Annotated in this window: 115 protein-coding genes and 2 pseudogenes (1 of these 117 only partly in view); 46 read left to right on the top strand and 71 right to left on the bottom strand. The window is 68.9% G+C overall.

Translation table 11 applies throughout. The features are described 5' to 3' along the window. Positions 1-188 precede the first annotated feature (188 nt). The gene (locus tag ABD830_RS54055) at positions 189-539 is read left to right on the top strand and encodes a hypothetical protein (protein ID WP_345003453.1); all 351 of its coding nucleotides are present in this window, start codon (positions 189-191) and stop codon (positions 537-539) included. On the opposite strand, the gene ABD830_RS54050 is transcribed toward ABD830_RS54055, so the two are convergent. From ABD830_RS54050 to ABD830_RS54040, 3 genes are all read right to left on the bottom strand, one after another. Continuing rightward, on the bottom strand, positions 529-1,131 hold the full coding sequence (locus ABD830_RS54050) for a hypothetical protein (RefSeq protein ID WP_345003451.1): 603 nt from the start codon (positions 1,129-1,131) through the stop codon (positions 529-531). The genes ABD830_RS54055 and ABD830_RS54050 overlap by 11 nt on opposite strands. Before the next feature lie 47 nt (positions 1,132-1,178). After that, the gene (locus ABD830_RS54045) at positions 1,179-1,634 is read right to left on the bottom strand and encodes a matrixin family metalloprotease (protein ID WP_168018783.1); all 456 of its coding nucleotides are present in this window, start codon (positions 1,632-1,634) and stop codon (positions 1,179-1,181) included. Between the two features lie 548 nt (positions 1,635-2,182). Next, on the bottom strand, positions 2,183-2,560 hold the full coding sequence (locus tag ABD830_RS54040; RefSeq protein ID WP_345003483.1) for a cellulose binding domain-containing protein: 378 nt from the start codon (positions 2,558-2,560) through the stop codon (positions 2,183-2,185). A 243-nt stretch (positions 2,561-2,803) separates the two neighbouring features. Between ABD830_RS54040 and ABD830_RS54035 the strand changes: the two genes are divergently transcribed. Beyond that, positions 2,804-3,460, top strand: coding sequence for a GOLPH3/VPS74 family protein (locus tag ABD830_RS54035; RefSeq protein WP_345003449.1), 657 nt, complete (start codon positions 2,804-2,806; stop codon positions 3,458-3,460). 142 nt (positions 3,461-3,602) lie between these two features. Here the strand turns inward: ABD830_RS54035 and ABD830_RS54030 are convergent, their stop codons facing one another. The 5 genes from ABD830_RS54030 to ABD830_RS54010 form a co-directional block, all read right to left on the bottom strand. After that, positions 3,603-4,820: a WD40 repeat domain-containing protein gene (locus tag ABD830_RS54030; RefSeq protein WP_345003448.1), complete on the bottom strand. Its 1,218-nt coding sequence runs from the start codon at positions 4,818-4,820 to the stop codon at positions 3,603-3,605. 26 nt (positions 4,821-4,846) lie between these two features. Next, positions 4,847-5,098 carry a hypothetical protein gene (locus ABD830_RS54025; RefSeq protein WP_345003447.1) on the bottom strand — a complete coding sequence of 84 codons (252 nt, stop codon included), beginning with the start codon at positions 5,096-5,098 and terminating at the stop codon, positions 4,847-4,849. Then, the gene (locus ABD830_RS54020; RefSeq protein WP_345003446.1) at positions 5,089-5,850 is read right to left on the bottom strand and encodes a GNAT family N-acetyltransferase; all 762 of its coding nucleotides are present in this window, start codon (positions 5,848-5,850) and stop codon (positions 5,089-5,091) included. Before ABD830_RS54020 ends, ABD830_RS54025 begins: the two co-directional genes overlap by 10 nt. A gap of 417 nt (positions 5,851-6,267) precedes the next feature. Next, positions 6,268-6,840 carry a cysteine dioxygenase family protein gene (locus ABD830_RS54015; RefSeq protein WP_345003445.1) on the bottom strand — a complete coding sequence of 191 codons (573 nt, stop codon included), beginning with the start codon at positions 6,838-6,840 and terminating at the stop codon, positions 6,268-6,270. A gap of 99 nt (positions 6,841-6,939) precedes the next feature. Next, the gene (locus tag ABD830_RS54010; RefSeq protein ID WP_345003444.1) at positions 6,940-7,599 is read right to left on the bottom strand and encodes a dihydrofolate reductase family protein; all 660 of its coding nucleotides are present in this window, start codon (positions 7,597-7,599) and stop codon (positions 6,940-6,942) included. Positions 7,600-7,715: 116 nt separating this feature from the next. Between ABD830_RS54010 and ABD830_RS54005 the strand changes: the two genes are divergently transcribed. Continuing rightward, the gene (locus ABD830_RS54005; protein WP_345003443.1) at positions 7,716-8,585 is read left to right on the top strand and encodes a LysR family transcriptional regulator; all 870 of its coding nucleotides are present in this window, start codon (positions 7,716-7,718) and stop codon (positions 8,583-8,585) included. Positions 8,586-9,535: 950 nt separating this feature from the next. Here the strand turns inward: ABD830_RS54005 and ABD830_RS54000 are convergent. After that, entirely contained in the window at positions 9,536-9,700 is a 165-nt protein-coding gene (locus ABD830_RS54000; RefSeq protein ID WP_345003442.1) for a hypothetical protein, read from the bottom strand. Between the two features lie 131 nt (positions 9,701-9,831). Between ABD830_RS54000 and ABD830_RS53995 the strand changes: the two genes are divergently transcribed. Further along, positions 9,832-10,965 carry an NAD(P)/FAD-dependent oxidoreductase gene (locus tag ABD830_RS53995; protein ID WP_345003441.1) on the top strand — a complete coding sequence of 378 codons (1,134 nt, stop codon included), beginning with the start codon at positions 9,832-9,834 and terminating at the stop codon, positions 10,963-10,965. A gap of 51 nt (positions 10,966-11,016) precedes the next feature. On the opposite strand, the gene ABD830_RS53990 is transcribed toward ABD830_RS53995, so the two are convergent. Continuing rightward, on the bottom strand, positions 11,017-12,252 hold the full coding sequence (locus tag ABD830_RS53990) for an MFS transporter (RefSeq protein ID WP_345003440.1): 1,236 nt from the start codon (positions 12,250-12,252) through the stop codon (positions 11,017-11,019). Positions 12,253-12,300: 48 nt separating this feature from the next. Here ABD830_RS53990 and ABD830_RS53985 point away from each other — a divergent pair, with 48 nt between their 5' ends. Beyond that, positions 12,301-13,176, top strand: a complete 876-nt coding sequence (locus ABD830_RS53985; protein WP_345003439.1) for a winged helix-turn-helix transcriptional regulator — start codon at positions 12,301-12,303, stop codon at positions 13,174-13,176. Here ABD830_RS53985 and ABD830_RS54630 read toward each other — a convergent pair. Next, positions 13,121-13,399: a mycothiol transferase gene (locus ABD830_RS54630; protein WP_378521027.1), complete on the bottom strand. Its 279-nt coding sequence runs from the start codon at positions 13,397-13,399 to the stop codon at positions 13,121-13,123. The two genes, ABD830_RS53985 and ABD830_RS54630, sit on opposite strands and share 56 nt — an antisense overlap. 189 nt (positions 13,400-13,588) lie before the next feature. Next, on the bottom strand, positions 13,589-14,587 hold the full coding sequence (gene hemC / locus ABD830_RS53975; protein ID WP_345003438.1) for a hydroxymethylbilane synthase: 999 nt from the start codon (positions 14,585-14,587) through the stop codon (positions 13,589-13,591). Positions 14,588-14,704: 117 nt separating this feature from the next. Here hemC and ABD830_RS53970 point away from each other — a divergent pair, with 117 nt between their 5' ends. After that, on the top strand, positions 14,705-15,154 hold the full coding sequence (locus tag ABD830_RS53970; protein WP_345003437.1) for a dihydrofolate reductase family protein: 450 nt from the start codon (positions 14,705-14,707) through the stop codon (positions 15,152-15,154). Between the two features lie 134 nt (positions 15,155-15,288). Here the strand turns inward: ABD830_RS53970 and ABD830_RS53965 are convergent, their stop codons facing one another. The 4 genes from ABD830_RS53965 to ABD830_RS53950 form a co-directional block, all read right to left on the bottom strand. Next, complete coding sequence (locus ABD830_RS53965) at positions 15,289-16,608, bottom strand: aminoglycoside phosphotransferase family protein (RefSeq protein ID WP_345003436.1); 1,320 nt, start codon at positions 16,606-16,608, stop codon at positions 15,289-15,291. A 409-nt stretch (positions 16,609-17,017) separates the two neighbouring features. After that, a complete protein-coding gene (locus ABD830_RS53960; protein WP_345003435.1) occupies positions 17,018-17,335 on the bottom strand; it encodes a hypothetical protein in 318 nt (105 codons plus the stop codon). Positions 17,336-17,490: 155 nt separating this feature from the next. Further along, entirely contained in the window at positions 17,491-17,616 is a 126-nt protein-coding gene (locus tag ABD830_RS53955; protein WP_345003434.1) for a hypothetical protein, read from the bottom strand. Positions 17,617-17,731: 115 nt separating this feature from the next. Then, positions 17,732-19,792, bottom strand: coding sequence for a protein-arginine deiminase family protein (locus ABD830_RS53950; protein ID WP_345003433.1), 2,061 nt, complete (start codon positions 19,790-19,792; stop codon positions 17,732-17,734). A gap of 80 nt (positions 19,793-19,872) precedes the next feature. Between ABD830_RS53950 and ABD830_RS53945 the strand changes: the two genes are divergently transcribed. Both ABD830_RS53945 and ABD830_RS53940 read left to right on the top strand, forming a co-directional pair. Next, complete coding sequence (locus ABD830_RS53945; RefSeq protein WP_345003431.1) at positions 19,873-20,490, top strand: TetR/AcrR family transcriptional regulator; 618 nt, start codon at positions 19,873-19,875, stop codon at positions 20,488-20,490. Positions 20,491-20,717: 227 nt separating this feature from the next. Continuing rightward, on the top strand, positions 20,718-22,358 hold the full coding sequence (locus ABD830_RS53940) for a transposase (protein WP_345003430.1): 1,641 nt from the start codon (positions 20,718-20,720) through the stop codon (positions 22,356-22,358). A gap of 426 nt (positions 22,359-22,784) precedes the next feature. On the opposite strand, the gene ABD830_RS53935 is transcribed toward ABD830_RS53940, so the two are convergent. Next, positions 22,785-23,366, bottom strand: coding sequence for a DinB family protein (locus ABD830_RS53935; protein WP_345003429.1), 582 nt, complete (start codon positions 23,364-23,366; stop codon positions 22,785-22,787). A 125-nt stretch (positions 23,367-23,491) separates the two neighbouring features. Between ABD830_RS53935 and ABD830_RS53930 the strand changes: the two genes are divergently transcribed. Further along, positions 23,492-23,638, top strand: a complete 147-nt coding sequence (locus ABD830_RS53930; RefSeq protein ID WP_345003428.1) for a hypothetical protein — start codon at positions 23,492-23,494, stop codon at positions 23,636-23,638. Positions 23,639-23,718: 80 nt separating this feature from the next. On the opposite strand, the gene ABD830_RS53925 is transcribed toward ABD830_RS53930, so the two are convergent. Both ABD830_RS53925 and asnB read right to left on the bottom strand, forming a co-directional pair. Next, positions 23,719-24,177 carry a hypothetical protein gene (locus ABD830_RS53925; protein WP_345003427.1) on the bottom strand — a complete coding sequence of 153 codons (459 nt, stop codon included), beginning with the start codon at positions 24,175-24,177 and terminating at the stop codon, positions 23,719-23,721. Between the two features lie 298 nt (positions 24,178-24,475). Beyond that, on the bottom strand, positions 24,476-26,290 hold the full coding sequence (asnB, locus tag ABD830_RS53920) for an asparagine synthase (glutamine-hydrolyzing) (RefSeq protein ID WP_345003426.1): 1,815 nt from the start codon (positions 26,288-26,290) through the stop codon (positions 24,476-24,478). Positions 26,291-26,459: 169 nt separating this feature from the next. Between asnB and ABD830_RS53915 the strand changes: the two genes are divergently transcribed. Then, complete coding sequence (locus ABD830_RS53915; RefSeq protein ID WP_345003425.1) at positions 26,460-27,932, top strand: DUF4303 domain-containing protein; 1,473 nt, start codon at positions 26,460-26,462, stop codon at positions 27,930-27,932. Between the two features lie 43 nt (positions 27,933-27,975). Here ABD830_RS53915 and ABD830_RS53910 read toward each other — a convergent pair whose 3' ends face one another. Together ABD830_RS53910 and ABD830_RS53905 are read right to left on the bottom strand one after the other, a co-directional pair. Next, on the bottom strand, positions 27,976-28,749 hold the full coding sequence (locus ABD830_RS53910) for a SigB/SigF/SigG family RNA polymerase sigma factor (protein WP_345003423.1): 774 nt from the start codon (positions 28,747-28,749) through the stop codon (positions 27,976-27,978). A gap of 467 nt (positions 28,750-29,216) precedes the next feature. Beyond that, complete coding sequence (locus ABD830_RS53905) at positions 29,217-30,614, bottom strand: FAD-binding oxidoreductase (RefSeq protein WP_345003420.1); 1,398 nt, start codon at positions 30,612-30,614, stop codon at positions 29,217-29,219. Between the two features lie 540 nt (positions 30,615-31,154). Between ABD830_RS53905 and ABD830_RS53900 the strand changes: the two genes are divergently transcribed. After that, the gene (locus ABD830_RS53900; RefSeq protein ID WP_345003419.1) at positions 31,155-31,583 is read left to right on the top strand and encodes a hypothetical protein; all 429 of its coding nucleotides are present in this window, start codon (positions 31,155-31,157) and stop codon (positions 31,581-31,583) included. A 56-nt stretch (positions 31,584-31,639) separates the two neighbouring features. After that, positions 31,640-31,959, top strand: a pseudogene (locus ABD830_RS53895) (IS701 family transposase); the annotation flags it as partial. 21 nt (positions 31,960-31,980) lie between these two features. On the opposite strand, the gene ABD830_RS53890 reads toward ABD830_RS53895, so the two are convergent. Beyond that, complete coding sequence (locus ABD830_RS53890; protein ID WP_345003418.1) at positions 31,981-32,811, bottom strand: maleylpyruvate isomerase family mycothiol-dependent enzyme; 831 nt, start codon at positions 32,809-32,811, stop codon at positions 31,981-31,983. 42 nt (positions 32,812-32,853) lie between these two features. After that, on the bottom strand, positions 32,854-33,300 hold the full coding sequence (locus ABD830_RS53885) for a winged helix-turn-helix transcriptional regulator (RefSeq protein ID WP_345003417.1): 447 nt from the start codon (positions 33,298-33,300) through the stop codon (positions 32,854-32,856). A gap of 105 nt (positions 33,301-33,405) precedes the next feature. Here ABD830_RS53885 and ABD830_RS53880 point away from each other — a divergent pair, with 105 nt between their 5' ends. Beyond that, the gene (locus ABD830_RS53880) at positions 33,406-34,602 is read left to right on the top strand and encodes an MFS transporter (protein ID WP_345003416.1); all 1,197 of its coding nucleotides are present in this window, start codon (positions 33,406-33,408) and stop codon (positions 34,600-34,602) included. 193 nt (positions 34,603-34,795) lie between these two features. Here the strand turns inward: ABD830_RS53880 and ABD830_RS53875 are convergent, their stop codons facing one another. Further along, a complete protein-coding gene (locus ABD830_RS53875; RefSeq protein WP_345003415.1) occupies positions 34,796-35,422 on the bottom strand; it encodes a substrate-binding domain-containing protein in 627 nt (208 codons plus the stop codon). Between ABD830_RS53875 and ABD830_RS53870 the strand changes: the two genes are divergently transcribed. Further along, positions 35,407-35,532 carry a hypothetical protein gene (locus ABD830_RS53870; RefSeq protein ID WP_345003414.1) on the top strand — a complete coding sequence of 42 codons (126 nt, stop codon included), beginning with the start codon at positions 35,407-35,409 and terminating at the stop codon, positions 35,530-35,532. The genes ABD830_RS53875 and ABD830_RS53870 overlap by 16 nt on opposite strands. A gap of 33 nt (positions 35,533-35,565) precedes the next feature. Here the strand turns inward: ABD830_RS53870 and ABD830_RS53865 are convergent, their stop codons facing one another. Both ABD830_RS53865 and ABD830_RS53860 read right to left on the bottom strand, forming a co-directional pair. Continuing rightward, the gene (locus ABD830_RS53865; protein WP_345003413.1) at positions 35,566-36,711 is read right to left on the bottom strand and encodes a protein kinase family protein; all 1,146 of its coding nucleotides are present in this window, start codon (positions 36,709-36,711) and stop codon (positions 35,566-35,568) included. Between the two features lie 186 nt (positions 36,712-36,897). Next, on the bottom strand, positions 36,898-37,545 hold the full coding sequence (locus tag ABD830_RS53860) for a TetR/AcrR family transcriptional regulator (RefSeq protein WP_345003482.1): 648 nt from the start codon (positions 37,543-37,545) through the stop codon (positions 36,898-36,900). Positions 37,546-37,723: 178 nt separating this feature from the next. On the opposite strand from ABD830_RS53860, the gene ABD830_RS53855 reads away from it, so the two are divergent. After that, positions 37,724-38,950: an oxygenase MpaB family protein gene (locus ABD830_RS53855; RefSeq protein WP_345003412.1), complete on the top strand. Its 1,227-nt coding sequence runs from the start codon at positions 37,724-37,726 to the stop codon at positions 38,948-38,950. 332 nt (positions 38,951-39,282) lie between these two features. After that, complete coding sequence (locus tag ABD830_RS53850) at positions 39,283-40,179, top strand: LysR family transcriptional regulator (protein ID WP_345003411.1); 897 nt, start codon at positions 39,283-39,285, stop codon at positions 40,177-40,179. 164 nt (positions 40,180-40,343) lie between these two features. On the opposite strand, the gene ABD830_RS53845 is transcribed toward ABD830_RS53850, so the two are convergent. From ABD830_RS53845 to ABD830_RS53835, 3 genes are all read right to left on the bottom strand, one after another. Further along, positions 40,344-41,591 (bottom strand): NAD(P)/FAD-dependent oxidoreductase, encoded by a 1,248-nt coding sequence (locus ABD830_RS53845; protein ID WP_345003410.1) that lies wholly within the window; start codon positions 41,589-41,591, stop codon positions 40,344-40,346. 130 nt (positions 41,592-41,721) lie between these two features. Beyond that, positions 41,722-42,285, bottom strand: a complete 564-nt coding sequence (locus ABD830_RS53840; RefSeq protein ID WP_345003409.1) for a YceI family protein — start codon at positions 42,283-42,285, stop codon at positions 41,722-41,724. A gap of 61 nt (positions 42,286-42,346) precedes the next feature. Then, positions 42,347-42,787 (bottom strand): YybH family protein, encoded by a 441-nt coding sequence (locus tag ABD830_RS53835; protein WP_345003408.1) that lies wholly within the window; start codon positions 42,785-42,787, stop codon positions 42,347-42,349. Between the two features lie 150 nt (positions 42,788-42,937). On the opposite strand from ABD830_RS53835, the gene ABD830_RS53830 reads away from it, so the two are divergent. Continuing rightward, a complete protein-coding gene (locus tag ABD830_RS53830; protein WP_345003406.1) occupies positions 42,938-43,060 on the top strand; it encodes a hypothetical protein in 123 nt (40 codons plus the stop codon). A 25-nt stretch (positions 43,061-43,085) separates the two neighbouring features. Here the strand turns inward: ABD830_RS53830 and ABD830_RS53825 are convergent, their stop codons facing one another. Genes ABD830_RS53825 through ABD830_RS53815 form a run of 3 tightly spaced genes read right to left on the bottom strand, consistent with a single transcriptional unit; the run spans position 43,086 to position 45,809 of the window. Continuing rightward, the gene (locus tag ABD830_RS53825; RefSeq protein ID WP_345003405.1) at positions 43,086-43,580 is read right to left on the bottom strand and encodes a GerMN domain-containing protein; all 495 of its coding nucleotides are present in this window, start codon (positions 43,578-43,580) and stop codon (positions 43,086-43,088) included. After that, positions 43,577-45,079, bottom strand: a complete 1,503-nt coding sequence (locus ABD830_RS53820) for an ATP-binding protein (RefSeq protein ID WP_345003404.1) — start codon at positions 45,077-45,079, stop codon at positions 43,577-43,579. The genes ABD830_RS53825 and ABD830_RS53820 overlap by 4 nt, the downstream gene beginning before the upstream one ends. A gap of 7 nt (positions 45,080-45,086) precedes the next feature. After that, positions 45,087-45,809, bottom strand: a complete 723-nt coding sequence (locus ABD830_RS53815) for a response regulator (protein WP_345003403.1) — start codon at positions 45,807-45,809, stop codon at positions 45,087-45,089. A 139-nt stretch (positions 45,810-45,948) separates the two neighbouring features. On the opposite strand from ABD830_RS53815, the gene vanY-N reads away from it, so the two are divergent. Beyond that, positions 45,949-46,521, top strand: coding sequence for a D,D-peptidase/D,D-carboxypeptidase VanY-N (vanY-N, locus tag ABD830_RS53810; RefSeq protein ID WP_345003402.1), 573 nt, complete (start codon positions 45,949-45,951; stop codon positions 46,519-46,521). 129 nt (positions 46,522-46,650) lie between these two features. Here vanY-N and ABD830_RS53805 read toward each other — a convergent pair whose 3' ends face one another. From ABD830_RS53805 to ABD830_RS53790, 4 genes are all read right to left on the bottom strand, one after another. Further along, the gene (locus tag ABD830_RS53805) at positions 46,651-47,118 is read right to left on the bottom strand and encodes a hypothetical protein (RefSeq protein WP_345003401.1); all 468 of its coding nucleotides are present in this window, start codon (positions 47,116-47,118) and stop codon (positions 46,651-46,653) included. A 116-nt stretch (positions 47,119-47,234) separates the two neighbouring features. Beyond that, a complete protein-coding gene (locus ABD830_RS53800; protein WP_345003400.1) occupies positions 47,235-49,025 on the bottom strand; it encodes an ABC transporter permease in 1,791 nt (596 codons plus the stop codon). A gap of 5 nt (positions 49,026-49,030) precedes the next feature. Further along, positions 49,031-49,771 (bottom strand): ABC transporter ATP-binding protein, encoded by a 741-nt coding sequence (locus ABD830_RS53795; RefSeq protein WP_345003399.1) that lies wholly within the window; start codon positions 49,769-49,771, stop codon positions 49,031-49,033. Further along, complete coding sequence (locus ABD830_RS53790) at positions 49,768-50,301, bottom strand: PadR family transcriptional regulator (protein ID WP_345003398.1); 534 nt, start codon at positions 50,299-50,301, stop codon at positions 49,768-49,770. Before ABD830_RS53790 ends, ABD830_RS53795 begins: the two co-directional genes overlap by 4 nt. 273 nt (positions 50,302-50,574) lie before the next feature. Between ABD830_RS53790 and ABD830_RS53785 the strand changes: the two genes are divergently transcribed. After that, the gene (locus ABD830_RS53785; RefSeq protein WP_345003397.1) at positions 50,575-51,309 is read left to right on the top strand and encodes a VOC family protein; all 735 of its coding nucleotides are present in this window, start codon (positions 50,575-50,577) and stop codon (positions 51,307-51,309) included. Positions 51,310-51,533: 224 nt separating this feature from the next. Further along, complete coding sequence (locus ABD830_RS53780; protein ID WP_345003396.1) at positions 51,534-51,869, top strand: hypothetical protein; 336 nt, start codon at positions 51,534-51,536, stop codon at positions 51,867-51,869. 54 nt (positions 51,870-51,923) lie between these two features. Here the strand turns inward: ABD830_RS53780 and ABD830_RS53775 are convergent, their stop codons facing one another. The 4 genes from ABD830_RS53775 to ABD830_RS53760 all read right to left on the bottom strand — a co-directional run bounded on the left by ABD830_RS53775 (position 51,924) and on the right by ABD830_RS53760 (position 55,610). Beyond that, entirely contained in the window at positions 51,924-52,679 is a 756-nt protein-coding gene (locus ABD830_RS53775; protein ID WP_345003395.1) for a GntR family transcriptional regulator, read from the bottom strand. After that, a complete protein-coding gene (gene trpA, locus ABD830_RS53770) occupies positions 52,676-53,491 on the bottom strand; it encodes a tryptophan synthase subunit alpha (RefSeq protein WP_345003394.1) in 816 nt (271 codons plus the stop codon). The genes ABD830_RS53775 and trpA overlap by 4 nt, the downstream gene beginning before the upstream one ends. Continuing rightward, positions 53,488-54,693, bottom strand: a complete 1,206-nt coding sequence (gene trpB / locus ABD830_RS53765) for a tryptophan synthase subunit beta (protein ID WP_345003393.1) — start codon at positions 54,691-54,693, stop codon at positions 53,488-53,490. The genes trpA and trpB overlap by 4 nt, the downstream gene beginning before the upstream one ends. A 374-nt stretch (positions 54,694-55,067) precedes the next feature. Continuing rightward, positions 55,068-55,610: a hypothetical protein gene (locus ABD830_RS53760; RefSeq protein WP_345003392.1), complete on the bottom strand. Its 543-nt coding sequence runs from the start codon at positions 55,608-55,610 to the stop codon at positions 55,068-55,070. Positions 55,611-56,532: 922 nt separating this feature from the next. Between ABD830_RS53760 and ABD830_RS53755 the strand changes: the two genes are divergently transcribed. From ABD830_RS53755 to ABD830_RS53740, 4 genes are all read left to right on the top strand, one after another. Next, the gene (locus ABD830_RS53755; protein WP_345003391.1) at positions 56,533-56,865 is read left to right on the top strand and encodes a hypothetical protein; all 333 of its coding nucleotides are present in this window, start codon (positions 56,533-56,535) and stop codon (positions 56,863-56,865) included. A 197-nt stretch (positions 56,866-57,062) separates the two neighbouring features. Beyond that, entirely contained in the window at positions 57,063-60,836 is a 3,774-nt protein-coding gene (locus ABD830_RS53750) for an nSTAND1 domain-containing NTPase (RefSeq protein ID WP_345003389.1), read from the top strand. A 467-nt stretch (positions 60,837-61,303) separates the two neighbouring features. After that, positions 61,304-61,765: a histidine kinase gene (locus ABD830_RS53745; protein WP_345003388.1), complete on the top strand. Its 462-nt coding sequence runs from the start codon at positions 61,304-61,306 to the stop codon at positions 61,763-61,765. A gap of 49 nt (positions 61,766-61,814) precedes the next feature. Continuing rightward, complete coding sequence (locus ABD830_RS53740; RefSeq protein ID WP_425567283.1) at positions 61,815-62,018, top strand: response regulator transcription factor; 204 nt, start codon at positions 61,815-61,817, stop codon at positions 62,016-62,018. A gap of 686 nt (positions 62,019-62,704) precedes the next feature. Here the strand turns inward: ABD830_RS53740 and ABD830_RS53735 are convergent. From ABD830_RS53735 to ABD830_RS53720, 4 genes are all read right to left on the bottom strand, one after another. Next, a complete protein-coding gene (locus tag ABD830_RS53735) occupies positions 62,705-63,361 on the bottom strand; it encodes a GPP34 family phosphoprotein (RefSeq protein ID WP_345003387.1) in 657 nt (218 codons plus the stop codon). Beyond that, positions 63,336-63,593 (bottom strand): type II toxin-antitoxin system antitoxin, encoded by a 258-nt coding sequence (locus tag ABD830_RS53730; RefSeq protein ID WP_378520867.1) that lies wholly within the window; start codon positions 63,591-63,593, stop codon positions 63,336-63,338. The genes ABD830_RS53735 and ABD830_RS53730 overlap by 26 nt, the downstream gene beginning before the upstream one ends. A 5-nt stretch (positions 63,594-63,598) precedes the next feature. Further along, positions 63,599-64,549: an SPFH domain-containing protein gene (locus tag ABD830_RS53725; RefSeq protein ID WP_345003386.1), complete on the bottom strand. Its 951-nt coding sequence runs from the start codon at positions 64,547-64,549 to the stop codon at positions 63,599-63,601. Positions 64,550-64,786: 237 nt separating this feature from the next. Beyond that, a complete protein-coding gene (locus ABD830_RS53720; RefSeq protein WP_345003385.1) occupies positions 64,787-65,761 on the bottom strand; it encodes a helix-turn-helix transcriptional regulator in 975 nt (324 codons plus the stop codon). Positions 65,762-65,897: 136 nt separating this feature from the next. Between ABD830_RS53720 and ABD830_RS53715 the strand changes: the two genes are divergently transcribed. Continuing rightward, entirely contained in the window at positions 65,898-66,293 is a 396-nt protein-coding gene (locus ABD830_RS53715; protein WP_345003480.1) for a RidA family protein, read from the top strand. A gap of 54 nt (positions 66,294-66,347) precedes the next feature. On the opposite strand, the gene ABD830_RS53710 is transcribed toward ABD830_RS53715, so the two are convergent. After that, the gene (locus tag ABD830_RS53710; RefSeq protein ID WP_345003384.1) at positions 66,348-66,830 is read right to left on the bottom strand and encodes a nuclear transport factor 2 family protein; all 483 of its coding nucleotides are present in this window, start codon (positions 66,828-66,830) and stop codon (positions 66,348-66,350) included. Positions 66,831-66,989: 159 nt separating this feature from the next. On the opposite strand from ABD830_RS53710, the gene ABD830_RS53705 reads away from it, so the two are divergent. Then, positions 66,990-69,299: an ATP-binding protein gene (locus ABD830_RS53705; RefSeq protein WP_345003383.1), complete on the top strand. Its 2,310-nt coding sequence runs from the start codon at positions 66,990-66,992 to the stop codon at positions 69,297-69,299. Positions 69,300-69,417: 118 nt separating this feature from the next. On the opposite strand, the gene ABD830_RS53700 is transcribed toward ABD830_RS53705, so the two are convergent. Together ABD830_RS53700 and ABD830_RS53695 are read right to left on the bottom strand one after the other, a co-directional pair. After that, positions 69,418-70,815: an MFS transporter gene (locus ABD830_RS53700; RefSeq protein WP_345003382.1), complete on the bottom strand. Its 1,398-nt coding sequence runs from the start codon at positions 70,813-70,815 to the stop codon at positions 69,418-69,420. A gap of 227 nt (positions 70,816-71,042) precedes the next feature. Further along, positions 71,043-71,531, bottom strand: a complete 489-nt coding sequence (locus ABD830_RS53695; protein ID WP_345003381.1) for a MarR family winged helix-turn-helix transcriptional regulator — start codon at positions 71,529-71,531, stop codon at positions 71,043-71,045. A gap of 76 nt (positions 71,532-71,607) precedes the next feature. Here ABD830_RS53695 and ABD830_RS53690 point away from each other — a divergent pair, with 76 nt between their 5' ends. After that, positions 71,608-72,195 carry a TIGR03086 family metal-binding protein gene (locus ABD830_RS53690; RefSeq protein ID WP_345003379.1) on the top strand — a complete coding sequence of 196 codons (588 nt, stop codon included), beginning with the start codon at positions 71,608-71,610 and terminating at the stop codon, positions 72,193-72,195. A 246-nt stretch (positions 72,196-72,441) separates the two neighbouring features. Here the strand turns inward: ABD830_RS53690 and ABD830_RS53685 are convergent, their stop codons facing one another. Then, the gene (locus ABD830_RS53685) at positions 72,442-73,746 is read right to left on the bottom strand and encodes a vanadium-dependent haloperoxidase (RefSeq protein ID WP_345003378.1); all 1,305 of its coding nucleotides are present in this window, start codon (positions 73,744-73,746) and stop codon (positions 72,442-72,444) included. Between the two features lie 165 nt (positions 73,747-73,911). After that, positions 73,912-74,319 carry a MerR family transcriptional regulator gene (locus ABD830_RS53680; RefSeq protein ID WP_345003377.1) on the bottom strand — a complete coding sequence of 136 codons (408 nt, stop codon included), beginning with the start codon at positions 74,317-74,319 and terminating at the stop codon, positions 73,912-73,914. Positions 74,320-74,378: 59 nt separating this feature from the next. Here ABD830_RS53680 and ABD830_RS53675 point away from each other — a divergent pair, with 59 nt between their 5' ends. Continuing rightward, entirely contained in the window at positions 74,379-75,086 is a 708-nt protein-coding gene (locus ABD830_RS53675; protein WP_345003376.1) for an SDR family oxidoreductase, read from the top strand. Positions 75,087-75,214: 128 nt separating this feature from the next. Here the strand turns inward: ABD830_RS53675 and ABD830_RS53670 are convergent, their stop codons facing one another. Beyond that, positions 75,215-75,619 (bottom strand): RidA family protein, encoded by a 405-nt coding sequence (locus ABD830_RS53670; protein ID WP_345003374.1) that lies wholly within the window; start codon positions 75,617-75,619, stop codon positions 75,215-75,217. Between the two features lie 151 nt (positions 75,620-75,770). On the opposite strand from ABD830_RS53670, the gene ABD830_RS53665 reads away from it, so the two are divergent. Next, complete coding sequence (locus ABD830_RS53665) at positions 75,771-76,127, top strand: winged helix-turn-helix transcriptional regulator (protein WP_378520868.1); 357 nt, start codon at positions 75,771-75,773, stop codon at positions 76,125-76,127. Positions 76,128-76,324: 197 nt separating this feature from the next. Here the strand turns inward: ABD830_RS53665 and ABD830_RS53660 are convergent, their stop codons facing one another. From ABD830_RS53660 to ABD830_RS53650, 3 genes are all read right to left on the bottom strand, one after another. Then, on the bottom strand, positions 76,325-77,149 hold the full coding sequence (locus ABD830_RS53660) for an SCO6745 family protein (RefSeq protein WP_345003371.1): 825 nt from the start codon (positions 77,147-77,149) through the stop codon (positions 76,325-76,327). Between the two features lie 55 nt (positions 77,150-77,204). Further along, on the bottom strand, positions 77,205-77,522 hold the full coding sequence (locus tag ABD830_RS53655; RefSeq protein WP_345003370.1) for a site-specific integrase: 318 nt from the start codon (positions 77,520-77,522) through the stop codon (positions 77,205-77,207). A gap of 232 nt (positions 77,523-77,754) precedes the next feature. Then, positions 77,755-78,387: an alpha/beta fold hydrolase gene (locus tag ABD830_RS53650; protein WP_345003369.1), complete on the bottom strand. Its 633-nt coding sequence runs from the start codon at positions 78,385-78,387 to the stop codon at positions 77,755-77,757. A gap of 416 nt (positions 78,388-78,803) precedes the next feature. Between ABD830_RS53650 and ABD830_RS53645 the strand changes: the two genes are divergently transcribed. From ABD830_RS53645 to ABD830_RS53630, 4 genes are all read left to right on the top strand, one after another. After that, on the top strand, positions 78,804-78,995 hold the full coding sequence (locus tag ABD830_RS53645; protein ID WP_345003368.1) for a Rossmann-fold NAD(P)-binding domain-containing protein: 192 nt from the start codon (positions 78,804-78,806) through the stop codon (positions 78,993-78,995). 254 nt (positions 78,996-79,249) lie between these two features. After that, on the top strand, positions 79,250-80,554 hold the full coding sequence (locus ABD830_RS53640) for a M50 family metallopeptidase (RefSeq protein ID WP_345003367.1): 1,305 nt from the start codon (positions 79,250-79,252) through the stop codon (positions 80,552-80,554). Between the two features lie 98 nt (positions 80,555-80,652). Beyond that, positions 80,653-80,805 (top strand): helix-turn-helix domain-containing protein, encoded by a 153-nt coding sequence (locus tag ABD830_RS53635; RefSeq protein WP_345003366.1) that lies wholly within the window; start codon positions 80,653-80,655, stop codon positions 80,803-80,805. 110 nt (positions 80,806-80,915) lie between these two features. Then, the gene (locus ABD830_RS53630) at positions 80,916-81,302 is read left to right on the top strand and encodes a hypothetical protein (protein ID WP_345003365.1); all 387 of its coding nucleotides are present in this window, start codon (positions 80,916-80,918) and stop codon (positions 81,300-81,302) included. Between the two features lie 168 nt (positions 81,303-81,470). Here ABD830_RS53630 and ABD830_RS53625 read toward each other — a convergent pair whose 3' ends face one another. Together ABD830_RS53625 and ABD830_RS53620 are read right to left on the bottom strand one after the other, a co-directional pair. After that, positions 81,471-83,063, bottom strand: coding sequence for an MDR family MFS transporter (locus ABD830_RS53625; protein ID WP_345003364.1), 1,593 nt, complete (start codon positions 83,061-83,063; stop codon positions 81,471-81,473). 292 nt (positions 83,064-83,355) lie between these two features. Beyond that, complete coding sequence (locus ABD830_RS53620; protein ID WP_345003363.1) at positions 83,356-84,027, bottom strand: sulfotransferase family protein; 672 nt, start codon at positions 84,025-84,027, stop codon at positions 83,356-83,358. A gap of 162 nt (positions 84,028-84,189) precedes the next feature. Between ABD830_RS53620 and ABD830_RS53615 the strand changes: the two genes are divergently transcribed. After that, on the top strand, positions 84,190-84,807 hold the full coding sequence (locus tag ABD830_RS53615) for a TetR/AcrR family transcriptional regulator (RefSeq protein WP_345003362.1): 618 nt from the start codon (positions 84,190-84,192) through the stop codon (positions 84,805-84,807). Positions 84,808-84,837: 30 nt separating this feature from the next. Here ABD830_RS53615 and ABD830_RS53610 read toward each other — a convergent pair whose 3' ends face one another. Then, positions 84,838-84,948 (bottom strand): NADPH-dependent FMN reductase, encoded by a 111-nt coding sequence (locus tag ABD830_RS53610; RefSeq protein ID WP_345003361.1) that lies wholly within the window; start codon positions 84,946-84,948, stop codon positions 84,838-84,840. On the opposite strand from ABD830_RS53610, the gene ABD830_RS53605 reads away from it, so the two are divergent. After that, positions 84,941-85,108, top strand: coding sequence for a hypothetical protein (locus ABD830_RS53605; protein WP_345003360.1), 168 nt, complete (start codon positions 84,941-84,943; stop codon positions 85,106-85,108). The genes ABD830_RS53610 and ABD830_RS53605 overlap by 8 nt on opposite strands. Positions 85,109-85,304: 196 nt before the next feature. Here ABD830_RS53605 and ABD830_RS53600 read toward each other — a convergent pair whose 3' ends face one another. After that, positions 85,305-86,063, bottom strand: a complete 759-nt coding sequence (locus ABD830_RS53600) for a hypothetical protein (protein ID WP_345003359.1) — start codon at positions 86,061-86,063, stop codon at positions 85,305-85,307. A gap of 194 nt (positions 86,064-86,257) precedes the next feature. Continuing rightward, positions 86,258-86,818, bottom strand: coding sequence for a hypothetical protein (locus tag ABD830_RS53595; RefSeq protein WP_345003358.1), 561 nt, complete (start codon positions 86,816-86,818; stop codon positions 86,258-86,260). 278 nt (positions 86,819-87,096) lie between these two features. On the opposite strand from ABD830_RS53595, the gene ABD830_RS53590 reads away from it, so the two are divergent. Beyond that, a complete protein-coding gene (locus tag ABD830_RS53590) occupies positions 87,097-87,705 on the top strand; it encodes a TetR/AcrR family transcriptional regulator (RefSeq protein WP_345003357.1) in 609 nt (202 codons plus the stop codon). 242 nt (positions 87,706-87,947) lie between these two features. On the opposite strand, the gene ABD830_RS53585 is transcribed toward ABD830_RS53590, so the two are convergent. From ABD830_RS53585 to ABD830_RS53570, 4 genes are all read right to left on the bottom strand, one after another. Next, positions 87,948-89,342, bottom strand: coding sequence for an MFS transporter (locus ABD830_RS53585; protein ID WP_345003356.1), 1,395 nt, complete (start codon positions 89,340-89,342; stop codon positions 87,948-87,950). A 434-nt stretch (positions 89,343-89,776) separates the two neighbouring features. After that, entirely contained in the window at positions 89,777-91,012 is a 1,236-nt protein-coding gene (locus tag ABD830_RS53580) for an RNA polymerase sigma factor (protein WP_345003355.1), read from the bottom strand. Continuing rightward, the gene (locus ABD830_RS53575; protein ID WP_345003354.1) at positions 91,009-91,875 is read right to left on the bottom strand and encodes a dihydrofolate reductase family protein; all 867 of its coding nucleotides are present in this window, start codon (positions 91,873-91,875) and stop codon (positions 91,009-91,011) included. The genes ABD830_RS53580 and ABD830_RS53575 overlap by 4 nt, the downstream gene beginning before the upstream one ends. Positions 91,876-91,918: 43 nt before the next feature. Further along, the gene (locus ABD830_RS53570; protein WP_345003353.1) at positions 91,919-92,323 is read right to left on the bottom strand and encodes a hypothetical protein; all 405 of its coding nucleotides are present in this window, start codon (positions 92,321-92,323) and stop codon (positions 91,919-91,921) included. A gap of 275 nt (positions 92,324-92,598) precedes the next feature. Between ABD830_RS53570 and ABD830_RS53565 the strand changes: the two genes are divergently transcribed. Next, positions 92,599-93,516 (top strand): hypothetical protein, encoded by a 918-nt coding sequence (locus tag ABD830_RS53565; protein WP_345003352.1) that lies wholly within the window; start codon positions 92,599-92,601, stop codon positions 93,514-93,516. Positions 93,517-93,968: 452 nt separating this feature from the next. Here ABD830_RS53565 and ABD830_RS53560 read toward each other — a convergent pair whose 3' ends face one another. Together ABD830_RS53560 and ABD830_RS53555 are read right to left on the bottom strand one after the other, a co-directional pair. Continuing rightward, complete coding sequence (locus ABD830_RS53560) at positions 93,969-94,451, bottom strand: hypothetical protein (protein WP_345003351.1); 483 nt, start codon at positions 94,449-94,451, stop codon at positions 93,969-93,971. 136 nt (positions 94,452-94,587) lie between these two features. Further along, positions 94,588-95,211, bottom strand: a complete 624-nt coding sequence (locus tag ABD830_RS53555) for an RICIN domain-containing protein (RefSeq protein WP_345003350.1) — start codon at positions 95,209-95,211, stop codon at positions 94,588-94,590. Positions 95,212-95,312: 101 nt separating this feature from the next. Here ABD830_RS53555 and ABD830_RS53550 point away from each other — a divergent pair, with 101 nt between their 5' ends. Beyond that, a complete protein-coding gene (locus ABD830_RS53550; RefSeq protein ID WP_345003349.1) occupies positions 95,313-95,531 on the top strand; it encodes a hypothetical protein in 219 nt (72 codons plus the stop codon). Positions 95,532-95,537: 6 nt separating this feature from the next. On the opposite strand, the gene ABD830_RS53545 is transcribed toward ABD830_RS53550, so the two are convergent. Continuing rightward, positions 95,538-96,146 (bottom strand): hypothetical protein, encoded by a 609-nt coding sequence (locus tag ABD830_RS53545; RefSeq protein ID WP_345003348.1) that lies wholly within the window; start codon positions 96,144-96,146, stop codon positions 95,538-95,540. Between the two features lie 1,469 nt (positions 96,147-97,615). Between ABD830_RS53545 and ABD830_RS53540 the strand changes: the two genes are divergently transcribed. Next, the gene (locus ABD830_RS53540) at positions 97,616-97,954 is read left to right on the top strand and encodes a transposase (protein ID WP_378520870.1); all 339 of its coding nucleotides are present in this window, start codon (positions 97,616-97,618) and stop codon (positions 97,952-97,954) included. Between the two features lie 445 nt (positions 97,955-98,399). Here the strand turns inward: ABD830_RS53540 and ABD830_RS53535 are convergent, their stop codons facing one another. Then, complete coding sequence (locus ABD830_RS53535; protein WP_345003347.1) at positions 98,400-98,957, bottom strand: dihydrofolate reductase family protein; 558 nt, start codon at positions 98,955-98,957, stop codon at positions 98,400-98,402. Positions 98,958-99,308: 351 nt separating this feature from the next. Here ABD830_RS53535 and ABD830_RS53530 point away from each other — a divergent pair, with 351 nt between their 5' ends. Next, the gene (locus ABD830_RS53530; protein WP_345003346.1) at positions 99,309-99,455 is read left to right on the top strand and encodes a hypothetical protein; all 147 of its coding nucleotides are present in this window, start codon (positions 99,309-99,311) and stop codon (positions 99,453-99,455) included. A gap of 290 nt (positions 99,456-99,745) precedes the next feature. Here ABD830_RS53530 and ABD830_RS53525 read toward each other — a convergent pair whose 3' ends face one another. After that, the gene (locus ABD830_RS53525) at positions 99,746-100,369 is read right to left on the bottom strand and encodes a LysE family translocator (protein WP_345003344.1); all 624 of its coding nucleotides are present in this window, start codon (positions 100,367-100,369) and stop codon (positions 99,746-99,748) included. 107 nt (positions 100,370-100,476) lie between these two features. On the opposite strand from ABD830_RS53525, the gene ABD830_RS53520 reads away from it, so the two are divergent. Continuing rightward, the gene (locus ABD830_RS53520) at positions 100,477-101,451 is read left to right on the top strand and encodes a LysR family transcriptional regulator (RefSeq protein WP_345003343.1); all 975 of its coding nucleotides are present in this window, start codon (positions 100,477-100,479) and stop codon (positions 101,449-101,451) included. A gap of 194 nt (positions 101,452-101,645) precedes the next feature. After that, complete coding sequence (locus ABD830_RS53515) at positions 101,646-101,915, top strand: hypothetical protein (RefSeq protein ID WP_345003342.1); 270 nt, start codon at positions 101,646-101,648, stop codon at positions 101,913-101,915. A 369-nt stretch (positions 101,916-102,284) separates the two neighbouring features. On the opposite strand, the gene ABD830_RS53510 is transcribed toward ABD830_RS53515, so the two are convergent. Together ABD830_RS53510 and ABD830_RS53505 are read right to left on the bottom strand one after the other, a co-directional pair. Continuing rightward, on the bottom strand, positions 102,285-102,650 hold the full coding sequence (locus ABD830_RS53510; RefSeq protein WP_345003341.1) for a hypothetical protein: 366 nt from the start codon (positions 102,648-102,650) through the stop codon (positions 102,285-102,287). Next, complete coding sequence (locus ABD830_RS53505) at positions 102,647-103,570, bottom strand: LysR family transcriptional regulator (RefSeq protein ID WP_345003340.1); 924 nt, start codon at positions 103,568-103,570, stop codon at positions 102,647-102,649. Before ABD830_RS53505 ends, ABD830_RS53510 begins: the two co-directional genes overlap by 4 nt. A gap of 138 nt (positions 103,571-103,708) precedes the next feature. Here ABD830_RS53505 and ABD830_RS53500 point away from each other — a divergent pair, with 138 nt between their 5' ends. Further along, positions 103,709-105,151: an MFS transporter gene (locus ABD830_RS53500; protein ID WP_345003339.1), complete on the top strand. Its 1,443-nt coding sequence runs from the start codon at positions 103,709-103,711 to the stop codon at positions 105,149-105,151. A 485-nt stretch (positions 105,152-105,636) separates the two neighbouring features. Further along, a complete protein-coding gene (locus tag ABD830_RS53495; protein ID WP_345003338.1) occupies positions 105,637-107,454 on the top strand; it encodes a serine/threonine-protein kinase in 1,818 nt (605 codons plus the stop codon). A gap of 562 nt (positions 107,455-108,016) precedes the next feature. On the opposite strand, the gene ABD830_RS53490 is transcribed toward ABD830_RS53495, so the two are convergent. Continuing rightward, complete coding sequence (locus ABD830_RS53490; RefSeq protein WP_345003337.1) at positions 108,017-108,427, bottom strand: cellulose binding domain-containing protein; 411 nt, start codon at positions 108,425-108,427, stop codon at positions 108,017-108,019. A 563-nt stretch (positions 108,428-108,990) separates the two neighbouring features. Between ABD830_RS53490 and ABD830_RS53485 the strand changes: the two genes are divergently transcribed. Further along, positions 108,991-109,479 carry a GNAT family N-acetyltransferase gene (locus ABD830_RS53485; RefSeq protein ID WP_345003336.1) on the top strand — a complete coding sequence of 163 codons (489 nt, stop codon included), beginning with the start codon at positions 108,991-108,993 and terminating at the stop codon, positions 109,477-109,479. A 30-nt stretch (positions 109,480-109,509) separates the two neighbouring features. Here the strand turns inward: ABD830_RS53485 and ABD830_RS53480 are convergent. Beyond that, positions 109,510-109,872, bottom strand: a pseudogene (locus ABD830_RS53480) (transposase); the annotation flags it as partial. Between the two features lie 200 nt (positions 109,873-110,072). Between ABD830_RS53480 and ABD830_RS53475 the strand changes: the two are divergent. Then, positions 110,073-110,246 carry the beginning of a GNAT family N-acetyltransferase gene (locus ABD830_RS53475; protein WP_345003335.1) on the top strand. The gene runs 405 nt beyond the window's last position, so 174 of the gene's 579 nt are visible here — the first part of the coding sequence; its start codon is at positions 110,073-110,075; the stop codon falls past the right edge of the window.

The raw sequence follows: 110,246 nt of genomic DNA, 5'->3' as shown, positions 1-110,246 counted from the left end.
TTCAGGGCATGTTCGACGTGCCGCTGGAGGAGAAGCTAACGAATTCCGGGTCGGCCGTGCTCCCGGTGGAGGAGCGGCGGTGGAATGCCGGTCTGTTCGTGGGCCCGTCCGGCGCTGGGAAGACGACACTCGCCCGCACCCTCAGCCGCGCCGCTCGGGACGCCACTGGCAAAGGGTGCGTGACCTGATTGACGAGCGGCGCCTCCTTGAAGCCCGGCGCCTGCTGGGAGGTGCCCGGTGGGAGGCCCGTGGTGGCGCAGAGCCTGGAGGTGGCGCCGTTCGCCAAGCTCTGCTGTTCTTCGGACGTGTGGGGTCCGGCCGAGCTGCACCATCTCGGCGCGACGCCGTGGCTCCGGGCGCTGGCGCGGGTCCTGGGCGAGTTCGTGGCCGACGGGGAATGGTCGGCGGGCCAGGCGGCGCGGGTGGCGGCCATGGTGGGCGCGGGGAACGCCCGCCGCGTCTACGACCTGACCGCCCCACAGGCCCTGACGCCGTCCCGCTCCAGGGGCCGGGGGCGGTCCCACGGTCTCACTCCTTGATCGACAACCGCTGGACGTCGGCGTCCTCAAGCTTGACTGGGTTGTCCGGCATCGCCGAATACGTGCCCGCCGAGGTGACGACGTACTTCGCCTGCTCCGGGTTGAGGAGCGAGGCCGGCGAGTCGGGATAGGTCTCCAGGAACAGCATGTACGTGACGCCCGTCTTCAACGGCGTCGCGTCCGCCTCCTCGTACGTCACGCCGTCCAGCGTGCCGCCGAGCTCCTTCACCTGGATGACCTGCCCGACCCGGGCCAGCCCCTTGCGCACCTTGACCACCTCGACGGAACTGACCGTCATGACCGTGGGCGGCCCGGCGGGCGGAGCCTCCGCGTCGGGCGTGGCCCCGGCGTTCGGATTCAGCTGCGGATCGGTCTCGGTGCCGTCGTCCGCCGGTTCGACCTCCGTCATGACCCGTTTGGTCCCGGTCAGCCGGCCCTCGATCACCAGCTTCGCCCCGGCGAACAGCGCGTCGGCGCTGTCGTACGCCGGATAGTCGGCCGCGTAGATGACGTTCTTCTCCTCCGCCGCGCAGGCGGACAGCAACAGCACAGCCAGGGCGGCCACCCCGAGCCGCCGCATTCGAGCCTTCATCGACTTCGACTCCCGTTCTCCTCGTGAATGTCGTCGGGCGGGGCCGGTCAGTAATAGGCGTTGACGTCCGAGACGTCATGCGACTGCGGTTTGGTCATCGTGTCGCGATTTCTGCTGCTGTTCATGATGGAGGTGGTGCTGTTGTGCGCGAGATTGAGCGCGTGCCCCAATTCGTGCACGAAGACGCCGGTCACGTAGTTGGAGAAATTGCTCGCGTCCCGGTTGATGGTGCGGCTGTTCAGCTTGATGTACAGGCAGCTGTCGCCGCATCGGGTGTAGTGCCCGTACCAGGTGTTCCGGTACGACTTCACGGTGATCGTCGAGCCGGAGTTCCGGTTCTTGTAGATGTCGGCGGGGGAGGACGTGGCGTTCCAGTTGGCCAGCGCCTTGTTCATCGGCTTCTGCCACGTGTCGTTGTAGTTGTAGGGGTAGATGCCGATGCGGGCGATGAGCTGGCCCGTCCCGTTCCAGTGTGCGGACGCGGGGGTCGCGCTGATGCTCACGCAGACGATGCCGGCGAGAGTCGCGGCCAGCAGTCGCGAGGCTTTTCTTTTCGCGTTCCGGGCGCGGAGGTCTGACAATGCCACGATCCACTTCGATTCTTCTCGGGCAGGGCGGAACAGCGTGACGGGTGGAGGAATTGCGCGGTCACCGGTCGCGCCCGGACGGGCGGCCGGCGCGGTTTCGCCGAGGCGTTCTTACTATGGGCGGTTCACGTCGGCGGAAACCGTTTGCACGCTGTGACGGTACTCGACGCGCAGTTATACGCACAAGATCAACGCAGAGTTCCGGAGACCATCGTCTCCGTCATATCGGCCGGTCCTCCCAGGTGCGCGGAAACTGCCCGGACATCGACCCTGAAAAATCGCTGTGACCCCCGCGGCCCGCGGCGTTCGGCCGCGGGATCCGGGGGCCTGAGGGCATGGAGGGCCGGAGCGTCAGAGGAAGCTGACGTTCTGGGCCAGGGTGAGCCGGTCGGAGTGGTTCACGGTGGCGGTCGAGCGCCGCATGTAGGCGCGCCACGCGTCCGAGCAACGCGAACACGTCCGTTTCAGCAGCCGGCAGTCTCGCGAGTGTAGGCGCCAATGTCGCCGTTGCCGAGCCAGAGCCCGTCCCAGAGATGCGCGGCCAGCTGCCGGAGTCCCCACCGGCTTCGACGAAGGCGGTCATCATGTTGTGGCCACGGGCTGGTATACGTCAGGGACGGGGCACCGTTGCCGAGAAAGCCGAACGTGGTCGTGCCGGAGGCCGGGATCGAGGCGTTGTACGAGGTGTTCGACACCGTCACCGCGGAACTGTTGCCGCTCAGGGTGCCGTTCCACAGTTGGGAGATCGACTGACCGCTGCTCAGCGTCCATCTGACGGTCCACCCGTTGACCGCCGAGTGCCTGCCTTCACTGTGACCTCGCCCTGGTAGCCGCCCGACCACGAGTTCACCGTGCGGTAGTTCGCGGTGCAGGCGCCTGTGGGCTGGGGTGATGGGCTGCTGGAGGGCGAGGGTGACGGGCTGGGTGACGGCGACGGCGTGTACGGGCACTTGTTGCGGTACATGGAGATGCCGGTGGGATCCATTCTTCCCCAGCGGAGCACTCGAGCTGCGCCCGGAGCAACGGGCGGCCGACGGCGTGCAACTTCTCCGAGATGGTCATGGCTGGGAGGTTAGTGTCGAAGCATGACTGTGACGATCGCCGAGGAACTCCTCCTGCTCACCTACAACGACGAGAAGGGCACGCAGCTCGTCTCCGGGACTCAGCTCGACCCGGCCCTCGCTGGCGCGCTCCTCGCCGAGCTGGCGGTCAACGGTCGGCTGGAGCTGTCGGACAAGAAGGTGACGGTCAAGGACCCGTCCCCGCTCGGCGACTCCGAGCTGGACGCCACGCTGACCCGCATCGCCGAGGAGGGCAAGGAGCGCAAGCCCGCCTGGTGGGTCCAGCGGCTGCAGTCGGCCAAGCTGCGCAAGCGCCTGCTCACGAGGCTGGCGGAGTCGGGCGTGCTGACCGAGCAGCGCGGCAAGGTGCTGGGCATCTTCCCAACCACGCGCTGGCCCGAGGCCAACCCGGACGTGGAGGCCGCGGTCAGGGACCGGGTGATCAGCGCGCTGGCGGGCGCCGACCCCGACGCCCGCACGGCCGTCCTGATCGCCATCGCGCACGCGGCCAAGCTCGACCGCAAGGCCTTCCCCGAGGCGAACAAGCAGCGCGTCAAGGAGATCGCGGAGGGCGCCTGGACGGCCGACGCGGTCGCTCAGACCATCGCCGCCATCAACGCGGTCATGATCACGACGATCACCGCGGCGACCGTCGCCGCGACGACCACCGCCACGGGCTGAGCCGCTCTGGTTACCGGTGTCGATGACGTCCTTCGGCACCGGCGTGTCCGCCTTCAGAGCGTTGAAGCGGGCCAGCGGCCATCTGCCGGATTCCCATGTTCGTGCCCAACGCGAACGCCGCGAGCGTTGAACGCCCGCCCGGTCAGCCGCCGGGCTTGGTGAACTCCAGGCCGTCGAACCGGAACACCGTGACGCGGCCGGGGTGGTCGCCGACCGCCAGCAGCTGGCCATCGGCGGAGAACTCAACCGTGCGGTAATAGAGTGATGGCTCGCCGGGTACGACGAAGCGCGGCTCCAGCGGCTGTCCGGTCGCGACGTCATAAACGATGACCGGACCTTGGATGCGGGCGCCAGCGAGCCGGGTGCCATTGGGTGACAGCGCGACGTCAGCCAACCTGTCTTCGATCGTCCAGCACACGGCACCGGATTCCACCGAGATACCGCAGCATCCCAACGTCTCATCGCTCGCAACAAGAAGCTGCTCGGTCCGGTCGAACATCAGCTTGCCGAGCCCACGGGCATTATCGGCTCTCGTCGGGAAGGGGTACGGGGCACCGAGCACTCGTCGGCCGGTGTCGACATCCCAAATCTCGAGGTCGTACTCCGTATCGCGGTTGTCCGGGTGGTGGATGAGGCCGACGAGCCGGCCCGACGGAGACAGGGCGGCGGTGCCGGTCTGCGAGCGCTCGCCCGCCGGAAGATCGAGGCACGAATGGCCATCCGGGCCCAGCACGCGCAACGTGCGATCGTCGGCCACCAGCATCCGGCCGGCGACGGCGTCCCGCCCCAAGCGGGTGTGGGGCAGGCGCTGAACGTGACCGGTGGCGAGTGCCACCGTGTGGCTCGTGTCCTCCCGGCTGCTTGTGTTCCGGACGGTGAACGTCAGGTGTGATCCGTCCGGTTCGAATGCCATGTCATGGACCGCTGAGTTCCGCGACGCATCGGCGTACACCACCCGGCGGGCGCCGGTCCGTAAGTCGACGGTCTGCACCTCGGAGTCGAGCCGCAGCCTGACCCGGTCAGGAATGCCGCGGGCGACCGCGAGGGTGCCGCCGTCCGGGTGCAGGGCGAACGCGACGATCCCGTTGGTAGCCGGCGTCGCGCACTGGACGAGGACGTCGCCCGGCTCGGTCGCGGCGACGTCGCGCAGCACGGCGTACCCGTCACGCATCTTCTCGGTGACGATCTTCTCCAGGGCCTCGCGTGCCGCGCGCCCGCTGCCGAACGACTTCATGCGCTCCTGAGGCTTCCCGGCACCGGTCCACCAGCTTCGGTGCAGCTCGACCCCGTCGGCCCGGAGCTCCAGATATTTGGGCTTCGAGGTGCCGGGATGGGTCAGGAGAATCCGCTCACGATTCATACGGGGCAGCGTAGAGATCTCCACCGTCAGAAATCATCAGCGCGTACGGCGGGGCCAGCAACGCCACCAGCCCGCACCTGCGGGTCGAATCGGCCTTCCGAGGGCCACATCACGAATGCCGGTCGCAGCAGCCGGGCGGTGCCGGCCTCCCAGTAGAGGCCCTCCAGCACGAAGTCCTCCCGAACCTGGCCCCGGCGGCGGGCCTCGGAGTCCGGCACCGTCAGCCGCTTGGTCCACGCCGGGATCCCCGGCGGCTCGCGGCACCAGCTCAGGCCCACCAGGTCGAGGGCGTCGCGGCGATGTAACCGAGCGACTCATACAGTGGCCTGCCCAGCTTCGATGCGGTGAGGGTGAGCGGTAGATCCGCGAGGTGGGCCAGGGAGGCGAGCATGACGGCCCGCCCCACGCCACGCGAGCGGAACGCCGGCGACGTCGCGACCCAGTAATGGCTGCCGACACCGTCGTCCACGACGCTGACGCACGCTCCCGCGGCCACGCCGTCGTGGGATGCGACGAACACCTCCACGCCCGGCTGCTCGATCAGCGTCGTCGGGAACAGCTCGCCGGGGCGGTAGGGCTCGAATCCGGCCAGCTCGAAGCCCTCGATCACGATCTGTTCGGCCGCCTGGAGGTCCTCGAGCCGCCGTACCCGGATCACCTCCAGCGATGGCTCGGCGACGGGCCCGGGCGGGCGCAGCATCACCGGCATCTGCCAGCTGCGCAGGCCCAGGTGGCTCAGGTCGGTCGAGCTGAACGGATCCTCGGCATTCACCGGGCCCGCGGCCAGGCGGGCCAGCTCGCTCAACTCAGCCAGTTCGCCCGGATCGAGGGCGGGCTCCTGGATCAAGATCCGCAGCCCTGCCCGCTCGTCGCCGCCGATCGCGACGAATCCGCGGCGCCGGATCACCTCATGCCCCCGGCATCGCCCGGTCGCGATCCAAAAAGCGGCGGAGTTGCGGGCCTGACGCATCGGCACCTCGGCCAAGGGCAAGGAGGTGGGCTGGTCAGTCGAGGTGGATCCCATGGTCATAGCGCCGAGGGTAGTGCGTGCAATTGACCCAGCACACGGGCCAATTCCACGCGAACTGACTGGGTCATCTTCAGGCCAGGTCGCAGCCACACCCCGACGTGCACCGTGCGCTGGGGCAGCGTGACGCTCGCCGGTGGCGATGCCTTCGAAGGTGAGCCGGTCCAGCGCGGCGATGGCGTCCGGCACCGGGCGGGGGTCATCGGCTCGCCGTAGCGGTGGGCTCGGCGAACCTCGTGGATGCTTTCCAGGCGGCATCCGTGTTCCGCGCAGCTGAGCATGAGGGGGAGCGCGGCGAGCAGGACGATACCGCGGCCGGGGTCGACCGAGCAGGCGATCCGCCCGTACCCGGGCCAGCCGCTCGGCGGCCGGCAGCCGGGCCACCAGGCCCGCCCACGTCGCCATCGGCGTGCCGCGTCCTCAGGGCACGTCCCCAGGGCTGTCCCAGCCGGAGACGAACCAGCGGGCCTCGCCGGTGGCGGGGTCGTACGACCGCCGTCTGATCGTGCCGATGTCGCCGCCGTAGACGTGGATCCCGACGGTGGGTTCGCTGCCGACGGCTGCGACGGCATGGACATCATCGTCAGTGGTGCAGCAGACGGTCACCTGCCCCGGCGCCCATCGCGTTTCGCCGGCCGGTGTCAGTGGCGCGCTCGCGGTGGACGTCGTCGGCTTGAGGTAGCGGAGCTCGTGTTCGACTCCCGCGTAGATGCCGGCGACGCCCCACGTCTCGTGCGAATGCACGTTGGTCCGCTGACCCACGTCCCAGACCACGGATGCCATCGACCAGCTGCCGTCGGGAGCGATGTAGAGCGGATACGTCAGGTGACGCGCGGACGATGATCGCGTGACCTCCGGCGGAAGCCGGTAACCGCCGGCCAGCAGAGCGGACAGCCGCTCGGCGATCCGCGCCGTGATCTCGTGCTCGTCGCCGGTGCTGCGCACCACGAGTCCCACGTCGTCGATGAAGGCCCGCAGACGATCAGGCTCCATGATGCTCCTTCAGCGCGGCGCCCCAGGCCATGACGTGGTCCGGCAGGGTAATGGGGTTGTGTCCGGGCCGGGCGCTGTCGACGATGATCGCTGTGTCGATCATGACGCGGCACCCGGCAGAATCCGGTACTTGAGGTGGGTGACGCCGGGCGCCTCGACCGCCCGGATCTGCTCGAGTCGTACATCCGCGTCCCCGAGGTCGTCGAGGAGGCGGGAACCGCCACCGAGCAACACCGGAACGACGTGCAGCTCGAGCTCGTCCAGCAGCCCCGCCGCCAGGTACTGCCGAGCGATGTGGCCGCCGCCCCACAGCATGACGTCCTTGTTGCCGGCGGCCTTCTTCGCCTGCTCGAGCGCGGACTCGATGCCGTCGGTGACGAAGTGGTACGTGGTCCCTCCCTCCATCTGCACCGGATCACGCGCGTGATGGGTGAGGACGAACACGGGGTAGTGGAAGGGCGGGTTCTCACCCCACCAGCCCGTCCACCGCTCCTCGCCCCAGGCGCCGCCGCCGATGGGGCCGAACATGTTCCTGCCCATCACCCCGGCGCCGATGTTGTCGATCGACTCCTCGAACACCCGTGTGCTCTCGGTCACCTCGCCGCCCTCCTCGCCGTGGGCTCGGCGAAAGGCTGCCAGCCGAACCACCCAGTCGTGGAGCCGATCGCCACCTTCGCCGAGCGGGTTCTCCTCGCTCTGGTTCGGGCCGGCGACGAACCCGTCCAGCGAGATCGAGATGTGACACCTGAGCTTGCTCATCATGCTCCTCGGTCGGCTCGGCGCCGCCGTCCGGCGCCCTCACCAGTGAGCATGGCCGGATCGATAGATGACGTCTAATGCCAATACATCGACATTCACATTGATATCTTCTATCTATGCTGAACCTGATCCATCTCAGGGTTCTGGCCGCGGTGGCACGTCACGGGTCCGTGACCGAGGCAGCCAGAGAGCTGCACTACACGCAGCCGTCGGTGAGTCATCACCTGTCTCGCCTGGAAGCGGCCACCGGCGTGAAGCTCGTCCAGCGGGTGGGCCGTGGGATCCGGTTGACCCCTGAAGGGCGACTGCTGGCCAACCGGGCCACCGAGATCGTGGGACGGGTCGACGCGGCGACCAACGAGCTGGCAGCGCAGATCGGTCTGCGGGCGGGGCGGGTCCGCCTGGCCGCCAACGCGTCGACGCTGAGCACGATCGTGCCGAAGGCGGCCGCCGCCTTGGACCAGGCGCATCCGGGACTCGAGCTGATCCTGATCGAGCGTCACCCGGTCGAAGCGCTGCAGATGCTGCGGGGCGGCGAGATCGACGTCGCACTCATCTTCCGGTACGCCGGCGCCCCGGTCGAGGAAGAGGACGGGGGATTCCGCCTCGTCCACGTCGGCGACGACCCGATCTATCTCATAAGCGGGCGACCCGACGACAGCATCGCGAACCATCGTCACTCCGCATGGATCGGCGGCTGCGAACGCTGCCAGAACGAGCTGATCACGCTGTGCCGGCACGAAGGCTTCGTTCCACGCATCGCATCACTCAGCGACGACATGGTCGTCGTGCAAGCCCTCGTCGCCGCAGGCAAAGGCGTCGCCACCCTGCCCGGCCTCGCGCTGCAAGCCCACCGCCGACCCGACATTCACGCCACCGAACTCACCGGCTTCACCCGCCGGCTCTACGCCGCCACCTACGGCGATCCACCCGACCCGCCCGCCAGCATCGCGCTGGTCCAAGCCATCCAGGACTCCGCCCGGTAGAAAAGCCAGTCCGGCGCATGCGCGCCCGCCGAAGCGACATCCACCGCGCCGCCACGGCGCGCCCCCTACGTCGGCCCTGACGGCCCGGATCTCGGTCGTCCGGCCGGGACTCGCCTCCACCTCGTAGCTGAGCGCCTGCCCGCGGCGGCCCAGCGGATCGGCCACCTCGCCGTCGGCCCGCATGCCCGGCAGGGTCGCGAGCAGCCGGTACGCCCCCGCCCGAACATCGGGGGAGACGGCCAGGCCGCGGAGGATCTGCATACAGGCCTCGCGCAGCCGCGGCTGGAGGTCAGCCGATCCGGACACCGCCCGGATGCGCCCTTCCAGATAGGCGCGCAGCTTGTCGGGCCCGCTGGGAATCTTGCCGAGGTCCGCCCAGGTCATCGGCTTCATCAGCAGCATGCCCCCCGAGCCCTGCCACGCGCCCGTCAGCCGGACGGACTCCGGCTTGGCCGGGGTGGCCCGCACCTTCTCGTTCGAGGTGGCGTTCAGACCGGCGGTGTCCGTCGCGTACTGCCAACTGGACGGTGAGCCCGCCGCCTGCCAGGCGGCCTCGTCCTCCGGAGTCGCGGGTGCGGCGCCGAGGTCACGGCTGATCCGCCAGCCCTGGTCGTCCGGGCGCCGTGCCAGCCACCGCTCCTCCGACAGACTGCGCTGGAGAACGTAGGCGCGGCCGGGTTCGATCATCATCGACCTGGTGAGCTGTCTGATCCGCCAGTAGTCCCCCTCCGCGGGCGCGGTGGCGATCGCGTCGGCCGCGGCGAGCAGGATCTGGCGGGCGGTAGGGCGGGGGATCGCGCTCTGGGAGGTTCCGGGGTGCGGTGCCTCCGGGGGAACGACGGTGGTCACGACGAGCAGGGCCCCCGCGGCCAGCGCCCCTCCGGCGAGAGCGACGGCCAGCCGGCCACGCCGGGGATGCCGGGGATGCCGGCGGGCGGGCACGGGCGTGGTCACATGTGCCGCGTCGTCGCGGCGGGAGACGGCCTGGAACGGCTCGGCATGCCGTCCGGCAGGTGGTGCGGCCCGGTGGGGCGGCTGGGCGGGTTGTCCGCCATCGTGGCGGCCGGCTGTTCGGGGTGGTCCGCTGTGCCCTGCTCCGTATGTCGACGTGTCAACGCGTCCAGATGACGTGGTGTGCCGATGAGCGCAGCACCCGATTCAGGAGCGTTTGCCGGTCCCGTTCGTAGTGCTCGCCGTTCCACATGTTTGCATACTGGAAACGGCAGTTCGCCCGTGATCTGGGAAGGTGGCGTTCGTGAGGAACGGGTCCGTGCAGCGGCCTGTACGTGTCGCAGTCATCGGAGTGGGCATCCTCGGAGCCGGCGTGGGCTGGAACCTGTCCCGGCACGGCGCCGAGGTGGTCTTCATCGACGCAGGCCAGCCGGGCGAAGGCGTCACCAACTGGTCTTTCTCGTGGGTCAATGCCAGCAACAAGACCGCGCGCAAGTCCTACTTCGACCTGAACGTCGCGGGCATGGCGGCGTACCGTGAGCTTGCCAGGACCGTCGGGCCGGACTCATGGTGGTACCCCAGCGGCCACCTGCGCTGGACGGACGATCCCGCAGCGGAGGCGAAGCTCCTGGAAACAGTCGAGCTGCTGGCCCGTTGGGACTACCGGGTCGAGGTGTGCACGGGGGCCGAGGTGCGCCGCCGCCTCGAACCTGCTCTGGCGATGCCCGGCGAAACCCCAGTCGTGTTCTACCCCGACGAAGCCTGGGTGCACGGACGTCATCTCGTCGGCCGCCTGGTCGGCCAGGCCGTCGCATCCGGCGCCGAACACCGGTCCGGCACCGCGGTCTGTGACATCGGCACCGGTGCCGACGGGAGCATCCGGACAGTTGCCTTATCCGATGGGAGCCGCCTCGACGTCGACATCGTCGTGAACGCAGCAGGCCCCAGCGCCGCCCACGTCGCCGAGCTCGTCGCACGGCACTTGCCGATGCGCCGGGAGCCCGGCGTCGTCACCCGGATCAGCTGTGCTCAGGTCCCGATTCGCCGGGCCATGCACGCGCCTCATATCGAGATCCGTCCTGACGGAGACGCTTCGATGGTCCTCCACAGCCGAGAGGTCGACGCGCTCATCGACACGGGCGAAGATCCGGCGGAGCTCGGACGGCGGCTCCACGAATCGGCGCGGCACGTCGTTCCCGAGCTCGGCGACTCCCGCATCGTAGAGACACGGGTAGCCAACCGGCCCATCCCAGCCGACGGATACCCCTCGGTGGGAGCGGTGCCGTCTGTGCCGGGCTACTACGAGGCCGTTTCCCACAGTGGCATCACACTCGGGCCGGTAATCGGCCGGCTGCTCGCTGCGGAGATCCTCAGCGGGAAGCGAGATGAGATGCTTGCGGACTTCCGCCCGGAGCGGTTCCCCCTGTGACGGCCCGAGCGAGCGCCGGCAGCCGCAGCGGGATTGCGGACAGTCAGGGACCTATCCCTGGTGATAATCGCTGAGATCGCGCAGGCGCCGGATCGGTGAGGCCAGCAGGACCAACGGGATGCAGGCGGCCGCGACGACAAAAGCCATCAGGGTGACCCGGCTGCTGACGATTCCGGCGATCACCCCGGCGATCAAGCCGCCGATCGGGATCGCGCCCCAGGAGACGAAGCGGACCGTGGCCATCACCCGGGGCAGCAGTTCGGGCGGGCTCGCCATCTGCCGGTAGGTGCGGGTCACCACGCTGAGCACCACCACACCGACGGAGAAAACCACGTTGCCGGCGGCGAAGGCGACAAAGGCCTGCCAGCCGGCGCCGAGAGGAATGACAAGCGCCCCCGCGAGCGAGACGAATCCGGCGACGATCAGGGCCCGGGCGGTCCCGAACCTGGCCGTGATCCGGTTCGTCAACGCGGCGCCGAGCAGCGTACCGACCCCGTCCGCCGCCAACAGCAGGCCGACGAGGCCGGGTGCGGCGTGCAACTCGCGTACGAGGTACAGCGCGTAGAGCGCGTGCTGTGCCCCGCAGACCGTGTTCGCCGCGGTGGCGGCCCACATGCACGGGCCCATCACCGGGTGGTGCACGACGTAACGCCAGCCTTCGCGGATCATCGCCCGCACCGGCGGCCAGCGGTCAGGGGCCTCGGCGCGGCGTTCGGGCAGGGTCCGCAGCAGCAGAGCTGAGACCAGATAGCTGACCGCGTCGATGAGGAGGGTGGGCACCGCCCCGAGCACCTGGACGATGAGACCGCCGACGGACGGTCCGCCGAGCTGAGTCGTGGCCTGGGTGCCGGAGGTCAGGCTGTTGCGGGACTGCAACTGCTCCTTGCTCACGATCGAGGGCAGGAAGGTCGAGTTGGCCACGTCGAAGATGACGTTCGCGAAGCTGATCACGAGTGCCACGATCACCAGCTGGGCGACCGTCAGACAGTCCAGCCACCATGCCAGCGGGATCGAGATGACCGCCGCCGCGCGAGCCAGGTCAGCGGCGATTTGCACCCTTCGCATGGGTAGTCGCTGCACCATCACGCCGGCGGGCAGGCCGATCACGATCCAGGCGACGTAACTGGCGGCGACGATCATGCCCATCTCGAACGCGGAGGCATTGACCACCGTCAACGCCGTCAGCGGCAGCGCCACTGCGCCCACCGCTGAGCCGACCGCGCTGATGGTGCCGGCCGTCCACCACCGCCAGAAGACGCTCGTACCACGTGCACTGTCGACTGTCATCATCGCGCTCCCAGTGAGTTTCAGAATGGAACGCACTATACTCGACATGTGAAACGAGCTGATCTACCGGACGCCGACTGCGGGATCGCGCAAGCGCTTGGAGTGATCGGCGACTGGTGGACGTTCCTGGTGGTGCGGGACATCGCCGGCGGCACCACCCGCTTCGACGGCCTCCAGCGTGCGCTCGGCGTCAGCCGCCGCGCTCTCGCCGAGCGCCTGGCCGGCCTTGTCGCACATGGGGTCCTGGAGAAGCGGGCCTATTCCGATCACCCGCCGCGCTACGACTACCTGCTGACCGCGAAGGGTGAGGGCCTGCTGCCGGCGCTCATCGCGCTCCAGGACTGGGGCACCAGATATGTGATGGGGGATGGGGCACTGACCGCTACCAGCGAGGACGGGTCCGCCGAGGCCCGCCGGGTGCATGAGCTGGTCGATCGGAAGATGCCGGACGTCGTCCTGGAACGACACGACGGCGAGCCGGTCGCGCCCAACGCGCCGGGCGGCGTCTGGACCGTGCTCTATTTCTTCCCCGGCGCCTTCGCCCCCGGCACCCAGGACTACCCACCCGGATGGGCCGACATCCCGGGCGCCACGGGCTGCACATTGGAGTCGCTGACCTACGCGTCACGGTATGCCGACTTCGAGGCGTCGGGTGCCGCGATCCGTGGTGTCAGCACCCAGCGACCCGACCAGCTGGCCGCCTTCGTCGCGCACGCCAGGTTGCCCTACCCTCTGCTGTCCGACCAGGACAGCAAGCTCGCGGCCGGGCTGCTGCTGCCGACCTTCCGAGCGGCCGGAGTCGACCGTTTCAAGCGCTTCACCCTGCTGGTCGATCCGGACGCGATCATCCGGGCGGTCCAGTATCCGATCAATGATCCGGCCGGCTCCGTGGAAGAGATGCTCGCCCTCGTCCGCGGCCGATGAGCGGGAGGGGACAGGGTCGCTGGCCGCTGTGCGGAAGGCGTACATCGCCTCCCGCGTGTTCTCGATGCCGCAGGTGTGCTGGCTCACAGGCCTCTCGCCCATCGATGCATGCGCGGAGAAGATCGGCGTGGCCGTTGTGCCAGGCGTACTCCTCGATCATGTGGATGAGCACCCAGCGCGGCGAGACCCGCCCGCGCCAGGCGTCGTGGCCTTCGACATCCAGGTGAGGCGTCTCTGCGACGTAGGCTCCCGCCAGGCCTGCCAGGCGTCGGCGATGACCGCGGGATCCGGTACGGCGCCGTCGAAGTCCTCATCGGGATTCTGGCCGGAGGAGAAGAGGGCACGCGCCTACGCTGATCCGCGCAGCCGTGCGAGCTGTCCGCGAGATCGGCCCGTACGTCGGGCCCGCAGGTCATTTCCGGGTGGCAGCGATCAGGTTGCGGGCGCCCTGGTGGAGCAGGTCGGCGGCGACGCGTGCTCCCAGCGCGGCCGGGTCGGAGTGGTCACCCCAGGCCTGGGAGCGGACGAAGGCGCTGCCGTCAGGGTTGAACACCATCCCGAACAGGCCCATCTGTCCGTCCGGGGTGGTGGAGGCGTGCCCCGCGATCGGACTGTTGCAGTGGCCGGACAGCAGGTGGAGCATCGTGCGCTCAGCGAGGATGTGACTCGCGGTCAGCGGGTGGTTGAGCTCGTCCAGGAGCCGCATGACCGGGGTGTCGGAGTTGCGGGCCTGTAGGCCGATGACGCCGGCGCCCACGGGCGGCACCATGGAGACGATGCCTTCCTCGGCGCTGTGGAATTCCAGGGGCAGCACCTCGTGGTGGCGGTCCAGGAGGCCGAGGCGGATCAAGCTGGTGCGGGCCAGGACGAGGGCGGCGTACTTGCTGTCCTTCTCGTCCAGGTGGTTCAGACGCGTGTCGACATTGCCGCGGATGCGTTCGGTCCTGAGGTCGGGCCGGTGGATGCTGAGCTGGGCGTGGCGGCGTACGGAGCTGGTGCCGATGAGCGATCCGGGCGGGAGATCAGCGAAGGGGACGTCGCCGCGGGTGACCACGACGTCGTGGACGTCGTCGCGCGGCAGGTAGGCGCCGAACGCGGTTCCTTCTGCGAGGGGCACGTCACCTGGAACGTCTTTCATGCAATGAACAGCGATGTCGATCCGTGCGCCGGTCAAGGCGCGGTCGATTTCCTTGCTGAAGGCACCCTTGCCGCCGATCTCGGCCAGGTCGCCAGGCCACAGGTCGGCGCTGACCTGCGTCGGCACGATCTCGATGGCGATGCCGGGAACGAGCCTTGTGATCAGCTCAGCGACATGGCTGCTCTGGATCTTCGCCATGGTGGACGTACGGGTGCCGATTCGTAGGGGAGTTTCGCTGAATCGGTCGAGGACGACTTCGGTCAGAGGGTTCACGTCGTGTGCTCTTCCTGGTCGTGGTTTCAGCCGTGTCGGCGGAGAGCTCAAAACTACAAGCCGTAGTGCTCGGTCACGATTCTGGCCCGATCGGGAGAGGAGGCCGCTCTGCCTGCGATGATTTCCGGCGCTCCATCGGGTCTCCACTCTGGACGACCTTTACGACCAAGGAGGAGTTATGGGCAAGGTCATCTACTGGATGAACACCTCGATCGACGGCTACATCGAGGATCGCGACGGTGGCATGGACTTCCTGGACCCGGACGACGACTTTCACAGGCGGAGAACCAGACCGCCCCCGAACGGGTCCCGATCGTCCGTCGCAAGGACGCCGTGTCCGTGGCGACACGCCTCAAGCAGGAGATCGACGGCACCCTCCAGCTCGGCGGCGCCGGGTTGGCCACCTCCCTGCTGGACCTGATCGACGAGTTCTGGGTGTACGCGCTCCCCATGATCGTCGGGGGCGGCAAGCCGTACCCGCCGGTGGGAGAAAAGCTGCGGCTGCGCCTGGTCGAGCACCGTTCCTTCGCCGCAGGAACCATGTTCCGGCGCTACGTGCGCCCCTGACTGACCAGGTGCGGACCTCGGGCGTACGGGCTTCGCGTTCGGTGAGGACATGAAAGGGGAGCCGCTTGCCCTGCAAGCTGCTCGTGGCCGGGAGCGTTCCGGCCACGACGGTGAGGTGTCCCGATCGGGCGCTGCTATCGCCAACCGTTGATGGTCAGGTCGGGGTCGGTGGCCGCGTTCAGCAGCCGCCGGCCCCAACCGTAGGTCATCGGCAGCCAGTTGAAGTCGTGATCCGGTCCGACGATGTCGGCCAGCTCGATCAGCTTCATGATCTCCACCACCGCGGCGAGCGGCTTGGCCATGCGCCATGCGCCCCGCATCCGTTCCGGAGCGACGGTGTCGGCCCAGGCGGCGAAGCAGGTGTCGAGGTAGGTCGCGGCGTCCGGCTCGGACGCGTCGTGCAGCCATGAGGCCAGGTCGAACAGCGGGTTCGTGACGGTGGCGAAGCTCCAGTCGTGCAACAGGATCTCATCGTCGCGCACGACCACATTGCCGGGGTGGAAGTCGCGGTGGACGATCGTCGCCGGGATGGCCGCCTCGTCCAGGCGCTCGGCGCACTCGACCAGGTACGGCGTCAGTGCCTGCAGCCGGTCGGCCTCCTCGTCCGTCAGCGCCCGGTTCAGGTTCTTCGGAAGCTTGGGCGCCCGCCAGACGTCGTCGCGGGCCATGGTTGACCGCACGCCGTCGGCCAGCGAGGCCGGGGTGAGCGGGACACAGCCCGCGGCGATCAGCTCGTCCCCGCGGTGAACGGTCTCCTTCTGCACCATGACCAGCTGTGTCAGGCATGCGCGACGCTGCTCCTTGGAGGCGGCCCAGCCGTCCACACCGCCGAAGTCCTCGGCGAGCCACCAGCGGTCACCGGGTGACATCGCGGTGATGGTGGCGAACGGCGCGATGCGCAATGACGCCAGATATCGAGTGATGTCCGGTTCGCGAGCCAGCCTCGGCAGGACCGCTTTGAGGTACAGGTCACCCCGGTCAGTCGGCGTGCGGAGTACGGCGGACATGCTCCAGTGCTTGATCTGGCGGGTAGGACCGAGCCGCACGCGACCGGCGGCCTTTATCTCCCCGTCGATGTAGGACTCGGCTCGCTCGAACCAGCCGGGCCTGAACCAGTCGGAGGCGGGCGGCGGGGTTCGCGCCGTCCTGCGGTCGAGCACCAGGCTCTGCCCGATCACCGCATCATGACCGTGCCACGCGAACCCGTCGGCGGAGTCCGGCCGCGTCCCGCCCGCCGCCAGCAGTACCACTGTCGTGAAGTCCAACGGCTCCAGGACCACCGTGGCCAGCCCGAGTTCGCGACGAACACGATCGGTCAGCTCGCTGTCCATCGGCGGCCACCTGACGTCGAACCGGATCCGCGGCAGCGCCGGTTGGTCGCCGGCCATGTCGCAGAGCACGTCACCGCCCTGGTCGACGACTACCAGCACGGCCTCCACGGGTTCGAGCGACATGATCAACCCTCCAAGGATCAACGGAGTTCGCGGGACAGCGCAGTGTAACGACACCGAGCCGGTCGGGTTCGGCCCGCGCGGCGGCCTCGTACACCGGGCCTCCTCGATGAACACCGACCCAGGCGGGGGCGGCGGTGATGACGTTCGAGTCCATGATCTCGTCCGCCGGTTCCAGCGCGCCCGCCCCGCGGACGGTCGCCGCATCGAAGTGGTCAACGTGACGGAGCAGCCATCGGCCACACCGCTGGAGCAGTATCGCGGGCCGCTGATCGTCCTTGCTGCCGCGAGTGTCAGGCGAAGGTCTTGAAGGTCTTCGCGTCGATCACGAAGCGGTACCGCCCATCGGAGGAGAGCACCCGCTCGTAGGCGTCGTTGATCCGCGACGCCTCACACCGACGTGGCCTACTGATCAGCGTGGGCGGCTGAGGGCGGCCTCGGCCAGATCCGTCCATTTCTCGGCGTAGGAGTGGGGCACGACCACCCAGTCCTTTATCACCTTGCCCTGCCCCATGGGGTCGAACAGGGACGCCCCGGGCAGCTCGAGCGCGGCCGTGTGCTCGGGGGTATCCCTGACCAGCCGGAACACCATCGCGCCGTCGCGCTGCAGGCTCGCGAACACCTTCCCCATCTGATCTTTGAGCGCGGGACTCCCCATCATCCTGGAGATCCGTACACCCAGGTCGGCCAGCTCGGCGCCGACCTGCTTGAAATCCTCTTCTGCGCTCATCGTCAGTCGGTCCCCAACTCCATGGCGGCGTGGTCGAGCAGCTTGTCGTGGCCGGGGCTCTGTCCGCGTGACGTGATCGCCTCGGCCCCGCCTTCCGGCAGCACGGCGATCAGGCTAGCCGCCCTGACGGCACTGATCAACAGACCATAACTCGGTCACCGGAGGTTCGGGGCGCTCGCGCGTTGCGTGGTGCCCGCCGGGCCGGCGCGGAGCATGGCCTTGTAGAGGGCGTCGCGTACGGGAGAGGCGGGCCCCGGGCCGGAGCCTCGAAGGACTGGCACAGTTGATGAGTTGCACCATCCCCTCGTACGCCTCGTTGCCGGCGCTCCTCCAGAGTTTCGGCGGTGGGGAAGGTCAAGGTCAGCACGTCGGCGAAGCCGTGGTCGGCGGCCTGCATCACGCAGTCGGTCTCGATGTAACCGGTGAAACCATGCCAAGGGTCGGGGTCGTCGAGGGCCACGGCGACCGCGACGGCGTAGACGTCCATGTGATCGGAGAAGACGGCGGCGACCAAGGTCCTCCTTCGCGGGGAAGCGACGGAGAGAGACTGTTTCTCTGGTGGGTGCGCCGCTGCTGGTGCGTCCACCAGCGGGCGGTCGAGCGGGTGTCGCGCAGGGCGTTGGTGGCGCAGTGCACCTCGCCGCCGAGCAGGTGCGCCCACGACAGGTCCGCCACCCAGCGTACGTGCACGCCCTGAGCCTCCAGCGCGCTCCGCGCGGCCTGCCGGAACAGATCGTGCCCGCCGACGACCGGGCCATAGGGGGCGGGCGCGGCGAACTCGCGGGCCGTCAGCGACAGCCCGTTGGGAATGCCGGGCGTGTACGCCTTCAGCAGTGCCGGATCGGCCTCACTCGCGCTGAACAGCACGGGCACCCCCACGACCTCCGAGCGCCGCAGACCCGTCGCGGCCAGCATGGTGTCGATCTGCGTGTCGATGTGTCTCGCGGCCCGGTCGTTGGCGGTCATCAGCGCCCGGTCGCCCAGCAGCCCGGCGACCGTGGGGGAGCCGGGGAACAGCCGGGTGCCGCCGGCTCCGGCGGCCTCGGCCCGGCGCAGCAGCCGCGCGGCCATGCGGGGGTCGGCGACCATGAGCGTCCATCCGCGCGCGTTGGGTGCGCGTACGACGTGCAGGGTCTCGTCCACGTGGCCGACCATCAACCAGCCGGTGTCGAGCACCACGGGCGGCTGGAGGCCCTGCCCCATGCCGGTCAGCAGGCGGACGAAGGCGGGGTCGGGGCGCCGGGTGCGGCCGGTGCCGTACACCAGCCGTCCCTGCGGGTGACCGGCGTACGGCGGGAGCGACTCGACGTTGCCCGTGGAGTTGCGCAGGTCGGTCAGGTGGTCGCGGCGGGTGAGGGTGAGCTGCTGCACGACGGCGACCCCCGGCCCGCGCAGGTCGCGGAAGAGCAGCCTGGCCATGGGACGGGGCGTGGGCGCGTTCGCGTCGCCGAGATCCACCACATTGCCCGACCTGACCAGAACGCGCATGGTCCTGACGCCGCCGGGCACGGGCATGGAGGCGGTGGTCGGCTCGAAGATGTCCTGCCACCAGGTGTCCTTCCACCACTGCGACGTGCCCGCGACGAATCTGGGCGCGTGCACTCCGGCGGCGCGCGTGGCGCCGCGCAGATCGCGGGCGAACTCCTGCCACCCACCAGGCAGACCGTCGGGGAACGGCAGCGCAGGCGGTGAGCCGGGGCCCGCGCCAGGCTTGCCGGCCAGCACCTCGACGGCCGGTTGCAGATCGTTCTGGAGGAGCAGAGGAGCCTCGCGCATGCGGGCGCGCGCGACCTGGCGCCGGCCGCGGTCGGTCACGGTGAGGGTGATCGTCAGCCGGCCGTCCCAGTGGGCCCCGTCGCGTACGATGTCGCGTCCCTCGACGCCGAACTCCAGCCCGGCGCGTAGCTCGGCGGCGGTGAGCCGGCCGCCGCCCTCGGGCAGTGCTGGCCTGAAGTCGGCGGCCAGACGGTCGCCGTCGCGCCGGACGAAGATCCGCGCCTTGTCCGGAACGTCGACGCTCAGCAGCCCGGTGGCGGCGTCGCCGAGCCCGGTCATGGCGGGCAGCCGCAGCCGCGCCAGGTCGGCCGCGTCGGGTTCGCCGTTCACGCGGGCGTCTGCGGCGTCGTTGCAGGCGGCCAGCCGAACGTCAGCCGCACCACCGGGAGCGTCCAGGTCGGCGTCGGCCACCCGGCAGCGGCGCTGGCTGTCGTCGAGGTTGGGCAGGAAGATCGCCTCCCCGGAACCGCCACCGGCGGGCGCAGCATCAACCTCGCCGTCGTGGTCGGTGTCGGCCAGCAGCGCCAGTGCGGAGAGAGGCCCGGCGGAGGCAGGGGCGGAGGCGGACGTGGGGGCGGAGGCGGACGTGGGGGCGGAGGCGGACGTGGGGACGGTGAGCGGCCAGGCTCCGGTGAGCGTGGCCACTGCCGCGCAGGCGGCGGTGGTCGTTCGCGCAGGCATCTGGGCTTCCTCACTCTGCTCGAGGGATTTATCACGGCTGGGATAAATCCAAAGTATCACAGGTGTGATATAAAAATGCCATGCCGAAAATAGTCGATCCCGTCGAACGCCGTCGTGAGGTGGTGGACGCACTCTTCAGGGTCGTCGTGCGTGACGGCCTGCAACGCGCGTCTCTGCGCACTGTCGCCGCCGAGGCCCAGCTCAACATCGGCTCCCTGCGTCACTACTTCGCCACGCAGGAGGAGCTGATGCGCTTCGCGATGGGCTCGATGATCGAACGGGTGGCCGAGCGGTTGCGGGCGGCGATCGAGGAGGCGGGCGACCTGGCAGTGCTGTCCGCGCAGGAGCTGCTGGAGCTGTGCGCGCGGTTGCTGGGTGAGCTGCTGCCCCTTGACGAGCGGCGTCGCGGCGAAGTCACGGTGTTTCTCGACTTCGCCGCCGCCTCCAGAACCGACCCCGCGTTGCGAGACCTGGCCTCGCAGGTGGCGGTGGGCACGCGCGAGTTCGTCGGCCACGTGCTCGAACGCCTGGAGGCGAGGGGCGCCCTGCGGCGGGGGCTGCGGCTCGACGTGGAGACCGAGCGGCTGTCGGCGCTCGTCGATGGCCTCGCCATGAACGCCGTACTGCATCCCGAGCTGGTGGGTGCGTACGACTGCCTGGAAGTCGTGCGCACCCACCTCGGCGCGCTGGCCACGTAGCGGTTCGGGCAACCCGCGTCAGGAGAAGGCGCAGCCGGCGGACGTCGAGGTCGGCGAGCAGGTGTCCTGTGACAGCGAAGGTTAGCGTGTGCCATCGAAGTTTGAGTGACGGAGCGAGCGCGATAGTTATCTAGGTGACTGGTGTTTTTTGATCTATCTCGCGTCGGTCTCGCCTGTTGTGCCATGGTGATCGGTGTTGGTCACCGGGAGCGGGGAGAGACCGAGCGATGGCAGTGGGCCAGACTCCGATGCAGCCGGGGTTGCTGTCCTCCACGGTGAGTTTTGTCGAGGGTCGGCTGGCGCCGAACTCGATCTACACGGTGCTGCACCGTGAGTGCCGGAATCTGTTTCCGGACGAGATGTTCGCCGACCTGTTCGCTGAGGATGGGCGCCGGTCGGTGCCGCCGATGATCGTGGCGGTGGTGATGGTGCTGCAGCGGCTGGAGGGGCTGTCGGATCGCGAGGCGGTGGATCGGTTCGCCTTCGATGTGCGGTGGAAGTACGCCGCCGGCGGGCTGGACTTCGACCATCCAGGGTTCGTGCACACCGTGCTGGTGGACATGCGGGCCCGGCTGGCCGCCTCCGACCGGCCAGACCGGATCTTCGAGCGGACCGTGGAGGTGGCCGCCCGGGCCGGGCTGATCGGCCGCAAGCGGGTGCTGGACTCGGCACCGATCTATGACGCGGTGGCCACCCAGGACACCATCACGCTGATCCGCTCGGCGATCCGGGGCGTGCTGCGCGCCTCCGACCGGGAGTTGCGGGTCGCGCTGCGGGCGGTGATCTCCAGCGGGGACGCCTACACCGATCTCGGTAAGCCGGTCATCGACTGGACCGAACAAGCGGAGCGGGAGGCGCTGATCGACTCGCGGGCCCGCGATGGGTTCGCGCTGCTAGCCGTGCTGGACGGACGGAAGGTGGCTGAGGAGGTCGATCAGGCGGCACGATTGCTGGCCACCGTGCTCGGCCAGGACCTGCAGCACGGCGAGGACGGGGTGTTTCGGATCGCCCGCAAGGTGGCCAAGGACCGTGTCATCTCCACCGTCGATGCCGAGGCGCGACACGGCCGCAAGACGGTGGAGCGCTCGTTCGACGGATACAAAGGCCACATCGCCGAAGACCCCGACAGCGAGATCATCACTGCCACCCGGGTGACGGCAGGCAACGTGGGCGATGCCGAACCGGCCGCCGAACTCCTGGCTGACCTCCTGTCCGAGCAGGCCGAGCAGGCCGAGCAGGCCGAGCACGCCGAGCAGGCCGAGCAGGCCGAGCAGGCCGAGCAGGCCGAGCAGGCCGAGCAGGCCGAGGTTTATGGTGATGCCGCCTACGGCACCGGGCCGATGCTTGCCAAGCTCGACCGGGCGCAAATCGAGGCGATGGTCAAGACGCAGCCCTCCAGCGCGCCCGGAGGTCGCTTCACCAAGGATGCCTTCACCGTCGATCTGGAGGCCGGGCGGGTGATCTGCCCGAACCAGATCGTCAAGGAGATCCGCTGGCATCGCAATGGCAGTGGCGTGGCGGCCTTCGGCTCCGCATGCGCGGGATGCCCGCTCCGGGAGCGGTGCACCACCGCCAAGGACGGCCGCGACATCAACCTCAGCCCGCACGAGGCACACTTGGCCCGGGGCCGGGCCAACAGTGCCGATCCCGGCTGGCTGGCCCGATACCGCGCCACCCGGCCCAAGGTCGAACGCAAGATCGCGCATCTGATGCGGCGACGGCATGGCGGACGCCGCGCCCGCATGCGCGGCACCGCCAAAGTCGACGCGGACTTTTCTTTGCTGGCCGCCGCTGTCAACCTGGCACGCCTGGCGGTGCTCGGCGTTACTTCCACCTCAACCGGGCGATGGGCAGCGACAATGGCCTGACCAGGGAGAACAACCGCACGCCACGGTTACGGAAGGCCAGCGGACACCCTTCGGAACCCCTGTGGATAACTCGGCAGAGCAGGGCTGACCCGAACCCCGCAAAGGCCGGGCCACCCAAGCTCGATCACAGGCCCGGCTCAGCAGATCGCGATCGAGATTCAACCGGCCGGGATCGACCGCTTAACACCAGCGACCTAGGGTTGGAGGACCCTTCCAGCAGGTCAGAGGACGATGATCTCTTCTTTCGCGTAGGCCAAGTTGGCCGAACGTAGCCCGGTCCCAAGAAGAACCGAGCGTGCGGAGAACGCCTCGAGGTCGTTGAGGGCGCGCCGCAGCACTCCGACATGTGGCGTTTAAGTGATCTTGCTCGGAGGTGAACCGTGGCCCCGCCCTTGACAGGGCCACGGTGGCGCGATTGTGGTTAGCTTAATTGGTGCGGGCCGCCCTGGCGGCCTGCTCGATCTTCGCGCAGTAGGCTGCACGGGCTTCCTCGTCGATCTGCTCCTCGTATTCGGGGCGCAACCCGGTCCGGCCGTCGAGGCCCTCGCGCAGGATATCGGCGTGCCCGGCATGCCGGGTGGACTCGCCGAGGACATGGACCATGATGGCGAACAGGTTCGTGTGCCAGGCCGGCGTTGACTCCGGCCACCACGGCACGTGGCCGGGGGCGTCGAGGGGAAGCTCGTTGATCGTCGCGTCCGAGTGTTCCCACGTGCGCCGGTAGAACCCGATGATCTGATCGCGGGTCTCGTCCTCGGTCGCCCAGTGGCTGCCGTCGGAGTCCTGCCACCGGGGCAGCGGTTCCGGGGAAGGGCGGTCGAAGACCTCGCCGAAGTACCTGGCCTCGACGGTGGCCACGTGTTTGACCAGGCCGAGGAGGTTGGTCCCGGTCGCTGTCAAAGGTCGGCGGGCGTCGTATTCGGACAAGCCGTCGAGTTTCCAGAGCAACGCCTTGCGGTCCCGCCGCAGTCTCGCGTGCAGGTTGTCTTTCGCGAAATCGTCGATCATGGGTCACGATTCTGTCAGGCTGCGCTGAAGGGTTTGATGGCCTGAGGAGGGCGGCGTCGGATCACTTGGCTGGGTGGTGGCTCAGCGGTTCTTAAGGCTCGGCGAACAGTGCGTCGAGACGCGCCATGACGCGCAGCGAGTGTCCGGACGGTGAGTCCCCTGCCTTCTGCGTCACGCCGGATACGAAGGAGTGCTTCGACACCGAGCTCTTCCGCGTCTACCGGGACGCCGCCCAGCGCTGGACCGGCTCCATCGTGTACATGTCTGGTTGAGTCGCCTCCCGGGTCGCCTCGACCGATCGGGACGACCCGGAAGGTCTCCGGCGGCGTCATCCGGCTCCGGCGTGGAAGGCTCAGGCCAGGGCCGGGATCTCGATCCGGGTGTGGTCGGTGGGGGCCACCAGGCAGGAAAGCACGACTTCCCCCCGCTCCAGGCGTTCCCCCATGGACGAGGTGAGCCGGGCCGTACGCTCGATCTGGTAGGGGTCGCCGGCCTGAGGGATCACGCGGAGCCGCAGCTGCCAGATGTAGCGTCCGTTGAGCTTGTTGGATGTCTGCTCGGCCTTCAGGACCGCCGCGTTGCACGGCACCGCGGCGGCGCGCTCCTCCGGAGTGAAGGTCTTCAGTGCGGTGGATTCCAGGCTCGCGAACGAGATGGCGCCCATGGCGAGCATCCCTGCGGCCAGGAAGACGAATGTCGCGCTGACGTACGCCCCGACCCGGGTGTGCGGCTTCCGCCTCAACACGAGGAACAGCACCACGCCCACGATCACGGCAATGACGGCGAATGTCCCGAAGACGATCGATGCCATCGTTCTTCCTCACGCTGATGGGTGGAGCCTGGCGGCCGGCCTTGTCCGTTCCGATGCCTGTAGTTTAGGAAGGCGAGCATGACGAGGAACGAGTTGCGGCCGGTGATCTCGACCTGGGCCGGCTCGCGGAGCCCGCCTCCTCGAACGCGCGCAGCGCCGCTGCCACCGCGGTCGCGGAGCATGACCCAGTACCAGTACAGCGGCCCGAGGAGCCGGGCCGCTGTCACGGCGGCACCAGCTGCTCGCCGAGCGCCGGCGTCAGGTGGCCGCTTGCACCAGCCCGCACATCTGCTGCCCCCTACAGGTCCAGACGGACGCCGTAGTCGGTCAGCCAGACGTTCAGATCCAGCGCCAGCTCCAGGCCGAACCGCGTCATCGTGGTGGTCACCTTCTCGGACGGGTCCGTGACGGCCGCACGGACGGCGGCCGGGTCGAGGAGCGGCAGCACCGGGGACTCCTTGTCGCTGGCGACCTCGCGCAGCGCCGCGCGGAGCGCCTGCTCATAGCCCACGTCCTGGGTCACCGGGTACGGGGCCTTGACGCGGCGCAGGATCGGCTCGGGCAGCAGGTCGGCCCCGGCCGCGCGCAGCAGGCTCTTCTCCCTGCCGTCGAACGTCTTCATGGACCACGGGGTGTTGAAGACGTACTCGACCAGGCGGTGGTCGCAGAACGGCACCCGCACCTCCAGCCCGACGGCCATGCTCATCCGGTCCTTGCGGTCGAGCAGGAAAGGCAGGAAGCGAGTGAGGTGCAGGTAGCAGATCTCGCGCATGCGCCGCTCGCGCTCGTCCTGCTCGTCCAGGTGGGGCACCTCGCCCAGCGCCGTACGGTAGCCATCGGCCGTATAGGTGTCCATGTCGAGCCGGCGTAACAGCGACGTGTCCAGGATGTCGGTCGGCTGATGCTCGCGCATCACCATGGCCAACCACGGGAAGGTGTCGGCCTGCACCGCCTCCGGCAGGTGGAACCAGGCGTACCCGCCGAACACCTCGTCGGCGGACTCACCCGACAGCGCCACTGTGGAGTGTTCGCGGATCGCGCGGAACAGCATGTAGAGCGATGAGTTCATGTCGCCGACGAAGTGGGGCACGTCCCAGGCACGCACGACGGCGGCGCGCAGGCTCGGGTCGGCCAGCTCGTCCGGCCCGAGGACGATGTCGGTGTGGTCGGAGCCGACGTGCTCGGCCAGCATCCGCACGAACGGCGCGTCCGGGTCGCCGCGCAGCTCGTCGGCCTGGAAGTTCTCCGCGTAACCCGCGTAGTCCACGGCGAACGAGCGGATCCGCCCGCGCTTGGCGGCCAGCGCGGTGACGATGCTGGAGTCGAGGCCGCCGGAGAGCAGGCTGCAGAGCGGGACATCGGAGACGAGCTGCCTGCTGACGATGTCTTCGAGCAGCTCGCGCACCGTGCGTACGGTCGTGTCGAGGTCGTCGGTGTGCTCGCGGGCTTCCAGCGCCCAGTAGCGGCGCAGCCGGGTGCCCTGCCTGCTGACGCGCAGCAGGTGGCCCGGAGGCAGTTCGTACATGCCCTTGTAGACCGGCCGCTGCCGGAGGCTCGCCAGGCTGAGGAGCTGGCGCAGGCCGTCGATGTCCACCACGGGCGGGGCCAGCGGATTGGCCAGGATCGCCTTGGGCTCGGAGCCGAACAGCACGCCGTGGGGGAGGGGATAGTAGTAAAGGGGCTTGATACCCATACGGTCGCGGATCAGGAGGAGTTCCTGGGTGCGCTCGTCCCAGAGAGCGAAGGCGTACATGCCGTTGAGCCGGTCGACGACGGCCTCGCCCCACTCCAGGTAGCCGTGCAGCACGACCTCGGTGTCACTCCTGGTACGGAAGCGGTGGCCTTTGGCGGCCAGCTCGGCGCGCAGTTCACCGAAGTTGTAGACCTCGCCGCTGTAGGTGATGACGGCCAGCCCGTCGGCCGTCATGGGCATGTGGCCGCCCTCGACGTCGATGACGGCCAGCCTGCGGTTGCCGAGCGCGGCGTGGCGGCCGAGGTGGAGGCCCTGGTCGTCCGGGCCCCGGCAGCTCATGGTCTCGGTCATGGCGAGGGCGGTGGCGCGCTCGTCGGTCAGATCGCGGTCGAAGTCCACCCATCCGGCGATGCCGCACATGCGTGGGTCCTCTCAGACGATGTCCTGGTGCTCCCTGGCGTCGGCCTGACAGTTTGCCTTGCGCCCTCGCAACATAACCGCACAGAGCTGATCGGTCCATAGGCGCCTGGACAGCCCTCACCATCCGCCGGCAACTCATTGAGCTCAGACGGTTTGAAAGGATCGCGGCATGACGATCGAGGATCTGGTGACTCGTCTGCTCACCGCCACTCGCGCCGCCTTCACCCAGGCGCGTGAGCTGAACTCGGATGAGTCGTTCTACTGTTACGCGCTGTATACAGATGCGTTCGCCGCCTACATCCTGCCGACCTGCGGCTCTGAGGAGGGGTTGCGGCGGGTGGCGCGACGGTACGCCGACGAGTTCGGGGGCACCGTGGCGGAGCAGGCGGATGATCTTCGCTGGAATCCGGCGGACTGGCCGCACCACATGCTGGGGGAGGAGCACTTCGCCGGTGTTCTTGAGCTGCTCGAAAGCCGTGGTGACCCCTGGCAGCGCGATGATGACGCCCTCGATGCCGAGGTGGACGCCCGCTTCGAGGCGTGCTTTCGTGCGCTGGCCCTCCTGGACGCGGAGGGATTCTTCGGCCAGGGCGCCGAACGCGACCGGGTGATCGTCACCGTGCTCCAGGGCGACCAGAGCGATCGAAGTCGGCTGGAGAACGCGCGACGGCTCAACCCGCCCGCCGCCGTCGCGGGTCTGGAGCGCTACCTGGACGTCCCCGAGCCCATCGGTGACGTCGTCACGCTCGGGTCGAAGGGCGCCTACCAGATCACCGCGCTGGCGTACGCGTCCGACGCGAGGCTGCTGATGGCGTGCGGCTCCCACGGTGAGCTGTTCGCCTGGGACCTGAACGACGATCGTGAGCTCCTGGCCACCGCGCACGAGGCGAACTACCGCGACGCCGCGATCTCGGCGGACGGCCGGACGCTGCTGGTGACCGACCACAAGAGGCTGCTGCGCGTCGAACTGCCCGGCGGTACGCACCACGACCTGGGCATTCCGAACGCTCGCGCCATCGCGGTCTCGCCTGACGGGGCCGTCATGGTCGCCGTCTGCGACGGGTTCGTCCAAGCGCGCGCTGTCGCCACCGGACAGGAGCTGTGGCGGCTGGAGCGCCCGGCGTCCGGCCTGCGGTTCAGCAGCGACGGGACGCTGCTGGCGTTGACCGGCAACGTCGGCGTCAAGGGCGTCGCGCTGGTGGACGCGTCCGACGGGTCACTGCGGCGGGATCCGGAGTTGATCCGCGCCGCCCCGCGGATATGCGCCTGCCTGGCGTGGTCCTCCGATGGCCGCATCATGGCGACCGCGGACCAGAAGTCGGGTCACATCCGGCTGTGGCATCGGCGAGACGACGGTTTCGCCGCCGGGCGGACGTTCGAGCCGCCGTCCGCCGATGCGTCAGCTCCCGGAAAACCCACGGACCTGGCCTTCTCACCCGACGCGACGCTGCTGGCCTCGGCACACGACAACGGCGACGTCCACACCTGGGAGGTCGGCACCGGCCGGCACCTGCAACGACTGCGCGGCGTGCAGGAGTCCATGGCCGCCGTCGTCTTCGTCGACGGCCATCACCTCGCCGCCGCAGGCCGGGACGTCGACGCCGGCCCACCCGTCCATCTCTGGACGGTCGCGGCCGGGTGACCGGACCAGCCCGCACGTTCCGCTCGGCGGCCAGGGCCGAGGATCAGGCCGTCAACGCGGTGCGTAGCTTGGCGAGCACGGCACGCAGGATGCGCGAGACGTGCATCTGCGAGATCCCGAACTCCTTGGCGATCTCCGACTGGGTCATGTTGCCGTAGAAACGCATCAGCAGGATGTTCTTCTCCCGAACCGGTAGGGCGTCGATGAGCGGCTTGATCGCGTGCGCGTCGAGCAGTGTGTCGAGCGACTGGTCCGGCGCGGACAGCAGGTCGCCCAGCTCGGCCGCGTCCTCGTCGCCGCCGCCGACCGGCGCGTCCAGCGACAGCGCCGAGTAGGCGGTGGAGGCCTCCATCGCCAGCAGCACGTCCTCCTCGGAGATGCCCAGCTTGGCGGCCAGTTCGGCGACGGTCGGCGAGTGGCCGAGGACCTGCGTCAGCTCGGCCGTGGCCTTGTTGATCTCGATGCGGCGTTCCTGGTAGACGCGCGGCACCCGGACAGCCCAGGTGCGGTCGCGGAAGTGCCGCTTGACCTCGCCCAGCATGGTGACCATGGCGTATCCCCTGAACTCGTGTCCGAGCGTCGGGTCGTAGCCGTTGACTGCCTTCATCAGCCCCACGTAGGCGGCCTGGCGCAGGTCGTCCATGGACTCGCCGCGGTAGCGGTAGCGGCGGGTGATCTCGGTCACCAGTCCTTCATGCATGTCCACCAGACGCTCACGGATGCGCGCCGCGTCCAGGTCGGAGATGTTCGGGTCGGCCAGGCGGGTCAGGAGGTCTTCAGCGGTGAGCTGGTCGGAGGTGGGGGTCAGGACGGGCACGTGCTTCTCCCGGATGTGATGGCTGCCCCGTCCATGGAAAAAAGCCCATGCAGAGGCACGCCTTGGTTCGCGTGAGAGGAAGCCCTCTGCTGGACTTCGAGATCCACTATCCCCCACGGCGGCGCTCCCATCACCTTCCGGCGGTAACAGATTCATAACTGATGCGGGGAGTAGTGATCATCAGTGCTCGAGATCCCACGCATGTCTACGCCAGGCCTGCCGCAGCCACCCGGACGTGGACATCGGCCGAAGAGCTGCACCGGCTGATTCCGGCCTCGCGCCTGCTGATCCTGGAGCGCAGCGGACACCTCGGTCACCTTGAGGAGCCCGAGCGGGTTCGCGGCCGAGGTCGTCGCCTTCGTGAGCGCACGACACACGTAGACGGTCCGGGCGCGAGCGCCAGGCTGCCCCGGCCGTCTTCAAGGCGGCCGGGGCTCTGCCCGAGGGGTCGACGGTGGACTGGACGGCTATCGCAAGCCGGGATCGTCGGCAGTGGCGGGCGGAACATTCTGGTTGAGCCGGAAAAGGTTGTCGGGATCCCAGGTTCGCTTGACGTGGGCGAGCCGCTGGAGGTTGTCGCCGTAGGCCCGGCGAACCCCCTCAGCACCCTCGTCGGCGAGGTGGTTGACCTCCACCCCGATGGCCCATGACCGTGTCTCCGCCCACAGGCGGTCGGCCCAGTCGATGTGCCTCTGCGGGTTCTCGTCGTCCGCCGACCAGGCCGCCCCGATCTCCAGGCAGTAGGACGCCTCCCGGTGCCGGAAGGCGGTGGCGTCGGTCGCGACCCGCGCCGCCGCGCCGCCTATCGGCAGCAGAATCACGCCGCTGTCCGGCGAGCTCAGCCCGCCGCCGTGCTCGATCACTGCTGCGATGAACTCCTCGGTCATCGCACCGCCCAGGTGGGAGCGCATGTGATACGGCGTGGGCCGGCTCTGCGGGTCGAAGATGTGCTGCAGTATCTCGAACGTCGTCGGTTCGACCAGGTCGGCGAACGGCCTGCCGAACCCACGCACCGGCGCGAGCTCGCGCTCCCCGTCGGCGAGGGGCCCGACGTGACACATCGCCAGCGCGAGCACCGGCTTCCCGTGCAGTTCCTGAGGAACGAACGGCGCCGGCGGACCGGCGAGGATCGCCGCCGCCACGTTGACCTCGTCGGGGGCGCTCTGGCCGTACCCGGCGAGGAAGCGCAGCACGTCGGCGGCGTCCTCCAACCGGTGCAGGACCAGCCCGCCGAGCAGCCGGTCGACCGGGTGCAGGCGCAGGGTGAACTCGAGGACGATCCCGAGATTGCCGCCGCCGCCCCGCAGACCCCAGTAGAGGTCCTGATTCTCGTCGGCGCTCGCGCGGACGATCTTTCCCGAAGCGGTCAGGACGTCGGCCGCGACGAGATTGTCGCAGGCGAGCCCGAAGACCCGCGCGAACCAGCCGTTGCCCCCTCCGAGCGTCAACCCGGCGACGCCCACATCGGCGACGTGCCCGCCGACCGGCGCGAGGCCGTGCTGTGCGGCAGCCGCGGTGAGCTCACCCCACCGCACGCCGGGTCCGACGGCGGCCGTCCGACGCTCCGCGTCGACGACGATCTGCTTCATCGGGCCCAGGTCGAGGACCAGGCCGCCCTCCGTCGTCGAGAAGCCGGGGAAGCTGTGCCCGCCGCCGCGTACGGCGAGCTCGAGCCCGGTGTCACGGGCGACCGCCAGCGCCGAGACGGCGTCGTTCCGGGATCGGCAGCGTGCGATGGCAGCGGGTTTGCGGTCGATCAGTTGGTTCCACACGCGGCGGGCCGACTCGTAACCGGCGTCCTCAGGCCGGATCACCTCGCCGTCGAAGCCGTCAGCCAACGCGGTTAACGCGTCCTCAGGCGTCACGTCGCCTCCGATGTTTCAGCACACAGGGATGACTGGGTCGTATCACCTCCACCCGGAAAGTGCTACGCCTTGACTTTGTCCACTTTCGGACATCGTCCTCCAGGTCACCGACTCTGCAAAAAGACCCTTTCAATCCAAATGGTGCGCAACCTCTTTCGCGCTGCGTTTCGATTTGCGGGCGTATTGGCGCGTCGGTCCGCAAACATTACGCGGCGACAGCGTCCCCAAGATTCGAATCGGGAATATGTGGCGCGGGGTCCATGCGGGCCACATCGATATTCGCACGCACGTGGATGGGACCTGATGACCAACGAGTCGAGGCCACCGACGTCGGGTCCGTGAGCGCCGCCACCCGGTACGGCCAGCGCATGATGGCCATGACCGTGTGAGCTGTGGTCAGCACGAGCGTGACCAGTAACCGGCCCCCACCATCCAGATCCCCTACAAGTCCTCCACGTTGGGCAGATCTTCCGACGCCGGCTTCGTGGCCGGATGCGCGCCTGACAGTGGGTTGCAAGCGGTTCTCCTAGACTGCCGATCATGCGAAATATCTCCGGATTAAAGACACTCGTCGCCGCCGCCGTCGCTCTCACCGCATTGGCTCCCGGCCCGGCGACAGCCGCCGCGCGGAGCTGCTCCGGCGGCGGGGGAACGCTCAACACCAAGCACGGTTATGTCAAATACGTGTGGATGGTGTGCGGTGACGGTTACGCCGCCGCCTCGGGCACTGTGAACGACACCAAGCGGGATCTGTGGACGGCGGTCGTCGAGGTCAGCTTCTCCAAAGCGGGCAAGGGGGTCGGCGGCACCGGCGGCCGCAGGGAGGCGGGCCGGAAGAAGGGCAGCAGAGATTTCGGCTTCTCCGTCGCCGCCCGGCAGGGCGCCGACACGGTTGTGATCAAGGCTCGGCGCTGCCTTCCGGGCACCGCCCTGTGCAACAACACCACCACCTTCACGGGCAAGCTCTGATCTTGTCGCTTTACTCCAGTGACATTTAGCGATCTTGAGGCGTTGGGGTCACATGGTGGGTGGTGGCGGAGTCCTTCCAAGCCGCAAAGAGCCAGGTCGGGCTGGACCACTACCAGGTGCGCGGCTGGACGGCCTGGCACCGGCACGTCACCTTGGCCATGATCGCCCTGGCCCTATTGACCGTGATCGCCGCCGCTCAGCCAACCAGCACCGCCGACGACCGCATCCCCCTGACGCTGCCCGAGATCCGCCGGTTACTGGCCACGCTCGTGCTGACCACAGCTCACCCGGTCATGGCCATCATGCGCTGGTCGGACTGGCGTCGCCGTCAGCAAGCGAGAGCCCGTACCACCGCCAGCGCAGATCCGAACCATGATCGAGAAGTGTCACTGGAGTACTAGGCGACGACAGCCAGCAAGGTCGTCATCGCGGCGGTGAGCTCCGGGTCGCCGCTCGCCTTGACCCGCGCACGGGCCTCCTCGACGCCGATACCCCTGGTCGCGAGCCGCCAGAACGTATCTTGATCCATCGAGACGTGCGCGGCGGCCTCGCCGCCGGGCGTCTCCATCCGCCACCGGCCCGCACGCCACGCCGCGCTCCACCGCCCGCCGGCCGGCCCGAACACCTCCAGGTCGGCCACCGTGCCCTCCGGGCGGTCGTGCGCCCGCAACGTGAACGGCAGGGCTCGGGCGAAGATCTCCAGCACCGGCGCCATGAGCTCGGGCTCCGTCCCCCCTGGCAGGCAGACCGCGTCGCGCACCTGCTGCTGGTGGACCCAGAACTCGGTGTACTCGCGGCCGACGTCGAGCCAGCCGGGGCTGTCGACGTCGGTGGCGGCCCAGGACACGTTCAAGCCGGCCGGAGCCTCCAGATCGTGCGCCGCCCAGACCGCGTCGAGCTGAGGCCCCAGCTGCTCCAGCAGCTCGACCAGCAGTCGCGGGCTGAGCTGGCGGGCCGCCCTGACGAACTCGTCGTTGGTACGGGCGAGGTAGGCGGGCAGCGTCTCGTCATCGGCGAAGACAGCACCGGCATGGCCGTCGCGGGCACCGGACAGACGCCGCATGTAGTCGTTGAGCACGTGCGCGGCGAGGTCGTGCACGTCCCAGCCCGGGCAGACCGTCGCCCTGGCCCAGTCGGCCGGGGACAGGGAGCCCAGCAGGTCGAGCATGGCCTGCCGCTCGCGCGGGAACAGGGGGCGGACATCGACGAGCGGGCCGAAGATCGACATGGTCCGACCCTATCGAAGCCCCAACGCCCTGATGAAACTTTTCTACCTGGTCTTCCGCACGTGGGTGGTGTCGGTGTCGAGGAGGGTGCCGTCGGCGCCGGTCGGCGCGATTTCCGGCACCGGGGCGCCGTGCTGGTCGACGAGGGTGGAGTGGGTCTCGCCGGGGGCGAAGGCGTGGCGCTCTCCCCACTGCCGCAGGGTGACGATGACGGGGAAGAGATCGCGGCCCGCGTCGGTGAGCACGTATTCCTGGCGGCGGCCCGAGGGCGCGGCGCGCTGGGCGAGCAGCCCGTGAGCGGTGAGCCTGCGGAGGCGGTCGGTGAGGATGTTGCGGGCGATGCCGGTGCGTCGCTGGAACTCGGTGAACGATCGTGCCCCGTCCATCGCGTCGCGGATGACGAGAAGGCTCCACCTGTCGCCGACGAGATCGAGCGTGCGGGCGACGGGGCACTCGGGGTCGGTCCAGTCGGTGTCCGGGGTGCGCACCATGACACCTCCCGATGAGTTGCGGATTGAAACCATTATGTCTTACGGTCAAATTGGTTGCAATCTGCTACTGATTGAGGTTGGAGTGCGATGGACGTGTGGCGGCGGTTGCTGCTGGCGGTGGTGTGTGGTGTCGCTGTGGCGAGCATCTACGCGGCGCAGCCGGTTCTGGGGCCGATGGGACGCGATCTCGGTGTGCCGGCAGAACTCACCGGTTGGATCGTCGCGACCGGCCAGGTCGGTTATCTGGCGGGGCTGGTGCTGCTGGTGCCGCTCGGCGATGTGGTCGAAAGACGCCGACTCATCGCCGTGCACCTGGCGCTCACCGCGGTGGGCATGATCCTCACGGCCTCGGCGTCCACCGCATGGGTGGCGTTCGTCGGGCTCGCGGCGGCTGGGGTGTTCGCGGTCGTGGTGCAGACCGCGGTGGCCTACGCCGCGTCGGTCTCGCCGCCTGCCGAACGCGGACGGAACATCGGTGTCGTGACCTCGGGCGTCGTGGTCGGCATCCTGGGCGCGCGGATCGTCACCGGCATGCTCACCGAGGTGGGGGGCTGGCGGAGCGTCTATGCCGTGCTCGCGGTGCTGTCACTCGGGCTCGCGGCCCTCGTCCTCGTCGTACTGCCGTCAGAGGAGCGTCCCAACCGGGCTGCGGGATACGGTCGGGCCGTCGTCTCACTCGGCGGACTGTTCGGGCAACGCGTCTTCCTGACGCGCGGGCTCATCGCGTTCTTCTTGTTCGCATCGTTCGGAACCCTGTGGAGCGGACTGTCCCTGCCGCTGTCGGACACGCCGTGGCGGCTGAGCGAGGGCCAGATCGGACTGTTCGGCCTCGCGGGACTCACCGGCGCACTCGGCGCGGCACGCGCGGGACGGTGGGCGGACGCAGGGCGGGCGGCCCGCGTCACCGGTCTCGCGCTCACCCTGCTCATCCTCGCGTGGGCGGCGATCGCACAGCTGTCGTGGTCGCTGTGGCTCCTCATCGCCGGAACCGTGGTTCTCGACTTCGCGGTCCAGGCCGTGCATGTGAGCAACCAGCACCTGCTCACCGTCGCGTATCCGGATCGCACCAGCAGCGTCATCGGCAGCTACATGGTCTTCTACTCACTCGGCTCCGCCCTCGGCGCAGCCGCGACCACCGCCGTCTTCACCGCCCACGGCTGGATGGGCTCCAGCCTCCTCGGGGCCGGATTCGCGGCCTGCGCGATGGCCGTCTGGGCCGGCCAGGCAGCTGTCCGTGGCCGGAGGAAGGGGAGCCCGATCCACAGTGAGAATCTACAGTGTAAAGGCGCTCAGTATTGGTGATCGACCACCTCGGGGGGCACGGCGTCCGCGACCGAGATCTGCTTCTGGATCAGCCCGTTGGCGTGGAAGAGGTCGGCGGCGTGCTCGCGGTCCCGAGATCGCCACGTACACGATGTCGTGCCCCTTGGCCTGGGCGGTGACCGGGGGAGTGGAGCCGGTGCCGATGAAGTCGTACCCGCCGTCGAACAGATGATCACTGTGGGCGGACGGCAGCGCCCTGGTGGGATCGACCGGTGCGCCCCGGCCCAGGGAGTTCAGGTCCACCCACGCCACGCCGGGCAGCAGGTCGCGGTGGCGGGCCACCCACAAGGTGTTGTTCTGGGGGAAGAAGCCGACTCGGGTGGTCATGATCGGCATCGACGTCCACCGTCTCGGCGTCGCCGAGACCGAGCCCGGCCAGCCCCGGCGCCCCGTGGAAGCCGCGCAGGGCCATGGCCCGCCAGAAGTCGATCGCGATGCGGCGCCGGGGAACGGCCAGGCGCAGGCCCTTGAGCTGCACGGGATGCTCCAGGGCGGTGCCGGGGCGGACCAGGATGGCCTGCCGCTCCTCGATCCAGGTGAGCCCGATGAGCCTGGTGGCCTCGCCGCGCGAGCGCGCCCAGAGCGCGGGCACGTTGCCGCCCTCGCGGAACAGGCCGGTCAGGGCGTGGGTGTAGTGGGTCTCGCGGGGGACGCCGGGGTCGTCATCCTGCAGGGATCGGACCTCGATCCCGTCGGCGGCGAACTCCCCGGCCGGCCAGCCCTGGTCAGCCGCGATGCCCGTCGCGGTGGGCACGGGACAGCGGGTGAACCAGATGGTGTCGAGTGCGGCTGTGGCCATGGGAAGAGTTTCGGATCGGCTGGTTCGTCACGCATGCGCGGGTCTGCGCCCGCGCGCTGGAGGTGCTGCTGATCCCGCCGGCCGAGCGCCGCCTGCGCACCTCCGAGTGAGGCGGCGCCAAGGCTTCAGCCTCCAAGAGCCCGTCAGCACAAGGAGGAGCTGTATTCCGCAAGCCGGCGAATCTCCTCAAGCGGGTAGGGGGCCTGCCTGCTCTGGCGCTGGAACGTAAGGTAGAAGTCGGATATCACGGCGGCGATCGGTGCGTGCCGGGCGATGATTGCCGCGGCCTCCTCCGGGATTCCTGTGGGGCGCTCGCCCTCCGCGTAGGCGCACACCCGCTTGTAGCGGCCGTCCCGATCCTCTCTCCGCAGCCCGTACAGAGCGGTGATCAGCCAGTTCACCATATACGTGGCGGCATAGCAGCGGTCGTAGGTCTGGTGCCGGTCGAAGAAGTCGGCCTCGTCCCGCGACAGCTCGAAACCGGAGGAAATGGAGAGGCCGTAGTCCGCGAAGTAGAGGCGTTGGCCGTCGGTCAGGATGTTCTCGAAGTGCGCGTCGAAGTGCAGAAGTCCGCGGCTGTTCATGAACGAGATGCCGGCCGCCAGTTCCCTCTCCACCATGGCGCAGGCTCGGTTGGTGGCGGCTTGATCTCCTGCCTCGACCTGAGCGCCCAACCATTGGTGCAGGTTCTGCGGGATGTACTCCAGGAACAGCGCGATGCTCGCCGAGGACTGCCCGCGAGCCTGGATCCGATGGCGCATCTGCGCTGAGCCGCCCCAGTAATCAACGGCCCGTTCGATGTCGGCCAGTTCTTCGGGCAGGGGCGTCGAGTCCGGCACCACCCGCCAGTGATACATCAGGGGGAAGCCCTCGTGTTCCGCCGCAAGCACCCAGTTCGTCGTCATGGTGTGCACGGCGAGCTCCCTCCAGACCCCGAAGCCCGGCCCGCCGATGAGGCCGACGCCGTAGTGACAGAAATCGGGAAGATCAAACAGATTCGCCGTGGACCGGACGTGCTCCGGCTGCCTCTCCAGATCGGTCAGCGGCACCCGCTTCACAAAGACCGGGGATCCGGCAACCTCCAGCAGGGCCGACTTCCCGCCGATGCCGGATCCGATCGGCACGGCCGTGTCCACGAGCTCACTCAGGACGCGATCGCTGCACAAGGCCAGGGATGTGGAGACGGCACTATGGGCGGTAAGACGCGCAGCGCGCGACATGTCGGAACACTTCACTGCGGCTTCCACCTGGGTGCCGACCTCGATTCTGCAATGGCCAAGCAGTCGCACCGTGAGCGACGGCACGTGGCTCGGCGGTTTGGCCTCCGGAGCGGTCAGAGGGCGTCCAAGATCCGAGTGAGGTGACAGACCTGGGCGCCCCTCTGACTGCACCTTAATGAAGATCGACGCCGCCGGCGCATGGTCGACTGCCAGGACGGGCGGGTCGAAGGCGCGAAGCCGGCGCGAGACTGAAGCTCAGGCCGGCGGCTTCAGCATGGGTACGAGGAACCGCCGGGCCACCGCGGCCAGTTGCTCATCGTCATCCAAGTTGATGATGGCACTGGGGATGGTCAGGAAAGAGGTGGAGATCCGCACCATCATCTCGGCGACGAGGTCGACGTCAAGGCTGCTCGACACGTTGCCCGCGCGCTGCTCGCTGCGGAGCTGACCGGCGACGAAATGCCGTACGGTGGCGAGGGTCTGACCGCCGTCAGCCGTCATGGAGGGGACCAGCAGATCCGGTTCTGTGGCGATGAGTCCGCCGATCAGCGGGTTACCGCGAATGGCCCGCAATGAGCTCACGAAGCCCAGCACCACCCTGTCGGCGGCGGTGCCCGCCTGTTCTATGTCGATGAGGAACTGGTCGAAATAGCGGCGGAACTCGCGGCGTACCACGTGTTCGATCAGCGTGTCCTTGGTGTCGAACCGCCGGTAGACCGTGATCCGCGACACCTTCGCCAGCCGTGCGACGTCCTCCATGGTGGAGCGTCTGATGCCCATTCGGCAGAACTGCTCGTACGCCGCGTCAAGGATGCGCGTCCGTAGCTCGTCGCTGTCGTCGACGCCCTCGACGGCATCGGAATAGGCGCGCTCCAGCAACGACTGCGAGTCCGACAGCGCCATGAATCCGGACAGCACAGATTCCACGATCACCTCCTGCAGGGATTGTGCCTCAAACGCGGCCTTGTGATGCTCGTCACACTGTGCTCTGATGATGATACACGGACTCATGATTTGTTTCTCAGTATCATCCCTTTCTCGCATGCCCTGAGCGGGACCTCACCTCGAAGGAGTGCAGAGCATGGCAGAGTTGAGCAGGCGCAAGGTACTGATCTCGGGCACCGCCATGGGAGCGCTCGGCGCGTTAGGGATGATCTCCCCGGCTCAGGCGGAGGATTCCCTGTCCGGCGACTGGACCTGGCCGGCCAGTGGTTCGATCGCGGGTTCCGGCAGTGGAGCCGACCCCCGATGGGTGTGGGACGACGTGGCCGATCCGCTCCTCGCCTCACTGCTCGACCGCGGTGTCATACCCGAGGTCAACCGGCTGCTGTACGACTGGAACCGCAACGACCAGCCCCTGCCCGCGGGACTGCCGGAGGATCTGCGGGCCTTCATCGAGCAGGCGCGTCAGCTCCCGTCGTGGGCCGACGCCGCCCTGCTGGATGCCGGGGCGCGCTTCCATGCGCTCAAGGGCAACTACATCGTCGTCCTCACCATTGTCGGCGCCGGGATGCTGGCCACCGCCATCCCCAAGGAGGCACGCGCCGTCTATTACTCCGCGGGCGGCGCGGATCTGAAAGACCGGATCGCCAAGACGAACATCCTGGCGTACGCGGTCAGGCCCCAGAACGCCTGGGGCGCCGGCGGCACGGCCGTGGTCGAGGCTGTGAAGACCCGGCTGGTGCACGCGGCGGTGCGGCACCTGCTGAAGTCGTCCCCCCACTGGTCCGGCCCTGTCCCGATCAGCCAGGAGGACATGCTCGTCACGTGGCACACCCTGGCGACCTACTCCATGCGCGGGATGCGGGAGTGGAAGGTGCGCATCTCCTCCACGGAGGCCGAGGGGTACCTGCACTCGGTGCAGATGCTGGGGCACATGCTCGGCATCAGGGACGAGTTCCTCCCCGCCACCTGGGACTCCTCCTACACCCAGTCGGACCTGGTCCTGCCCAGGAACATGGGGCCGACCCCGGAGGGGGTGGAACTCAACGCCATCCTGCGGGACATGCTCGCGGAGCTGACCAGCCTCGGCGGCATCGACAAGTCTCTCGTCAACGCCTTCGCCAGGTACCTCACCGGCAACCAGGTGGCCGACTGGAACGGCGTCCGCCGCGAGCCGCTGTGGGACCCGGTGGTCAAGACCGCTTGGCCGCTACTGGTGCAGTTCCGGGAGGGCGTGATCGGGCTGCCGCTGGTGCCCGCCGCAGCCTGGCTTCTCGACGAGATGGTCAAGAAGTGGACCACGTACTACCTCACCAAGGGGGCACAAACCAAGATCGTGATTCCGACGGGCAACCGGCCCGGCTGATCACGGTCTAGGGGTGCTGCTCGTTTTGACGGGCTCCGCGCGGGTCGCACCACCCATCTCCTTGGCCTGGTCGTAGTGGAGGGGCGAGCCGCAGCGGGATAGATACGAATCTACAATGTAAAGGCGCTCACAGTTGATTCATCCCTCCGTAACTCTGTGTCGCGCAGTCCAGCACCGTCTTGGCACCGACAGCGGCCCGGAGCCGGCCTGCTCCTGTGCCCTGGCTGCGGCGAGCTGCTCCTCGGATCCTCAGAAAGATTCAGACAACTATGGCTCCTGGGTTATTACATCTAAGGTTGATATCGCCGGAGTGCTATGTATCTGGAGGCGTGATGGAGTTGAACTCGCTCAGGCAGTTCCTGGTGGTGGCGCGGCTGGAACATCTCAGCGGCGCGGCCGAAGAGCTTCGCGTCGCCCAGCCGTCGCTGAGTCGTACCATCGCCCGGCTGGAGAGCGAGCTGCGCACACCGCTGTTCGACCGGAGCGGCCGGCTGCGGCTGAATGACGCGGGCAAGCTCTTCCGCGATTACGTCGAACGCTCCCTGGGTGAGCTGGATGCGGGGCGGCGAGCCGTGGCCGAGGCCGTGAGCGAGGGTGTGGGCACTGTACGGCTTGCGTCGGAGACCTTCCTCACGCTCACCGGGCCGCTGGCGGCCTTCAAGCGAGCTCACCCGACCATTGAGGTCGAACTCCGCTGGATGGCGGCCGAGGACATGGGTCGTCACCTGCGGGCTCAGGACGTCGACCTGTGCGTCGCATCCCAGCCGATCTCCGCTGAGGGACTGGAGACGGTCCAACTGCTGGATGAGGCGGTCGGTGTGGCGACGCCGCTCGAGCATCCGCTGGCGAGCCGTACGTCGGTGAGCATCGACGAGCTCGCCGACGAGCCTTTCGTCAGCGCCCGTAAAGGGCACTGGCAACGCCGCCTCCTGGATCGTCTTTTCGCCGCACGAGACCATACCCCGAAGATCGTCTGCGAGGTCGACGAGCCCAGCGCCATCGCGGCCCTGATCAGCGCGGGGCTCGGCATCGGCCTCGTCCCCGCCTTCGCCCGGACCACCTCCACGCGGGTCCCCGCCGCCTGGGTCCCTGTAGACACCCCTGACTGCCGTCGCGCGGTCACCCTGTACTGGGGCGCCGGCAGTCACCTGTCCACCGCCGCGCGCCTGATGCGCACCACGATCGCCAACTGGAACTGGATCACCGGCGAGCCGCAGGAGAAGCGCTGATGACGTGCTTCATGATCGGCGGAGAAGGGGGACAGCGAGCTCGTGGGCCCTCAGCGGCAGGTCCGTCGGGGCGGAGCTCGGAGCTCGGGGTTGGTCAACGGCGCCGCGCCGAGTGTGATCACGCGGCCAGGGCTGGTCGGCGGTGACCTCGGGAGGATCTCGGCTCACCAGGTACGGCTTGGCGCGTTCGGCAGGAGGTCCAGCAGGGGTGTGTCGGGGTCGGCGAGTTGTTGCGGGTCGGCGGGGTGCGCTGTGGCGATGAGGGTGCGCAGGTGATCGGCGGCGCCCCGGTTGTCGATGGTCAGGGCGGCCACGGGGATGCTGTGGTCGAGCCAGAAGGCGGTGAATCCGTGATCGGCGTGCTCGCCGCGGGTGATGATGCGGTCCCAGGTGGTGGGGAGTCCGAGGTATTCGAGGGTGGAGCCGTACTGGGTGGAGAAGAAGTAGGGGACGGGGTCGATGGTGGTGGGCTTGCCGAGCAGGGTGCCGGCGGCGACGGCGCCGTGGGTGACGGCGTTGTGCCAGTGTTCGATCCGTACGGGGTTCAGGTAGCGCGGGTGCTGGTGGCGGGTGACGTCGCCGGCGGCGACGGCGGCCGGGTGTGAGGTGCGCAGGTGTTCGTCGGTGAGGATGCCGCCGTCGACGCGTAGTCCTGCTTTCTGGGCGAGTTCGGTGTTGGGGGTGGCGCCGACGCCGACGATGACGAGGTCTGCGGGGATCGTCCGTCCGGTGATGGTCTGGACGGCTTCGACCGAATGCGTGCCGAGGATGGCCTCGACGCCGTCGCCGAGGAGCAGGTTCACGCCGTGGTCGCGGTGGCGGCGGGTGATGAGGCCGCCGATCTGGTCGCCCAGTACGTGGTAGAGCGGTGTGGGCAGGGGGTCGATGACGGTGGTGTGGTTGCCGAGCGTACGGCTGGCGGCCGCGAGTTCGGAGCCGAGCCAGCCGGCGCCGATGACGACGACGTTGCCGGCCGCGCGCAGGGCCGCGGCCAGGTGTTCGCTGTCGTCGCGGTTGCGCAGATAGCGGACGCCGTCGAGATCGGCGCCCGGCACCTGGAGGCGGCGCGGGCGGGCGCCGGTGGCGATCAGCACCTGGGTGAAGGGGAACTCGGTGCCGTCGGCCAGCCGTACTCGCCGGGCGTCCAGATCGAGGGCGGTGGCAGGGGTGCCGAGTGCCAGCGCGACGTCGTGGTCGGCGTAGAACTGCGGCTTCAGTACGTCAAGATCGGCGGGCCCGGTGGTGCCCAGGAGGTAGCCCTTGGACAGGGCTGGGCGCTGGTACGGCAGATGTGGTTCGTCGCCGATGAGGGTGATCGGCCCGTCGTAGCCGTGGTCGAGTCGCAGGGCCTGGGCGGCTTTCGCGCCGGCCAGGCTCGCTCCGATGATGACGATGCCGGGATCGGCGGTCATGGCGATCTTCCTGAGCTCGATGAGGCGCTGGACCGGGGTGGCGGTGTCCCGATGCCGCTCGGTAAAGCGCGGTATCGGGACACCGGACGATCGGTGGATGGGGGCCTTGCGGCTGTCCGTCCGGATCGGGTCATTTCTGGAGAACGGCCTGGATCTCGAGGCTGATCGACACTTTGTCGGCGACCACGACGCCCCCGGCCTCCATCGGGGTGCTGATGTCGATGCCGAAGTCGCTGCGCTTGATCTCGGCGGTCGCGGAGAAGCCGGCCCGCTGGCCACCCCACGGGTCCGGGCCGAACCCGCTCACCTCGACGGCCAGCGGCACCTGCCGTGTGACCCCGTGCAACGTCAGCTCACCGTCGATGGTCCAGCCGTCGCCGGTCTGACGGATGCCGGTCGAGCGGTAGCTCATCGTCGGGTACTTCTCGATCTCGAGGTAGTCGGCGCTGCGGAGGTGGTTGTCGCGCAGTTCGTTGCCGGTGTCGATGGACGCGAGGTCGATCGCCGCGGTCACCGATGAGCCCAGCGGGTCCTCGCTCGTGACGATCGTGACGTCGTAGCCGGTGAAGCGGCCACGCGTCTTGCTGATCATGAGATGACGGACGATGAAAGCGACCTCGGAGTGCATCGGGTCGGCCTTCCAGGTGCCGGCCAGGTAGCCCGGGATCTCGACGGTCGCGGGGACGGTGTTCATGGCTTTCTCCATGGATGTGGTGCCGCGGTGACGCGGTGCAGGTGGGGGTGGGGTGGCGGGATCAGGGCTCGAGGTCGACGACGCCCTTGCCGCTGGTGACGTCGAGCGGCACCGAGACCTGGTCGTGCACGATCAGCCACATACCGTCGATCTTCTGGAGGCAGTACGTGACCCTGACCCACATACCGCTCATCGCCGTCCCGTTCTTCAGCGTGCCGCTGAGACGGGCGAAGGCGTGCCCGAACGCCATGTCATCGCCCACGGTGAGCGTCAGGTCGCGGACCTCATATGTCACACTCTCGAAGAACGTGAACACGGGCGCCCAGTTCTTGAGCTTCGCCTCGATCCCCACGTGCTGGAGCGGCGGCTCGATGTCGAAGGACACGATGTCCGTCGCGTAGAGGCGCTTCAGACCCTCGGGATCCTTGCCTTGGAGCCCTTCGACGATCTTGCCGACCAGCTGGCGGATCTCGGCTTCGTCTGCCTCGCGTTGCGCGGTCATCGATATCCCGGTCTTTCCCTTTGCGGTGGAGTCTTGGCTTCTCACGCCTCTGACGCTATGGCTCGGAAGTTATATTGTCCAAGATAAATATTGCTATGGCGTTATGCTCGGGGAGGCATGATCGGAGCTGAGTCTGAGAGTGAGGCGACCATGCAGACGTTCTGGCCGGCCCTGCCCGGGCTGCTGGTCGCCGTCCGGTTGCCCTGGGTGACGCAGGGGGCGGACGAGCTGCTGCTCAAGGGGCAGCGCCGGGGCGGGTCACGGTCGCGGTGATCTGTCCGAAGTAGGGGACAGGTCGTTACCGTTGCCCCGGGCAGTCCCGGGGACCGACGGTCTGCCCAGCACCGACGACGGTGACCTGGGCAGGGCTTACCGGTGCCCTGACGGCGGCGGCCGTGCACACGATCTGTTCGACGGCCAGTGTGGACAGTTCGTCGGCGGGGGTGGACAGGTTCACCGCCACGTCGCCGGCCGGCCTGACGGTCACCGAGAACGGGGCGGCTTCGGGCGGGACGTCGGTGGTGAGTCCGTGCGCCTGTTCCCTCGCGGTGGGCCCGGCTGCCAGCAGCGCGAGCGTGTCCGTCAGGAACATGGGACGACCACCGGGCCGCGTCACCGCGCTGAGCCGGCCGTTCTTCACCAGGTAGAGGGTGATCGTCATGGTCGATGCGACGGGTCCGCTCGGCGGTTCGCCGGCGAAGATGGCGTCGCTGGGGCGCACGCCGCAGCCGGCCACGGCGACGAGTGATACGAGGCCCGCGGCGAGCATGCGGTGGGCGAGGCGGGTCCTCACTCGGGGCCTCCGTCCGGATCGGGTGCCCGGCGTGGCAGGCGCAGCGTGAAGAGGGCGCCGCCGTCCGGGGCGTTGGTGACGGTGAGGTCGCCTTGGTGCAGGCGCGCGTTCTCCCGCGCGATGGCGAGGCCGAGGCCGCTGCCCTCGGACCTGGCCCTGGCCGCGGTGGCCTTGTAGAACCGGTCGAACACGTGCGGCAGCACCGCTTCGTCCAGCCCTGGCCCGTGGTCGCGGACCTCGAGAGTGATCCAGTGCGGGTCGGCGGAAAGCCGTACCGACACCGGTGGTTCGCCGTGCCGCAGGGCGTTGCCGACCAGGTTCGCGAGGATGACGTCCACTCGGCGCGGGTCCAGCCGCGCCGTCACTGCGGAGGGAAGCTCGGTGTGCACCGGCTCCGACCAGCCCCGGGCACGCAGGGTCGAGCGCACCAGCTCGGCCACGTCGACCTCGTTCAGCACCAGGGCCGCGACGCCGGAGTCGAACCTGCTGATCTCGATGAGGTCGTTCACCAGCCCGGTGAGGTTGAGCGTCTCCTGGCTGACCAGCCTGGCGGCCCTGCCGGCGGGCTCGGGGAGCTGGGCCGCCTCCTCGTCGAGGACGTCAGCGACCGCGGCGAGCGCGGCCAGCGGGGTGCGCAGCTCGTGGGACACGTCGGCCACGAACCGGCGGGCGTCGGCCTCCATCTCGCGCAGCTGCTTGACATGCCGTTCCAGCTCCGCGGCGGCGTTGTTGAACGTGCGTGCCACGTCGGCCAGCTCGTCGGAGCCGCGGACCGCGATCCTGGTCCGCAGCTCGCCCTCGCCCAGCAGGCGTGCCGCCCGACCGAGCTCGCGCACCGGGCGCAGCACGCCGCGGGTGGCCAGCAACGCGAGGACGACCGCGAACGCCAGGGCCGCCCCGCTGGTGAGCCAGGCGCGTGCGGCGAGCTCGTCGATGCTGCGCTGCTCGGGAAGCAGGCTGCGCGCGACGTAGACCTCGATGCCGGACGCCCGCGTCGTCCGGTTCTGCTCGGCGATCAGCAACGGCGTGCCGATGACGAGGTAGGGCGCGCCCCGCCACACCACGCGTTGCCACGCGACGACGCCGCCGGCCACCATCTGCCGCAGATCGGGTGGAATCGCCGCGACAGTCGGAGCCGGTGCGATGGGCGGGGCCGGCGCGTTCTCGTCCGGTCTCCTGCCCCCCGGCGGGGGCCCCAGCGCGCCGGCCACCGAGTACTCCCCGTGGTAGACGGCGACCACGAGGCTGTACTGGTCGACCACGGCGCGGGCGATCTCGCCGAGCTCATCCGGGCCCGGCGCCGCACTCCGCAACGGGAAGAGCGTCGTCTGCACACGGTTCTTCATCGCCTGCACCGCGCCGTCCTGGGCCCGCTGAAGGATGTCGTTGCGGGCCTGAACGTACATCGCGCCGGACACCGCCGCCGCGGTGACCACACACAGCAGCGCGAACGCGAACAGCAGCCGGGCGCGCAGCCCCAGGCTCGGCCGAGGTGTCACCGGCGGCTCACACCGGCCCGAACCGGTACCCGAACCCACGCACCGTCTGCACGTAGACGGGCGCCGCCGAGTTGTCCTCGATCTTCGCGCGCAGCCGCTGCACGCACGCGTCCACGAGACGCGAGTCGCCGAAATACCCGTGCTCCCACACCGACTCCAGCAGCTGCTGGCGGCTGTGCACCCGGCCCGGCGTGCCGGAGAGCTCGAGCAGCAGGCGCAGCTCGGTCGGGGCGAGGCTGACCGGCACGCCGCGGTGGGAAACCACCAGCCCGGCCCGATCGATGGTCAGGTCCCCGTACCGCTCCAGCTCCGCCTGGTCCCGGCCGATCCGCCGGAGCACCGCGCGAATGCGTGCCTCGAGCACCCTGGGCTGCACCGGCTTGACCACGTAGTCGTCGGCGCCCGCCTCCAACCCGGCCACCACGTCCATGTCGTCGCTGCGCGCGGTCAGCATGATGATCGGCACCTCCCCGGCGGCCCGGATGCGGCGGCAGACTTCGAACCCGTCCATGCCAGGCAACATCAGATCGAGCACGACGACGTCGGGAAGGTTCGCACGCAGCCGGTCCAGCCCCTGCTCGCCGGACTCCACCGCGCTCACCCGGTGCCCATGCCGGGTCAGGGCCAGGTCGAGGCCCTCCCGCACTGCCGGGTCATCCTCGATCAACAACACTCGCGACCCGCCGCGTATCACCGCACGCTCCGTAACTCGCCTGTCGGCCAACCTCATCCACTGTCGGCCAGCCGTGTCCCCACCTCGTTCGCGCCGTGTCATGGTTGTGTCACGGTCGTACCGACGGTGTCCGCCGTCGAGGAACCATGACATGCGGCGGACAACGCGCGCACATTCGGCGCCAATCGTATTCGGCATGAACGAACCACGCACCATCCCATCTCGGCCCCGAGACCGGCTGTACGCCGCGATCACGCTGGTGCTCGCCGTTCTCCTGCTGCCCGCGGCGCTCGTCCGCCATCCCGGCCGCGCCCGCGAACTGGCCTGCCGCTGGGCGTTACAGCTGCGATTCCCCTCCGAGGACCTCACCGGACTCACCGACGGGGCCATGGCGGCGTTCACCGCGGCGCGCACCGAGGCGCTCTGGCGTCACGGCCAGCTCATCGGCCTCACCTCGGGGTACCGTGATCCCCTCGTCCAACAACGGATGTTCGACGAGGAGGTGCGCCGCTCCGGCTCCCCGGCCTCGGCACGAATGCTCGTGCTGCCGGCGGCGGAATCCAGCCACGTCAAGGGCATTGCGCTGGACGTGCGCCCCCACGAAGGCGCGCGCTGGCTCGAGGAACACGGCGCCCGCTACGACCTCTACCGCCTCTACGACAACGAGTGGTGGCACTTCGAGTACCGCCCAGAGCGCGGCGGCACGCCACCACGACGACGCCCCCACCCCGGCGTGGCCTACGCGACGGAGAACGGGGACGAGATGTAGCGCAGGTACGGATCCGGGGACGTTGACGGGTTTGCGGCCGAGAGCGCACTCCCCGAAAGCAGGGCCAAGGATCTCGCTCTTGCTGCGGAAATGGTGTCCTGCGCGACGCCTTGAACCGCGCGCCGAGCCTTAGACGGCGAGATGGTCGCCCGTTCGCTCGGCAGCGGCTGTGTTGGGCAGGAACAGCGCCCCGAGCGCCAGGCCGATCAGTCCGGCGGCCACGAACGCCAGCAGGGTCGGCAGGTTGCGGAACGCCGTCTGGGAGCCCGGCATGAGCGCTATGACCGTGTACATGAGGGTCACCGCACCGAACGGCAACTGCCGGCGGCGCACCATGAGCAGCACCGGGCTGAGCATGACGACGTTGGTGACGACCATCGCGACGGCCACCCGATCGGCGCCCACGGCGACAGGTCTCGGGCCGGCGCCCCGTGGCGCGGTGCCCGAGCGACGGCCGGGCGCCGACATGGGGGGGTTCCACGCCGAGCGCAGCGCAGTCGTGAGGATGAGCATCATCGTCACGACGAGGCCGAGGTGTGACGGGCTGAAAAAGATGTTGATGGTCGTCTCGATGCCGAGGACGGTGTGCCACATCATAGCGCCGTCACCAGGTCCGTCCTGGGGGACACCCATCCGCGGGGCTGCCCCGTGTCCGCCATGAGTCGCCGGGTGCCGGCAGCGTCAGATGCCACTTTGTCAGGTCCTTCCCATGCTCACGCTGTTTCGGCGCTGAGGGTCTGCGCCACGGGCCGGCGGGCCGCCAGGCGTGCGGGCAGGGCGGTGAGGGCCGCTGTCGCCAGGAGAGTCGCGAGTACGGCGCCGAGCAGCCAGGGGGAGGGGGGATCCGCCGCATTATCGGCGGCGAAGAGCGAGAGCAGGCCGTTGCCCAGAGGGACGCCGATGACGGCGCCGGGCAGGCTGGGCAGGAGCTGGGCGGTGGACAGTCCCGCGGCGATCTGTCCGGGGGTGGCGCCGAGCGTACGTGCGATGGCCATGTTCGCCCGGGCCTCCATGGCGGTGGTCCAGGTGAACGTGATGGTGTTCACGACGGCGAGTGCGATCAGCAGGACGGTGACGGCGAGCATCAGCCGGCGGTCGTGCTCGCCGCGCAGGTTGGGCAGGGCGGAGGAGCCGTCCAGGCCGTAGCCTCTCTCCGGCTGGGCGTAGAGGGTCAGCAGGGCGACGATCGCGATCACCGTGGTGGCGGTGGAGCACGCCTGCAGTACGGCGCGGCCCGGCCGGCGGGCGGTCAGCCGTAGCCCGAGCAGCAGCGGCGTGGGCAGCAGCGCGGACATCGCGGCGAGCCAGGGCCGGTGACGGGGCTGGTGCGCGGTGGTGGTCAGCGCCGTGACGGTCGCCGTACGCATGGCCCGCAGGGTGGGACGCAGCGTGGACAGCACCGCCACCGCCATGGCGAGGACGGTCGCCGCGGCGACGGTGGCGCCGGTCAGCCCGACAGCGTCGCCGATCCGGCTGGCCGTGGGGCTGGCGATGGCGGGCACGGTCAGGCGGGCGATCACCAGCCCCAGCGCGTCGCCGGCCAGCGCCAGCGCCAGGTACTCGGTGAGCAGGACGGCGGCGATCAGACCCGGGGTGGCGCCGACGGCCTTGAGCAGCCCGGCCCGGCGTGTCTGCTCGACGGCGCGTCCCGCGGCCAGCGCCGCCACTCCGGTGATGGCCAGGAAGCCGAGCAGCCAGCTGCCGACGACCAGGATCGGCTGGGTGTCCTTGAGGATGACCATGTCCTGCTCGGCCGTGAACTGCCAGGTATGGAAGTTCACCGGGAGGGTGGAGTCGCGGTTGGCGTCCAGGAAGGCCTGCGCCGTGGCGGGGTCACGCAGCTTGACGTCCAGGGCCAAGGCCACCGGGAGATCTTGGGACGACGCCAGGGCCCGGGTATCTGCTCGGGTCATCCAGGCCAGGCCGCTGGCGTCGCTGGGACCACCGCCCGGCCCGATCTGCGCCGCCCAGGGGTAGATGGAGGTGGCCGCGGTCACGGCGATCCCGACGACGGGGTACGGGCGGCCGGCGATGGTGACGCGGTCGCCGACGTCGACGCCCAGCGCGGTGGCGAAGCCGCGTTCGAGGACCGTGCCGCCGGAGCGTACCCACTGACCCGAGGTCAGCAGCGGCCGGTTGACCGCGCCGGGCGTCTGGCTGAAACCTTGCACCACCACCGGGGACGAGATGGAGTCGCGCGTGGTGAGGTCGGCGTAGACGATGCGGTAGGGGCCATGGTGGGCGATGACGTCGGGCTCGTTCGCCAGCGAGGTCAGGGCTGAGGTCACGGTGGGGCCGGTGCCGCCGGAGAGTGCCACCACGTCCGGCCCGGCGGTGGCGGCGCGGGTCTGCTCGTACAGCGCGTCGCTCACGCCGCGCAGGGACAGGCCCAGTGCCATCGTGGCGGTGGCCACGGTCACCGCGAGCAGGAGCATCGCGGCCTGCGCCTGGTGCCGGCGGACGTCAGCCAGGACGAGGCGGACGACGAGCACGAGGGATCCCATGACGTTCAGCCCTCCAGCCCGATCAGCCCGCCGAGCCCGCGCGTGGGGGAGCCGGCCAGCCGCGTGTCGTCGACGAACATCCCGTCGCGCATCGAGACCAGCCGGTCCGCGGTGGCCGCGACCCGCTCGTCGTGCGTGACGATCACCAGCGTCTGTCCCGCCGTACGCAGCTCTTCGAAGATCCGCAGCACCTCGAGGGTCGCCGTGGTGTCGAGGTTGCCGGTCGGTTCGTCGGCCAGGACGACCAGCGGTTCGTTGACCAGCGCGCGGGCGACGGCGACCCGCTGACGCTGCCCGCCCGACAGCTGCGACGGCAGGTGCCGGGCACGGTCGGCGAGCCCGACCCGTTCCAGCAGCAGGCTCGTGCGCCGTCTGGCCTGGCGGCGCGAGCGCCCCGCCAGCAGCGCGGGCAGCTCCACGTTCTCGGCCGCCGACAGCTCCTCCACCAGATGGAAGCCCTGGAAGATGAACCCCACCGATCGGCGCCGCATGCGCGCCAGAGCCCGCTCGCTCAGCGTGTCGACGCGCCGCCCGGCCACCCACACCTCGCCGTCGGTGGGCCGTTCCAGGCCGCCCAGCAGGTGCAGCAGGGTCGATTTCCCGCAGCCGCTGGGCCCCATGACGGCCAGCGTCTGCCCCTCGGGCACCTCCAGGTCGACCTCGTCCACCGCGCGGACCCGGCTCTGCCCCTGACCGTGCGTCTTCACCAGGCCGCAGGCCCGGACCGCGGCGCTTGACACGTTCATCCACCCTCGACTTCGTCATCGGCCTTCGACCAGGCCCGCTCACAGGCATCCAGCCAGCGCAGGTCCGCCTGCAACCGCAGCACGACCCCTTCCAGCAGCAGGCCGGCGCCCGATCCCGCCGGCTCGGCCAGCGCCGCCCGCTGCGCCTCACGCAAGCGGCGCAGCAGCTCACGGCGCTGCGCCGCCACCAGCTCCACCGGGTCGGCCAGCCGGGCCGCGGCGGCAGCGGCGAGCTTGAGATGGAACTCCGCCAGGTCCGGTTTCGGCCAGCCCACCTCGGCCAGCCAGGCGGTCACCCGCTCCTGCCCGGCCGGCGTCAGCGCGTAGACCTTGCGCTCCGGCCGCTCGGGCAGGCCGTCGGCCCGCTCACAGACGACGAGCCCCGCTCGCTCCAACCGGGCCAACGTCACATAGATCTGACCGCGGTTCATCGACTCGCCCAGTGGGCCGAGACTGCGCCGCAGCCGAGCGTGCAAGTCGTACCCGTGCGACGGCTCCTTGGCGAGCATCGCCAGCACTGCGTCCTGCATGACACCCCCTAACGGTTGGCTAATAGATAGCGGTTACCCATGAGAGGTGTCAAAACGCGATATATGGCCATCTTGTGGACCGGCCCACCATCAGCAGAGGGACGGAGGGAAAGGCAGAGGCCGCGCCGGGCCGCCATTCTCGACAAGGCCGCGGTCTGACAACGGCCGGGCACGGCTCGGTGGTCGGGCCGCACGGCCCGACCACCGATACCGTCAGTTGGGCGAAAGTGCATGGTTCATTCCGGTTTTGCCCTTGGGCATAGGGTGGGCGGCATGGCGCTGCGACTTGTTCAGGTGAATTTCAAAGCTCGGGATGACTCGGCGCTCGGCCGGTTCTGGGCGGAGGCGCTCAACTGGGAAGTTTCCAGCGAGGGGCCCGGTGTGACCAACGTCGAACCGGTGGATTTCGTCTGGCCGGACCCCACCGCCGTCTGCGTCGATGTGGTCACCGTCCCGGACCCCCAAACGGTGAAGTACCGTGTGCACATCGATCTTGCCACCACCTCTGTGGCCCATCAGGCGGAGCTGGTCGCGCGTCTGAAGGAGCTCGGCGCGACGCCTGCCGATGCGGGCCAGGGCGACGTCCCGTGGGTCGTCCTCGCCGACCCGGAGGGCAACGTGTTCTGCGTCCTGGAGCCTCGGGAGATCTACCGGGACACCGGGCCGATCGCCGCGGTGGTGGTCGACTGTACGGATCCGCGGGCCATGGCCCGGTTCTGGGGCGAGGCGATGGACTGGACCCTGCACGAGGTGACCGACGATCATGCGCGGCTGCGCTCCGCCAAGGGGGTCGGGCCGTACCTGGAGTTCCTCCGCACACCCGTGAAGAACGTGTGGACCCGCGTCCATCTCGACCTGCTGCCGTACCCCGGTGACGATCAGGCGGCGGAGGTGGCGCGGCTGCGGGCGCTCGGCGCGACGCTCGCCGATGTGGGCCAGGGCGACGTCCCGTGGGTCGTCCTCGCCGACCCGGAGGGCAACGAGTTCTGCGTCCTCGGCCCGGCCTGAGGCGGAGCCTCCCGCCTGGGCCGGGGTGCCGAGCTCATGCCTGAGGAGCCGCGTGCGAGAGGTAAGGGGATTACCGCACCGATCTCCAGCTATTGCATAGGAAGCTTTCCTATTTAATACTGCGATCAATGCTGCGTATCGCGATGCGCGCGCTGCTCCATCATGCTCCAGCTGCGCGTGACGCCCTACCCCACCGGCTCGGCGCCTTACTACCGGAGGTCCCCGTGACTCGTCGTCTCCCTGCCTTCTTCACCGCCCTGCTCGCCTGTCTCGGCGCGCTGTCCATCTCCGCCGCACCAGCGCAGGCGGCAGTCGTGGAGGCGACCTACAGCCCGACCTCGCTCGGCGATTACTGCTCCGCCAAGGTCAACGCCTCCTCCACCATCGGCTTCTACAACGGCAGCCTGAGCTGCTACCGCTGGAGCACCGGCGGCTCCGGCATGACCTACACCGGCAGCGGAAGCGCCTCCGCCGCGTGCGCGTACTTCAACCCCACCTACACCTACCTCGGCTATGCACAGGGTGCCAGTCAGGCGCTGACCTGTAGGTACGCGGTCTGAGCTACGTCAGGCGCCGCCCTTCTCGGGGGCGGCGCCGGACGGTCCGCCGCGCTTTCAGCTGGTGGCGCCCCAGGTGAGAGAGAGGCCGGTGGCGGCGCGTTCGGTGCGGATCTCCATCATGCTGCCGAGGATGGTGGCATGGTCGGACACCACGGGCGTGGCGTCGAGCGTGTAGGTGATCCGGCTGCTGACGAGCACCGGACTGCCCTGCGACTCGTGGAGGTGGCGGGCGGCGGCGGGGTCGAGCAGACCGGGCCGGACCACCTCGGCCGCCCGCGCGACCGTCACTCCCGCGTCGGCGAGCGCCGTGTAGAGGGAGACGGCGGTGAAGTCGCGGTCGCGGATCCGGTCGGCCACCGGCCGGCGAACCCAGGACACCTGGTGTACGGCGGGACGTCCCGCGAACTCGCGGACCCGCTCCAGCCGCAGGGCGGTGTCGCCGGGACGCAGCCGCAGCTCCGCCGCGATCCGGGCGGGGGCCCGGCGCACCGCCCGCCCGGCCACCACGGTACGCACGTCGTGGCCCTGTTTACGCAGATCGTCGACCAGGCTGCGGAGCGAGTCGAGCTGGTACGCCAGGTGGGGCGGGGCGACGAACGTACCCCTGCCGGGCTGCTGCACGATCAGCCGCTGGTCGCTGAGCTCCCGCAACGCCTGACGCAGCGTCATGAGGGTCACCCCGTAGGAGGCGCTCAGCTCCCGTTGCGGCGGCAGGGCCGCACCGGGGGCGTAGTGCCCCGACCGGATCTTCGCGGCGAGGTCGGCGGCGATGGCGCGGTATCTCGCCTCGTGCCCGGCGTCGGAGGTCATCGTGGTCGGTCACACTCCTGGTCGAGGGCTTGCCGCAGGGTCGCGAGGAAGGCCCGCAGGTCGTCCGGCCCAGCCCCGTCGAGCACCCGCCGCATGACCGCGGCGCCGACCACCACGCCGTCGGCGTGCCGGCGGGCTTCGCGTGCCTGGTCCGGGGTGGAAATGCCAAATCCTAGCAAGACCGGCCGGTCGGTGACGCGCCTGACCCGCTCGGTGAGCTCCGCCGCCGAAGCGGCGAGGGCGGCCCGTTCACCGGTGGTGCCCATCACCGACACCGCGTAGACGAATCCGCGGCTGCGGCACGAGATCTCCGCCAGCCGCGGCTGCGGCGTCGCCGGCGACGCCAGCAGGGCCAGCTCGATCTCGGCGGCGGCGGCCACGTCCGTCAGCTCGTCCGCCTCGTGCACCGGCAGGTCGGGCACGATCAGGCCGCCGACGCCGGCCCGGCGCAGCGCGGCGCAGAACGCCTCGGGACCGTCGTGCAGCACCAGGTTGTAGTAGGTGCTGACGACCAGCGGCACACCCACGTCCGGCATGCCGGACAGGTCGGCGAGGATCCGGCGGGTACTCGCTCCCCGGGCCAGTGCCGTGCCGCTGGCCTGCTGGATGGTGACGCCGTCCAGCGTGGGGTCGGAGAAGGGCAGGCCGACCTCGATCGCGTCCGCCCCGGCGGCGGCGAACGCCCGCAGGTAGTCCGTCCAGCCGGGCGTGATCCCCCCGGTGACGTACGGCATGAGCAGGCCGTGGCCGGTGTCCCGGCGGGCACGCAGGTGGCGTTCGACCGCGCCCGCGGCCAGGGTGGGGTTCGTCACAGCAGCTCCTTCAGGGTTGAGACGTCCTTGTCTCCCCGGCCGGACAACGTCATCAGCACCGTCGATCCCGCGGGCAGGTCGCCGGTGTCCGCCGCGCGGATCACCCAGGCGAGGGCGTGCGCCGATTCGAGCGCCGGGAGGATGCCTTCGGTACGCGCCAGCCGTACCGCCGCGCCGATCGCCTCGTCGTCGGTCACCGTGACGTAGCGGGCCCGGCCCAGGTCGCGCAGGTGGGCGTGCTCCGGGCCGACTCCCGGGTAGTCGAGCCCGGCGGCGAGGGATTGCGCCTCGGTGATCTGCCCGTCGTCGTCCTGCAGGAACAGCGAGCGGCAGCCGTGCAGGACGCCGAGCCGGCCGCGGGCCGCCCCGGCGCCGCCCTCCGCCTCGACACCGACCAGGCGCGCCGGGGTGTCGGCGAATCCGGCGAACGTGCCGGCCGCGTTGGACCCGCCGCCGACGCACGCGACCACGTAGTCCGGGACGCCGGTCGGTAGCTCGGCGGCGCACTGCCCGCGGGCCTCGTCGCCGATGACCCGCTGGAACTCCCTGACCATCCATGGGTACGGATCCGGCCCGACGACCGAGCCGATGCAGTAGTGGGAGTCGCCGGTCGCGCCCACCCAGTGCCGCATGGCCTCGCTGGTCGCGTCCTTGAGGGTACGGCTGCCCGTGGTCACCGGAATCACCTCGGCGCCCAGCATGCGCATCCGGAAGACGTTCAGCGCCTGCCGCTCGATGTCGCGCTCGCCCATGAACACCGTGGCTTCCAGCCCGAGCAGCGCGGCGGCGGTCGCGGTGGCCACCCCGTGCTGGCCCGCTCCCGTCTCGGCGATCAGCCTGCGCCGTCCCATCCGGGTGGCCAGCAGGGCCTGGCCCAGCACGTTGTTGATCTTGTGGGATCCGGTGTGGGTGAGATCCTCGCGCTTGAGGTACAGCTGCACGCCGAGCGCCTCCGACAGCCGGCCGGCCGGTGTGAGCGGGGTCGGCCGCCCGGCGTGCACGGCGAGCAGTCGCGCCAGGGCGCCGCGGAACCCCGGATCCACCCAGGCCTCCCGGAACGCCTCGTCCACCTCGCGGCAGGCCTCCACCAGGGACTCCGGCGCGTACCGTCCGCCGTACTCGCCGAATCGGCCCCGCGCTCGGGGCTCGCCCATCGTCCCGTCCGGCGGGACCGGCTCTCGCCACGGCAACAGATGTCGCATGCCATGCTCCAATCGTTCTATAACTTTGTGATGAGTTCTAGAACAGTGAGTGTGGCATAGGCGGCGTGGACGCGCCACCACCGGTGCTCGGCACGGCAGCCAGGAGGGCCTTCGACCGCGAATCGCCGCACGAGCCTGCGGATCAGTCCTCAGCGCCTGGCGCCCAGAGGTCCTGGGGTCCAGGCCGAAGACGGCGGCGAGGTGGAGAGGGTCGGGGCCGTGGGTGAGGGCTTCTTCGAGCTGCCGGTCGCAGGCGGCCGGCGGTTGGGAACTCGGGGGCTATTTCTTATCCGGGGAAGAAGCCCTGGGCCAGGGGCCGCAACGGTGAGAGGACTCAGGGAACACCGGCGTTATCGCTTGACTGGATGCTGTTCTCACCCCTCGGGGTTTCTCCCGATCAGCGCCTGCACTGCCCGACCGGCCAGCGCACGGGTCTCCGATTCGGGATGCCGGCGATAGAGGGCGACCAGCTCATCCAGGAAATGGAGCCAGCCAGTCAGGCCGGCCGCCTCGATCGCGGCCAGCGTCAGGTTGTCGTCTGAACTGTGCAAGGCCTGCCGGATGAGGGCGATCGACTCCTGATCCGGTTCCTCGGCTGCGATGGCCATCCGTACCAGTGCGCCGTGATCCGATTCCGTTCGTTCTCGTGCACGAGACCGAAGATCTTCGAAACTCGCCACGGGCAGCCGCATCTTCAGAAAGGCGGCCATCCGGTCCAGTGTTTCGTCCGGAGCAGTGAGCATGAGGTAGTCCACCGGCGTTTTGCTGTCGTTCGCCACGGACAGCCACACGGTCCCCTCCGGGTCCCGGTACCGATGCTCGATCACATGCGCGGTGCGCGGTACCAGCGCGTCGTAGGTGAGGTCGATTCCCTCCTGCTCCTCGAGCTCCACCAATAGATCATCAATGTCGTTCACAAGGTCAGGCCCCTGCACCGGAGGGGCCAACACCAGGTACGAGTCCGCCACCATCGCCGAAGTCCCATCGGTCGCCGTCCATGAGCACTGCGTCATGCTGTCAGGCCGAATATCATCCCGCATCCGAATCCACGACGGGCGTGGCCCCTGCCCCCTCCAGGGGCCAGGTGACTCGGGACGTTGAGGGGCCATGGGCGGGGACGTCCTACCGCGCGGGGTGGAGCTGGTCGCGATGAAATCGTTGCCCGAGGAACTCGCGCGGCAGGAGCCGGCGACCCCTGGGTATTGACTCCCGCAACGATCTCTTCGGTCTTTTCGGCCTGGTGGTCGACGGAGGTCTCGACACGCGACGCAAGGATCTCGCCGCCCATGGCTGTCCCCGCGTTCCTCGATCCCAGGACGCCGGGATGGCGGGGAGCCGGCTCCCGGCAAGTGATCGTCAAGCGTTCTCCAACCACGGCCCCTTATGTTGCGGGCATGCCTAACGTCGGTTTGGTCGAGATCATCATCATGTTTCTCATCCCCCTGGCGGCTCTCTGGGTCGTCATCTACACCGCTGTACGGGCGGCGATCCGCCACAGCAGGTGACACCCTGGCCGATGTCCCCGGCGCGCAGCTCCTCGGCCAGGTAGGCGAACATCAGCGTCTTGACCGCCGCCTCCGGACAAGAGGGAGCCACCGGCCCAGCGAAGGCATTCGGCTCACACGCCGTCATCAATCGACGGGACACCCGATAGGCCGTCCGCTCCACCGATGTCACCGCACACGCATATCAAAGAAATGCGTTCCGCCTGTCAGAAGTTCCAAGCCGACCTGCCCCCGAAGAGTTGTTTGTCCAGCACGCCGTACGCGTGCTGGACAACTTCGGGACCGCTAGACCAGGGGATACGGCTTACCGATTCACCCGACGAAGGGAATCGACATGGAACGACAGTCCCGCAGGAAGCTCGCGAGCGGTCTGGGCCTTGTGACGGCAGCCATGTTCGCCACCGCTGTCATCACCTCCGTACCCGGCTTGTCGTACGCCTCGACCGCGAGCACCTCGTCGAGCAGCGCGACCGCCACGCTCTTCGCCCCGAACCGATGCCACCTCAGGACAGAGGCCAACCCGAACAGCGTGTGGGTGCCCCCGAACTACGAAAGCTGCTACGACTGCTTGAACAGAGCGGCCTACCTGCACTCACAAACCGGCATCGACTACTACTGCACCTACAACCCAAGCAATGGCAAGACCGACCGGCACTACGACCTGTAAGGCCGGATCCAGCCCAGTCCCAGGCTGTCGCCGGCTACCCGGGCGTAAATCGCGTTGGAGCCGCCCGTCTACCCTAGGGGGCAGGACGGGCGGTTCATCGCGTAATCACCCCCCGATGGCTATAGTCGATTCCGGTTGTCAAGCGGCGATCTTCGCAGAATGACAACCGGCGATCGTTCGGCCATGGGGGCGGGTTCATGGGACGACCGGAACGGCCGCTTGACCCTGACGCGGGCCCGTTACAGCGGTTCGCGCACGAGCTGAGACAGTTACGCGCCGGGGCCTCTCGCTCCAGCTACCGCGAACTGTCCAGGCGCGCGCACTACTCGGTGACCGCACTGTCCGAGGCGGCAGGTGGGGGGATCTTTCCCACGCTGGCGGTCACGTTGGCCTACGTCGAGGCCTGCGGCGGTGACACCAAGGCCTGGGAGAAACTCTGGCGAGAGGTCGCCGCGGAGCTGGCCGCCGCCGACGCCGGCGCGGAGGATCAGATGGACCAGGATGCGCCCTACCTCGGCCTGGTCACCTTCGATCCTGACGACGCGGACCGGTTCTTCGGCCGGCGCGAGCTGGTGAACGAACTGTCCGCGCGATTACGCGACACGTCCCTGCTCGCGGTGTTCGGCGCCTCAGGAAGCGGCAAGTCCTCCCTGCTTCGAGCCGGCCTGCTCCCGGCGTTGCGGGACAGCGCCGCCTCGGAAGGCCAGGACCGCCCGACGCTCCTTCTCACGCCAGGCGCGCACCCCTTGGACGAACTCGCGGTGGGCCTGGCCAGCCTCAGCGGAACCTCCGCCCCCTCCCTGTACGCCGACCTGGTGGCCAACCCTTCGAACGTCCGGCTGGCGATCGGTCAGATACTGGCGGGCAGGCCCAAGAGCGCGCGCATCGTGATCGTCGTCGACCAGTTCGAGGAGGTCTTCAGCCTCTGCGACGACCAGAAGGAGAGAACCCTCTTCCTGGACTCGCTGCTCGCCGCGGCGGAGGAGACCAACGATCGAGCCCGCGTCGTCCTGGGAATCCGCGCGGACTTCTACGCCCGCTGCGCCGAACACCCGCCGCTGGTGGCCATGCTGCGCGACCGGCACCTGCTGATCGGTCCCATGGAGGACGACGACCTCCGACAGGTGATCATCGGCCCGGCGCTCCGGGCAGAGCTCAAGGTCGAGCGGGCGCTCGTCGAGACCATCCTCAGCGACGCACGAGGTGAGCCCGGCGCGCTGCCGCTGATCTCCCACGCCCTGCTGGAGACGTGGAAGCGCCGCAAAAGCGGCACGTTGACGCTGGCGGGGTACCGGGAAGCAGGAGGTATCCAGGGCGCCATCGCGCAGACCGCCGAGCAGATCTACGACGGGCTCGACGCCGGTGAGCGAGATCTGGCCAGGAACGCGTTCCTCCGCCTGACGGCGCTGGGGCAGGGAACCGAGGACACGCGCAGGCGCGTCCCGCCGGAGGAACTGCTGGCGGGGCCGGACGGGGCGGCGATGAAGGCCGTACTGTCCCGGCTGACGGCGGCGCGGCTGCTCACCGTCGACGAGGACAGCGTCCAGGTGGCTCACGAGGCGGTGATCCGTTCCTGGCCGAGGCTGCGGGGCTGGCTCGCCGAAGACCGGGAACTCGTCCGGCTCCAGCGGCGGCTCACCGACGCCGCCACCGAGTGGGAGCAGCACGGGCGCGAGGACGAGCTGCTGTACCGGGGAACGCGGCTGGCGGCCTGGGAGGACCGCGCGCTCGACCGGCTCAACGACCTGGAACACGCGTTCCTGGCAGCCAGCAGGGTACGCGCGCGCCGGGAGCGGGCGGCAGCGGGCCGTCGGGTGCGCGCGGCTCTGATCAGCCTGGTGGCGGTGGCGACCGTGGTCGGAGCGCTGGCCGTGATGGCGCTGGTGAACGCGAACCGGGCGGAGAAGGAGCGAGATCTCGCGTACTCCCGCCAGTTGGCGGCGAACGCGCGTGGCCAGCTCCAGCTGGACCCGCAGCTCGGACTGCTGCTGGCCCGGCGGGCATACGCGGTCAGCCCGACGGAGGAGGCCACGGCGGTGCTCCGGCAGGCCACCGTCGACTCGCGGATCCGGCTCATCGTGCCCCTCGCTGGGGGCAAGGTCTGCGGCGTCGCGTTCAGCCCGGACGGGCGGCATCTGGCCGCCGGCAGCGGGGACGGCACCGTACGGGTCTGGCAGGTGTCCGCACAGGGGCTGCCCACCGGCGATCCGGTGGTGCTGCACGACCATGCCGGTGAGGCGTGGAACCCCGTGTTCAGCACGGAGGGACGCTACGTGGCGACAGGCGGCATCGACGGAACGGTCAGCGTGTCCGACTGGGCCGGCGGTGGCGGTCCGCTGGTGCTGCGCGGCCACCGTGGTCCGGTGTGGGGCGTCTCGTTCAGCCCCGACGGGCGACGTCTGGCAAGTGCCGGGGACGACGGCACGGTGCGGATCTGGAAAGCGCCGGATGGCGGCAGGTGGACCGGCGGCTCGGCTGCAGGAGGCGGTGCTCCCCAGGTGCTGCGCGGCCACGATGGGCGGGCTCTGCAGGTCGTGTTCAGCCCGGACGGGCGGAGACTGGCCAGCAGCGGCGGCGACGGCACCGTAAGGATCTGGGACCCGGCCGGCAAGGCGGAAACGGTCGTGCTGCGCGGCCACGAGAATTCCGTGGAAGGACTGCAGTACAGCCCGGACGGGCGGAACCTGGTCAGCGGCAGTACCGATGGCACGGTGCGGGTGTGGGACGTGACCGGACAGCACGCACCGGCAGTGCTGCGCGGGCACGACGGCACGGTGGAGGGTGCGGCGGTCAGCCGCGACGGCCGGAGGATCGCCAGCGTGGGCAACGACGGCACGGTCCGGATCTGGAACATGGCCAGCAACATCGACCCGCTCGTTCTGCGCGGCCATCGTGGTACGACGTGGAACGCGTCGTTCAGCCCGGACGGGCGCACGCTGGCGAGCGCGAGCGATGACGGGACGATGCGGCTGTGGGACGTGGCGTACACCGGTGACGCGGTGATCCTGCGAGGTCATAGCGGGGGGACCGTGTACGACGCGGCGTTCAGCCCGGACGGGCGACGCGTCGCCAGCGCCGGTATCGACGGCACGATCCGCGTCCGGAACATCGACGGCAGCGGTGACACGCTGGTGCTGCGCGGCCACAAGGCGGACGTCCTCGGAGTCGCCTTCAGCCCGGACGGGCGGCGACTGGCGAGCACAGGCGCTGACAGCACGGTACGGATCTGGCACGCCGACGGGACCGGCCAGACCGTCGTGTTGCGCGGCCACAGGGGAAACGTGTGGAACGCCGCCTTCAGCCCGGACGGCACGCGGGTGGTCAGCGGAGGTGACGACGGCACCGTACGGGTCTGGCACACGGACGGGACCGGAGCGCCGGTCGTCATGGACAGCCCCCAGCGCCAGGTCCGGTATGTCGGGTTCAGCCCCGACGGGCGGCGAGTGGCGAGCGCAGGCGTGGACGGCACGATCCTGATCCAGAACGCCGACGGGACCGGTCGACCTGTGATGCTGCGCGGCCACCAAGGCCTGGTGTGGTGCCTCGCCTTCGACTCGGACGGGCGGCGGCTGGTCAGCGGAGGCAACGACGGCACGATCCGCATCTGGAACACCGACGGGACCGGCGACCCGATCGTCCTGCGCGGCCATCAGGGCGTGGTGTGGAGCGTCGGCTTCAGCCCGGACCGGCAGCAGGTCATCAGCAGTGGCAATGACAACACCGTGCGGATCTGGAGGCCGCCCGAGGGCCGCGAGCCAGTGGTCTTCAGCGGCTCCGGGACCACGGTCAATTCCGTGAAGTTCAGCCCGGACGGGTGGCAACTGCTCTCGACCTACGACGACGCCACGGTACGGATCTGGCACTGCGAGGTATGCGGTCCCATGCAGCAGGTCCAGGCACTCGCCGCCAAGCGCACCATCCGCGAACTGACCCCCGAAGAACGCAGGATCTACCTCGAACCATCCCCTTGACCTCGGCTGTTCAGAACCGCATCCGACCGAGCACTCTTCGTGAAGGAGTTTTCGTGGGATTCCTCCGCCGGTGTATCGCTGTGTGTTTCGCGTCAACACTCATCATTGCCGTCGCGCCGAGCACTGCTGCCCTCGCTGTCCCCCCGCAGCCCATACTCAATGGAGCTGGAGCCACCGCCATCGCTTTCAGGTACGGCGTTGACCTGTGGTTCGCCTACAACCTCGACAGCGATCCCATCGGGAGTTGGACGACCTCGGATGTGCCTGGACCAGGCGCCTACTCAGACCCCACCATCGCGCCGCGGCGCTGAAAGGGCCGGTCCCGGCCGACGTCCCGCTTCTGATCGTCTTCAGCGCCGGTGTCAGCCTCCCTCTGCTCATCCGGCGCGTGCTGCCGTTGGCCGCCGCGGTGACGTCCGCGGTGATCGTGCTGGCCGGGATGGCGCAACTGCACCGCTGGGAGGGGGATGCTGGTCACGATGGCCCTGTTCTGCGCGGCCGTCTACCACCGGCCGCGGCGTCCGGGCCTGGTGCTGGCGGTCTCCTCGTGCTGGGTTCTCGGCACCCTGGCGGTGCTGGGGGGCGACGGCGTCCCGGAGCCGACCAGCATAGTGATCATGAGCATCGCGCCCGTGGCCACCGGCTACGCGCTGCGGCTGCACCGGGATCGGGCCGACCAGTCGCTGCGATTGCAGCGGGCCGAGGCTGAACGCGTACTGGCCGAGGAGCGTACCTGGCTGGCCAGGAACGTGCACGACAGCGTCGGCCACCACCTGACCGCGATCCGGCTGCAGGCCGCGGCGGCGCGGCGCGCGCCCGGCGACGCGCCCGCGAAGCAGGCCCTGCAGACGATCTCGGACCTGTCGCAGTCGGCGCTCACCGAGGTACGCGGCCTGCTGCGGACGCTCGACGAGCACCCGGCCGCCTGATCAGCCGCTTCGCCGCGCTGTCGCCGCGCCCCGCCACACCTGATTCGACCTGCTGACCCCGCGCGAACACCACGTGCTGCGCCTTCTGGCCCGCGGAATGAGCAACGGCGAGATAGCCGCCGCATGCACCATCGAGGAAGGCACGGTCAAAACGCACGTCAACCGGATTCTCACGAAACTCGGCCTCCGGACCCGCGTGCACGCCGCGATTTACGCCCACGAACACGGCCTTGTCACCCGCGATACACCTTGACCATCCGCCGGCTCGGGCCGCGCGCCGACTGTGCCGAAACCCTCGCCCGGCTGATCACCGTGGCCGGCCTGAGCCGTCCCGTCGATGCCCTGACCCCCTGCCCGGGGTCTGCGGTGCGTTGATGGTGGCTGTGATCAGCTCTCTTCGAGGACGTGCACCTGGGGGAGACCGCGGTGGCGGTGGTGGGCTTGGGCGATACCTGGAGAGTCGTCCCCGGGAAGAGCTCCCTCCGGCTGGTGGAGCTCGTGTTCAGGCTCTCGACGTGTGCTAGGAGTCGAACCCGATGTCGGTAACCCTTCCGCCTGGACCGACAGTGAGGCGTTCCCCCTCGCACCCGATTTCTCGCCAGAACGTGTGTGCGAACAATGTGTTGTTGATGACCGATCTGGCTGAGAGCGAGCTGGAGAGGCACGCGCGGTGACCGACCGTTTCCATGGGTGGACGTCGTACGAGCTCGCCTCGGCGACCGAACTGATCGTGCCGGCGGGACTCGTTCCCTTGATGGATCGTTTGACCGGGGGAGATCTCCCGGCCGAGCCGGTTGTCTTGCCATGGCACTTGCGGGACAACCAGCCTTCTTGACCTGATCGTTCGCACCAGACATGTCAAGCCATGACGGCCCGGGCGAACTGGGAAGCCGATGCTTCTCCGAGAGCCGGCGGTGGGAGCTGCCGTGATGCGTCGTGTCAGCCCTCTCCGGTCGCCGCCGCCACCCTGGCCGCCTCGGCGCTGTCGCGCAATGCGGTGGCGATCGGCTCGATGGACGCGGACAGCTGCCGGATCCGGTCCCGGCGCAGACGCATTTCTCGCCAGGAGGGAACCACCGTCTTGAGCTCGGCCGCCGCGGCAAGCGCCGCCAGGACGCGGACGTCCTCGTCCAGGTGCCCAATCGGCTGGCCGCCGCGGATGGCCCGGCCGACGCGCTCGGCCAGCCTGCGCGACAGGTACGCCTTGCGCGGCGTGATCCGCTCGACCGGGAACAGCAGGATCCGGCGCCGTTCCACGTTGATCATCCGGGCGGCCGCCAGTTCGTCGCGTACCACGCGGACCGCCTTGGCGGCGTCCTTCTGTACCCAACGCCGCCACGAGCGGGGCGGTGAGGTCGAGATCTGCTCCCAGACCACGGCCCGCAGGGAACCCGGCTCGGCGGCCGGGGCGGTGAGAGCTCGCGCCTTGCCCGCCTCGTCCGCCAGGTTGCCCGCCAGCAGCAGCTCGGCGAGGGTGGCCGCGCGCAGCAGGCAGCCCAGTTCGCCCCACTGAGGCAGCTTCTCCTTCCGCAGGTCGAAGGCCAGCAGGAAGGCCGATCGGGTCAGTGACTCACCCTGCTTCACTTGCGTCTCCATCCGCCCGCTCCTGTTCTTCTTCCTGATCTGTGCCGTCCTCCGGCGCCTTCCTCGGCCGTCCGCGAGGGCGCATCCGCCCCACCCCGTCGGGCAGGCGTCCGGCCTCGGACAGAGCCCTGCGCAGCAGGAACTCGATCTGGGAGTTCGTACTGCGCAGCTCGTCGGACGCCCACCTGGCCAGCGCGTCGTGAACCACCGGGTCCAGCCGCAGCAGGATCTTCTTCCGCTCCACGGTGATTACTGGTAGAGCGTGCCCGTGTTGACCACGGGCTGGGTGTCGCGGTCGCCGACCAGCACCACGAGCAGGTTGCTGACCATGGCCGCCTTGCGCTCCTCGTCCAGCTCGACCACGTCGTGCTCGGCGAGCCTGGCCAGGGCCATCTCCACCATGCCGACCGCCCCCTCGACGATCCGCTGCCGCGCCGCCACCACCGCGCCCGCCTGCTGGCGGCGCAGCATGGCGTGGGCGATCTCGGGCGCGTACGCCAGGTGGATGATGCGGGACTCGATGACCTTCACCCCGGCGGACGACACCCTGGCCGCGATCTCCGCAGACAGCCGCTCGTTGATCTCGTCGGCGTTGTCCCGCAGGGACAGCCTGGGCTCGCCGTGCGCGTCGTACGGGTAGGTGCCCGCGATGTGCCGCACGGCCGTCTCCGCCTGGATGGCCACGAACTCCACGAAGTCGTCCACCTCGAAGACCGCCTGCGCGGTGTCCTGCACCTGCCAGACCATCACGGTCGCGATCTGGATCGGGTTGCCGTCCGCGTCGTTGACCTTCGTCACGTCCGTCTCGTGGTTGCGGATCCTCGTGGACACCCGCCGGCGCACCGTGATCGGGTTGACCCACTGGAAGCCGGGAGTGCGCAGGGTGCCGACGTACCGGCCGAGCAGCTGCACCACCCTGGCCTCGCCCGGCGCCACCGCGGTGAGGCCGAAGTACATGAAGACCCCGAGCGGGATCATCAGGCCGCTCGCGATGACCACCCACATGCCGCCCTGCCCGGCCCCCGAGGCGAGCCTGACGATCCCCACGACGAGCAGCGCGATCCCGGCCAGGTCCAGCGCCGTCGCCACCCCCAGCATCACGAACCCGTTGGCCGCCCGCACCGGGCGCTCGCTCGTGCGCGGTGCGGGCATGTCCACGACGGCGGCCTCAAGTGCGGCCTCGCCCGATGTGTTCGCCATCGTCCGTCCCTTCTACGCGACTCCATCCTGATAGCAAAGTGATATCACTTTTTCCGTTACTGTGGAAGGCCGGGTTTTCAGGGCCTCGCACTGACCCGCGCGGAGGTGGGGCGAGCGCGAGCGTCGCGCCTGCCGGCGCCTGCTCCGGGGCGTCAGATGAGAGCGTCCGGCAGCCGATGCAGGCCAGTGACTTGCAGGATTAGTGGTGCGCGGCGGCCAGGTGCGGGCTGCCGCTGATCAGGATGACGCTCCGTAGCGGGCGGCGATCGCGGTGGCGCGGTTGTGCAGGGAGTCGCGCAACCACTGCGGGGCCAGGGCTTCCGCGTACGTGGCGAGCTGCCACAGCGCCCATACGGCGTGTCTCGGATCTTGGAAGGTGGCCTCCAGCCGCAGCCAGCCGTCTGAGTCGGCTTCTTCGGTGAGGACGGCCAGCGCGGTGCCCACCAGGTCCTCGCGCCGCGCCGGGTCCAGCCGTACCAGCACGGTGACCTGGTCGCCGCCGGTACGGAACCGCGTGCTGCGTTCCTGCCAGGCCCGGTCCAGATCGACCCGGTCCGGTCGTTGTGCGGGTTCGGCGAGCTCCTTGGCGGCCAGGATCCGGGACAGCCGGTAGGTGCGGTCCGCGCCAGACCTCGTGGCCAGCAGGTAACCCCGGTCGCGTACGGTGACCAGGCCGATCGGGTCCACCGTGCGCCACTCGGGGGTCCGGCCCACCGCCGCGTAGTGGATCTGCAACTTGTGCCCGGCGAACACCGCGCGCAGGACCTCGGCCGCTATGGCGTCAGGCACCTCCTCGGCGACCAGCCGACGCGAGAGGAGGTCGCTCTCCGGGTCGATGAGCAGTCGCTCGGCCGCGCCGGCCGCGGTGTCCCGATAGCTTTCGGGCAGCGCGTCAACCACCTTGAGCATCGCCGAAGCGAGTGCCGAGCCGAGGCCGAAGGCCTGCGCGCCGCGCCGTGATCCGGCGACCAGCAGGGCGAGGGCCTCGTCGGGGTTCAGCCCGGTGAGCTCGGTCCGGAAGCCGGGCAACAACGCGAAACCGCCGTGCCGGCCGCGTTCGGCGTAGACCGGGACGCCGGCTGCGGACAGCGCCTCGATGTCGCGCAGCACCGTGCGGGTGGATACCTCCAGCTCGCGAGCCAGCGCGGCCGCGGACAGCCGACCGTGCTGGCGCAGCAGCAGCACCAGCGAGACCAACCGGTCGGCGCGCATGCGAGAACTCTACAGAAATACACGACACAGGATGTCGTGATTTGTTGGGAGGCTCATCGACGCGACCAGAAGGCCGGCGGCTGCCGAGCCGATGGACGTACGTGATGTCGACGAACCGAATGGGGCTGATATGGCAATGGAGCGAACGGCGGTCAACCCGTGGGCGTGGTCGGTGGAGCTGGGGTACAACCAGGGTGAGGTCGTCTCCGGGCACACCCGGACCCTGTACTGCTCCGGGCAGACCGCGATGAGCGGCGACGGCAAACCCCAGCATGCCGGTGACATGGCGGCGCAGTTGGCGCTGAGCCTCGACAACCTGGAGGCCGTGCTCGACGAGGCCGGCATGTCCCTCGCGAACCTCGTCCGGCTCAACGTCTACGCAACCGACGTCGACCGGCTCTTCGAGCACTACGGCGTGCTGGCGGCGCGGTTGGGCGCCGCCGGGGTGGCGCCGTCCACCACGATGCTCGGGGTGACACGGCTGGCGATCCCCGACCTGATGGTGGAGCTTGAGGGAACCGCCGTCGCGTGATGTGATCTCGCCGCCTCCGGCAGGACTGCCGGGGGCGGCACGAGACAGTAGGCGTCAGGAGCCGGGGTCCTGGACGTAGCGTTCGAAGCGGGGGACGAAGCGTGTGCCCAGCAGTCGCCGCCAGCCGCGTGGCCGCCCGGCCATCGCCAGGGCGAGCGGCGCCGAGTCGAAGTAGGAGATCCGTTCGGCGATCAGCCCGTTGACGAGCGCGAAGCGATCGACCGCCGTCCAGGCCAGTTCGCGGCCGCCGAAGGTGCCGCTGAGCGTGAACTCGATGAAGATCGCGTCGTTGCCGGCGCTCCAGCGGTGGACGGTCGCGTGGATGTCCGGGACGAGCTCGAAGAGCCGGGCGAACGCCGCGCGGCACTCGTCGCGTCCTCGCAGCGTGCCCAGCAGCGGCTGCGTGAGGACGATCTGGTCGCTCCACAGTGCCTCGTGCTTGCGCAGATCGGGCGTTTGCCAGCAGTCCTTGAACTTCTCGACGAACGCGGCGGCGGCGGCGCGATCAATGACGTCGGGGGTGATGGCCGGCTGCATGATCCGACTGTAGAACCCGGCGTGAGGCGTGTCACTGCGGGTCCCGGCAACGTCGGAGCCTACCCTTTGCGCTGGTTGTGTAGCGACGCTGTGGCCGGGCACCCCGGTTGAGCTGGGGAAACGTTTGACCTGGTTCGCAGGTGAAACCTACTGTTAACCATGGCCGTAGTGATGCGAGAACGGCCCGCCGGTAACCTGCCCGTCGAGCCGACAGGGATCGTCGGCCGCCGCCAGGAGCTGTCACGGGCCAGGCGGCTGCTTGCCGACACGCGCCTGCTGACATTGACCGGCCTCGGTGGGGTGGGCAAGACCCGGCTGGCGCTGCGTGTCGCGGCCGAGGCCCGGAGGGCCTTCCGCGACGGCGTGTGGCTGGTCGAGCTGGCCCCGCTCCAGGACGGAGAGCTGCTCCCGCGGGCCGTGGCCGACGCCTTGGGCCTGCGCGACGAGTCACTCCAGCGCCCGCTGTCGGGCCTGGTGGAGTTCCTGGAGGACAAGCAGTTGCTGCTGGTGCTCGACGGCTGCGAGCACCTGACGTACGCGGCCGCCATGCTTGCCGGCAAGCTGCTGGGCGCCGCCCCCGGATTGCGGATCCTGGTGACCAGCCGGGAGATCCTGGGCGTCGAAGGTGAGTACGTGCTGGCCGTGCCCCCGCTGGCCGTCCCGGAGCCGGGCCAGCCGCCGGCGGCCCTGATGCAGTCCGATGCGGTAAGGCTGTTCGCCGAGCGGGGCGCCGCTGTGCGGAACGGTTTCACGGTGACGGAGACCAACGCGGAGGCGGTGACCGCGCTCTGCCGGCGTCTGGAGGGCATCCCGCTGGCCATCGAGCTGGCCGCGGCCCGGCTGCGGGCACTGACCGTGACGCAGATCCTCAAGCGGCTCGACACCCGTGCTCTGGCGTACCGCGCGTTGGTGCCCCGGCACCAGACGATGTGGGCGGCGATCGGCTGGAGCTACGATCTGTGCACCCCGCAGGAGCGGCTCTTGTGGGCCCGGCTGTCGGTCTTCTCCGGTGAGTTCGATCTGGAGGCCGCCGAACACGTGTGCGCGGGCGACGGCCTGCCGCGGGAGCAGATCTTCGACCTGGTGATGTCACTTCTGGACAAGTCGATCCTGGTGCGCGGCGAAGACGTCACGCACTCCCGGTACCGGCTGCTGGAGATCATCCGCCAGTACGGCCAGAACGTCCTGGCCGAGTCGGGGGAGGAGATGGCTTCGCGCCGCCGGCACCGCGACCACTTCCGCGACCTGGCCGAGCGGGCGGAGGCCGACTGGTTCGGCCCGCGCCAGGCGGAGTGGATCGCCCGGCTGCGGCACGACCACGCCAACCTGCGGGCCGCGCTGGACTTCTGCCTCCGCGAGCCCGGCGAGGCGCGACACGCCCTGGAGATCGTGGCGGCGTTGTGGAACTACTGGGTGTTCTTCGCCGGGTCCTTCGGCGAGGGCCGCCACTGGCTGGAGCGTGCGCTGGAGCTGGACGGGCAGCCCACCGCCGCCCGGGCCAAGGCGCTGTGGGTGGACGCCTGGTTCGCTCTCAGACAGGCCGACCTGAACGCGGCCACGCCGCTGCTGGACGAGTGCCGCGAGCTGGCGCGGCGGCTCGACGACCGGGTCGCCCTCGCGTCCGTCGCGCACTTCTCCGGGCTGACCGCCTATCTCCGGGGTGACACGGGCGAAGCGATCGGGCTCCTGCTCGAGGCGCGGGAGCGCCACGCGGCCAACGGTGACCAGGACGGCGTGTGGATGACCCTGTTCCACCTGGTCATCGCCTACTCCAGCGCCGGGGACGACGACCGCGCGGACTCGCTCGCCGCCGAGTGCCTGGCGATGTGCGAGGCCCGGAGCGCCTACCTGTCGAAGTCCAACGCGCTGTGGGTCGTCGGCCTCGCACGGTGGTTCAGGGGCGAGCAGGACCGGGCCTCCGACCTGGTCAGGAACGGCCTGGAGATCATGGGATCGATGGACGACCGGTGGGGTGTCGCCACCTGCCTCGAAGTGCTGGCCTGGGTCGAAGCGGCCGACGGCCGGGACGAGCGCGCGGCCCGGCTGTTCGGCGCCGCAAGCACGGTCTGGCAGGCGATGGGCACCTCGCTGCCGGCGCTTCGGCCGTTCGCCGACTTCCACAACCTGTGCGAGACGCAGCTGCGCATGTCCCTGGGCCATTCCGGCTACTCCGCCGCGTTCCAGCGCGGCATCGAGCTCACCACCGAGCAGGCCGTCGACTACGCGCTGGACGCCAGGGAGCGGCCTCCCGCACCCCGCCAGGAAGCGGAGCCCGGCGAGGCGGCCATGCTCACCCCCAGACAGCGAGAGGTTGCCGCCCTCATCGCCGCGGGATTGAGCAACAAGGACATCGCCGCGAAGCTGCTCATCGCCCAACGCACCGCCGAAGGTCACGTCGAGAGCATCCTGACCAAGCTGGGCTTCACGTCCAGGGTTCAGATCGCGGCCTGGGTCAGCAGCCACCGGTGACGGCCGCGTGACGCGACCAGCGCCCGACCCCATCGAACCGATCCGCCATGCCACTGGTCGCTCTCATACGCGCCGGCGCTGTCTTCATCGACGACGATTCATCGAACATCCCGCAGAATCACCCGTCCCCACCGTGGCGAGCGTGCTGCGCGCACACCCTCGCCGCCACCGGGGTCCGGGCGCGCGGGCGCAGCGCGGCAAAGGCCAGCACCCCTGACGCGCTCGCGACCAGCACGGACAGCCCGGCCAGTGTCGCGGCCCGCCAGTCACCACCGTCGAGCGCGCCGAAGAAGACGGCGCCGGTGATCGTTGCGCCGAGCACACCCCCGGTCTCCTGAACGGTACCGAGCATCCCGGCCGCGGCTCCCGCCCGCTCGGGGCGTACGGCTGACAGCACTGAGGAGAGCAGCGGCGACATGAGCAGCCCCATCCCGGCCCCGACCACGAGGAGGGCCATGGCCACCTGGTACGGCGGCGCCGCGCGCGCCACCACGTCGTACAGGAGGCACAGCCCGAGCAGCAGCACGGGTGCGCCGATGCGTCGTGGGCGGAGCGAGGCGACGAAGAAGCCCGCGTTGAGCGCGGTGCACACGGCTCCGGCGGCGAGCGGGCCGAGGCTGAGGCCGTCCTGCAGGTAGAGGGCGAGCACGAACGACAAGCCGGCCGAGGTGCCGAAGAGCAGCGCCACGGCGACCAGGCCCAAGGCGAACGCCTTGTCCGTGAACACGTCGAGGTCGAGCAGCGGGGTCCGCCCCGAGTCCGCCAACCGCCGCTGCCGGCGGACGAACGTGACCAGGATCGGGCCGGAGGCGGCCAGGCACCACCAAGCCCACGCCGGCCAGCCTTGTTCGCGGCCCTCGATCAGCGGCAGCACGACCGCCACCAACCCGGCGGCCACGAGCACGGCCCCGCCCACATCGAGTCCGGCCGGCCGTATCGGTGACGGCAATGGCGCGGGGATCAGGCGTCCGGTCACGGCCAGCGCGGCCGCGCCGATAGGCACGTTCACCAGGAAGCAGGCCCGCCAGCCCAACCCCAGGTGATCGGCGGCCACCAGCGCACCGCCGATCACCTGGCCGCTCAGCCCGGCCAGGCCGACGGCCGTGCCGTACCAGCGGAAGGCCGTGGCCCGGTCGGCGCCCCGGTAAAGCTCCCCGATCAGCGTGAGGACCTGCGGCGCGAGCAGCGCCGCCGCGCCGCCCTGCACCACCCTGGCGACCACCAGCCAGACCGCTCCGCTCGCGAGCCCGCACCCCGCCGACGCCAGCGTGAACAGCGCCAGCCCGAAACGGAACACCCGCCGATGCCCATACAGGTCGCCGAGCCGCCCGGAGGCGATCAGCCCGGCCGCGTACGCCAGCCCGTACCCGGCGATCACGAACTGCACCGAGGCGTCGCCCGCCCGCAGATCGGCGCGGATGGACGGGACGGCCAGGTTCGCGACGAAGAAGTCCAGGGTGGTCACGAACACCGCGACCAGCAGCACGGGCAGGGCCGCCCAGCGGCGGGTAGTCATGAGAGCTCCAGTGACCGGGGGAGGGGAAGAACGTCGGCAAGAACACCGCAGCGCGGTGAACGGTTGCTGTCCTCACACTGGAGTGGCGGGCTTATGGATCCCTTCGGACCGGCTACGGATCAACGGCACCCGGCACCGCCGAAGGCGGCCTGGCCGGGCCACGGGCACGGGCGTCGAGTCCGACGGCCGGCAGGAGGCGAAGGGCGAGCAGGACGAGGAGAGGAAGGTCAGCGGTCGTGAGCTGTGTTCGAGCGGCGAGTGGGCCGCCGGTCAAGCGGAGACTTCTCGGTGATCTGTTCGCGTGGTAGCTGGTAGAGCGCCTGCAGGGCGCGGAGGAAGCCGTGGCGGTCGGCCTCGGGCAGGCGTGCGAGCAGACGTTCCTCGTTGGACTGGATCTCGGCCCGCACGGATCTCCGCACTTCGCGGCCCGCGTCGGTGATCGTGAGGATCCTCGCGCGGCGGTCATGAGGGTCTGGTTCACGGGTGATCAGCCCGGCTGTCTGCAGTTTGTCAAGGGTGCCGATGATGCGGGTCTTGTCGGCGCCGATCGCTTCGGCCAAGGCCGCTTGGGTGCGTACCGAACCGTCGTCCAGGGCGCCGAGCACGGTGTAGCCCCACATGGAGACGCCGTGCGCCGCCAGCACCGGTAGTTCCGCTGCGATGAGCGACTGCAAGAGCGGATGCATCATCTCGGCGAGGTCGCGGCGGCCCGTCACGGGTCCAAGATACCCATTTGACAGATAATAAGCGCATGCACATCATATGTGAATGCATATGAATGAAGCAGTAGGAGTGACCGAGCTTGTCGCACTCGACGCGCAGGCCGTCCGCACCAGCGTCGAGCTGGCGGCTGGAGTGCAGTCCGCGGACCTGTCCCGTCCGACGCCCTGTCTCGGATGGACCGTGTACGGTCTGCTCGCGCACATGGCCACGCAGCACTATGGCTTCGCAGCGGCATCCAGGGGGGACGGCGATCTCGCCCGGTGGAAGCTGCGCTCGCTCGGCGGCGACCCGGTGGCGAGCTATCGCGCCTCAGCCGAACATGTCATGGCGGCCTTCGCCGCCGACGGCGTGCTGCAGCGCAGGTTCCCGCTGCCCGAGTTCGCAGGCGGGAGTCCCTTCCCCGCTGCGCAGGCGATCAGCTTTCACTTCATCGACTACGTGGTGCACTCCTGGGATCTGGCCAAGGCACTGGGTGTCGAGGTCGAGTTCCCGCCGGACCTGCTGGACGTCGCCCTCGCGGTGGCGAGAGCCGTACCCGGCGGCGAGGCGCGCCTGGCGCCCGGCGCGGCCTTCGCTCCGGCGCTCCCTTGGCCGGGCGGGTCGCCCCTGGACGAGATCGTGGCCATCCTGGGCCGCTCACCGAGCTGGCCCAGGTGAAAATGACCGGCCTGATCGGCGACGGCCGGGGCGGGCGGCCGAGAGCCGGCTGATGTGCTGCCCGCCGCGCCCCCGTGCCGCGTGGACCGCGAGCTGGAGGACGGTGACACGATCGATTTCGGCGAGGGACCGCGCAGCTCGCGCCGGACGGCGGGCTCGGCGCAAGGCGCCTCCGGCGCCGCCTTCCGGGCCTGCCGGCCGTCGCGTGTACGGCTTCGCAGTGAGGTCTCCCGGATGCCGAGGTCATTACTCCTTGGGTTTGAAGTAGTGCGCGACCATGTAAGCGGTGACCTTCTTGCCGATCTTCGCGCCTTGGACGTCGGCCGTTCGGGTATGGATTCCGCCCCAGATGCGGGCTTCGATGACCTCGGCGAGCGCCTGCGAGAAACTGCGGAAATATCTGGTGGTACCCGAGGCGGCGCTGTACCCGCTGAAGGGGATGTCGTCGCGGCCGAAGAAATTCGCCAACGCCGACATGCTCGCCGCTGTGAAGCAGGTATGTCCGGACGTGTAGTCGGGGTGCGGTGGTGTGACGAGCAATGGCGTCCAGTCGGGATCGGCCGCCGTTCCCGGATTGCCGTCGGTGTCGGCCAGGCGGATCGCGGTGACCGGCCGCCAGAAGTTCCACGCGGCCTTCTCGTTGTAGCAGGCGATCGTGGCGTCGGCTTCGGCCAGGTCGACCATCGCGAACATCCGCGCCGTCTGCAACGTGTTCAGTTGCCGCTTGGTCGCCAGCTGGCGCTTGATCTCCCATTCGGCCAGGTGCCGGTCGTGCCACCAGATCGCGGCCTGTGTCTGGTCGGACGTCCTGACCGTGCTGGTCGCCGAGCCGATGGTCTTGACCTCGTTGAAGTCCCGGGCGTACCGGTGGCTGGTGAGCGATGGCGGGCCGGACGTGCGGAACATGGAAGCGTTGCGAATAAGGAACGGTCTGAGGTCACCGACCCAGGCTCCGTCGGAGGCGAACGTGGGTGGCGCCGGCCGCCACTGGCCGGGCTGGGTGCCCACGGTCCAGGTCTGGTTTCCGAACGCTCCGTCGTTCTGCCGTGCGGCGTTCATCGCAGAGGCCGCCTGAGTGCCCACGGCGATACCGCGCTGCTTGGCGGTACCGCCGGGAATCGCGGCCAGCGCCTCGTCGTACTGCGTCTTCAGCCTCGCTTGCTGTTCGGGGAACAGAGCGTTCAGCACCAGGAAGCCCGCGGTCGCGACGGCCGCGTCCGTCGACTCGGTCCCATCGGCAGGTGGCGCGATCAGGTACGGCTGATAGGGAGTGCCGGCGATCGCGTTTACGGCGTCGTAAACGGCTCCGTGCACCATCGCGAAGCTGCGCGCCTGGACCTGCGGTTGCTGACCGGCAATATCCCATATCGCGGTCTGGGCATTTATGTCCCAGGTGATGACGGCATTGGGAGGCGTATTCGATGTCGACGCGTTCGCGAATGACGAGCCGAGTCCGATCGGGAATCCGACAGCGATGACTCCGGCGACGGATAAGCGAACGGCCTTGCGCGGGAGGACGCCTGCCCATCCGGGGTAACGTAATTTGACCATGATGGGAAATTACTCCGACCGCCACGATCGAGCCAGCGCGCGAACAACACGGCGCTCATCACCCAGCTCGAGCGTGACCTCTCCGAACCTTCTCCGCTCCCGTCCACCGGCCGCTGACGGTATCGCGAGGACCAAGTAAGTCAGCAAGGGCTGATAGGGCGGCGATCATGGCGTCGCGGAGTGACTCGCCTCCGCGGCGACGTCTTGGCCCGAGATCCACGCGCAGCCGCTGGCCGGGCTTCCGGCGCAGGCGATGACCGCGTCCAGGCGGTCACGGGTACGGGCAAGCGCGGCGATCTGGGCGTCGATGCGGTCACGCTCGGCCGCCAGCCGGGCACGCGATTGGGGTGTACTGACCTTGGCGTCGACGCACGGCAGCAGCTCGGCGATCGTCCGGCTGGACAGGCCGGCGGAGTAGAGCATCTGGATCAGCTGAACCCGGTCGGCCGCCGACTCGGGATAGTGACGCTGCCCGGACTCGCTCCGGTCCGCCTCCAGCAGCCCCTGCTCCTCGTAGTAACGCAGGGCCCGCACGCTGACGCCCGACCGCCCCGCCAACTCGCCGATGCGCACCGTGACCTCCCTCACAACACTTGCCTCTGACGTCAACGTCAGGTTTTAGTCTATCCGGCATGCAGATCAACGGAGCACATGTGCTGGTCACCGGCACCAACCGGGGCCTGGGCCGGCAATTCGTCCTTTCCCTCCTCGACCGCGGCGCCGGCAAGGTGTACGCCACCGCCCGCCGTCCCGACCTCATCGACGTACCCGGAGTCATCCCGCTGCGCCTGGACATCACGGACCCGGCGTCGGTCGCCGCCGCGGCCGCCGCGGCGCCCGACGTCAAGATCGTCATCAACAACGCGGGCATCTCCACCGGCGCGAACCTCATCAGCGGCGACCTGGACACGATCCGCCGCGAGATGGACACCCACTTCTACGGCACCCTCAACGTGATCCGCGCCTTCGCGCCCCAACTGGCCGACGGCGCGATCCTCAACGTCCTGTCCGCGCTCTCCTGGCTCGCCTACAACGGCGCGGGCGCCTACCACGCGGCCAAGGCCGCCGAATGGGCGCTCACCAACAGCGTCCGCCTGGAGCTGGCCGACCAGCGCACCCTGGTGGCAGGCCTGCACCTGGGTGCCGCGGACACCGACATGATGGCCTGGTACGACGGCGACAAGACCGCCCCCGAGGCGATCGTCGCGGCAGCCCTCGACGGCATCGAGGCACACCGGCCAGAGGTGCTCGCCGACGCCTGGAGCCGCCAGGTGAAGACGTGGCTGTCCGAGGACCCGAGCGTCGTCTACCGGGAAGCAGCGGCTGCCCTCACGGCCTGACCTTCAGGCCTGGCCCGTACGTGAACCGCACTCGGCAGCCAGGCCACCGGCCGGCTCGTCCAGCCCGCCCGGGTGAACATCCCGGCGTGGTAGGCGATGCACCGAGACGGGCACCTGGTGCGACCGCGTCAATCGATGACCGCGGTGACTTCGGCCTCGATGAGGATGCCGGGCTCGAACAGCACGTCCACCCCGATCAGCGCGGCCGGCGGCGTGGCGATGTCGAACTCGCGGGCCGCCTGTTCGATGCCCGCCTTGAAGGCGTCGTACATCTCTCTCTTCCAGCCTGCGGCGTACCACGTGAAGCGGACGACGTCGTGGAACGTCGCTCCGGCCGCGTCCAGCGCTTTGGCGACGTTGCGGTAGACCTGGGCGATCTGCCCGGCGAGGTCGCCCGGTGCCACGAGCTCGCCGTTCTCGTCCCAGGCGACCTGTCCCGCGATGTGGACCTGTCTGCTCCCCGTCGCCACCGCGACGTGGTGGTAGAGCGGGACTTGGACATGCCCGTCAGGGTTGATGAGCGAAACAGCCATGAGATCTCCTGTTGGTTATGTGATCGAGGCACCGGAGGGCGCCTGTGCTCTCTTGCGGTTACTCAGAAACCATAGGAGAGTGTTCGCTGACATGGAAGAACGCACTTTTTAGAGACTGGGGAACCTCATGGTGACCAAGCAGTTCGCAGGCATGGCTGACGAAGCGGACCTGAGGCGTGCGGACTCCCTGGCGCGGGAGATCTTCTCGGATGTCGCCAACAAGTGGGCGTTGCTCATCATCGAGGCTCTCGGTGAGCGCACCCTCCGCTTCAGCGAGCTGCGCGACGAGGTCGAGGGCATCAGCCACAAGATGCTCACCCAGAACCTGCGCATGCTGGAGCGCAACGGCCTGGCCGAGCGGAAGGTGCATCCCACTGTGCCGCCGCGAGTCGAGTACACCCTCACCGAGCCGGGCCAGGCCCTGCGCGCGACGGTTGATCTCATCTGCGGCTGGACCCACCAGTACTTCGGCCACATCGAGACCGCCCGCCGGCGCTTCGACGCCTGACGACTCAGGCCAAGTGGACGGGATGAAGCTGTCGGCCCAAGTCTTCGACAAGATGATCATGGGTCACCGCCTCTTTCTCCGTACTTGGCCCGCCGCCCATCCCAGGGCCATCGCACCACCCCGGACGCGATCGACACCCCAGAAGACGCTCAGCGGCCCGCCAGCTGGAGGTCGTGGCCGTCGCCTGATGCGTCCGCTCAGTCGTCGGCGGCCCGTACCGCGGCGGCGATCGGCTCGAGCCCCGCGGCCAGCTCGTCGAGCTCGTCCGCAGCGAGCACGTCGTACGCCGGGGCTGCCAGCTCATCGGTGAGGGCCTCGATCCGCTGCTTGGCCTCCCGGCCGGCGTGGGTGAACCCGCCGGCGGCGTCCACGAGGCCGCGGCCGCGCAGCCCGTCGACGACAGCGGCCAGCTGTGCCTTGGGCAGGTGGTGGATCCGGCCGAACTCCTCCGCCCTCATCCCGAGGGAAAGGGCCATGAGGACGTGGGACTCGGTGCCGCCGATGCCGTGGGCGACGAGGGCGGCGTTGTGGCCGTCCCCGCGGTGCTCCCGCAGCAGCGTCGCCGCGTGCCAGAGCCTGGCCACCGGCTCCTCGGGCACGTCGAGCGCCCGCAGCCCGGCGTACAGCGCTCGGCCCTCGGTCGGCGCGCTGAGCGCTGCTCGGGTGGCGAGGTCGGCGACCCGTACCAGAGCGGGGGAGTCGGCAAGCTCCCCGATCATCTGCCGCAGCGCGGCGGCGCTGGCCCGCTCGCGCACGGCGATCGCCTCCTGCGGGGTGATCTTCCCCCACACCCAGGGGATGTGGCGCGCCACCTCGCCGTCGGCGAAGTTGTAGAAGACCGCGTGCACCACCGCGGCCGGTGCCGGCCCCAGCGGCGCGGCCCGGCCCGCGAAATACCCGTCCCAGTAGTCGCGCATACCGAGGGCCAGGAACGCCTCGTTCACCACCTCGGAGAAGGTGACGGTGGCGATCGGCTCGACGAGCTCGAACATGCGGTGGACCTTGGCCTGAGGGTGCGGCATCGTTCGCATCTCCCTAAGTCGTGACAGCGCCCTCGTGGGCGGCTTCTCACCCCAACTACGAACAACATGGCCAGGATCCGACAACTCCGATCGATTCTGCCAGGCAGTGTCGCAGTATCACGGGTTTGACGTAGCGCATCGCGGCGCGGGGGTTCTTGTGCCGGGTCTTGCCCATGATGAGCTGCAGCGGGATCTCGGCTTCGCCGAGGCGGGTCGCGGCGCTGTGATGCAGCTGGTCCAGGTCGAGCCCGGCGTATTCGTCCAGCAGGACGCGGGCGCGGTCGTAGCCGAGCCGGGCGCGGCCGGTGTGCGGGCGCCGATCGGCCCGGCGAGCGCCGGGCAGGGGAGACACGCACCGGGCCGGTTCAAGCAAAGAAGTCGAGGAGATGCCGGGCCGTCTCGTCGGGAGCCTCCTCAGGGAGGAAGTGCCCACAGTCGATGGCCCCCCCGCGCACGTCGTCGGCCCATGCCCGCCAGATCTCCAGCGGCTCGTACCACTCGGCGATCGGTCCGGCCGCGCTCCACAGGGCGAGCGTCGGACAGGCGATGCGCCGCTTGCCGCGGTCAGCCTCGTCATGCTCGCAGTCGAGCGTCGCGGCGGCGCGTTACTCCTCGCAGATGGCGTGCACGGTGGCGGGATCGGTGAACTGCGCCATGTAGGCTTCCCGCACCTCGGGCGAGAAGGCATCCGGCGCCTGTGACCAGGAGTCGAGCATGTGACCCACGAAAACGGAAGGCGCCGCCGCAATCAGCCGCTCGGGCACCGGCTCCGGTGCCGCCAGGAACGACCACACCCAGTATCCAAGGGCGAAGTCCATGTCGGCGCGACCGAAGGCGTCCCCGGTGGGCACGATGTCGAGCACGGCCAGCCGGGCGACCGCCTCGGCATGGTCGAGCGCCATCCGGTACGCGCAACGGGCGCCCCGATCGTGCCCGGCCACGGAGAACCGCTCGAACCCCAGCGCGCGCATGACCTCGACCTGATCGCGGGCGATCGCGCGCATGCTGTAAGGGGTGTGGTCAGGCGTGCTCGGCGGCTTGCCGCTGGCACCGAAGCCACGCAGGTCGGTGGCGACCACGGTGAACCGCTCGGCCAGCTGGGGCGCCACCCGGTGCCACATCAGGTGCGTCTCGGGGATGCCATGCAGCAGAAGGACGGGCGGCCCCGTCCCACCACGGACGCCGTGGATCGTCGTGTCGGACGTGGCGATGTCGAACCTCTCGAACTCTGCCGGCACGCCGGGCAGTCTTCCACACAGGTACGACAGATCTTCGTCGCCGGACGGCCGCCGGGCCTGTCCTGCGGTTCCAGGACGACAAGCACGAAGGCGCTGTGCAGGTCAAGGCGCTGACCGCCGACGCTGATCGGGGCGACGAGAGCGGCGCAGCCGGCCGTACGCCCGTAGCCCGGAGATCTGCCGTGCTCTGCCGGGACCGGGCAAGAACTCGGCCACCAGGAACAGCGCCGCGGCGGCCAGGATGGCGCGCCGGGCGGTTCTCAGGAGAGCGGCCAGTTGCGTAGGGCGGCGTCGGCCAGCTCCTGGCGTTCATCGCTCTGGCGACGATCGACGAGGCCGAGGGTCGGCTCGACGTTCTGGTGCACAACGCGGGCATCTTGGGAGACGGAGTCATCGACGGTCCCACGGCTCTGCGCGTGTTCGACACCAACGCGGTGGGCATCGTGCGCGTCACCGAGCCCGGCACCACCGCGACCGACATGACCGCGGCCTTCGGAATCGGAAGGTCACCGGAAGAGAGCGCCAGAACTGTCGTGCGCCTGGCAATCCTCGACGTGGACGGTCCGACAGGCACGTTCCAAGACGAAACCGGGCAGTTGCGCTGGTAGGCGCGGAGAACGATCGAGCAGAACCGGGAACGGCCAACGCCGATCTTGCCACGGGCAATGCGAACGTCGTGGTGCTCTCGCCGTTCGGCGGACGGAGCCAGTGACCTCATTTCATCTTCCGCTCGTCCTGTTTGCAGGGTGCTCGGGAAATGCGGTCAGCCTTGTGGTGTGGCGAGTTCGACTACATTGGAGCTTCGCATCTTTCGCCTCATCCTTCACAGCTGTCCTTGCCGCCTGCCGAGGAGTGCCCCAAGATGAACTGGCTCTACGTCGCGGGGATCATCCTCTTCCTCCTCGGGTTGATGATCTCCATCGCGCTGCACGAGCTCGGCCACCTGGTGCCGGCCAAGCTCTTCGGCTTCAAGGTGACCCAGTACATGGTGGGCTTCGGCCCCACGGCCTGGTCCCGGCGCAAGGGCGAGACCGAATACGGCATCAAGTGGATCCCGTTCGGCGGCTACATCCGCATGATCGGAATGCTGCCGCCGCGCCCCGGAGAGGATCCCACCAAGGTCAGGAGCACGGCGACAGGACCTTTCCAGGGGCTGATCGAGACCGCCCGCGAGGCCGCGCTGGAAGAGGTGCGTCCAGGCGACGAGAACCGCGTCTTCTACCGCAAGAAGTGGTGGCAGAAGGTCATCGTCATGTCCGGCGGGCCGTTGATGAACTTCGTGCTGGCGTTCGTCTTCTTCACCATCCTGCTGGTCGGCATCGGCCTGCCCACCGATGCCCCGATCGTCTCGCCCGCCACCGAAACGTGCGTGATCCCCAGTTCCGAGCAGCGCGCCGCCTGCAAGCCCGGCGACCGGCTCACCCCGGCCGCGCAGGCGGGCCTCAAGCCGGGCGACCACATGGTCTCCTTCGACGGCGCCACGATCGGCTCCTGGGAAGACGCCAAGCGCCTGATCCGCTCCCACGGCGCCGGCCCGGTCAAGCTCGGCATCGTGCGTGACGGCAAGCCGATGACGTTCGACGTCACGCTGATCGCCCAAGACCAGCCCAACCTCGACGACCCCGAGAAGACCGACAAGAACGTCGGCTTCCTCGGCGTGCGGCCCACCGAGGTTATGGAGCGGCAGAGCTTTGGCCAGGTGCTCGGCTACATGGGCGGGCAAACGGCCAGGGCGGCGGGCTCGATCTTCAATATGCCGGAGAAGATGGTCGGCATCTGGCGCGCGGCCTTCTCCGGCGATGAGCGCGACCCCGAGGGCCCGGTGGGCATGGTCGGGGCGGGTCGCTTGGGCGGCGAGATTCTGACCTCCGACCTGTCCAACGAGGAGAAGATCGCCACCTTCGTCAACCTGCTGGCAGGCTTCAACCTGGCGATCGGCATGTTCAACCTGATCCCGCTGCTGCCGCTCGACGGCGGACACATCGCGGGCGGCCTCTGGGAGGGCCTCAAACGGGCCTACGCCAAGATCATGCGGCGGCCGAAGCCCAAGCACGTCGACATCGCCAAGCTGCTGCCGCTGACGTACGCGGCTGCACTGGCGATGATGATCATGGCAGGCCTGCTCGTCTACGCCGACCTGGTCAACCCGCTCACACTGACGAACTGACGGACCGGTTTGTCCCAATAGATCCGCGCCAGGCCCTTCGACAATACAGAAGGTCAGGCCAGGGATCTCCGGGGTCGGCGACGAGCTCCTGATCTCGCATGTCCATCAAGACCGGCCGCCCCCGCGCTAGCGGCCCCGCCGAACTGGCCACGCTGCGCCGCCTGGTCGACGACGGTGTCTCGGTCACTGAGGCCGCCCGCACGCTCGAAATCGGCCGCTCCACCGCCTACGCGGCACTCGCACAACGCTGACCAGCAGCTATGCCGAGACGATCGAGCTCAGCACCCCCGAACAGGTACGGGCCATTGGCGATCCGCTGCGGACCACGATCCTCGGCCTCCTGCACGAGCGCGCCGCGACCGTGACGGAGCTGGCCGATGCTGGGCTGCTGCGCGTGGTGCGGACCCGGCGAGTGCGGGCCATCGATGAGCGCTACTACGGCCGCACGGCCCGCATGTTCTACGTCAGCGTCGGCCAATCGCCCGGCGGCGGCCCGCTCCCGCTGGACTTCAACGACTTCAAGGTCGCGGCCAAGGAGTCCGCCGCGGCCTATCAGGCTCACCAATTGTGGGCGTTCATCCGGCACGCCCGGATCTCGCCGGAGCGGGCCACGGAGTTCTGGCACCGGATCAAGGACCTGGTGCAGGAGTTCGATCAGGTTCCCCGTTCCGGGGAGACGACCTACGGATTCGCCGTCGGCCTGTATCCCATGACCGACTACCCGACCCTGCCGGCCGACAAGGACTGACGCAGGCGGCTTGCCGCGCGGGAGCCCAACCGGCCACGCTTGGCACAGGCGGTCGAATGAATGACGCAGTTGGCCATCAGCTCGTTGAACTTGATGGTCTTCTCCCCCACCCGATGCCGGGTGGGGGAGGTCGGCGTTGTCATGGCGAGCTGCTCGGGGTGGATGGCCTCACCTGCCGGCGGCGACCGGTTCGGCGTCGGGGGTGGTGGCCGGTGCGGCGGCGCTGCGCAGCGGGACCTGGCGGATGAAGAGAGCCAGGATGATGCCGACGGCGGTCACGGCGGCGCCCCAGGTGAACAGGGTGGTGATGCCGTCGGTGACGGCCTGCTGGAACAGGTGCCGGGCCGCTTCGGGCAGGGCGCGCAGCGCTTGGGGGGTCATCGAGGTGGCGGCGGAGGCGACGTTCTGCGCGGCCGGTCCGGCGCCGGTCAGGGAGTCGGTCAGTTGGCTGGTGTAGAGGGCGCCGAGCAGGGAGACGCCGAGAGAGCTGCCCATGTTGCGCAGGAAGGTCGACACTCCGGTGCCGGCGCCCATGTCGCGCAGGTCGAGGCTGTTCTGGGCGATGAGGGTGCTGGTCTGCATGAGTGCGCCCATGCCGGCGCCGAGAACCACCATGTAGAGGGCTGTCGTCGTGGTGGAGGTGTCGAGGTTCACGGTGGCGAACAGTGCGAGGCCGGCGGTGACGAGGATGGAGCCGATGATGGGCAGCGATTTGTAGTGTCCGGTCTTGCTGATCAGTGAGCCGCCGGCCAGGCTGACGATCATTGCGGCGATCATCATCGGCATGAGGAGCAGGCCGCTGTTGGTGGCCGAGGAGCCCTGGACGAACTGCTGGAACTGCGGCAGGAAGCCGGTGGCGCCGAACATGGCGAAACCCGAGATGAAGGCGACGGCGCCGGCCAGGGAGAAGTTGCGGCTCTTGAAGACCCGCAGCGGCATGATCGGCTCGGCTGCGCGCCGTTGGACGATCACGAAGGCGACGAACCCGACCACGGCCAGCGCCGCCAGGCCGAGGATCTGGGGTGAGTTCCAGTCGTACTGGGTGCCGCCCCAGCTGGTGATGAGCACGAGGGCGGTGATCCACACGGTCAGCAGCGCGGTGCCCCACCAGTCGATGACGGCCTTGCCGGTGCCCTTGGGCAGTCTGGCCAGGGTGATCCAGCACAGGACCAGGGTGATGGCGCCGAGCGGGAGGTTGACGTAGAAGGCCCAGCGCCAGCTGAGGTTGTCGGTGATGAAGCCGCCGATGAGCGGGCCGCCGATCATGGCCACCGGCATGGCGGCCATCATCACGCCCTGGTACTTGCTGCGGTCGCGCGGCGGGATCATCTCACCGATGATCGACAGTACGCCGACCATGAGGCCGCCCGCTCCCAGGCCTTGCAGCGCGCGGAAACCGATCAGCTGGACCATGTCCTGGGACATCCCGCACAGGACCGAGCCGAGGAGGAAGAGGGCGACGGCGGCGACGAAGACGATGCGCCGGCCGTACAGGTCGCCGAGTTTGCCCCAGATCGGTGTGGCGACGGTGGAGGCCAGGATGTAGCCGGTGGTCACCCAGGCCAGGTGGTTCAGGCCGCCCAGTTCGCCGACGATGGTCGGCAGCGCCGGGGCGACGATCATGTTGTCGAGCATCGCCAGCAGCATGGCGATGACCAGGCCGCTCATTGTCACCAGGATCTGGCGGTGACTGAATCCCAGTCCGGCCTGCTGCTCCGTCGGCGGGGGAGTGGTCGCGTCTTTCGCGCTGTCTTCTGCCATTACGTGGGCTCCTGCCATGCAAAGAAAACTTACCTGCCGGTCGGCAAGTCTACTTGCCGACCGGCAGGTAAGCAATTGGCGGCGAGGCATCTCCGGCTGTTTGAGGATGTGGGGGGCGGCGAGTTGTCAGTCCTGGCGCGCCGGCCAGCAGAAAGCCAGGCTGGGCCGGTGTGGTCGGGGGTCGGCGTCGGCGAGCCGGTGGCGTTGGCTTGGGGCAGCGTTCTTGATCTCGACGGCGACGCGGTTCATGCGGGCCGGCCGGCCCTCGCCGGCATCTGACGCGGCGCTGAGGTCATCGGCCGCCCATGTCGTTGATCCGGGCCTGCATCTCGGCTGTGGTGTTCTCGTGAGGGAACGGCTCGTCCGGGATCGGGAGGTCGAGTGCGGCGCACAACGGCTGCCAGCCGTCGGCCGGCTGCCATTCCAGCAGCCGGTGTGCCGGTACGGTGGCGCGGACCTCATCGAGGTGCCGCTCGTAGGCCGCGATGACGTTGTCGCGGTCATGGGGGTCGTCGAACGCGCCGCCGAACATGGCCCGGATCATCTCCTCCGTGGCGCGCGCCTGTTCGGGGGTGCCGCCGGCGAGCATCGGCGGCCGCGCGCCGGCGAAGTCGCCGCGCGTCAGACGGCGCGCTCCTTCCAGCACCGTACGATCCATGCTCTGGTACCAACGCTCGGCACTTTCCCGCCGGGACAGCAGCACCAGCGCGTCCGGGAACGCGGCCGACAGGTCGCGCCAGAACCACGACACCGGCCAGTCCACCCCGGCGGCGTACCCTGCGAGGAATCGGTGCCAGTCCGGCATGACGCCCGCGTAGGCGTCGCGCCAGACCGCGGCGTCGTCCGGCCGCCCGAACAGCTCCCTCATGTGGTAGCAGGGCGCCCCGAGCAGCCGCTCCAACGCCGCCTTCAGCGACGTGGTCCCCGTACGCGGAAACCCCGCCCCCACGACTCGCAGACCCATATCGGCTCCTTCCTCTCTCGGACACGGCGATCCGGGCTCGTGGCCGGCACTTTGCCGCGCATGCATTGCCTACCGGCCGGTTAGTAAAATACTTGCTGACCGACAGGTAAGCAAGAGAGGGTAAACTCACCCGAGAGCTGAGCTCGGGAGTAAGGAAGAGCGATGGCAAAGACGGAACGGGTGACGGCCCCGCGGCGCAAGGGCAGCCAGACGCGGGCCGACATCCAGCAGGCCGCGCTGTCGCTGTTCACCGAGCGCGGCTACGACGCCACCTCGATGCGCGAGATCGCCGAGCAGCTCGGCATCACCAAGGCGGCGCTCTACTACCATTTCGACAGCAAAGAGGCGATCATCGTCAGCCTCTTCCAAGACAACATGCGTGCGCTCGACGACCTGCTCGACTGGGCCGCAGGCCAGCCACGCACTCCCCAGCTGCCGTCGGAGTTCCTGGGCCGCTGGATCGCCCTGAGCGCCAGGCAGGGACTGCGGACCATGCGGTTCGCCGCCGCCAACCATGCCGCGATGCGCACAGTGATGCCTGCGCGGGAGGGCGGCCCGATGGAACGGATCGGCAGGGCGGCACAGCTCCTCCTCGGCCCCGACGCGCCGCTGACCGACCGCCTGCGCGTCCGCATGGCCCTGCTCAGCGTGCACAATGCCGTGCTGGCCGCTCAGGGCACCGATGCCACGGACGACGACATCCTCACCATTGCCACGCAAGCGGCGACGCTGCTGGTCGGCGACCTGTTCCCGGCACCACGGCTCCCCGTCCCCGAGTAAGTCGGTGTGAGCGGCATCGCCGCGGGGCGGTCAGTAGCCGGCGAATCCGGCGGCCTTGTCCTGCCATTCGGCGTGCAGGTAGTCCAGGGCGTTCGTCAGCGCGGCGGGGAAAGAGTGGTTGCACTCAGGGGTGATGAACACGTACGCGTCGAACGCCGCGACCGCCGCCGACCAGCGGCGGGTGTGCGGGCTGGTGTGGGCGCCGAAAGCCGCCGGGGCGGGTACTGCCGACGACGACGGCGATGCGGGGCATCCAGGTCTCCTTGTGCTGATGGTCGAGCGGCTTCACCAGGACCGATAGGCCCCGGCCGGCAGCTCGCCGAGGTGTCCCGCTCGATGAGCTGCACCGTGTTCGGATCGCATATGGGCCTGTTCGACGCGCTCGGCATGGACCTGCTCCACCACGGAGGCTTCACCGCCATGGTCGACGCCACGCCGGTCACCTGCTCTGGCTCCACACCAGCTTCGATGCCTTCGACCTGCTGTACAGCGGCCGGTCACTGCCGGCCGACACCGTCGCGACCCTGCTGGCCGACGCCGCCGAACACGCCCTGTACTGCCCCAGATGACCGCGAAACCTCCGGGCTGTCCTGACGTGTGATCATGGAGTGGGCGGCTGGGGAAACGGTTCGGACGAGTTCCGCATGGTGGCGATGCCGCCGCGCTTCGGCCCGGTCAACATCCGCGCCATCGTGCGACGCGCCTCCGAAGGGGCGGTCCGCAGGCGGCGGCGGAAATGGTGGAGCTTCAAGGACACCGGGGCCGCTACTCGGCAAGGCCCAGCTTCCGCAACTCCTCCAGATCCGCGAATATGTTCGGAAAGAATGCCGACCGCTTGGGCGCGACCGCCACCATCGAGTCGAACGGGCTGTCGGCCAGCGCCGCCAGGAAACCGTGACCTCGTCGAAGTAGACGCCCTTCACATCACATCCGTTGAAGACGCACCGGGAGACGGTGACGTTGCGGACGACCCGGTTGAGGTCCGGATCATCCGCCCCCAGGTCGCACATGACAAACGAGCAGCGGTCGAGGTGCAGGTCCTCGACGACCATGCCCTGGCCGTCGACCTTCAAGTCGACGAACTCCTGACGTGACAATCGGGTGGCGTGCACGCGTCGCCTCCTGTAGATCATGATCCGAGGCGGGCAGACTACCCTCCCGTGATCATCGATGGACAGCCCCGACAGGAGCTCGAGCCCCGCCTTGTCCACCGGCACCGACGTGGCCAACAGGATGACGGTGCTGGTCCGGGCCACCGGTCGATGCCGTACCCCAGCCGCTGGTACGCCTCCAACCACACCAGCAGCGCCGGCAGATGCCGGCGGTCAGCGGCCGTACGCCTCCAGCAGCCGCAGCCACACCTCACTGACCGTCGGAACGACGCAACCGCGTGCCACAGCCGGTCCAGCGGAAACTCACCGACGACCATGCGGGCGTGTTGCTGTTCATGTCACTTTCCCTTCGCGGCGCGGCCGAGACGGAAGGCCGAGATGAGGAAGAAGATGCCGCCAGGGATGGCGTAGCCGGCCGCGTTGATCAGTGTCGGGTTGGCCGCGGACGCACCGAGGATGAACGACGCTCCGGCGAGGACGGAGATGCCGCCGCTGATGATCATCGGCCACTGGCCGCCCATCTTGCGGCGAGTGACACCCACGATCAGCTGGACCAGCCCGGCCACGACCGCCCAGGCGCCCCACACGCGCAGCACCGCAGGGATGCCGGACGCGCAGGCGATGGCCACGCCGATGGCGGTGATCAGGCTGACCGCGATGTTCACGTACAGCAGGGCAGGTGATCCGGTGGTGCGCGACGCGCGGACGTCGATGATGGCGGCGGCCACGTCGAACAGCGGGTAGAGCACGAGCAGAGTGACCGCGAGCGGACCCAGGTTCGCGGCGGTCGTGAACATCGCGAGGGCCCAGACGATGGCGAACGCGAACCGGACGAAGTACAGCCGTCGCAGCGCGGAGGCGGTCCCGGAAACGCCGGGCGAAGCAGCGATGGAGCTCATGATGATCCTTTCAGAGTTTGAGCGACGAGGAGACCGCCTCGCTCGCTCCGGGAAGGCACTCCCGGCGCACGTGCGCTGCTGTCGGCCATGATCGCGGCAGATGCACGGCGGGAATCCGGGCCGGCTTCACGAAGGACGGAAAGTCCGAGGTCCTCCGTGCCGCGGACGCCGGACAGATAAGCCACTGATCCCGCAAGACAGAACGTTCTATCTCGCATAGCCTGCAATCTGCAGTGCGAACTGTCAAGACAGAACGTTCTACCTACTAGGGTGGTCCTATGCGCAGTGAATCCGAAGGCCGGCCGTCCGAAGCGCGGTCCCGGCTGCTCGACACGGCCACCCGGCTCTTCTACGCGGAGGGCATCCACGCCGTCGGCATCGATCGCATCGTCGCTGAGGCGCAGGCGACGCGGGCCACCCTCTACCGGCACTTCCCCAGCAAGGAAGACCTTGTCCTCGCCTACCTGAACGAGGTCGACCGGGCCATGCGGGGCCAGGCGGAGGAGGCCGTGGCCGCCGGCCTACCGGCCGCCGACGCCATCCGGGCCCTCAGTACGTCCATCGCCCACAGCATCCAGTCTCCCGGCTTCCGGGGATGCGCCTTCCTCAACGCGGCCGCCGAGTATCCCGACCCCGAGTCCCCGGTGCGCCAGGCCGTGCACGCCCACCGCCAATGGTTCCTGGAAACCGTCACGGAACTGCTGACCAAGATCCAGCAGACCGGCGCCGAGCCGGCCGCACGCCACTTCGTGATGATGCGCGACGGCGCCATGGCCGCTGGCTGCCTGTTCGACCCGGTGCTGATCTGCGAGACCTTCCTGCACGGAGTCGAGAGACTCCTGCAGGTTTATGCCGTCACCGACTACAGCGGATCGGCGGGCGCCTGAAGCCGCAGGTCCTCCGCTCAGGAATGAAGCGGTCGAGCCCTGTCGGCGGTTGCCGCCCACGGTGCGGCGGCGGCATGGGAGATGTAGTCGCAGAGGCGAAGTTTCGGAAGTGCCGTACGAGACGCGCGCGGGGTTTCCATGGGGATCCGGTCGATCGCTTTGCGGCTGGCGGTGCTGGTCAGCCAGGCGGCGAGGATGGCCGGTTGCTCACTGCCGGGGTTCTGACGGCGCGTTGCGGGGCATCAGGGCGACGACCGGGAGGCTGAGGGCCGTGACCGCCAGAACGACGATGAGAGTGACTTTATCGCGTGGTCCAGTCCGGAGGTCCCGGCTTGGAAGAAGATCGAGGTGACCGCGGCCGAGCCGATCGCTGAAGCGAGTTGCTGGATCGAGCTGAACGAGCCGCTGGCGCTGCCGGCTTCGTCGGGTTTCGCGTCGCCGAGAGCGACGACGGGGATCGTGGCGAAGCTGAGGCCGATGCCGACGCCGATGACGAAGAACGCCGGGGCCAGCGCCCAGAGGCTGACGTTCGTCCCGGAGTAGGCGACGAGGGCCAGTACCCAACCGCAACCGACGAGGTCGACGGTGAGGCCGATGAAGACGAGCCCGCGACCGAGCTTGGCGACCAGGCCACCCATGGCGGCGAACCCGGCGGCGACGAGTCCCAGGGTGAGCGGCACCAGCCCGAGCGAGGTGTCCCTCGGGCCGACGTGCAGCCCCTCCTGCAGGAACAGCGACAGCACGAAGAGCAGGCCGGTGCCGGCGGCGACGGCGACCAGGCACACGAGCAATCCGGAAGTGAAACCCCGGTTCTTCATGAGCGAGGGCGTGATGAGCGGGTGGGCCGCGGTGCGCTGACGGTAGGCGAAGGCAGCGAAGAACAGGACGCCGACGACGATCGAGACGACCGGGATGACGCCCCAGCCGTTGGTCGAACCCTCGATCAGGCCGTACAGCAGCCCGAGCATGGTAACCCCAAGCAGGCCGGAGGCCCAGCCGTCGACGACGGTGGACCGGTCGGCGTCGTCGTCACGCGGCAGGAGCTTGACGGCAATGACCAGCCCGATGACGCCAAGGATGATGTTGATGAGGAAGATCGGGCGCCAGGACAGACCGAACAGGTCGGCGCTGATGAGGAAACCGGCCAGAACCGGGCCGCCGACACTGGAGAGACCGAGAACCGGGCCGAACAGCCCGAACGCCTTGGCGAGCATGTCGCGGTCGAATGCTTTAGTCATGATCGCCATGCCTTGCGGGATGAGCAGAGCCCCGAACGCGCCCTGAGCAATCCGGGCGGCGATGAGCAGGACCTGGTCGGGTGAGAACCCGGCGGCCGCCGAGGCCAGGGTGAACCCGCCCATGCCGATCAGGAAAATCCTGCGCTGGCCGAACTTGTCACCCAGCCGTCCGCCGACCACGAGCAGGACACCCATGGCGAGCATGTACGCCGGTCCCAACCACTTGATCAGACTCTCCCCGCCGTGGAGTTCGCCGGCGATGGTGGGGGCGGCGATGTTCGTAACTGTTGCATCGATGACGTCGAGGGCGTCGGCGAGCAGCACCAGCCCCAGGATCGCCCACATCAGACGGCTGGAGCGGCGTGTGGTGACGGTGCTCGGCTCCGTCAAGGTAGTCATGAGGAAACGTCCTTCTCGGTTCCGTCGGAGCGCCTCTCCTGGGCGGCCTCTCACCCCCACTACGAACGCCCCCGACCTGATCCGACACCGCCTTCGTCGAAATCTTCCGGCACGCGTCGTCAGCGAACCGACCACGGTGGTGTGGAAGCACCCACGCACGCTTCTCAGCCGCGTGCGACAGCTGGAGATGTCGCGGCGCTCCGTAGCAGAGGAGGAAGCCGGCACCGACAGCCCCGGCCAACAGCCCGCCGAGCAGTACCGCGCGAGTCGCGGCCGGTCGACAACAGGCCGCGACTCTACGGCCGCCGCAGCCCGGTGCCCCCGAATCCTGCGCCGTCGCTCGGCGAGCAGGGTTGGCGTCTGAACACGTCAATAGCGCAGCGTCCCGCCTCGCCTTTCATCGCTGTGTCACGTGTGCTCTGCAAACACGGGCGCTACTGCAGCTGGTCGCGGCGGCGGGTGAGGTAGGCGGTCTCGCCGGTGTTGCCGGCCAGCTCGATGGCCCGGTCGTAGGCCGCGCGTGACTGCTGACTTCGGCCCAGCCGGCGCAGCAGGTCGGCGCGGGTGGCGTGGTAGGCGTGATAGCCGGCCAACGCCTCGGCGAGGTGGTCAACGATGGCCAGTGCCACCTCCGGACCGTCGAGCTCGGCCACGGCGATGGCCCGGTTGAGGGCGATGATCGGCGAGGGGTCGAGGCGGACGAGCTGGTCGTAGAGGGCGAGGATCTGCGACCAGTCGGTGTCGCGGATGTCGCGGGCGGAGGTGTGCACAGCGTTGATCGCGGCGAGGATCTGGTAGCGACCCGGAGCCACCCCGGCAGCGGCAGCGGCCAGGCGCTCGCGCACCAGCCGATGACCTTCGGCGATCAGTTCCGCGTCCCAGGCGCCGCGGTCCTGCTCGGCCAGGGGGACCAGTTCGCCGCCGGCCGAGACCCGGGCGGGGCGGCGGGCCTCGATGAGCAGCATCAGCGCCAGCAGGCCGGCCACTTCTCCGTCCTGCGGCAGGAGCGCGCGGATCAGGCGGGTGAGCCGGATCGCCTCGGTGGTCAGCTCGTGTCGTACGGGATCGGTGCCGGGGCCGCTGGCCAGGTAGCCCTCGTTGTAGACGAGGTAGAGGACGGCCAGGACGCCGGAGACACGAGCCGGCAGATCGTCGGCGGACGGCATCCGATAGGGGATGCGCGCCGCCTTGATCTTGGCCTTCGCGCGGGTGATGCGCTGCTCCATGGTGGTCCCCTGCACCAGGAAGGCACGGGCGATCTCGGGCACGGTCAGACCGCCGACCATACGCAGGGTCAACGCCACGCGCGCTTCCACGGCCAGCGCCGGGTGACAGCAGATGAAGATCAGCCGGAGCCGGTCGTCGTCGATGACGCCCAGCGGCTCGGGTGGGGCATTGTCGTGCAGCATCTGAGCCTCCTTGTGCTTGTCGTCGCGTTTGTTCTCGCGCCGGATCCGGTCGATGGCCTTGCGGTTGGCGGTGGTGGTCAGCCACGCCCCCGGATTGGGGGGCAGGCCGTCGGTCCGCCACCGCTCCACGGCGGTCGCGAACGCCTCGGCAGCCGCCTCTTCGGCGATGCCGAGGTCGCCGAAACGCCTGGTCAGAGCGGCCACCACCCGCGCCCACTCGTCGTGGTGGGCCCGAGTGATCGCCTCCTCAACGTCGCTCACAGGAACGGTCGCACCTCGATCTTCCGATCGCACACCTTCGACGCCTCGGCGGCGAGCCTGAGCGCCACATCCAGATCGGGGGCCTCCCACACCCAGACGCCGGCGAGGTACTCCTTCGACTCCACGAAAGGCCCGTCGCTGAACACCGCCTGCTCGCCCCGGTTGTCGATGACCGTGGCCGAGTCGGTGTCCGCGAGTCCGCCCGCGAAAACCCAGTAGCCCTCGGCGATCAGTCGTTCGTTGAACGCGCTGATGGCCGGCTGCCTGTCCGTGCTGCCGGGATTGCTCTTGTCATCGATCACGGAAACCAGATACTGCATCTGAAGATCATCTCCTGTGGTGTCAAGACAGCGTGGTTCGGTTGGTAGGGATTTCAGGCTCTTGCATACCGCGGGCGCCCGGCAGGCCGGTAGATCTGGATCGTCACGTCCGTCAAGTCGACCCGCGACTCGACCAGGTAGAGCGCAAGATCCGGACCGGTCTCCGGGAACAGTCTTCGCGCCCTGGCCGAGGAGCACCGGGATCACGATCAGAATCATCTCGTCGACCAGGTCGTTCTCCAGCAGCCACCAGGTCAGGATGCCACTGCCGTGCACCTGCAGCTCGCCCCCGGGCTTGGCCTTCAGCTCACCGATGGCCGCCGCGAGGTCACCGCGGAGAACGGTCGTGTCCTTCCAACGCGGCGCGGTGAGCGTGGTGGAGGCAACGTACTTGAGGGCCTCGTTCATGGCCACGCCGATGGGATGTGCGCGCGTCTGGTCGGTCTGTGTGATGAACGTCCTGGTCTCGTCAGCTTCATGATCGCGCATCCTTCGCCTCGGCGCTTCACCCCTGCTACGAACACCACCGCCCCGATCCGACACCCCTCCCGGGACTTCCTTGAAGAATTTTCCGGGAGGCCGGTCGTCAGCGATCCGACAGCACGACAGTGTCGATGGAGGCCCGCAGGTGGGGGATCTGGCCGAGCTGGTCGGTGGTGATGTTCCAGCCCTCCGCGACCAGCGGCCGCACGTCGGAGATGTCGAGGGCGTTGTGGAAGACGACCAGGTCGGCCGGCAGCGTGTTGAACTTGATCAGTTTCTCCTGCTCTTCGGGGCATGAAACTCCCGAAGCTACGCACTGCTCTGCGCTACGTCCGACCGCCCTCTCCCGGTCAGGATGCTGTGCTGAAAGGGGAGCGATGGCAGGGCTCCGTCGAGGGATCGACGACAGGGAGATCTTGCGCGCAGCGGCCGCGGTGATCGGCCGGGTAGGCCCCGCAAAGCTGACTCTCGCCGCAGTGGCGCGGGAGGTCGGACTGGTGCCGGGCACCCTGGTTCAGCGTTCAGGTGCCGATCGCCTCACGGCCGGAAGACGTGTGGGTATTGCTCATCCAGTGATTTGATCAGGTGGCGAGGTTGCATTCGTCCTAGTGAGCTCGACAGATGAGCGCTCAGCATTGCCATCACCATCGGTTACGGACCAGAGCCGTTTCTGGACCCCCTGGGCCAGGGGCGGCGGTGCTGAGGGCCGATCTGCAATCTGCCTTGTCTGTCTGATGCCTCCGATATGGTCTCCTCCTCGATCAAGTCGGCACGGGAGGCGGCATGGAAATCTGGACCGATGGCGAGCTGGTGGTCCACGCGTGTGACAGGACGAGGGTCGTGCGGGTCCTGCGCGATTTCGCGGTGTCCGGCGAGGCGAAGGCCCAGCACGGCCTTGGTTGGAAGACCCCGCTGGCGGTCGACGTAGCAGCCGACCGGATCTGGGCCGGCAACCGGGTCCAGGAGTTCCGGCTCAGCGATGTCTCGCCCGTCGCGGCCCACGAGGACGAGGTGTTGCGGCTGGCCGGCCTTGGCGAAGGGCGATTAGTGGCGATCCTTCCTCCTACCGGCGGGGTCTGCCGACTGGCTGTCGGGAAGCCGGGCAACTGGGAGAACGAAGTGCTCCTGGATGACCTCGGCGACGCGGCACCCGGTCTCGCGGCAACCGACGAGTCACCGATCTCCCGCGTCATCGGCGATGACCCGACACTGACCGCCACCGAACACGGACTGGTGGTGGCAGACGGGAAACGAGGCGTCGTGGCGCATTTCAGCCTGGATCTGGAACTCCTGGGACTGTGGCACTCCGGTGGTGCCGACGAAACCGAGCTGACGGGCTATGCCACGGCTCGCGGAGTTCTCGTCACCGCCCGCTGGGCGGGCCGCCACTCCCGCGTTGGGTGGCTCACTCCTCGGAAGAAGGCCCGGCACTTGCGTAATGGCTACGGCGCATACGCCATGCCGGCCGGAGACGAGCGCATGTGGCTGGTCAGCGATTTCGAGGTGGCGCTGCTGGATCACGAAGGCGAGACCATCGCCACGGCGCCGGCGCCGAGCGGCCTGATACAGGCCGCACACGCCTCGGACCAGTGGTGCGTGATGGGTACCAGCGCCGGTGTCGGCATCGCCGCCGCCGACGAGGGCATCTCGGTGCGCACTGTCAGCGTCGGCCGGCAGGGTAAGCGTCAGCGCGATCGTTGACCACAGGGTCGGATTCGTCGCAGGCGAAATATGGAGCTACAGCTTGCGGCACGGCCGCCCTGTTTGGCCGGGAAAGGGTACGCGCGGAGCGCCACGCGCACCGCCGGGACCGCGGCGGTGCACCGTTCGTCCAGGGTGGCGGAGGTCAGCACGCCGAGGAATGTGTTGATCCCCGCGCCTGCACCTCTGCGAGCTGCCTCGATCCGCTGGCAGGCTTCGGCTTGCTGCCGCGCCAGTTCCTCCAGTACCGACCCCACCACCACCGCCTCGCGCGCCTGCACCCACAGCAGAAGGCGGGGGCTTCTGCTTACCGGCCAGGCACATGCCGTAGGTGATCTGCATGATGCCGTAACCGCAGTCGGCCTCGGCCCAGTTGATCGTCCAGTCGTCGCCTTCGTCTTCGTCGTTGTAGTAGTCGATGCCGAAGTAGTTGTCGATCAGCGGATTCGCGGTCACCCCGGGACGGCGAAGCGGGCCGCTTGCCAGGTGTTGGGCTCCTGCACCGCGACTCCCATCATGATCTGCGCGGGGACCTGCCCGCCGCCGTCCAGCGCCTTCAACGGAAACAGGCTGTGCGGCGAATACGCCGGCATGCCACCTGCCGCGGAGTGCTCTGATCGGCGGGCGGCACCCGCGGATCCCTGGCGTGCAAGTGCAGCACCGGGGTCCACGATCGCGGTGAACCCGCCCCGCTCGGCCGGCTCGCTCTTGTTGGTGGAGGTACGCGGCGCGTAGACGATCACCGCCCGATCCCCGGAGGCCGTCACGCAGACGTTGCCGATCCATGGGTCGGTGCCGAAGCCCGGTTCCGGCAGCGAGGCCGCCGTCCGCCACCGATACCCGTCCCTGGCATTGGCCAGCACATGAGAACCGGTGGCGTCGCCCGCAGTGGTCACCGCCCGGTCGGACGACTTCTCCCGGCCACTGCCCAGCACCTCGCCTCACTTGCCCGCATCGACGCTCTCGGGCGCGACGGATTTCGCGACTGGGATCGCGAGGTCCTTCTCAGCCGGTGGTCGGGTCGGTTCGGCGGTCGCGGGAACCGCCGTGAACGATGCGGGACACGACCGCTCAGGCGTTGTAGCGGAGCCAAACCTGGTGGGCTTGGTGATGGCAGTCCCAAGTGACGATCGCGGCGAAGTCGTCCAGCGATCCGCCTTGGACTTCCATGCAGAAATTGGACTCATCGTTCTGCTGAAATTGAGGGTAGTCCGCGGTGTTGCTCCACACCATGGCGGGCACGTACGTGTTGCACTCGATCTGCTTGACCAGCGCCTGGCGATTGGCGTTCCATTCCATGATGCACTTCCCGCTCCAGGAGTTGCCGATGAGGTGGAAATCGATGAAGCCGTCGCCTTCGGTGTGCCAGAGGTACCACATCTGCGATCGCCCGCCGGCTACGCACCGATATTGCACCGCCGGCGCGCCCCTCTCCTTGGACGCGCCCAGAATGTCCAGGCACCTACCGCTATTGAGGTTCCGGAACGTGTAGGGCCCGATCCAGGAGCCTTGGAGTTGCACCCCGTCCTTCGTCATCGGCGGCGGGGGTGGCGGCGGCACGTCACCGGTGACCGACACCGTCTCCTCGGTCGTGTCGATGTCCGGCTGTGCCGCAGACGCGCTCGCCGTCCCGGATAAACCCAGAACCAGCAGTACGACGGCTGTGATGGCCGAGATCGATTGCCTGATGGGCATGACTCTTCTCTTTCCGACGAGATGAAATTGGGCAGACATGACTCCCCGGCCCCGATCCGGCCGGACGCCTGATCAGGGTCAGGAATAGAAGCGTTGTGGAGATGCCCGTCCTCTACGAGACCGCATCGGACAGGCCGGGGTGGGCCGGATTTTTCGTCTTCGTCGACATAGCCCAGTACGCCTTCGTTCAAGAAGGCGCCGCTATCCTGGAGAGCGATCGCCTCATCCGGCAGCGCGAGGATATAGGCGGCTCGATCGACGTACCGCACACCCGCCGACCCATGGATTGTCAGCGCCATATCCCACTGAAGGTGAGATGAGTGCGTTCACGCTCCGTCGGGGGACCAGACGCTGGCCAGCAGACCGTCAAGAGTCCACGTCGCCCCTGGCTCAAGGCAGAGCTGATCCATCAGACGCGTGTTCACCACACGCCATACGCCCGCCTTGCTGATCCGGAATACAGCGGCGAGCTTTCCGCCGGCGGACAGCCTGGATGACCATTCATCCGGATCCTCGTCGATATAGCCCACCACGCCCTGGTCCACGAACGTGCCGCCGGCCTGGAGAGCGTCCGCCTCATCCGGCAGCGCCAGCAAGTAGGCGTCCCGGTCGGCGGCCCGCAGGCGGTGAAGTCCCGTGCTGCCAGGGAAAGTCGTCCGGGAAATGGAATACACCTGGCCGACGAATCTGAAGCCGTGGTCACGGATCATCGTGTCCCGCTCGGCCACGCTTGCGGTGTAGAAGTAACCGTCGATCGGGGTGGCCAGTTCGTAGAGCCCGACCAACTGGGGCGAGGTCACCGGAGGGCTTACCGGAGCCGTGTGCGATGCGGTCGGGGGTGAGGCGGCCACGGGCGATGCGGCCTGGGTCAGGCCGACGGTCATGGCCGCCGCGATGATCGCCAGCGGAGTCAAGTGTCGCCGAGTTTTCGACATTGTAGCCACCTTTCATGTGCTGCTTTTCGCGGCGTGATATCCATCTGAGTCGGATGCACGTTTCAACCGACCCGCTCGGGCGGCCACCCCTCCAGCGGACCGTGGGCTAGAGCCAACGCGTGCAGTACAGGTTCAACATGTGGGAATATGCCCGGACGGCCTTTCCGACCCTGCTCATCATCACGGTGCAGGCGGAACACGCATACCCGTCGAAGACGCTCGCGGTCCTGGGTTTTGGCGCCGGCCGGGCTCTGCATGTCGGCGGAGCACCCTGTGGCGTTGGGGTCCTTCCCCGCGCAGGTGTTTTCCCAGCAGGTGGCCGAGACCTTGTCCGGACCGGCCTGCGGCTGTGCGTGGGCGGGGCGCCGAAGCCGAACAGAATTACCAGGGCGCCGGCCAATGTGCCAACGATTGTGGTGAGCCGCTGGTGCATTCCATTTCTTCCTTGGTGATCTGAGCCTTGCTCGCGACCTGTGGGTAGATCATCAGAAGCCGCCGGGACGGCATTCGAGCGGAGATGAGCTCCGTGGTCTCTTTGGCTCCAGACCTTCCCGCCCCTGACGATCACGGTTCCATCTGTATGGCGAGCGTCGGGAGCGCGGCGGGAAAGAGTTACGTGCCCGGTATATGCTGGATGTCTCGCCTTGAACGGCATCTGTGGGTCAGTCCACATAGACGTGCAGATCATGGCCGGTGAGTCTGCAGGATGGCTCATTTGATCAGCTATATGCTTGTACCAGAAGTTCATTATCGAGGCGTTGCTGTCAGGCGCTATTGCGAGGACAGCTTGCGTCGTCGCATTGGCGGTTCCCGCCAATGCGAACCCGAGTCCGACTGTCAGTACGATGGCCGTGAAGATATTTTGACCACGACTACTCCCTTTCCTTCTGCGCCTATGAAGAATCGACGCGTTTACGCCATTTCGTGGCTCTTGGCCTGGTACCGAAAATTATGCGTAGGAAGGCCACTGAATCAAAGGGCACTGACCGGGCAATTGCCGGACATATCGATTGCGGTACGGTCGGGAGCTGGCGCGGTAGTTTCTCCTGGTGGTAGGGCCTGAGACCTTCAATGCCGCCGGTTTCTCGGACGGGTGTGTGTCACCCCCGGTGGCCATGACCAGGTTCTTGGCTCCGTTTCCAGCTCCCGTCGCTTCGAACCGAGCGTGCGGTTCTCCCGCACACGGCTCCGCGACGTCCTTCACCGGCACGGTGCAGACGGCCTGAAGCCAGCCCCCCGTGCGCCTTCGCTTGTGCCTCTTGGCGAGGAATAACGCGAGCCGTGCAAGTGCAAAGGCTCTGATCTTGTCGAAGACGCGGGTGCATGCTTCCGTAGCGGAAATACCCCAACCAGCCGCGCGGGAAGGCGTTGACCTGCCGCACGATCGTCTCGACCGGCACCAGCAGCCGGCATCCTCTACATCCGTGAGGTCTCGGTGATGGCGCACCTGACCCCGCCGATCTGGACCAATGCCGACCGCTACCGCTTCTCATCCTCGCCCCGACGACTGGATCCCCTACGAACGCTCGCGCCTGCGCACCGAGCTGACCCGGATCAGCCGATCCGGCGATTCCGACGCAGAGTGGGCCCTGATCGAGCCCCTGCTCCCGGTGCCCGCATGCCAGACGCCCAAGGGCGGACGCCCGGAGAAGCACCATCGCCGCGACATCATCGACACGATCAGGTCCGTGAATGACAACGCCACGAAATGGAGGGCATTGCCGGCGGATTTCCCGCCGTTTCCAGCCCGTCTTCGGCTTCTTTGCGCGCTGGACGAGGGCCGGGGTCTTCAACCGGATCCGCGATGAGCTCCATCGCGCCGTCCGGCTGCGGGCGGGCCGGGAGGCGCTGGCGCGGCTGCGGATGCTGCACCACAGCTCACTCTGCTCTGGGGCGACAGCGCTTACGCCGGCCCGCTGGTCGCCGGACGGTGCCACACGTCCCTGGATTTTGACCGTGATGCCCTCGCGTCGCTGACGTGGGCCAGAGGCCCGAGGACGGCTCGACCGCCCTGTCGCGGGCCGCTGCAGTGCCGCGGCTCTGACCTTGCAGATCGCCACCCACCGGATCGCACCGCCAGCGCCCCCGGAACGGCCTGACGCCGTGGCGCCTCTACTGAGGCGATCACTCGCGAGCGAACGCCGACGACAGGACCAGCGGCCGGTACGACCTCGCCTGAGAACCGAACAACAGCGGGGGATGGGTAGGCGCCCACCCCCGGTGCCGCCGTGAGTGCGCGTCGCTTGCCGGGGCCTACTTGTCGGCCGGCACGTACACCAGTTCGAGGATTCCGGACGGAAAGGCCGTGCTTTTCACCAAGCGCAGGTTCACGGCCTGATCCAACTCGGGGAACAGCGGCGCACCCTTGCCGGTGACGGCGGGCAGCACCCACAGCCGGTACTCGTCGACCACGCCGAGCTTGATCAGGGAGTGCATGAACGCGGTGCCGCCGGCGGCGACGAGGTCCTTGCCGGGCTCGGCCTTCAGCTTGGCGACCTCCTCCGCCGTGTCACCGCCGGCGATCCGGGTCTCGGGCCAGTCGTCGGCCGACGTCAGGGTGCGGGAGAACACGACCTTGGGGATCTCGTTCATGGCCTTGGCAGAAGGGTGGTCGGAGGTGGGCCAGTATCCGGCCATGATCTCGTAGGTGTTGCGGCCCATGAGGAAGGCGCCGGCCTCCCACAGCCGGCTGACGAAGTACTTTTCCTGCTCGGGGTCGTCGATGCTCATCATGACGTCCCGGATTCCGTTGTCCCCGTCAGCGCTTTTGCCGTCGAGCGAGACGTAAAAACCCAGAATCAACTTCCGCATCAGATGCCTCCATGTGTTTGTTCCCGCGCCGGGACGGTCCCAGCGCGGGCCCAACGCCCCAAGTGGGCACTTGCATGAGCTCTCACCGATCGGCGTCCACCGCTCGATCAGCTCGTGCTCAGTGGTTGGTCACTCACACACTCAGACCGCCGGTTCCCTCAAAACTCATCGCGCTCTGCGCGATCGACACCTCTCACTCCCAGCAGGAACGCGCTCCCGGCGACGGTACGCGCGCGACGCGGCCGGGGCCGGCTGAGCCGCAGGTCGTCCTGCGCGGTGGCCACGAACATAGCCGCAGAGCGTAGCCGGTGGCCGGGACGGTCCGGCAGCAACCAAAGTCGCATTTCCGAGGTGACCTCAGTGGCCACGGTCCGGCCGCCCGGCAGCAGCGGCCGGGCCGGGCCGGCCCTGCTCGGCGCGGTCAGCCACAGCAAGGGACCAGCTCGGCCGACTGTGCGCGCTCCGCCGCGCATCCCGAAGATCGTTGACGAGGTATGAAGACCCCTTCTTACGGCTTGTGCGTGGCGGTGGGAAAATCCGGGACGAGGGGGCCGGCGTGGGTGCGGCATTCCTCAAAGTAGGCGTGCCGGCCATGGGGGCCAGGTGCAGTCGGGCGTCGGGGATGCGGTTGGCGAGCAGCTGCCGGCCGCGGGGTGGTGGCGCCGGGCGTGGACCCTCGAAGACGCCTTCGTCGCCACCGGTCATACAGGGCAACCTCATGGCTGCCAGTACACAAGGCGGCAGATGCCTCGGGCGGTCGGGCGCTGGAAGAAGCACCGGCCCGGCCCTCAGACACCTGCTACCACAGCGGCGCCCAGCCCCAGCAGGACGACGCCGGTGGTCACGCTGAGTCCCCGCAGGACGGTCGGCTTCGATACCAGGGCGCGCCCTCGGCTGACGGCCCAGGTGAGCAACGTGTACCAGGAGGCGCTGACGAGCGCCCACAGGGCTCCCAGGGCGACGGTCGACAGGAACACCGGGCCTTCCGCGGTCACGAACTGGGGCAGCACCGAGACGGCGAACACGCCCGCCTTGGGGTTGCCGAGGTTGGTGATCAGGCCGGTGACATATCCGCCTGCGAAGCCGGTGCGCTGCCCGCCCTCGCGGGGCGGGCGGGTGGAGACGGTGGTAAGCGTGGTCCGCAGCGTGTTCACCCCGAGGATCATCAGCACGATGCCGCCTGCGATCCGGAGCACCGCGTACGCGGTGGGGCTGGCCAGCAGGACGGCGGACAGCCCGGCCGCGGCGGCTGTGGACCACAGCAGGAAGCCGGTGGCGTTGCCCGCGAGCGTGCCTCGGACCGTGCGTTGCCCGCCTTCCAGAACCTGCCGGATCATCAGGGCCTGACTCGCGCCTGGCAGCATCGCCAGCAGCAAGGTGGTGGCGATGAAAACGGGCACATGCGTGGGCATGGAAAAGAACCCTTCCGGGGATTGCGGTCGATGGGTGCCCACCACTCTTCCCCTCCCGTACCCGTAAGAGAAGTTAAAAGAGAAGGGTGCAGCGTTAGGATTAGTGAATGGTGGTGGATCCGGGACAGCTGCGGCTTCTCGCGTTGATCGAGCGGCACGGCTCCCTGACGGCGGCGGCTCACGCACTCCACCTCACGCCCGCGGCGGTCACCCAGCAGGTGGCCAAGGCCGAGCGCGACTGGCAGGTGCCCCTGGTCATCCGTGGTCCTCGCGGAGCGACGCTCACCACGGCCGGTGCACTGCTCGCCTCCCACGGTCGAACCGTGGAGGAGGCATCGGACAAGGCCAAGGCGCAACTGGCCGCACTGCTCGGCCACCTCTCGCTCCGTCTGCGGATCGGAACGTTCCAGGCGGCTGCCCTGCACCTGCTGCCACCCGCTCTGACGGCCCTGCGACACCGCCATCCGGACGCCGACGTCTCGGTCGTGGACGTGGTGTCCGGACGCGGAGCGGACGAGATCAGTGCGGGGCGCCTGGACCTCGCCATCGTCGCGTCCTGGGGCACACCGCTCGCGCCGCCCCCACACCTACGGGCCCACTCGCTCCTGCTGGACCCGATGGTCGTGGTCCTCCCCGATGACCACCCGCTGGCCACCGGGCAGCCCGCGGACACCGAACTTCACCTGCAACAACTGCGCGGCGAATCGTGGGTCTCCATCCTGGCCGGCCATGCCGCCCGCGAACAGTTCCACGACGCTGCCCGCGAGGCCGGCTTCACACCCACCGTGCGGTTCGAGACCGAGTCCTACGACGTCGCCCAGGCCCTCGTCGGCACAGGCATCGCCGTGGCCCTGGTCTCGCGCCTGGCCCTGACCCATGCTCCTGGCACCACCCATCGCGAACTGGCCCACCCCAGGCCCTACCGCCAGCTCTACGCCGTGACCCGAACCGACGCCGGCCTCACACCACTCGCAGACATGCTCATCGACCTCCTCCGTGATGTCGCCCGCGACATCACCGCCACCTGGGAGGCTCCCCTGCGAGAAAAACAACGCTCATCGAACTCACCGCCCGGAGCCTGAAAGCCCCGGTTCTGCATCGACACCGCCTGGTCCGGAGCGGCCGGCCCCGCTCCGACCGACCATGGACGCCGGCAGCCGGTTTCAACCACCCCGCCGCGTCGTCGGCGCTCCACCCGGCGGGTGCGGGCCGCGGTGCCTCGTCCGCGGGTCTGTACGGTCACTGGTGTAACTCCTGATCAAGGAGAACGCACCTGATGAGTACTGTGATCCAGGCATCGACGGAGAGCGACCTGGAGGACGCCGGCGTGGCCCGCAAGCAGCCCAAGGACAACATCGCCACCGCCGGCGGCTGCCTGGCTTCGCACTACCTCGCCGCCTGGATCATCGCCCGCCTCGAGGGCAACGACGCCGCCGAAAGCGCGCTGCACTATGTCGCCCCGGTCGGCGAAAAGGAGGAATACATCGAGCGCGCCTGGCGCAACATCACCCCCTACCTGCCCGCTCCCACACCGGCGCTCGTCTGAACAACGAGCCGCAAGCGCGACCGAGAATCGACGAAGACCACCGTCATCAAGATCATTAGATTCTCTCGCGTGACGACGAACCCGGGCTCGCGAGGCTGGTCAATCGAATTCGCTCCGGATGGAAGCTCGCGACGTAGGCAGGATCGTCATGGCCGATGCGTTCCCAGTCGGGCGATAGGCCCCCGGGGAGGGTCGGACCGGATTTTGGCGCTACGTGGCCTGTGTCGCGGGTTTGAGTTCCTAGCCGCGCATAGCTCTGCGTGACGATGGTGACGGTGAAAACCCTTCGCAGGCATCACCGTTCTGTGGGACCAGAGACGGCTGACGAAGTGGATGAGAAGGTCCACGGTGGGCTCAGCAGGGCCTGGTTCAGGCCGGTGGGCTGGCGGCTACGCCGGCCAGGACGGCGGAGGCGAGCCGGTGGGCTGATGCGCCTATGGTGGCGGGGAGGCCGATCTCCATGAAGCTCCCGTGGCCGTAGGCGAGGGCCATCACCTGGTAGGCGGCGTCGTCGTAGACGACGGCTGCGCGGCCGGGGTGGTCGTCGGCCAGGCTGTCGCGGAGGGGCCGGGTCGGTCCGGCGTAAACGGCGTGGAATCGGTCGTCTGCCAGCTCGGGGCACCGATCACGTACCGCATCCTGTTCCGACCCGATGGGCTCGACGCCGCCTGCATCCGCCGCCTGGTGGCCGGAGCCCTGCACGCGACCGGGTGAGCGGCCTTCTGCCGTCGTCATCGTGGCGGGCCGCCGGTCCGACGACCTGTCTCTTGCCGGCACACATCGAGCACGCAGTCGCGCAGCCACCGGTGAGCCGGGTCTGCATCGAGCCGGACGTGCCACAACAACGACACCGTCACCTCGGGAGCCGGGAAGGGCAACTCGAAGGTGTGCATCCCGCGCCGCAGGTTCACGGTGTGACGCTCCGGAACCGTGGCGACCAGGTCCGAGGCCTTCGCCAGGGCCAAGGCGGCACTGAAGCCGTCCACAATCGTCACGACTTCCCGCTCGTGGTTCGTTGGGCGAAGAGCCTCGTCCACGAGCCCTTCCGTCAGACCGCGCCGCGAGACGTGCACGTGTCGTGAGGAGGCATACCGGGCTGTCGTGACCTTCCCGGTGCTCAGCGGGTGCTCGCGTCGCACCACGCCGATGAACCGGTCGGCGAACAGCGGCGCGCTCAACACGTCCGGAGGCAGGGCGTGCTCGACTACGCCCGTCTCCAGGTCGACGCCGCCGAGTCGCAAGGGACCCGCGTTCTTCTTGGCCTTCTGCATGAACCGCAGTCGCACGCCAGGCGCTTCGCTGCCGACCTTGGCCATCAGCTCGGGGCCGAAGCTCTCCACGAACCCATCGCTGGTGCGCAACGCGAAGGTCCTCTCCAGGGTTGTCAGGTCGAGCCTCGCGGCCGGCCGCAGAATCTCTTCGGCCTGCTGGACCAAGCCACGCACACGGTCGCGCAGTTCCAAGGCGCGCGGCGTGGGCACCAGCCCGCGGCCGGCCCGCACCAGCAGCGGGTCGCCGGTGGCTCGCCGCAACCGCGCAAGCGCACGGCTCATCGCAGAAGGACTGAGCGCGAGCCGTTCACCTGCCCGCGTCACGCTGCCTTCCTCAAGCAGGACGTCCAGCGTGACCAGCAAGTTCAGATCGGGCCGTGCCATATGTACACGATCTCATGGATCAGCCGGAACATGGCGTTTCATGCACAGATCACTTTCCATCTTTGCGTCTTCCGCCAGGTCGCAAGGAGACCTACTGTCCCACTGCGACCCCCTCGACTTCAGGAAGAGGCCATTCTCTTGAGACCTGCAACACCTCCGGGCACCAAGCCCGACCAGACATCGCCTGTGCGCCGCGCGCCCTTGGCCTGGGCGCTGATCGCGCTGTCGCTGTCCATGCTCCTGCCCTCGCTGAGCACCAGCATCGCCAACGTCGGCCTGCCGAACCTGGCCGTGGCCTTCGGGGCTTCCTTCAGCGAGGTCCAGTGGGTTGTGATCGCCTATCTGCTGGCCGTCACGACGCTGATCGTCGGCGCCGGCCGACTCGGCGACCTCGCCGGGCGACGTCGTCTCCTGCTCGGCGGCATCACCGTGTTCACGTTCGCGACGCTGTTGTGCGGCCTCGCCCCGAGCCTTCCCCTCCTGGTCGCGGCCCGGGCGTTTCAAGGAGCCGGGGCCGCGTGCATGATGGCGCTGACGATGGCCTTCGCCGGCGAGACCGTGCCCAAGGACCGCACCGGCAGCGTCATGGGGCTGCTCGGGACGATGTCGGCGGTCGGCACCGCGCTGGGGCCCTCCCTCGGTGGAGTCCTCATCGCGGTCTTCGGCTGGCGTGCGATCTTCCTCATCGGTGTGCCGCTCGGCCTCCTCACCCTCGCCCTCACGGTGCGGGTGCTGCCCGCCTCCGCACCGCCGACGGGCTCCGCACGGCGGCGTTTCGATACCGTGGGCACGGCGTTGCTGGCGATCACCCTGGGTGCCTATGCGCTGGCCATGACGATCGAAGGGAACTCGTCCGGCCCGCTCGCCGCCGGATTGCTCATCGTCTCCGGGGCAGGCCTCGCGTTGTTCGTGATCACCGAGAGCCGGGTCTCGTCCCCGCTGCTCACCCTCTCGACGCTCCGCGATCCTGTCCTCGCCGCCGGCCTTGCGGCGAGCGCTCTGGTCTCGACCGTCATGATGACCACTCTCGTCGTGGGTCCTTTCCACCTGGCCCGGGCGCTCGGGCTCGACCCGGCTCTCGTCGGTCTGGTGATGTCAGCCGGTCCCGCGGTGTCCGCTCTCACCGGCGTCCCGGCAGGGCGCGCCACCGATCGTGTCGGAGCCGAGGCCATGGTGATCGCCGGGCTCGGCGGCATCATCGTCGGCACCGTGGCGCTCTCCTTGACGCCCACGACCGCCGGCGTCATCGGGTACGTCCTGCCCCTGGTCATCACCACCGCCGGCTACGCGCTGTTCCAGGCGGCCAACAACACCGCGGTCATGAAAGACGTCTCCCCGCACCAGCGTGGCCTGGTGTCAGGCATGTTGAACCTCTCCCGGAAGCTGGGTCTCATCACCGGTGCGTCGGTCATGGGGGCGGTCTTCGCCTTCGCCGCGGGCACGAGCGATGTCACCACGGCCGCGTCGGCTGAGGTGGCTCGCGGAACTCACTGGACCTTCGCCGTCGCGGCTCTTCTCGTGGCCTTGGGCATGGCCGTGGTCGTGGGGCTCCGGGTGCGTTCCCGAAGCTCAGATTCTTGAGCGTGCATACAAAATGCAGTCCACTTAAGAATCCTGGACGGGGCGATCAGCCGAGGCCGGGTGACCTCGGCGGTCGGTCTGGGGTTGGTCTGCGGATCACTGACATCCCTGCTCTTTCCTCCTGCCCGGGTCGGGTTAGTGGTGTGCGCTACGGCTGTGACTCGCAGCGCTTGATGTCGCATTTTCTGCATCTATAACGAACCCAGAATCACGCCATCCAGCGATGCAGGTCACAGGCTGGTCTTGACGCGGTGGCCACCCTCATGGTCGAGGCGCGGAAGGTGACAACCGAGCCCAGGCCACCTCCGATGAACGCGTGCCGGGCGGGATCGGCGAGGACCAAGGCCATCCGACCTCCAGCGGGAGCAGATCGAACCGATCGGTCGCGATGGACGTGATCATGAGGGGCGGCTTGCCTCCATCTACCTGGAGGCGGATCTTCCTGACTATTGTGATCTCCATCTTTCGGAGGGGGAAAGCGGTTGATGGCGGACGGGTCTGACGTTTCGCTGGGCAGTGGGTACGTGCTCCTGGAGGAGATCGGCGCCGGCGGCATGGGCACCGTCTGGCGTGCGCGGCACCGGGACACCGGCGACGTCGTGGCGGTAAAGCTGCTGCGTGACGGCCTCGCCGCCGACCAGGACCTGGTGCTGCGTTTCATCCAGGAACGTCAGGTGATGCGCACCTTACGCCATCCCAACATCGTCACCGTCCGCGACTTCGTCGTCGAGGGCGAGCGCCTGGCCCTGGTGATGGACCTGGTCGAGGGCGGCGACCTGCGTACGCTGATCCAGCGGCGCGGCACCCTGCCCCCGGCGGAGGCGGCGGCCCTGCTGGCACAGACGGCCGGCGCGCTGGCCGCCGCACACGAGATCGGCATCGTCCACCGCGACGTCAAGCCGGGCAACGTCCTGCTCGACCGGGCCACCGGTCAGGTCCGGCTGACGGACTTCGGGGTGGCCCGCATCCTGCACGGCCCCGGCATCACCCAGACCAGCGCCGTCATCGGCACGCCCGTGTACCTGGCACCCGAGGTGGCCGACGGTGACGCCGCGACGCCGGCCGTGGACGTGTACGCCCTCGGGCTGATCCTCTACGAGCTGCTGGCCGGGCGTCCGCCGTTCGTGGGGGAGCACCCGATGGTGCTGATCCGGCAGCACGCGATCGCCGCGCCCCGGCGGCTGCCCGGGATGCCCGACGCGCTGTGGGCTCTCGTCTCGGCGTGCGCGGCCAAGGACCCGGCGGCGCGCCCGTCCGCGGGGGCGGTCGTGGCGGCGCTCCGCGAGGCCGCGCCCGCGCTGGCGGGCCTTCCGGCGCTGCCGCCTGTCTCGCGGGGCGAGGCCCCCTCGGTCACCTCCGAGCCCCTGGCCCCGCCGCTCCCGCCCTCGCCCGCGCCTTCTCCGACCGGCGCGTCCGGCCCTGCCCCGGCCGGTCCGCCCGTCCCGCGCCCGCTGATGGCCGGCCCGACGGGCCCAGGAGGGCCCGCCGATCCGGGAGGCCCCAGGGGCGGTCCTGAGCGCCGGTCGCGCAAGCGGGTGGTCGTGCTGTCGGCCGCCGGGGCGGCCCTGGCGGTCAGCGCCGCGGCCGTCGCCTATGTGGCCCCCTGGCGCGCATCCGGCACCGTGGTGGCCCGGGACACCCAGCCGCTGTTCGCCGTGCAGTCCACCCCCACGGCACCGGTCACCACCCCGGGAGCCACCACCCCCGGCACCGGGAAGCGTGACGAGCGCAAGGGCGAAACGGCTCGCCAGGTGCGTGACGGCACCACCGCCGACCCCGCCGGCCCCCCGTCCACGGAGCCGAAGAAGAAGACCACCACCCACGAGCCGGCCCCCGGGCCGACCAAGGAGTCCAAGCCCGTCGAGTCGCCCAAGCCGCGCACCACCGACGAGACGGACGAGGTCAAGCCCGACGACGGCACTCAGAAGCCCGACACCGACCAGGTGTCGAAGCTGGACTGGCGCTGCCGGGACTGGGCCCCGGTGGGCGAGGGCACGATGATGGCGCCCTGCATGGTCCTGGTGGACGGCGTCTTCCACATCAAGGGCAAGATCAAGGGCCCCAAGTCGGTCCGGTCGGACATCCACCTCCAGCTGTACAACACCGACGCCGAGACCAACGCCTCGCAGCCGTACATCTGCAAGGGCGTCTCACCGATGACCAACGGCGGCGTCGCCGTGTGCGGCCCGTTCAAGGTCACCGCGCCGCGGGCCGGCCAGCTCCACGACGTGCGCCAGCGGTGGAAGCTGAAGGGCACGACCGTGTGGAGCGGCGGCGTGGAGAGCCCCGCCGAGATCTGGTAACGCCGCCGGGGCGGACACCCGGTGGGTTGGAGGGGCGCAGGCTGGGATCACCGGGACATGTCGACTGCCTTCGCGATCATCTCCCTCCTGTTCAACGGGCCCGTCGTGCCGGGCGCAGGGTGCCGAGTTGACGTTCGGGTCGGTGGTCTGGGCGTCGTGCAGGCGGCCGACCTCGCTGACGATGGTGTTGATGGAGCGATGCTGGCTCCTGGATGCGCATCGCCCTCGCTGGACAGGTGGAGCGGCATGACCGACTCGGCCGCTGCCCGGCGGGCGCGAGCCCGGTCGGAAGGTGTCACCGGCCGAGCGCGAAGCAGAGACTGCGCGGAGGCGACGCTGTCCCGAAGCCACGCCGCGAGGGCAGGGCGCGAGGCATCCACTCGGCCGCCGGCGAAAAGGCCGACGGCTTCGCCAACCCGTGCTCCTCCGCGGTGGCCATGAAAGGGACGTTCCCGTTCGCCGGCGCTGCAGTGCGCCGCAATGGCACCGGGCGGGCAGAAGAAGCCAGCAGCGGCCGGGAGTTGGCCGTGCAGGCTCGCGACGAACTGCCGGTGCGGGCAGTTCAGCACGGCAGCAAGGGCCCGCCGTTGACCCTCAGGCCGCCGCCGTGGCCGTCGGTGACGCCGGTGGCCAGAAAACCGAAGCTCACCCGGCCGAGCGGCGGGACATAGCCGTTGTACGACTGATTGCTCGCCGACATGTTCTGGCCTGGTTGGGTCACGATCGCATCCCACGCAGTGGTGACCTTGGTGTTGCCGTCCCACGTCCAGGTGGCCGTCCAGGCGTTCACCGGTATCGGGTCGTTGATGAGGGTGACCTTGATCTGAAAACCGTTGGTCCACGAGCTGACTTTCTCCCACTCGCACGCAATGATCGTCGCTTGTGCGGGGGAGGCGTACGTGGCGATCAATACGATCGCTCCGGCCAGAACTGCCGTCACCCGAGCCAACCGCCATGTACGTCGTCTGGTCATGACCAACCCTTCGGCAGGAGCGGGCACGGCCCGACAGCGGGGTGCGCTTCCCCTCGGGGGTACCCTCTTGGTGGGCCGGAGTCAACGCGTGAACCGGCCCACGCCCAGGGCCTGCGCACCGACCACGGCTTCGCCTGCAGCCACTCCCGATCAGCGGCTCATCCTGGGATTTTCGAACTGAAACTTTCACCCGTCATCCCGCCGGAGCGCTTGCCGCCAAGCGCGAACGATCCGGCCTCTCTCACACACGGGCGATGCCTGGGCTGGCGTGGGCCTGCTCGGGGAAAGCCCACCGCAGCGTACGCAGGACCGGCCCCGCGCCGGCTGGCATGCATGAAGGGGCCCGGCTCGGGTCCGTGCGACCAGTCCCCAATGTAGCTGTGTGACAACAGTCTCGGCCTGTGACTACAGCTGGTACCACGGCCCGTCTTGAGGCGAACCGGTACGGCGGAATGGGTTCCCCACCCAGGACACTCGCGGTTGGCCAGCTGTGTGGAAACCTTCAATGCGCTGTGACCGGAAACAATCACGGGTTGCTGGACTGAGAACAGTAGTCTCATCTGGTGATTGATCACGGGATTCTCGACGGAACCGGTCGGCGCGTCACGCTGCGGGAGGTAGATGAGGAGAACTGGCGTGCAGTCGCTGACATCGCGCCGCTTGACGAGCAGCGACGTTATGTCCCCGCCCTGGCTGCCCGCTATCTGTTGCTGTCGATGCGTGAAGGCAGCTGGAACTCGCTGGCGGTCTACGCCGACGACACGGTCGTTGGGCACGTCATGTGGGGTGTGGATGAGGACGGCTCGCACTGGATCGGGGGAATGATGATCGATGGCTCGGAGCAGGGCAAGGGCCTCGGCCGCGCCCTCCTGCGCACCATGACGGCCTGGTTGGCGGCGCAGGAGGGCGGTTGGACGATCCGGCTGGCATATCAGCCGGACAACATCGTTGCTGGACGGCTTTACGAGTCGCTGGGTTTCGTGCCGACGGGAGCAGTTGATGGTGAGGAGGTCATCGCGGAGCTGGCACCAAGCCGGCTTGGTGATCGCTGAGAGATGGCAGGGACGGCTCACCTGGCCCGATCATGCTGAGGCGGCTGACCGGGGTCGGCCGCCCCAGCGGATGCCTTTCTCGCTGCGGGCTCGGGCGCGTTCGCGGCGTTGGGCGGCCAGGACATCGGGGTGGCGGGCGTGGGCGTTGCGCCAGCGCAGGTAGGCGTGCACCGCACGGGTCTGTACGGTGTGGTTGGGGTGGTCGGAGTTGGCCGGGGTGAACTGCCGCAAGGGTCCGAAGTGCGCCTCGATCGGGTTGGCCCACGAGGCGTAAGTCGGGGTGAACAGCAGATTGACCTTGTTCTTCTTGGCCCATGCGCGGATGCGCCAGTTATTGTGCGCCGACAGGTTGTCCAGAATGACGAAGATCGGTGCGCCGTCCGGGCCATCAGCTGGTACGCATCGATGTCGGCAGGCAGGCCGAGCAGGCGCCGCGTAGGACCGACCACGGAGCGGAAACCGTCGAAAGGATCAAAACCGCCCGAGCATGTCGTGGCACGTCGCGACGACCAGCTTCGTGGGGCGTCGCCTGGCTGACAGGAACTCTCCGAAATTCGTTGGACGTCTGTCGGACATTTTGCGATCATCCGCACGTGACAGATGAGTCCGATCGCCAGACGTCGTTCCCCACCAGTTCGAAGCATGTGCGCTTTGTCGAGTTGTCGAGCGCTGCGATGTCCGCTCTGCTCGATGGGGATCTGCCCGCAGCCAGCGACACGGCTGGGGTCGCGCTGACTGAGTACTTCGTGACAGATAGAGCGCGGTGG

The sequence above is a fragment of the Nonomuraea helvata genome, from assembly GCF_039535785.1.
GTDB lineage: Bacteria > Actinomycetota > Actinomycetes > Streptosporangiales > Streptosporangiaceae > Nonomuraea > Nonomuraea helvata.
Note: the sequence above shows the minus strand (reverse complement) of the source record. Positions and strands in the feature narration are given on the sequence as shown.

Excerpts from the sequence above, each read along its gene's own strand:
- ABD830_RS53710 (WP_345003384.1), bottom strand. The coding sequence starts at position 66,830 with ATGCAGCCGGCCATCACCCCCGACGTCATTGATCGCGCCGCCGCCGCC.
- ABD830_RS53785 (WP_345003397.1), top strand. The coding sequence starts at position 50,575 with ATGGCGCTGCGACTTGTTCAGGTGAATTTCAAAGCTCGGGATGACTCG.
- asnB (WP_345003426.1), bottom strand. The coding sequence starts at position 26,290 with ATGTGCGGCATCGCCGGATGGGTGGACTTCGACCGCGATCTGACCGAC.
- ABD830_RS53935 (WP_345003429.1), bottom strand. The coding sequence starts at position 23,366 with ATGATCGACGATTTCGCGAAAGACAACCTGCACGCGAGACTGCGGCGG.
- ABD830_RS53590 (WP_345003357.1), top strand. The coding sequence starts at position 87,097 with ATGCGCAGTGAATCCGAAGGCCGGCCGTCCGAAGCGCGGTCCCGGCTG.
- ABD830_RS53505 (WP_345003340.1), bottom strand. The coding sequence starts at position 103,570 with ATGGCACGGCCCGATCTGAACTTGCTGGTCACGCTGGACGTCCTGCTT.
- ABD830_RS53490 (WP_345003337.1), bottom strand. The coding sequence starts at position 108,427 with ATGACCAGACGACGTACATGGCGGTTGGCTCGGGTGACGGCAGTTCTG.
- ABD830_RS53925 (WP_345003427.1), bottom strand. The coding sequence starts at position 24,177 with ATGGCATCGATCGTCTTCGGGACATTCGCCGTCATTGCCGTGATCGTG.
- ABD830_RS54020 (WP_345003446.1), bottom strand. The coding sequence starts at position 5,850 with ATGACCATGGGATCCACCTCGACTGACCAGCCCACCTCCTTGCCCTTG.
- trpB (WP_345003393.1), bottom strand. The coding sequence starts at position 54,693 with ATGCGACATCTGTTGCCGTGGCGAGAGCCGGTCCCGCCGGACGGGACG.
- ABD830_RS53945 (WP_345003431.1), top strand. The coding sequence starts at position 19,873 with ATGCCGAAAATAGTCGATCCCGTCGAACGCCGTCGTGAGGTGGTGGAC.
- ABD830_RS53665 (WP_378520868.1), top strand. The coding sequence starts at position 75,771 with ATGGCTGACGAAGCGGACCTGAGGCGTGCGGACTCCCTGGCGCGGGAG.
- ABD830_RS53795 (WP_345003399.1), bottom strand. The coding sequence starts at position 49,771 with ATGAACGTGTCAAGCGCCGCGGTCCGGGCCTGCGGCCTGGTGAAGACG.
- ABD830_RS53715 (WP_345003480.1), top strand. The coding sequence starts at position 65,898 with ATGGAGCGAACGGCGGTCAACCCGTGGGCGTGGTCGGTGGAGCTGGGG.
- ABD830_RS54050 (WP_345003451.1), bottom strand. The coding sequence starts at position 1,131 with ATGAAGGCTCGAATGCGGCGGCTCGGGGTGGCCGCCCTGGCTGTGCTG.
- ABD830_RS53615 (WP_345003362.1), top strand. The coding sequence starts at position 84,190 with ATGGCAAAGACGGAACGGGTGACGGCCCCGCGGCGCAAGGGCAGCCAG.
- ABD830_RS53620 (WP_345003363.1), bottom strand. The coding sequence starts at position 84,027 with ATGGGTCTGCGAGTCGTGGGGGCGGGGTTTCCGCGTACGGGGACCACG.
- ABD830_RS53805 (WP_345003401.1), bottom strand. The coding sequence starts at position 47,118 with ATGATGTGGCACACCGTCCTCGGCATCGAGACGACCATCAACATCTTT.
- ABD830_RS53900 (WP_345003419.1), top strand. The coding sequence starts at position 31,155 with ATGCGAAATATCTCCGGATTAAAGACACTCGTCGCCGCCGCCGTCGCT.
- ABD830_RS53705 (WP_345003383.1), top strand. The coding sequence starts at position 66,990 with ATGGCCGTAGTGATGCGAGAACGGCCCGCCGGTAACCTGCCCGTCGAG.
- ABD830_RS53915 (WP_345003425.1), top strand. The coding sequence starts at position 26,460 with ATGACGATCGAGGATCTGGTGACTCGTCTGCTCACCGCCACTCGCGCC.
- ABD830_RS53640 (WP_345003367.1), top strand. The coding sequence starts at position 79,250 with ATGAACTGGCTCTACGTCGCGGGGATCATCCTCTTCCTCCTCGGGTTG.
- ABD830_RS53585 (WP_345003356.1), bottom strand. The coding sequence starts at position 89,342 with ATGACTACCTTGACGGAGCCGAGCACCGTCACCACACGCCGCTCCAGC.
- ABD830_RS53535 (WP_345003347.1), bottom strand. The coding sequence starts at position 98,957 with ATGCGGAAGTTGATTCTGGGTTTTTACGTCTCGCTCGACGGCAAAAGC.
- ABD830_RS54010 (WP_345003444.1), bottom strand. The coding sequence starts at position 7,599 with ATGAGCAAGCTCAGGTGTCACATCTCGATCTCGCTGGACGGGTTCGTC.
- ABD830_RS53685 (WP_345003378.1), bottom strand. The coding sequence starts at position 73,746 with ATGGTCAAATTACGTTACCCCGGATGGGCAGGCGTCCTCCCGCGCAAG.
- ABD830_RS53845 (WP_345003410.1), bottom strand. The coding sequence starts at position 41,591 with ATGACCGCCGATCCCGGCATCGTCATCATCGGAGCGAGCCTGGCCGGC.
- ABD830_RS53990 (WP_345003440.1), bottom strand. The coding sequence starts at position 12,252 with ATGACAGTCGACAGTGCACGTGGTACGAGCGTCTTCTGGCGGTGGTGG.
- ABD830_RS53970 (WP_345003437.1), top strand. The coding sequence starts at position 14,705 with ATGATTTCCGGCGCTCCATCGGGTCTCCACTCTGGACGACCTTTACGA.
- ABD830_RS54030 (WP_345003448.1), bottom strand. The coding sequence starts at position 4,820 with ATGAATCGTGAGCGGATTCTCCTGACCCATCCCGGCACCTCGAAGCCC.
- ABD830_RS53675 (WP_345003376.1), top strand. The coding sequence starts at position 74,379 with ATGCAGATCAACGGAGCACATGTGCTGGTCACCGGCACCAACCGGGGC.
- vanY-N (WP_345003402.1), top strand. The coding sequence starts at position 45,949 with ATGAACGAACCACGCACCATCCCATCTCGGCCCCGAGACCGGCTGTAC.
- ABD830_RS53965 (WP_345003436.1), bottom strand. The coding sequence starts at position 16,608 with ATGTCGCTCGAACCCGTGGAGGCCGTGCTGGTAGTCGTCGACCAGGGC.
- ABD830_RS53595 (WP_345003358.1), bottom strand. The coding sequence starts at position 86,818 with ATGAGCTCCATCGCTGCTTCGCCCGGCGTTTCCGGGACCGCCTCCGCG.
- ABD830_RS53605 (WP_345003360.1), top strand. The coding sequence starts at position 84,941 with ATGAACACGTACGCGTCGAACGCCGCGACCGCCGCCGACCAGCGGCGG.
- ABD830_RS54015 (WP_345003445.1), bottom strand. The coding sequence starts at position 6,840 with ATGGAGCCTGATCGTCTGCGGGCCTTCATCGACGACGTGGGACTCGTG.
- ABD830_RS53815 (WP_345003403.1), bottom strand. The coding sequence starts at position 45,809 with ATGAGGTTGGCCGACAGGCGAGTTACGGAGCGTGCGGTGATACGCGGC.
- ABD830_RS53525 (WP_345003344.1), bottom strand. The coding sequence starts at position 100,369 with ATGCCCACGCATGTGCCCGTTTTCATCGCCACCACCTTGCTGCTGGCG.
- ABD830_RS53890 (WP_345003418.1), bottom strand. The coding sequence starts at position 32,811 with ATGTCGATCTTCGGCCCGCTCGTCGATGTCCGCCCCCTGTTCCCGCGC.
- ABD830_RS53875 (WP_345003415.1), bottom strand. The coding sequence starts at position 35,422 with ATGGCCACAGCCGCACTCGACACCATCTGGTTCACCCGCTGTCCCGTG.
- ABD830_RS53960 (WP_345003435.1), bottom strand. The coding sequence starts at position 17,335 with ATGAGCGCAGAAGAGGATTTCAAGCAGGTCGGCGCCGAGCTGGCCGAC.
- ABD830_RS53755 (WP_345003391.1), top strand. The coding sequence starts at position 56,533 with ATGGAACGACAGTCCCGCAGGAAGCTCGCGAGCGGTCTGGGCCTTGTG.
- ABD830_RS54005 (WP_345003443.1), top strand. The coding sequence starts at position 7,716 with ATGCTGAACCTGATCCATCTCAGGGTTCTGGCCGCGGTGGCACGTCAC.
- ABD830_RS53850 (WP_345003411.1), top strand. The coding sequence starts at position 39,283 with ATGGAGTTGAACTCGCTCAGGCAGTTCCTGGTGGTGGCGCGGCTGGAA.
- ABD830_RS53725 (WP_345003386.1), bottom strand. The coding sequence starts at position 64,549 with ATGGCGAACACATCGGGCGAGGCCGCACTTGAGGCCGCCGTCGTGGAC.
- ABD830_RS53635 (WP_345003366.1), top strand. The coding sequence starts at position 80,653 with ATGTCCATCAAGACCGGCCGCCCCCGCGCTAGCGGCCCCGCCGAACTG.
- ABD830_RS53700 (WP_345003382.1), bottom strand. The coding sequence starts at position 70,815 with ATGACTACCCGCCGCTGGGCGGCCCTGCCCGTGCTGCTGGTCGCGGTG.
- ABD830_RS53835 (WP_345003408.1), bottom strand. The coding sequence starts at position 42,787 with ATGACCGCGCAACGCGAGGCAGACGAAGCCGAGATCCGCCAGCTGGTC.
- ABD830_RS53930 (WP_345003428.1), top strand. The coding sequence starts at position 23,492 with ATGACGCGCAGCGAGTGTCCGGACGGTGAGTCCCCTGCCTTCTGCGTC.
- ABD830_RS53885 (WP_345003417.1), bottom strand. The coding sequence starts at position 33,300 with ATGGTGCGCACCCCGGACACCGACTGGACCGACCCCGAGTGCCCCGTC.
- ABD830_RS53940 (WP_345003430.1), top strand. The coding sequence starts at position 20,718 with ATGGCAGTGGGCCAGACTCCGATGCAGCCGGGGTTGCTGTCCTCCACG.
- ABD830_RS53540 (WP_378520870.1), top strand. The coding sequence starts at position 97,616 with ATGCCGACCGCTACCGCTTCTCATCCTCGCCCCGACGACTGGATCCCC.
- ABD830_RS53550 (WP_345003349.1), top strand. The coding sequence starts at position 95,313 with ATGCCCGTCCTCTACGAGACCGCATCGGACAGGCCGGGGTGGGCCGGA.
- ABD830_RS53520 (WP_345003343.1), top strand. The coding sequence starts at position 100,477 with ATGGTGGTGGATCCGGGACAGCTGCGGCTTCTCGCGTTGATCGAGCGG.
- ABD830_RS53510 (WP_345003341.1), bottom strand. The coding sequence starts at position 102,650 with ATGACGACGGCAGAAGGCCGCTCACCCGGTCGCGTGCAGGGCTCCGGC.
- ABD830_RS53555 (WP_345003350.1), bottom strand. The coding sequence starts at position 95,211 with ATGCCCATCAGGCAATCGATCTCGGCCATCACAGCCGTCGTACTGCTG.
- ABD830_RS53855 (WP_345003412.1), top strand. The coding sequence starts at position 37,724 with ATGGCAGAGTTGAGCAGGCGCAAGGTACTGATCTCGGGCACCGCCATG.
- ABD830_RS53515 (WP_345003342.1), top strand. The coding sequence starts at position 101,646 with ATGAGTACTGTGATCCAGGCATCGACGGAGAGCGACCTGGAGGACGCC.
- ABD830_RS53750 (WP_345003389.1), top strand. The coding sequence starts at position 57,063 with ATGGGACGACCGGAACGGCCGCTTGACCCTGACGCGGGCCCGTTACAG.
- ABD830_RS53495 (WP_345003338.1), top strand. The coding sequence starts at position 105,637 with ATGGCGGACGGGTCTGACGTTTCGCTGGGCAGTGGGTACGTGCTCCTG.
- ABD830_RS53545 (WP_345003348.1), bottom strand. The coding sequence starts at position 96,146 with ATGTCGAAAACTCGGCGACACTTGACTCCGCTGGCGATCATCGCGGCG.
- ABD830_RS53660 (WP_345003371.1), bottom strand. The coding sequence starts at position 77,149 with ATGCCGCACCCTCAGGCCAAGGTCCACCGCATGTTCGAGCTCGTCGAG.
- ABD830_RS53860 (WP_345003482.1), bottom strand. The coding sequence starts at position 37,545 with ATGGCGCTGTCGGACTCGCAGTCGTTGCTGGAGCGCGCCTATTCCGAT.
- ABD830_RS53720 (WP_345003385.1), bottom strand. The coding sequence starts at position 65,761 with ATGCGCGCCGACCGGTTGGTCTCGCTGGTGCTGCTGCTGCGCCAGCAC.
- ABD830_RS53830 (WP_345003406.1), top strand. The coding sequence starts at position 42,938 with ATGCAGACGTTCTGGCCGGCCCTGCCCGGGCTGCTGGTCGCCGTCCGG.
- ABD830_RS53790 (WP_345003398.1), bottom strand. The coding sequence starts at position 50,301 with ATGCAGGACGCAGTGCTGGCGATGCTCGCCAAGGAGCCGTCGCACGGG.
- ABD830_RS53625 (WP_345003364.1), bottom strand. The coding sequence starts at position 83,063 with ATGGCAGAAGACAGCGCGAAAGACGCGACCACTCCCCCGCCGACGGAG.
- ABD830_RS53670 (WP_345003374.1), bottom strand. The coding sequence starts at position 75,619 with ATGGCTGTTTCGCTCATCAACCCTGACGGGCATGTCCAAGTCCCGCTC.
- ABD830_RS53775 (WP_345003395.1), bottom strand. The coding sequence starts at position 52,679 with ATGACCTCCGACGCCGGGCACGAGGCGAGATACCGCGCCATCGCCGCC.
- ABD830_RS53950 (WP_345003433.1), bottom strand. The coding sequence starts at position 19,792 with ATGCCTGCGCGAACGACCACCGCCGCCTGCGCGGCAGTGGCCACGCTC.
- ABD830_RS53565 (WP_345003352.1), top strand. The coding sequence starts at position 92,599 with ATGGAAATCTGGACCGATGGCGAGCTGGTGGTCCACGCGTGTGACAGG.
- ABD830_RS54035 (WP_345003449.1), top strand. The coding sequence starts at position 2,804 with ATGACTGTGACGATCGCCGAGGAACTCCTCCTGCTCACCTACAACGAC.
- ABD830_RS53735 (WP_345003387.1), bottom strand. The coding sequence starts at position 63,361 with ATGGAGACGCAAGTGAAGCAGGGTGAGTCACTGACCCGATCGGCCTTC.
- ABD830_RS53800 (WP_345003400.1), bottom strand. The coding sequence starts at position 49,025 with ATGGGATCCCTCGTGCTCGTCGTCCGCCTCGTCCTGGCTGACGTCCGC.
- ABD830_RS53745 (WP_345003388.1), top strand. The coding sequence starts at position 61,304 with ATGCTGGTCACGATGGCCCTGTTCTGCGCGGCCGTCTACCACCGGCCG.
- ABD830_RS53840 (WP_345003409.1), bottom strand. The coding sequence starts at position 42,285 with ATGAACACCGTCCCCGCGACCGTCGAGATCCCGGGCTACCTGGCCGGC.